Here is a 111907-nt window from a genome sequence, read left to right as displayed (position 1 = left end):
AGATCGGCGACGAAATCGGCGATGGTGACGTCGGTTTCATGGCCGACGGCGCTGACGATCGGAATGCGGCTGGCGAAGATCGCCCGTGCCACGCGTTCGTCGTTGAAGCTCCACAGATCTTCCAGCGAACCGCCACCGCGGCCGACGATCAGCACGTCGCATTCGTCGCGGCGGTTGGCGGTCTCGATGGCGCGCACGATCTGCATCGGCGCTTCTGCGCCCTGCACCGAGGTGGGGTAGATGACGATCGGCAGCGACGGATCGCGCCGCTGCAAGACCTGCAGAATATCGTGCAGCGCCGCGCCGCTGGCGGAGGTGATCACCCCGACGCGTTTGGCCGGGGCGGGCAGCGGCTGCTTGAACTGCTGATCGAACAGCCCTTCGGCGCTCAGGCGCTGTTTCAGTTGCTCGAACTGTTGCTGCAGCAGGCCGTCGCCGGCGGGCTGCATGCTCTCGGCGATCAGCTGGTAGTCGCCGCGCGGTTCATACAGCGTGATGCTGGCGCGCACCAGGACCTGCTGGCCGTTTTGCGGCCGGAAGGTGACGCGGCGGTTGCTGTTTCGGAACATCGCGCAGCGCACCTGGGCGCGGTCGTCTTTCAGCGTGAAATACCAGTGGCCGGAGGCGGGCTGGGAGAGGTTGGAGATCTCGGCGGAGAGCCAAATCTGCCCCATTTCCATTTCCAGCAGTTGGCGAACCGTCTGATTGAGGCGGCTTACGGTAAAAATGGAAGGCGAAACAGGTAGCGACATGTGACCCAGATCAAATTTCAAAACAATCACTTAATTGGTCGATACTACATGGCTGAAAAAGGTAATCAAGACTTTTTGTAAGAAAGTGCTGGAGGCAACCGATTCCGCTCTGTATAATGCCGCGGCAATATTTTATCTTTTTCACAGCCCACCCTGGTGAGATATTGCCCATGCTACGTATCGCTAAAGAAGCTCTGACGTTTGACGACGTCCTCCTGGTTCCAGCCCACTCCACGGTTCTGCCTAACACCGCAGAGCTCGGCACTCAACTGACCAAAACCATCCGCCTGAACATCCCTATGCTGTCCGCAGCCATGGATACCGTTACCGAATCCGGCCTGGCCATCGCGCTGGCGCAGGAAGGCGGCCTGGGCTTCATCCACAAAAACATGTCTATCGAGCGCCAGGCTGAAGAAGTCAGCCGCGTGAAGAAGCATGAAAGCGGCGTAGTCACCGACCCGCAGACCGTTACCCCGGCCACCACGCTGCAGGAAGTGAAAGAGCTGACCGCGCGCAACGGCTTCGCCGGTTACCCGGTCGTCACCGAAGACAACGAGCTGGTCGGCATCATCACCGGCCGCGACGTGCGCTTCGTGACCGATCTGACCCAGCCGGTCACCGCGGTCATGACGCCAAAAGATCGCCTGGTCACCGTGAAAGAAGGTGAAGCGCGCGACGTGGTGCTGCAGAAGATGCACGAAAAGCGCGTAGAAAAAGCGCTGGTGGTGGACGACAGCTTCCACCTGCTGGGCATGATCACCGTTAAAGACTTCCAGAAAGCGGAACGCAAACCGAACGCCTGTAAAGACGAGCACGGCCGTCTGCGCGTGGGCGCGGCGGTCGGCGCCGGCGCCGGCAACGAAGAGCGCGTTGACGCGCTGGTGGCGGCAGGCGTTGACGTCCTGCTGATCGACTCCTCGCACGGCCACTCCGAAGGCGTGCTGCAGCGCATCCGCGAAACCCGCGCCAAATACCCGGATCTGCAGATCGTCGGCGGCAACGTCGCGACCGCAGCGGGCGCCAAAGCGCTGGCTGAAGCCGGCGTGAGCGCGGTGAAAGTCGGTATCGGCCCTGGCTCTATCTGTACCACCCGCATCGTGACCGGCGTGGGCGTACCGCAGATCACCGCCATCGCCGACGCGGTGGAAGCGCTGGAAGGCACCGGCATCCCGGTTATCGCCGACGGCGGCATCCGCTTCTCCGGCGACATCGCCAAAGCGATCGCCGCGGGCGCATCCTGCGTGATGGTCGGCTCCATGCTGGCGGGCACCGAAGAATCCCCGGGCGAAATCGAGCTGTATCAGGGCCGTTCGTTCAAATCTTACCGCGGCATGGGCTCGCTGGGCGCAATGTCCAAAGGTTCTTCCGACCGTTACTTCCAGACCGATAACGCCGCCGACAAACTGGTGCCGGAAGGTATCGAAGGCCGCGTGGCCTATAAAGGCATGCTGAAAGCCATCGTGCACCAGCAGATGGGCGGCCTGCGCTCCTGCATGGGCCTGACCGGCTGCGCCACCATCGACGATCTGCGCACCAAGGCGGAGTTCGTGCGCATCAGCGGCGCCGGCATTCAGGAAAGCCACGTGCACGACGTGACCATCACCAAAGAGTCGCCGAACTACCGCATGGGCTAATGCCTTAACCTCTCCTGAGTGAGAGGCCGGGGTGGGGCGTTAAGCCCCATCCCGAAACACACATTTTCGCTCTTTTTCTCTTGTTGCTGGAATTCGCCTCACATGACACAAAATATCCATAAGCATCGCATCCTGATACTGGACTTCGGTTCGCAATACACCCAACTGGTCGCCCGCCGCGTGCGCGAAATCGGCGTTTACTGCGAACTGTGGGCCTGGGACGTTAGCGAAGAGCAGATCCGCGAATTCAACCCAAGCGGCATTATCCTCTCCGGCGGCCCGGAAAGCACCACCGAAGCCGGCAGCCCGCGCGCGCCGGACTACGTGTTCAACGCCGGCGTGCCGGTGCTGGGCGTGTGCTACGGCATGCAGACCATGGCGATGCAGCTGGGTGGCCATGTGCAGGGTTCCAACGAACGCGAGTTCGGCTATGCGCAGGTGGAAATCGTCAAAGAGAGCGCGCTGCTGCGCGACATCGAAGATGCCATCAGCCCGGCCGGCAAACCGCTGCTGGACGTGTGGATGAGCCACGGCGACAAAGTGACCGCGATCCCGTCCGACTTCGTGACCATCGCCAGCACCGACACCTGCCCGTTCGCCATTATGGCCAACGAAGAAAAACGCTTCTACGGCGTGCAGTTCCACCCGGAAGTGACCCACACCCGCCAGGGCCAACGCATGCTGGAGCGCTTCGTACTGGACATCTGCCAGTGTGAAGCCCTGTGGACCCCGGCCACCATCATCGAAGATGCGGTTGAGCGCATCCGCGAGCAGGTGGGTGAAGACCACGTGATCCTCGGCCTGTCCGGCGGCGTCGACTCCTCCGTGACCGCGATGCTGCTGCACCGCGCCATCGGCAAACGCCTGACCTGCGTATTCGTCGACAACGGTCTGCTGCGCCTGAACGAAGCCAAGCAGGTGATGGAAATGTTCGGCGACCACTTCGGCCTGAACATCGTGCATGTCGAGGCGGAAAACCGCTTCCTGACCGCGCTGGCGGGCGTGGACGAGCCGGAAGCTAAGCGTAAAATCATCGGCCGCGTGTTCGTTGAAGTGTTCGACGAAGAAGCCTGCAAGCAAGAGCAGGTGAAATGGCTGGCACAGGGCACCATCTACCCGGACGTGATCGAATCCGCCGCTTCCGCCACCGGCAAAGCGCACGTGATCAAGTCGCACCACAACGTGGGCGGCCTGCCGAAAGAGATGAAGCTGGGCCTGGTCGAGCCGCTGAAAGAGCTGTTCAAAGACGAAGTGCGCAAGATCGGCCTGGAGCTGGGCCTGCCGTACGACATGCTGTTCCGTCACCCGTTCCCGGGCCCGGGTCTGGGCGTGCGCGTGCTGGGCGAAGTGAAGAAAGAGTACTGCGATCTGCTGCGCCGCGCCGACGCCATCTTCATCGAAGAGCTGCACAAGGCCGACCTGTACAACAAAGTCAGCCAGGCGTTCACCGTGTTCCTGCCGGTGCGTTCGGTCGGCGTGATGGGCGACGGCCGCAAATACGACTGGGTGGTCTCCCTGCGTGCGGTAGAAACCATCGACTTCATGACCGCGCACTGGGCGCACCTGCCGTATGACTTCCTCGGCCGCGTCTCCAACCGCATCATCAACGAAGTGGACGGCATCTCCCGCGTGGTGTACGACATCAGCGGCAAGCCGCCGGCGACGATCGAGTGGGAGTGATTTAACACTTCCTGCAGCCTGTTCGTAACTAGGCCGTAGTGACTAAGACCCTCTGTTTTTACAGGGGGTTTTTCTTTATTTGGCCATATCTTTTCCGCCATGCTTCCAGCCTTGGGTAAAGCCGAACATTGTTTGTGGTCGAAATATGGCCTATGTTCAGACCTTGGTATGATTGATAGCGACTGGGATACGATGAAAGTAGAGACCATCAACTACGTTATAGAATCCTATGAGCAGCAGAAGCGAGAGAACGCCATTGCTCTGCTGAAATTACTGATGCTGTCAGCGAAGGATAAAGCGGAAGGGCGTGTGTTCTCGAAGGAACAGCTGTTGGATGGGCTTTAAGCATTACAGTGCTCAACATTAAGGGATTGTATTGGAACAGCAGGTGGCCTTTGAGCACACGCGTACCGTAAGGCACTGTATTGACTCCATTGTCACACCATCAGGATATCCAGCAGTTGTTGTTTAAGCGTCTCATCATGCCCTGATAGCCCGAGGGCTGCCTAACCCTCGTTTACCTGCAAGTGAAAGACTTTGGGGATCGCATCACCCGTCCTGCTCATCATACTTGCGCTGGCACTCCTGAATCGCCTCAATATTCCCTAACGTCCAGTCGAACAGTATCGAGAACGGCCCCTGCAGGGATTTGCCGAGCGGCGTCAGCGAATACTCGACGCCAAGCACTCGCCCATCCAACACTTTGCGATGCACCATGCCGTTGCGTTCTAGCTTGCGCAGCGTCTGGGTCAGCACGCGTTGCGTGACGCCATCCAGACGGCGCTTGATGGCGTTGAAGCGCTGCGGCTCGCGCAGCACTTCCAGCACCATCATGGACCATTTATCGGCAATCTGATCGAGCACGATGCGGCTAGGGCAGTCGGCGCGGTAAACAACATCGGTCTTATCCATCGGTATCCTCCTGCATCCCTGGGATGCTTAAGGTGCGTAATTGACGCCAGGTATGCAAAGTATACCATTTGAAACAGGGCACGAATAACCCGCACTTGTACCCCAGGTAAAAGGACATTGAGATGACAGATACAGATTTCAGCAAACTCAGGCTGTCTCATGCGCACGGCGTGATGACGATCGCTATCGATAACCCACCGGTAAACGTGCTTGATGTGGCGCTGATGTCGGAAATCAGCCGTTTATTGCTCGCGGTGCGTGACGATCCGGATACGCGGGTGTTGGTGTTCCAGAGCGCGAACCCAGCGTTCTTTATTGCTCATGTCGATATGACCTTGATCGATGAGCCGCACGCTTTCGATGAACTGGCTAGCAACGCGCCGGAGGGGCTTAATCCGTTCCAGGCGTTTGGCGAACTGCTGCGCAGCCAGCCGCAGGTCACTCTCGTTAAGCTGGCTGGGCTGGCGCGCGGCGGCGGCGCCGAGTTTGTGGCGGCGGCCGATATGGCTTTCGCGGCACGGGAAACGGCGGGACTGGCCCAGTGCGAGGCCTTGATGGGCATTACGCCCGGCGGCGGTGCGACGCAGTATCTGACGAGCCGAATGACGCGCGGCCGCGCTCTGGAAGTGATCCTGGGCGCCGATCTCATCGATGCCGCTACCGCAGAACGCTACGGCTGGATTAACCGCGCCTTGCCTGCCGCCGAGCTGGATGATTTCGTCGATCGGTTAGCGCGCAACATCGCGGCATTGCCAGAGGGCGTGATTGCGGCGGCCAAACAGGCGATGCCTGCGCCGGATCTGCAGGCCGGTTTTTATCGCGAGCACGACGCCTGGGCGGGATTGTTCGCACGCCCGGCCGCGGAGCGGTTGATTCGCGGCGGGCTGAAGGCCGGTGCGCAAACCCCGGAGGGGGAGCGCAACCTTGAAGGCCTGCTGCGTCATCTGGCCCGCTAAGATGCCGCCCCCCACTGCGTCAGCAGCGCATGCAGCCTGGCCGGCTCCAGCGGCTTGCGCAGCACCAGATAGCCTTCCTGCTCGGCCTCTTGCAATATCTGCGAGTTGAACTCGCCGCTGACCATCGCGCCGCTCACGTCCGGCAGGCGTTCGAACAGCGCTTTCAGGATGTCGAAACCGCTCTCGCCGGAGCGCAGGCGCTGGTCGCACAGCACGGCGAACGGCGTAAAACCGTCGTCGACAATGGTGAAGGCTTCCTCGGCGGAGGCCGCGCAGCGCACGGTGATGCCCCAGGTGCTCATCAGGCTCTCCCAGGCGGAGGTCACCAAGGGATCGTCGTCCACCACCAGGCAGGCGCCGCGCAGCGGCGCATAGCGGATAGGCGTGGCGGTGTTGTCGTAGGCAGCCGCGGTTTCCGGCGCTTTATCTTCGCCGATGTATTGCGTGAAGCGCATCCAGAAGCGCGAACCTTTGCCTTCGACGGAGTGCATGCCGTACTTCACCTTCATCAGCTTGGCGCAGCGCGCCACCACCGCCAGCCCCAGCCCGTGGCCGGCGCTGTCGATTTTCCACGCCAGTTCGGGGCGGTAGTAAGGGGAGAAGATTTTGCTTTTCTCTTCGTCGGCGATGCCCACGCCGGTGTCCCACACTTCCACCAGGCACTCGGCGCCGCGCGGGCGGATAGCGATCAACACGCCGCCCTGTTGCGTGTAGCGCAGGGCGTTTTGGATCAGGTTAATCAGCGATTGCCGCACCAGCAGCGGATCGCCCATCACGCTGATGCGCCGTTTGGGCCGCCAGGTGCGCAGCGCCAGGGCGCGGCTGTTGGCCTCTTCGCGGAACAGGGTGATCACCGAGTCGAGCAGGGCGCCGATATCCACATGGGTGGCGGCGGTGCGCACGTTGCCGGATTCGATCTTGCTGAGATCGAGCAATGAATTGAACATCAAATGCACCGAACGCACGCTCTGCTGCAGATCCAGCAGCTGCGGCGTCAGGCTGTCGTCGCGGTTTTTGTGGATGATGGCTTCGATCAGAAAGCCCATGGCGTGCACCGGCTGGCGCAGATCGTGGCTGGCGGTGGTCAGGAACTGGTTCTTGTCCAGCAGCGCCTGTTCCGCCTCCTCTTTAGCCTGGCGGAACTGCTCCGCCAGGCGCGAGCTTTGTTCCTCGAGCAACGCCTGCTGGATAAAGAACGCATGTGAGGTTAACGCGTGGCGGTAAATGGCGAAGCCGTACAGCAAGTTCAGCATCAGCACGATGAACATCACGTCTTCCAGCCGGCAGATGATGCCGAGGTTCAGCAGCCCCCAGGAAGCGAAGAAAAAGCGGGTAAAGGTGCTGATAACCGGCGTCAGATGCGTTGCGTTGGCGGCGACGATCGCGGCGATGCTGATATTGAGCAGCAGAAAAAAGTCAAAGTTATGGGTCTGCGGCGTAATTAAATAGAGTGATGAGATCCCCAGTCCGTGAATAAACGCCACCTTATTAATGCGCGGCAGCCAGCGGCGCAGCACGGCGTCTTCATCATTTTCTTTGGCCTCATGCAGGTAGCGGCGGCGCCATATTCGGATCGCCACGGCGCATAGCAGGTAAACGATGATCCAGGTAATGGTTGGGCCGAGTTCATCACCCAGCAAATAAATCCAGATGGCGAACGGGATGCCGACGAAAGGCACGGCGGTGAAACTGAATACCAGCCGCATGAAGGTGTTGTCCAGCAGGCGGATCTGCGCGCGTGGGGAGATACCATCATTTTGTAAATTCTGGAAAAACCTCATGACGACGGATCCCGTTTGCCGTGCAACAGCGTGATGGCTTCTACCCGGCTGTTGACGCCGATCTTTTTCAATATATTGCTGATATGTTCTTTGACGGTAGGTTCGGAAATAGAGAGCTGCGTCGCGATTCTTTTATTTGGCAGGCCGCGCAACATCATGGTTAATACGTCGATTTGCCTCGGCGTTAAATTGAATTTATTTAAATGGTCATGGCTGCTTTTAATAGCGTATTCATTTCCCTCCGGGAACCACTCCTGATTATTATTTAGCGCAAAAACCGCCCTGGCGAATAATTCAGGTGGCTCGTTTTTTAATACGAATCCGTGCCCGCCGGCATTGTGCACTTTCTGCCAGATATCGTTATTCTCGTCGCCGCTGACCACTAAAATCCGTACCTGCGGATAACGTTGTTTTACTTCTTTGAGTAATTTCAACGCTGTACCGGAAGAGAGCCAAAAATCAATCACCAGTAAACGCGGCGGGCCATTTTCCCTAATATGACGGTAGCAATTCTCTTCATTGGTCACCACATGCGCCTGTTTGAATCGGCAATGCGTGCTGAGAAAATTAGCGATGCCGCTTGCTACCAATGGATGGTCATCAACGACCAACGCATAATCCTGCCCCAAAGGATTCTCCTTTCGCCTTCACAGTTCAGATAAGTCTGATGAATTATTATCAACCCTCCCTACTTTAGGAGGGTTTTTTCGTTTAGGAAAGGGAAATATATTATTCGAGGATTTGGATAAGAGAAAACATAAAGCCAATCGATAATTTTAACTGATTGGTTATAAAGGATAATTTATGAAGAAACCACTTATCGCTTTAACCGTGACGATGATGATAGCCGGTTGTTCCACCCTGAAAACCGATCAGGCCATTCCACTGCTGCAGGCGGAAACCGCCAAAATGCTGGGCCTGGGCTCATCGGACGAAATTACCGTGACCAACGTCAATGGCGCGCAGCCGGATGCGCTGGGCGGCCAAAAACTTTCATATCGCGCCACCACGGAAAAGGGCCGTATTTTCGATTGCTCGTCGCTGATGATGCCGGGAATTTTAGGTTCGTCGCCGTCGCTGAGCGCGCCGACCTGTACGCCGGTGGTCACGCATAAATAATTCGCTTTGGGGGCGGTATTTCCGCTTCCTGGTTTTCCATCGTCGGAGCGTCAGCGCCGGGGGGCAATAAGCTTTTGCTTCGACGATCACTAAACCGGCGTGCGCGAAATAACGCCTCACACTTCCTCTAGCTCAGTGAGTTTACCCATAACAATAAATTTCGCGCCATCACGCCAACGAGTACGGAGATAGCCCGTGAATGACAAGACATCGCACCCTTTAGCGGTTAAAACACCGCTTTCCAAACTTTACCTCGCTCTATTTTCCGCGCCGCTGTTGATGCTGGCGCCCGCCGATATCGCTCGCGCAGACGATGCTATTTTTGACGGCGACTCAAAAATTACCGAATCATTGGCCTACACCGGGGACGTTTACGTCGGCCGCAATCAAAGCGGCAACCTGCTGATCGAGAATGGCAAGATCAGCGCCTATAACATCAATATCGGCCGGATGTTCAACGGCCAAATTCATGACAGCCTGGTCACGGTTCGCGGGCCGAACGCTGAGCTGAACGCGGTGAACGATCAGTTCGTGCTGCGCGGCGGCCTGAATCTGGGGCGGGGCACCCTGCGGGTTGAAGACGGCGCGCTGGCCAGCGCGAAAGAGATCGTGGTCGGCACCACGCGTGGCTACGACAGCCACCTGATCGCCACCGGCGCCGGTTCCCGCGTCACCAGCAATTTTCTCAGCGTCGGCACCGACTTAGGGGCGCGATCCACGCTGGCGATTGAAGACGGCGCGGTGTTGAATACCGCCTTTGACGCGCGCATCGGTAATGGCAGCGGGCCGGGCGAGACCGATACGCTGAGCCCGAAGGCCACGGTCACGGGGGCCAATTCCCAGTGGAACGTCGGCCGTGCGCTCACGCTCAACGGCGATCTGGACGTGCTGAACGGCGCTGCGGTCAACGTCGGTAATATTCAGGTGGCGGGCGTCTCGGGCGCGCGTAAAACCGCCGAGCTGGTGATCGCCGGGAACGGCTCACGGTTTACCAGCGGCAGCAGCGTCAACGTCGGCGATTATGGCAATGGCGTGTTGGCGGTCATGGACGGCGGGACATTCTCCGCCGGCGGCAACGAAGTGGTGCTGGGCAAGACCGGTTCCGGCTCGAACCGCGGCGCGCTGATTATCGGTAGCCGCGGCAATATGGATACCGGCACCGGGTTGACCGAGCCGACGCTCGGCGCGGCGGGCGCCGCTGGCGCTATCGATGCCCAGACGGCGATCGCCCTGCGGGGTGGATTGTTCCGCAGCTATGTGTACTTTAACCATACCGACGGCAATTACGTCTTCAGCAACAAGATGAGCGGCGAAGGCGAGGTGATCAACACCGCCGGGCACACGACGCTGAACGGCGATCTCACTGGGCTGCAGGCCAACGTCACCGCGCGCGGCGGCAAACTCATCATCGCCAGCGATATCAATACCCAGAAAGAAGACGACATTTTCGAGATCCAAACCCTCAGCGCCGAAAACGGCGGCACGCTGATCCTCAACGCGACGGCGGGTTCCGATGTCAATAACGGGCAGGGCTACAGCAGCGCCGCGTCGATCAAGGCCGGTGGCACATTGGGCGGCAACGGCACGCTGGGCCAGACCGAGATCCAGTCCGGCGGCCATATCTCGCCCGGCGACGGCAATATCGGCACGCTGACGCTGAAACGCTACCTGAATTTTATCGGCGAATCCTTCTATGACGTCGATATCGCCGGTGACGGCCGCAGCGACCAGTTGCTGGTGGCGGGCAAAACCACCATTAGCGATCGGGCCAAGGTGCAGGTCACGGCGCTGGATCCGCAAACCAGCTATAAAACCGGCCAAAGCTACCGCATTCTGACCTCGGACGGCGGCATTGACGGCCAGTTCGCGGCGGCGGTCTCCAAGTCTGCCTTCCTCGATGTGGCGTTGAACCACAGCGCCAACGCCGTGGATCTGACCATCGCGCAGAAAGACACGGGCGGTGAAAATCCAGGGGGCGAGAATCCGGGTGGGGAAAACCCAGGCGGTGAGAATCCAGGGGGCGAGAATCCGGGCGGTGAAAACCCAGGTGGTGAAAATCCGGGGGGCGAGAATCCGGGCGGGGAAAACCCAGGCGGTGAAAATCCGGGGGGCGAGAACCCAGGCAGCGGCAAGCCGGGCATTTTCCAAACGGTGGCCGAAAGCGGCAACCAGTGGAATACCGCCGGTGCGCTCTCGACGTTGGTGCAGAACGGCCCTTCGCTGGCGCTGTACAACTCGCTGCTGCTGCTGAGCGCGCCGGAAGCGCGCGAGGCGTTCAATCAGCTGTCCGGCGAAGTCTATCCGTCGATGCAGTCTAACCTGATCGCCGGCAGCACCCAGCTGTTCAACGTGCTGAACCAGCGCATGCTGCGCCTGTTCGACAACGATAGCCTGCCGATACCACCGCTGGCGATGTCGCTGGTGCAACCGGCGCAGGCGCAAAACAGCGGCGTCTGGGGGCAGACCTTCAGTTCCTGGGGCCGAAACAGCGGCAACGGCAACGTAGGCAAGCTGGATGGCAACACCACCGGCTTCCTGTTGGGGGCGGATCGCAAGCTGGCGGACCATAACGTGCGCATCGGCGGCTACTTCGGTTACAGCCGCGGCGACTACGACGTCGACAGCCGCCGTTCCAAGGCCGATACCGACAACTACCACCTCGGCCTGTATGCGGCGGGGCAGCAGGATGCGTTCTCGCTGCGCGGCGCGCTGGGTTACACCTGGCACAAGATCGAAGGCAAGCGCAACGTCGATTTCAGCGGCTTCTCGGATCGGCTGAAGTCGGACTACGATGCCAACTCATTGCTGGCGTTCACCGAAGCGGGTTACCGTTTCGGCCAGCCGGAGATGAACGTCGAACCGTTCATTAACCTGAGCTATATCCGCCTGCATACCGACAGCTTCCAGGAGTCGGGTGGCGCGGCGGCGCTGAGCGTGCGCAATGAAACGATGAACACCTTCTACTCCACGCTCGGGGTGCGCGGCGTGACCGAGCTGCCGAAGAACGTCAGCCTCTATGGCTCGCTCGGTTGGCAGCACGCCTACGGCGATAAGAACACTTCATCGCGCATGGCGTTTGCCGGCAGTGACGCGTTCGTCACTCAGGGCCAGGCTGTGGATGACAACGTGATGGTGGGTGATATCGGCGTGAGCGTGAAACTGTCGCGCGCCGCGACGTTGGATGTCGGCTATCAGGGGCAATTCGGCGCCGATACCCGCGTGAATTCGGTCAACGCCAACCTGCGCTGGTCGTTCTGATTTTTCCTCTAGACTTCTCTGGTACTTGCAGGCCCGCTTGATGCGGGCCTTTTTTATGGTGAGGGCTCAGTGGCGGCCTGTGGCTGACTTTTATGATGAAAAAGCCCGCGCAACGGCGGGCTTGGCGCGGGTAAAAGGGGGTTAACGCCCTTTTTTCTTGCGCCCTGGCTGGGTAAAGCGCTTACGGCCGGCCGGCGCAGCGGCTTTGTCGGCGCTTTTGGGGCCGCCGGCACTCGGTTTTTTCGCCGCGGCGGATTTGGCCGGGGCCTTCTTCGCCGGCTTGGCCTCGGACGAGGAGCCTTCAATCAGTTTGAACAGCTCGATCAGCTCGTCATCGGTCAGATCGCGCCATTCGCCCAGCGGCAAGCCTTTCAGGCTGACGTTCATGATGCGCGTGCGTTCCAGCTTGGTGACCTCGTAGCCGAAGTGTTCGCACATGCGGCGGATCTGGCGGTTCAGCCCCTGCACCAGCGTGATGCGGAACACGAACGGCGCCTCTTTTTTCACCTTGCACTTTTTGGTCACCGTGCCCAGCATCGGCACGCCGGCGCCCATGCCGCGAATAAACTCGTCGGTCACCGGCTTGTTGACCGTCACCAGATACTCTTTCTCGTGATTGTTGCCGGCGCGCAGGATCTTGTTGACCAGGTCACCGTGGTTGGTCAGAAAGATCAGCCCCTGCGAATCCTTGTCCAAACGGCCGATCGGGAAGATGCGTTTGCTGTGGTTGACGAAGTCGGCGATGTTGTCGCGCTCGCCGTCTTCGGTGGTGGTGACGATGCCGACCGGCTTGTTCAGCGCGATCAGCACCAGATCTTCTTCATTACGCGGTTCGATCAGCTGACCGTTAACCTTCACGACATCCCCGGCAAATACCTGAGCGCCAACGGTGGCGCGCTTACCGTTGATGAAAACGTTGCCCTGTTCGATGTATCGATCGGCATCGCGGCGTGAGCAGATACCGCTCTCGCTAATGTATTTGTTCAGACGAATGGATGAGTTGGTCAGCATGGGATCTCCGTAAAACGCGGACTATACATTACCCGGATGACACTGCGAAGCGAATCATGCAGGGGGGCTGGATAAGGGTATCCTGACCGCGGCTACTACAAAGGTATTTGCAATATGTTTTTTTCGTTTAATTAATTATAGAAATTCGATGAGGATTTTTCTGCAAATTATTCAAGTTATAAATGGATTGTGCCAAATTAAACTATTTAAGCGGTCATGTATAGATTCATTTTAGAAAAGCATTAGGATATTGATAAATTCAAGGAGGGATAAATGAACGCATTAGCCGAGGAAGGGACGTTACGACGTATGACCATGGGGGAAATTAAATTGGCTCGCCATATATATGGAAGCTCAATTATATATGGTCGTGTATGGATACACTGTGATAGCTATTTCCCGTTTGGCTTACAAAACAGAAGTTATGCCATGGCACCTAATGGCGAGTTATGGTTACGGAGGGAACTCTATAAAGACGATTTTTCTGATAACACGGTTCTGATAGAAGAAAAACATCTTTTCATCCATGAGTTGGGGCATGTATGGCAGCATCAGCATGGACAATGGGTAAGAATGCGTGGGTTGTTTAGTTGGGCGGCTGAGTACAACTATCGCCTTGATAAGAATAAAATTACTGATTACTCGCTGGAGCAACAAGCTTCGATTTTTGCTGATTACTGGCTGCTGTTGGTTTATGGTATTGAAACGTGGCGTTATTATCAACGTCCTGGACGAGTGGGCAAGTACAGGGGAACCGATAGTTTGCGTGACATTTATGCACTTTATCGAAAAATTATTAAGGGATGAGGGGAGCATGAAAAAATATTTGGTTCTATTCACGGCCTGCCTCCTGGTCGGCTGTCCGGGGCCTGGCGATAAGCTGACTCCACGCTTCCCCGCCGTCGTCACTGCCAAAGATAACCATGTCTGCATTCTTTCTTCTATGAAGGCGGGGGATAATATTCGCTTCGTTCAGATTTATAGCGAATCAGGCGATAAGCTCATTAAAGCTATCGATAATGACGTTTTCTTCGTTGAGCCGGGGAGGTGCATGCCGGTATTCGACTATGCTTTTCGGCCAGGGAAGCGTTATTCCGTCGCCTACGATATACAGACACCCGAAGGTTCGCATTTGATTACCGCCGCATTCATGGTTGTCTCCGACGAACGGGGCAACCTGAGGGTTAACCATTAACACATGTTCTTAGGTTTAGTTTGTTGGACTGCGTTAGGTTGTAGAATGAAAGGCTATGAAAAAACTTGCCCTGTTGCTCGCTAACACATTGGCTGTTGTTGGGCTGGCTGTGCTGACAATAAAGCTTTTTCCTGTACCCAGGCTCAAACCGCTTGGCTGATTGACGCCAGCGAGTTTTTCCATTTTAACGATACGGAATGGTTTGGTGCGCTCATTTTTGGCGCGGTTTATCTGCTGGCCGGGTGTCTGGAATGGCTCTTTATCCGCCAGGTTTTTCAGCGGGTGAGCTGCGGGCACCGCCACTAACTCTCATCACCGTTCCTCCACCTTCACCACCCGGGTATTCAGCGGGGTGAGCGTCTGCCCGGCGCTGCCGATCGGCGTCAGGCGCGGGACGGGGCGGCCGCTGTCGCTTTCCACCAGCGTTGAGTGCGCTTCTCCCTCGGCGAACAGATGATCTTCCCCCCACTGGCGCAGGCCGACGATCACCGGAAACAGCGCGCGGCCTTTCTCGGTCAGTACATATTCCTGATAGGCGCTGCCATCTGCGGCGGGCACGATCTCCAGCACGCCGTGCGTCACCAGCGCGCGCAGGCGGGTGGCAAGGATATTCTTCGCCATCCCCAGCCCTTTTTGAAATTCGCTGAAGCGGGTGACGCCGTCGAAGGCGTCGCGCACGATCAGCAGCGACCACCAGTCGCCAATCACATCCAGCGTGCGCGCCACCGGGCACGGCGCGTCTTCCAGGCTTTTACGTTTCACGACGGTTATCTCCAGCTGCATATTCTGGTTGCATTATAAAACCTCTACACCTAAAGTTCATTGGGTTTAATAATGAAACCAGATTGAGGTGTGCAATGAGCGACAAACTGCTGGATCCCTCCTGTGCGGTGCTGGGGCGCCTGCCGGCCCCCCTGGTGCTGCTGTTGGCCGCCGCCAGCGCCTTCAGCGTGGCCAACGTTTACTATGCGCAGCCGCTGCTGGACGCTATCGCCCATGATTTTTCCATCAGCCTGGCGGCGGTCGGCATGGTGATCAGCGTGACTCAGTTGGGCTGTGTGCTGGCGCTGCTGTTGGTGGTGCCGTTGGGGGATCGGCTGAACCGGCATCGGTTGCTGGCGGGGCAACAGCTGGGGCTGATCGGCGCGCTGCTATTGGTGGGCTGGGCGCACAGCGCGCCCTGGCTGCTGGCGGGAATGTTGCTGGTAGGCTTATTGGGCACCGCCATGACGCAGGGGCTGATCGCTTACGCCGCAGCCCTGGCGGCGCCGCAGGAGCGCGGGCGGGTGGTTGGTGCGGCGCAGGGCGGAGTGGTGCTGGGATTGCTGCTGGCGCGCACCCTGTCCGGCGCGCTGGCGGACGTCGGCGGCTGGCGCACGGTGTATTTCTTCTCTGCCGGAGTGACGCTGGTATTGCTGCCGATCTTGTCGCGCCTGCTGCCTGCGCCGCGCACCGCTCCCAGTACGCTGAGCTATCCCGAGCTGCTGCGTTCGATGCTGAGCCTGTTGCTGCATGACCGCACGCTGCAAATTCGCGGCATGTTGGCGCTGCTGATGTTCGGCGCTTTCAGCCTCTTTTGGAGTTCGCTGGTGTTGCCGCTGAGCCAGGCGCCGTTCAACTTCACCCATGCCGCGGTGGGGGCGTTCGGCCTGGTCGGCGCGGTGGGCGCACTGGCGGCGGTGCGCGCCGGGCATCTGGCGGATCGCGGGCTGGGGCAGGCGGCCAGCGGCGTGTGTCTGCTGCTGTTGACGCTGGCCTGGCTGCCACTCGGTTTGCTCGGCAGCGGCCTGGTTTGGCTGGTGGCGGGCATCGTATTGCTGGATCTGGCGGGCCAGGCGATCCACGTGCTGAACCAGAGCATGATCTTCAGCGCGCACCCGCAGTCGCACAGCCGGCTGGTGGGCTGCTACATGCTGTTTTACGCCGTCGGCAGCGGGCTGGGTGCCTTTGCCGGCACCCATATGTACGCCTGGGCGGGCTGGAGCGGCGTCTGCTGGCTGGGGGCAGGCGTGAGCCTGAGCGCGCTGCTGTTTTGGCGGCTGACGCTGCGCGGGATGCCGCCCTCATCGACGGCGGTGGAGCAGTGAAAGCTGGAAGCCCAGCGCACCGCACAATTGCTGAGGCGCGGTGAAGCCGCTTTCCGCCAGGAGGAGACGGCTGCGCGCCGCCGCCATCGGGTGCCAGTTGCGGCGGGTGCGTTCGATCACCTCCTGCGCCTGCGCCGCCGAGTGCCCGGCGCTTTGCAGCCAATGTTGGTAGTGGCTGACGGGCAGACCCTCCGGCTGATAGTCGAACAGCAGCAGCGGTGCTGCGGGGGAGAGGCGCTGCGCCAACTGCTGCAGGAAATCCAGTTTGGCGCCATCGTCGGCGATAAAGTGCAGCACCAATGAGCACACCGCCGCGTCGTGGCGGGTTTGCGGCGCTTGTTGCAGCAAGGTGGGCTGGAAGCTCACCCGTTGTGCGTAACCCGCGGCTTCGGCCTTGGCGCGCGCGGCCGCCAGCATGCCGGCGGAGGGTTCCACGGCGCTGAAACGCCAGCTGGCGTTGGCGGCGGCCAGCGCCTCCAGTTCACTGCCGGTGCCGCAGCCGGCCAGCAACAGCGTGGCGTCATTCGGCAGCGTCTGTGCGAGCGTCGCCGTCAGCAGCGCCTGGGCAAACTGATAGCCGGGCACCAGGGTCAGAATACGGCGATCGTAGTCCGCCGCTGCGGCATCGGGGAAGCGTGTATCCGTTTGGTGTTGCATAACCTTCCTTGCCAAGTTCATTGAGAGAGACAAGGAAGGGTATGCTTAAATGATAATGAAATCCATTATCATTAATGAGTTCTGTGACGGGAAAGGCGGCGTTAGCGGGCCGGCGAATGCATCAGGTAATAATCTTCTTCGCCGTCGTTGCCGGTAGAGATGATGCGCCAGCCGTGTTTGCGGTAGAACGCCAGCGCCTTTTCATTCTTCACCAGGCATTTCAGCGAGCCGGTGGCGGTGAAGGTAGCTTCCGCCGCCTGCAGCAGCGCACTGCCGACGCCGCGCGGCGGCTGATGGGGATCGACATACAGGTTATGAATGAAGTTGTCTTCGCGGTAGACGGAGACGAATCCCAGCAGCACGCCGCCGTCTTCCGCCACCCAAATCGCTTCGCCCAGCGTCGCGCCGTCGAAATCTTCCAACTGATAGTTTGAGGTATCGCGCCAGCCGAACGCCGCCTTGCGCGACGCCAGGTACAGCGTGCGCAGGAAGGGGCGATCGGTCTCTTGGTAGGGTCTTATCTGCATGGCATCTCCCGGTGGTTTGTGCTCACTATAGCGCATTGCGCGGCGTATGCCTGCCGAGCCAATTTATTCGCTTGTTTGTCCGCGCCGCCGCTGGCATGATCCCCTGCAGGGATTAACGCAACGTTGATCACAACCTATTGATTTTCATGACTCGGGGTGCCCTTCTACGTGAAGGCTGAGAAATACCCGTATTACCTGATCTGGATAATGCCAGCGTAGGGAAGTCACGGCCGCCCAGCCGGCGCCGCCTTCTTGAACGCCGGTTGGGAGGAATATGATCGCTCGACCTGATGCACTACCCGGCGCGCGCGCCGCGGCCTGTCTGACCCAATTCCAACAGCGGCCTCCGCTGATCCACTGCCTGACCAACGAAGTGGTGCAATCGCTGACCGCCAACGTGCTATTGGCGCTCGGCGCCTCCCCGGCGATGGTGGTGGAGCCGCAAGAGGCGGCGCAGTTCAGCGCGCTGGCCGATGGCCTGCTGATCAACGTCGGTACCCTCAATGCGCTGCGCGCCGAATCGATGCGGGCGGCGGTGGCCGCCGCCAATCGGGCCGGCAAGCCCTGGACGCTGGATCCGGTGGCGGTCGGCGCGCTCTCCTACCGCACCGCCTTTGCTAAACAGCTGCTGGACGAGAAACCGGCGGCGATACGCGGCAACGCCTCGGAAATCATGGCGCTCAGCGGGTTGCTGGCCAGCGGCCGCGGGGTTGACAGCGGCGACGATTCGCTGGCGGCCTTGCCCGCCGCGCGTGAGCTGGCGCAGCGCAGCGGCGCGGTGGTGGCGGTCACCGGCGCGGTGGATTACGTCACCGACGGCCAACGCGATTGGGCGATCGAAGGCGGTTCCCCGCTGATGACGCGGGTGGTGGGCACCGGCTGCGCGCTGTCGGCGGTCGTGGCGGCGTTTTGCGCCCTGCCGGGCGATCGCCTGGACAACGCGGCGACCGCCTGCCGGGTGATGTCCCACTGCGGCGGTCTCGCGGCCAGACAGGCCGGCGGGCCGGGCAGCTTTACGCCGGCGTTCCTCGATGCCCTGTATCAGCTGCGCGGGGAGGATCTGTGATGAAACGTATTAACGCCCTGACCATCGCCGGCACCGATCCCAGCGGCGGCGCCGGCATTCAGGCCGATTTGAAGGCTTTCTCGGCGCTTGGCGCCTACGGCACCTCGGTGATCACCGCGCTGGTGGCGCAGAATACCCGCGGCGTGCAGTCGGTGTATTACATCGATCCGGCGTTCGTCGCCGCGCAGCTGGACTCGGTGTTCAGCGACGTGCGCATCGACAGCGTCAAGATCGGCATGCTGGCCAACGCCGACATCGTGCAGGCGGTGGCCGAACGGCTGCGCCATTACCGGCCGGAGTTCGTGGTGCTGGACACCGTGATGCTGGCGAAAAGCGGCGATCCGTTGCTGGCGCCGGAGGCGGTGGCGTCTATTCGGCGCGAGCTGTTGCCGCTGGTGTCGATCATTACGCCGAACCTGCCGGAAGCGGCGGCGCTGCTGGCGTGCGCGCCGGCGGAAGATGAAGCGCAGATGCGCGAGCAGGGGCGGGCGCTGTTGGCGATGGGCTGCCGGGCAGTGCTGATGAAGGGCGGCCATCTGAGCGAAAGTGAGAGCCCGGACTGGCTGTTTACCGCAGAAGGCGAGCAGCGCTTTACCGCGCCGCGCGTCGCCACCCGCCACACCCACGGCACCGGTTGCACGCTCTCGGCCGCGCTGGCGGCGCTGCGCCCGCGCCATGCCGACTGGGCGGCGACGGTGGCCGCCGCCAAGGACTACCTGCAACAAGCGCTGCAACAGGCGGACACGCTGGAGGTGGGGCACGGCATCGGGCCGGTGCATCATTTCCATGCCTGGTGGTGAGTCAACTTTTTGCCGCAACCGTGGTCTGACTAGTTCAGGCCCGGTTTTATGGGCGAAACCTGATTTAACCTAGGGAGAAGGACTATGACGGGACACCAGGCGCTGCGTTGCGCCCTCTTCGGCGCACTGCTCAGCTTCAGCGCGGGCAGCTTTGCCCAGCAGATCGTCACCACGTCGGATTTGATTCAGCAGCCGGGGTATCAGGCCAGCTGGCAAAACATGGTGAAAGGCCAGGCGCGGATGCCGGGCTGGGCGCGCAAGGGCGTCGGCACCTCTACGCCGGCGCAGAATCTGAGCTGGAAGGGCAAAGAGTATCTGGTCGGCAACCTGTGCAAGCCGCACGACTGCGGCAACAACTTTTTGATCGTGGCGTTCAGCGCGGACAAATCCCAGGCCTGGGGCGTGCGGGTGGCAGTGGAAGATCGGCCGGAAGCCGTCGATCATCCGAAGAAGTATGCCAAGTACCAGTGGCTCGGCAAGCCGAATGACGACATGAAGGCGCTGCTGAAGCAGCAGTTCGAGAACAATCCTGATTGGAAATAATCAGACTGGGGGCGCCGGTGATGGCGCCCCCGGCGTTGATCAGCCGATGCCGGCCTGATGCAGATCGTGCAGGTTGAGCGCCCCCACCAGCACGCCGTCCATATCGACCACCGGGGCCGCGCTGATGTGCTGTTCGTGCAGCGCTTCCAGCGCCTCGCCGGCGCGCCACTGCTCCGGCAGCCGATAGCCGGGGCGGGTGATCGCCGGGCTGAGCGGATCCTGCAGGCTGTTGCCCTTCACCAGCCAGCGGCGCAGGTCGCCGTCGGTAAACACGCCCACCACCCGCTGCTGCGCGTCGCAGACCGCCACTAACCCGAGCCCGGTGCGGCTCAGCTCCAGCATCGCTTCCATCACGTTGGCGCTTTCGCTCACGCGCGGCAGGCGATCGCCGGTGCGCATCAGGTGATGCACGCGGTTCAACAGGCGCGCCCCCAGGCTGCCGCCCGGGTGCGAGCGGGCGAAATCTTCCGCGTTGAAACCGCGCTGGCGCATCAGCGCCATTGCCAGAGCATCGCCCATCATCAGCGTGTTGACCGCGCTGGAGGTCGGCGCCAGCCCCATCGGGCAGGCTTCGCGCTCGACGCCGATATCCAGCACGCAGGCCGCGGCCTGCGCCAGCGGCGACTCTTTGCCGCCGGTGATGGCGATCACCGGAATGCCGTTCTCCGCCAGCAGCGGCAGGATCAGATCCAGCTCTTTGGCGCGGCCGGAGTAGGAGATAAACACCACCACGTCGTCGGCGCCGATCATGCCGAGATCGCCGTGCAGCGCTTCCGCCGGATGCACGAAGAACGACGGCGTGCCGGTGCTGGCCAGCGAGGCGGCGATTTTCTTGCCGATGTGGCCGGATTTGCCGATGCCGGAAATCACCGCTTTGCCACGGCAGTTCAGCAGCAGTTCGCAGGCGCAGACGAAGTTGTCGTCCAGGCGCGCCAGCAGGCGTTGCGCTTCGGTCAGCTCGATCTCCAGCGTTTCGCGGGCGAAGGCGAGCAGGGCGTTGGCGTTACTCATCGGGGTCTCCTACCAGAAGGATATTGATGCCTTTCGCCTGCAGGGCGGCGAGGTAATCGGGGTTGATGTCTCGGTCGGTGATCAGCGTGTCGACGGCGCTGAGTTCGCACACCACGTTCGGGCTCTTGCGGCCGAATTTCGAGGAGTCTACCAACAGAATAATGCGGCCGGCGGCTTCGCACATCGCTTTGCTGACGTTGTGCACTTCGTTAAAGGTGGTGACGCCGGCGTTGAGATCGACGCCGTCCGCGCCGATAAACAGTTTGTCGAAGCTGAACTGCTGAAACGCCGATTCGGCCAGGCTGCCGTGGAACGAGGCCGATTTTTTGCGGTAGGTGCCGCCGGGCATCAGGATGGTCTGATCGTTGTCCAGCTCCACCAGCGCGTTGACGATGGTCAGGCTGTTGGTCATCACCGTGATGTTATTGAACTGCGCCAGGTGCGGCACCATCTGCAGCACCGTGCTGCCGGCATCGAAGATCAGCGAGTCGCCGTCGGCGATCAGCGCCACGGCGGCGCTGGCAATGTGGCGTTTTTTCTCGGTATTGATATGGGTTTTGCGGTCGATCGGCTGATCGCCGTCGTCGCGGCTGAGCACCACGCCGCCGTAGGTGCGGATCACCTCGCCTTCTTCTTCCAGCAGGGTGAGATCCTTGCGGATGGTGGTGCCGGTGGTGGAGAAATGCTCGGCCAGGGCGTCCACTGCCGTTTTGCCATGCCGCTGCAGATATTCAAGGATAGCGGCCTGCCGCTGCTTTGGTTTCATCGCGATTCCCGTTCACAAGAGTTGGGCATTTCCCCTCGCTGAATAATTCACTATGAAAGGTAATGTCTTTTAATGTGAAAATATCACGATTTGGGTTTAATCGCTAACGATAGTGCAGACTGGCATGCGCGATCCTCGGGGAAGATCACATCCGGGCGCAAATCCCGCTGATGCAAACCGTGCAATCGAGGCAGCGGGCGGGGCCGGGCGAAAACGGTCAGGCCGCGCAGCAACAGACTGCCGCACACCCGCCGATCGGCGTCGAAGGCCAGCGCCAGCACCACTCGCGGGCGGAAGCGGCCGCCGGAACGGCCGACGCCGACGGCGCCCAGCCGGCACAGGCCGTCGAAGGCGCGGTTGAAGCGCTGCAGTTGCCACCAGCCGAAGGCGATTTGCAGCAGCCAGGCCAGCAGCGCGAAGGCGATCAGAGCTTGAGTCATGGGGTTCTCCTTAGGCCCCCTTGCGCGGAAGGGGGCGTCGATGGCGTCAGAACATCACCTGGCCGCCGGTGATATTGATCGATTGGCCGGTGCAGTAAGAGGCCTTGTCGCTGGCGTAGAACAGCAGGGTGTTCAGCACGTCCTGGTAGTCGCAGCCGCGCTTCAGCGGCACTTTGTCGATGTAGTACTGCTCCACCTGGTCCGGCGCGATGCCCAGTTTTTGCGCGTACTGCGGCAGCAGCGACTGGAACATCGGCGACTTCAGCAGGTTGCCGAGCATCAGCGAATGCACGGTAATGCCGTATTCCGCCAGATCGAGCGCCAGCGACTGCGTCAGCCCCACGCCGCCGAACTTGGCGGCGCTGTAGCCGGAGTTGTGCTTGCTGCCGACCTTGCCGGACTTGGAGTTGATCTGAATGATGCGCCCGGCGATGCCGTCGCGGATCATCAGGCGCGAGAACTCGCGGGCGCAGAGGAAATAACCCACCAGGTTCACCTGCAGCGAGCGATCGAAGTCGCCCAGCGGGAAATCGGTGATCGGCGCCGCCTTGGCGATGCCGGCGCTGTACACCAGCAGGTTGGCCTGGCCGAACGCCCGGTCAACCGCCGCCGCCAGCGCGATTACGCTCTGCTCGTCGGTGGCGTCGGCCTGAAAACCGCAGGCGCTGCCTGCGCCAAACGCTTCGTTGATCTGCTGTGCCACCAGATTGGCGTTGTCGGCGTTCAGATCGGCCACCGCCACCCGATAACCGGCCTGCGCCAGCCCGTGGGACAAAAAGGCGCCTAACGTTTGGCCGCCGCCAATCACTACAGCTACTTCAGACATGGTCTACTCCTTATGCGATAAATGACAGCGTGCTGCCCAACGGGATATCGGTCGGCGTCGGGCCGGATACGTGGATCGAGCCGGGGAATTCGGCTTCGGCTTCGCCGTCGAAGCGCACGGTGATGTGGCCCAGTTCGCGCAGGTTCTGCGTGGCAACGCTGCCAACGGCGGTGATGGCGTAGCGCTGCTGCGCCAGCTCCATCACGCCGCCGACCTGCAGCTCACCGGCGGTCGCACCGTGGCGGTGGATGAAGCAGAACTCTTCGATATCCGCCGGCGCGCCTTCACGGAAGGTGATCAGCATGTTGTCCAGCAACGCGTCGCGGGCGCAGCCACCGATCTGCGTGATGGTGGTGTGAAAAATGGTGTGCATAAACGTCTCCCTGGAAATCAGCTTATTGATAAATGAAGGCCGAGGCGGCCCAGGCGATCAACACCGTCGGCGCGCCGGTCAGGAAGCGGCCGACCAGCACCGAGGGCACGCCGACCCGCACGGTATCCTGCTTGGCTTCCGCCAGCGACAGGCCGACCGGAATGAAGTCGCAGGCGGCCTGCGCGTTGATGGCGAACAGCGCGGGCAGCGCCAGCTGCGGCGGAATATGGCCGAGGCCGATCTGCACCCCGACCAGCACGCCGATCACCTGGGCGATGACCGCGCCGGGGCCGAGGAACGGCGACAGCAGCGGGAATGAGCAGATCAGCGCCAGCGTCACCAGGCCGATCGGGCTGTTGGCGAGCGGCGTCAGGCCGTGAGCGATAAAGTCCCCGAGGCCGGAGGCCATGATGATGCCGATCAAGGCCGAGACGAACGCCATAAACGGCAGGATGGTCTTCAGCACGGTGTCGATGGTGTCGCGCCCGGCCTGGAAGAACACCGCCACCACCGATCCCATGCCCATGCCGACCTTCGCCAGCAGCCCGTCGCTTTGCTCGGTGATCTTCTTGCTGGTGTCGTAGTTGCGTGCCTTGGGCGGCGCTGCAACGGCGGCGGCGGGTTGGCTATCTGCCGCTTCGATTCGGCTGATGTTGTGGTCGCGCACGCCGGAGACATAGATGTCTTCGAGGATAAACTGCGCCAGCGGGCCGGACTGGCCGGTGGCGTGGATGTTGACCGTCGGAATGCGGCGTTTCGGGTACAGGCCGCAGCGCAGGGTGCCACCGCAGTCGATCACCGCCACGCCGATCTCTTCCGCCGGCGGCTCGCCCTCTTTGAAACCGTCGACGGCCGGCCAGCCGGTCAATTCGCTGAGGCGATCGACGATCGAAGGCCGGGTGCCGGCGGTGATGTACACCACTTTCTTGCCGGGCTCTATCGGCAGCTCCAGGGGGCCACCCCAGCCGCTGGCGCCTTTTTCAATACGGATATAAGCACTCATGCTGCACTCCACGAATTAAAGTTGCACCTGGCGATCCAGACGGATGCCCATCTTGCGTTCGAACAGGCTGGTGGTCAGATCGGTGACCCAGCCGCGGAAGAAGTTGGTGAACAGCCCCACCAGGAAATAGCTCACCGCCAGCGGGCCGAGCGGCAGGCCGAGGGTGGTCAGGCCGCTGGCGATGCCGAGGTAAACGAACAGCTCGCCGGGGTTGATGTGTGGGAACAGGCCGTTCATCGAGTGGCAGCTGTAGGAGGCCGCCGCGTAGTAGCTCGGCTTGTATTTCTCCGGCATGAAGCGCCCCAGGCTGAGGGTCATCGGGTTGCAGAAGACAAAGGTGCCGATCAGCGGCAGCAGCAGATAACGCGAGACGGGGTTGCCCGCGCAGCGCTGCGCCAATCGTTCGATACGTTCCTGGCCAACAAATTTGATCAGCGCGTTCATGATAACCAACAGGCTGATCAACAAAGGTAAAATGCCGGTCACCATGCCGACAAACACTTCACCGCCTTTCTGAAACAGGCCGATAAACCACTCGGCGCCGTGGGTGATTAGCTCAATCATTATGTTCTCCTGTAATGGACTGATATGGCCTGGAGCGAACGGCGGCTCTGTGGCCATGGGCCTTACAGTAGTCACTTTGTTGGGCTATTTGTTTTAAATAGATCACAGTTTGAAAGATAAATATTTTATTTCGAAAGTTTAAAGTGAAAGAAAGAGAAGGTCTGTGGCATGAGGGGGAGAAAGCGGGCACAAAAAAGCCCGGCTAGCCGGGCTTGAGGACAGGTGGTCCGTCACATCAGGCGATGGTGACCTTCTTGTCCAGGTAGGCGTCTTGCACAGCGTTGATCAGCGCCACGCCGTCTTTCATCGATTTCTTGAACGCCTTGCGCCCCAGGATCAGGCCCATGCCGCCGGCGCGTTTGTTGATCACCGCGGTGCGCACCGACTCCTGCAGGTCGTTCTCACCGGCGGCGCCGCCGGAGTTGATCAGCCCGGCGCGGCCCATGTAGCAGTTGGCCAGCTGGTAGCGCACCAGATCGATCGGATGATCGGTGGTCAGCTTGGTGTAGACGCGATCGTCGGTATAGCCGAATTTCACCGCGCGGTAGCCGCCGTTGTTTTCCGCCATTTTCTGTTTGACGATGTCGGCGCCGATGGTGGCGGCGATGTGGTTGGCCTGGCCGGTCAGATCGGCGCTGGAGTGGTAGTCCACGCCATCCTTGTTGAACGCCGGGTTGCGCAGATAGGCCCACAACACGGTGACCATGCCCAGCTCATGCGCGCGCTCGAAGGCGATCGAGATCTCTTCGATCTGGCGGCGCGACTGCTCGGAGCCGAAGTAAATGGTGGCACCGACCGCCACCGCGCCCATGTTGAACGCCTGCTCGACGCTGGCGTACAGGGTCTGGTCGTACTGGGTCGGGTAGCTCAGCGTTTCGTTGTGGTTGAGTTTGACCAGGAACGGAATTTTATGCGCGTAGCGGCGCGATACCGACGCCAGCACGCCGTAAGTGGAGGCGACGCAGTTACAGCCGGCTTCAATCGCCAGCTCGACGATGTTCTTCGGATCGAAATACAGCGGGTTGGCGGCGAACGAGGCGGCGGCGGAGTGCTCGATGCCCTGATCGACCGGCAGGATCGACAGGTAGCCGGTGCCGGCCAGGCGGCCGTGGTTGAACAGGTTTTGCATCGAACGCAGCACGCTGTTGGGACGGTTGTTATCGATCATTACGCGGTCGACGAAGTCGGCGCCCGGCAGGTAGAGATTCTCGGCGGGGATAGTGGTACAGCGGTGTTGCAGCAGATCTTCCGCTTCCTTTCCTAGCAACTGCACAATATCAGTCATGATTCACTCCCGATTAAGCTTCTTCATACACCGGCAATGCAAGGGTTTTTGACCACCGGCGAAGTAAAAAAGCGGTGATTGAAGCTGTAAAGCGATACTACCGAACTTGATCCGGCAAGGACAAACAATAGATGCGATTGAGAGGAAATGCCATTGGCGAGGCCAAATACGCGGGGACGATCGCCCCCGGCGCGTTAAGCGATTGATTATTCGATCTCGAACCACTCGGTGTTCTGCAGGGCGATCGGGGTGATGGAGTAGATCATCTCCTGCAGGTGATCGTGGATGGCGCGCTCCGCCGCCTCGGCATCGCGCGCTTTCAGCGCCTCGTAGATGCGGTAGTGCTGCTTGATCAGGCTCTCCGGCGGCGAGACTTCGCTCAGGCTGAGGAAACGCACCCGATCCATGGTGGCCTTGATGGTTTCGATGGTCTCCCACGCCAGCGGGCAGTCGGCGAACTGGGTCAGCAGCTGGTGGAATTCATCGTCCAGCGCCAGAAACTCGCGCGTCTGCCCGTTCTGTGCCGCCAGCGCCTGACGGTGCAGGTTATGCTCCAGCGTCATCAGCTGCGCCGGGGTGGCGCGCTCCGCCGCACGGCGCACGATGGCGCATTCCACCGCCTGACGAATAAAGCGCCCGTCGGCCACGCGCTTGGCGGAGATTTTCATCACGAAAGTGCCGCGCTGCGGCAGGATCTGCACCAGGCCGGCCTCCGCCAGCTTGATGAAGGCTTCGCGCACCGGCTGGCGCGAAACGCAAAAGCGGGTGGAAATCTCTTTCTCGGACAACAGGGTGCCGGGGGGGATGGTGCAGTCGACGATATCCTTGCGCAGGAAGCGATAGATCTGCTGGTTGACCGGGACGTTGTTGGTGAGACTGTACGTTTCAGACATGGCGACAATCAGGCATCTGGCTGGAATTCGAATGCCACCATACTAGCAGATTATTGGTTGAGGGCGGGGGGATAAATCCACCCGCCGGGTAGGGTAACTCAGTGATGCCAATCCTGATATTCCTGCTTGCGCCGCCCCGGCGCGGTTTCCGGCATCAGGCTCAGGCCGATGGCCGACACCACGCCCAGCACCATCATGTACCCCGCCAGCCCGTAGTAGTGGCCGCCGGTCACCTGCAGGATCTTCACCGCCAGCAGCCCCAGAATGCCGCTGCCGATCAGCGATCCTATCTGCCAGATCAGCGCGATGCCGCTGCAGCGCACGCGGGTGGGGAACAGCTCCGGGAAGTAGGAGGCCTGTGGCGCGTAGCACATGCTGTGGCCGAAGGTCAGCACCACGATCATGGCGATCTGCGTCACCCAGAAACTATCGAGGTTGATCGCCATAAAGAACGGCACGATGCACACCACCTGCAGCAGCGCGCCGGCGATGTACACCGGTTTTCGCCCAACCCGATCGGAGAGGCGGCCCATCAGCGGAATGGCGAAAATCTCCAGCAGCACCGCCACGATCATCGCCTCCAGCAGAATGGTCTCGTTGAGGTGGTTGGCCTTGCCGTAGGCCAGCACGATCACCGTGAACATGGCGAAGGCGCAGGCTTCAATCAGCTTGGCGCACACCCCTTTGCCGATAAGGCCGGGGTAACGGCGGGCCACTTCCACCACCGGCCGGCTCTCCACCGCCTTGGTGGCGCGGATCTGGGTAAACACCGGCGACTCGTCGATCTTCAGGCGAATAAACAGCCCGACGATCACCAGCAGCAGGCTGAGCAGGAACGGAATGCGCCAGCCCCAGTCCAGCATCTGCGCCGGCGACAGCACGGCGGTCAGCAGCGCGAACAGCCCCGATGGCAGCAGGAAACCGGCGGGCGCGCCGATCTGTACCCAGCTGGCGTAGAAGCCGCGCCGCGGCGGCGGCGCGTATTCGGCGGTCATCAGCACCGCGCCGGCCTGTTCGCCGCCGACGCCGAAGCCCTGCAGCACGCGGATAAAGATCAGCGCGAGCGGCGCCCAGATGCCGATCTGTTCATAGGTGGGCAGTAGGCCGATGCAGAAGGTGCCGAGGCCGACGATCAGGATGGTGATCACCAGCGCCTTCTTGCGGCCGACCTTGTCGCCGATGTGGCCGAACACGATGCCGCCCAGCGGGCGCGCCAGAAAACCGACCGCGTAGGTGGCGAAGGCCGCCAGCGTGCTGATCAGCGGATCGGCGCTGGGGAAAAACAGCTGGCCGAAGAACAGCACCGCGGCGGTGCCGTAAGCGAAGAAATCATAATATTCGGCGGCGGTGCCGATGGCCGAAGCGCTGGCGACGCGCCGCAGCAGCGGTTGATTGCCGGTATTGACGGCGTTATGCGTGGTGACGGTCATCGGAAACCTCCCGGTCGGTAAGCGGCAGAGCGGCGACGGCGGCTTTGGCCCCCAGGCTCAGCAGTTGATGATAAGCGTGGCTGACGGCGCGGACGAAGTCAGGCGAGTCGGGCAGATCCTGGCCGAAGACGCTGTCGAGCTGCAGCAGCGCCAGGACGCGGGGCCGGCCTTCCTCGCTGCCGGCGACCAACGCGGCGATGGGGTCGCGCAGCGGATCGCTGATGTCGATCGGCGCGCCTTGCTCATCGCGGCCGCCGACGTAGCGCATCCAGCCGGCGACGCCCAGCGCCAGGCAGTCGAAGCGGCTGCCGCGCGCCAGATGCCAGCGGATCGCGTCCAGCAGCCGCTGCGGCAGCTTTTGCGTGCCGTCCATGGCGATCTGCACGGTGCGGTGCTTCAGCGCGCGGTTGCGGAAACGCCGCAGCAGCGAGTCGGCATACTGCGCCAAATCGACGTTCGGCACCTGCAGAGTTGGTGCCTGTTCCGCCAGCATCAGGTGACGGGCGGCGCGGACAAAATCCGCGTCCTGCATGCAGTCGCCGACGTGCTGATAACCGGCCAGATAGCCGAGATAGGCGAGGAACGAATGGCTACCGTTCAGCATGCGCAGCTTCATCTCCTCAAACGGCAGCACGTCGCTCACCAGTTCGGCGCCGACCTTTTCCCAGGCCGGTCGCCCCTGGGGAAAGCGGTCCTCAATGACCCACTGGCTGAATGGTTCGCAGGCCACGCCGACCTCATCCTCGACGCCGCCCAGCCAGGCAAGCAGCTGGCCGCGGGCTTCCTGCGTCATCGCCGGCACGATGCGATCCACCATGGTGGAAGGGAAGGCGACCTCTTGACGCACCCAGTCGGCCAGCGCCGGATCCTGCCGCTGCGCCAGGTCGAGCAGCACCTGGCGCGTGACCCGACCGTTGGCCGGCATATTGTCGCAGGACATCACGGCGAACGGCGGCAGCCCGCGTTCACGGCGCAGGCGCAGCGCCGCCAGCAGCAGCCCCGGCGCCGACTGTGGCTGTGCCGGATGGGCGATATCATGCGCGATCGCCGGATGTTCCGCCATCAGCCGACCGCTGGCGGGATGGTGGCAATAGCCCTTTTCGCTGATGGTCAGCGAGACGATGGCGATCTCAGGCTGCGTCAGGGCCGCCAGCACCGCCGCCAGCCCGTCGGTTTGCAGGTGCAGCGCCTGGCGCACCACGCCGATGACCCGGCCCCGCCAGCCGTCGTCGTCCATCTCCGCCACCGAGAACAGCAGATCCTGTTGCCGTAGGTCGGCGATCTTTTGCCGGCCGTGCTGCATGCTGATTTCGCAGTAGCCCCAGTCGCTGCCGTGCTCGCTGGCCAGCCTGTCGGCGTACATCGCCTGGTGCGCGCGGTGAAACGCGCCGAAGCCGATATGCACCATGCGCGGTTTCACGCGCTCACGTGCGTAGCCGGGCCGAATAATGGCGGCCGGCAGCGCGCTGTGGTCGGAAAGTCTCATGTTCAATGTCCCTGGAGAGGTAAGCAAAGGGGCGAAGCCGCCCCGCCTGGCGTTATGGTTTTAAGATTTGCACGCCCGCCGTTGCGCGCGGCGCCTTGATCACCAGCAGCACCAGCAGCGCGCCCAGCGCGGCGACGCCGCCCGCCAGCATAAAGGCGCTGTCGAATTTGCCGGTGTTCTGCACGATGTAGCCGGTGACGATCGGCCCGATGATGCCGGAGACGCTGCCGATCAAATGAATGAACCCGCTGGCGCCGCCGACCCGGGATTTATGCACCACGTCCTGGATGATCGCCCAGTAGAGGGCGCCGGTAATGTAGAGGAAGAAGATTGACACCGACATCAGCATCACCGCCGGCACCACGCTGCTGACGGTGCCTGCCAACGCCACGCACACCGCCGCCGCCAGCAGGCTGGTGACCAGCACGATCTTGCGCGACAGCAGCAATTTGCCGGTGATGTTGAAGATTTTGTCGGAAATATAGCCGCCGAGCGCCAGCCCGACGAAGCCGACGATCCACGGGATCATCGTGGTCAGACTCATCTCCTTGATGTTCAGGTTGTGCGCCTGCACCAGATACGAGGGGAACCAGCTCAGGAAGAAGAACAGAATGTAGTTGTAGCAGAAGAAGGCGAAGGCGGTGACCAGAATGATCGGCTGCTTCAGGTAGTAACCCAGCCCGTGCGCGGCGTCGCTCAGCGCGCTTTCCTCGCCGAGGTTTTCCTGTTTCAACCGCGCGATCAGCGCCCGTTCTTCGGCGCTGACGCGCTGGCTTTTCGCCGGGTTATCCGCCACCACGAAGAACCACACCAGCATCCAGACGATGCCGATGGCGCAGATGATCATAAACGCCGGCCGCCAGCCGAACGCCAGCGCCAGATAGCCGACGATCGGCCCGGCCACGGCGCCGCCTAACGGCGAACCGGCGCTGAGCAGGCCCATGGCGGTCGCCGCCTGCTTCTTCGGGAACCAGCCATTGATCATCTTGTTGGCCGAGGCGCAGATCGGCCCTTCGGCCATGCCGAACAGGACGCGCAGGATCAGCATCGAGTAAAAACCGGTGGCGATCGCCGTCATGCCGCAGAAGAGGGACCACAGACCGACCGCCACGCCCAGGACCAGCGTCGGGCCGAAACGGTCGACCGCCAGCCCGCCGACGAAGTTGAAGATGGCGTAGCCGAAGAAGAAGCTGCCGAAGATCAGGCCGAACTGTTCGGCGTTCAGCATCAGATCCTGTTCGATCATCGGCACGGTGATCGACAGCGCCACGCGATCGAGGTAGTTGATCATGTAGACCATGAACAGCAGGAACACGATGGTCCAACGCAGGTTTTTAAACATAAAGCACTCCACTGGGTGTCGTTTTAATCGTGATGCTTCGTTGTTTGCACGGGCGGCGGGGCCGCCCAATGCCCCGATGCGGCCTTGGCGTTACTCGAACTGCAGCAGCACCTTGCAGCAGGTGCGCTGATCCCGCTCGAACATCAGCATCGCCCGTTCGACGTCGCCGGCGGGCACGCAGTGGGTGAGCAGCCGCTGCGGGTCTAGCTTGCCGTCCGCCATCCAGGCGATCACCTGCGGGAAGCGTGCGCTGTTCAGGCGCGAGGAGAAGATCGACAGCTCCTTGCTGGTGATGCTCTGCTGGGTCAGGGTGCAGGCGTCGCCGGAAAAGCCCATGATGCCGATGCGCGCCGCCGGCGAGGCCAGCGCGATCGCCTCCGGCAAAATGGCGGGGTGGCAGGCGGCATCGACGATCAGCGTCGGCTGAATGCCGCGCTGCTGCAGCGCCTGCGGCAATGCGGCCTCGGCGTTGTTGAACGTCTCGTCGGCGCCGTTGGCGCGCGCCATGTCCAGCCGCTCGGCGATGCGATCGACGACCCACACCTGCTTGACGCCGTACACGCCTTTCAGCGTCTGGATCACCGTGAGCCCCATCGGCCCGGCGCCGTAGATCAGCGCGATGTCGTCAGGACGCGGTTGCAGGTGGGCGGTGATGTTGGCGGCGATGCTGAAGGGTTCGATCATCGCGGCGTGGCGATCGCTGATGGCGGGCGGAACCGGATAGGCGTTGCGCGCCGGTACGCAGGCGTAGTCGCTGAAGCCGCCGTCGCGGTGCACGCCGATCACCTGCAGCGAGGTGCAGACGTTGGGCCGGCCGACCGAACAGGGATAGCAGTGGCCGCAGCTCACCACCGGATCTACCGAGACGCGTTCGCCGAGGCGCGCCGGATCGACGCCTTCGCCCAGCGCATCGATCAGGCCGAAGAACTCGTGGCCGATCACCCGCGGATAGCGGGCGAACGGGTTATGGCCGTGATAGATATGGACGTCGGAGCCGCAGATGCCGGCGAATTTCACCTTGACCCGCACCTCGCCGGCCGCCGGCTGCGGCAGCGCGCGCGTCTGCAGCGCCAGGCGCCCGGGCTGTTCGATCACGACGCTGCGCATGGTGTTTACCAGTTCCATAAGGTGCCATCCTCCAGACGCGCGACCGGCAGGTAGGCCGGTTCATACGGGTAACGGGCCGCCAGCTTCTCATCGAACTCGATGCCGATGCCCGGCTTGTCGCCCGGATGCATATAGCCGTCGTCGAACGTCCAGCTGTGCGGGAACACCTCGAGCATCTGCTCGGAATAGCCCATGTATTCCTGCACGCCGAAATTCGGCACCCACAGATCGAAATGCAGCGCTGCCGCCATGCAGATCGGCGACAGATCGGAAGGGCCGTGGGAGCCGGTGCGCACCTGATACAGCGAGGCGAAGTCGGCGATGCGCCGCATGCCGGTAATGCCGCCCGCGTGCGTCAGGGTGGTGCGGATATAGTCGATAAGCTGCTCTTCAATCAGCTGTTTGCAGTCCCAGATGCTGTTGAACACCTCGCCGACGGCGATCGGCGTGACGGTATGCTGGCGAATCAGGCGGAAACAGGCCTGGTTTTCCGCCGGCGTCGGATCTTCCATCCAGAACAGGCGATACGGCTCGGCGCTTTTGCCGAAGCGCGCCGCTTCGATCGGCGTCAGGCGGTGGTGCATGTCGTGCAGCAGGTGCTCGTTGAAGCCGAACCTGTTGCGCACCGCGTCGAACAGTTTGGGGGTGAAATCGAGGTATTTTTCCGTCGACCACAGCTGCTCTTCCGGCCAGTCGCCCTTGGTGGCCGGCTCATAGGCCTGGCCTTTGCCCTTGGCCATGCCGTAGGTGGTTTTCATGCCCGGCACGCCGCATTGAACGCGGATGGCCTTGAAGCCTTGCTCTTTATGTTTGGCGTAGTCGTCGAGCACCTCGTCGATCGAGTGGCCGGTGGTGTGGCAATACACCATCACCCCCGAACGCGACGCGCCGCCCAACAGCTGGTACAGCGGCATGTTGGCGGCCTTGGCCTTGATGTCCCACAGCGCCATGTCGACGGCGGAAATGGCCGACATGGTCACCGGGCCGCGCCGCCAGTAAGCGCCTTTGTAGAAGAATTGCCAGAGGTCTTCGATCCGCTGCGCGTCGCGGCCGATCAGCTGCGGGCAGAGGTGATCTTTCAGGTAAGAGGCCACCGACAGTTCACGCCCGTTCAGCGTGGCGTCACCGAGGCCGACGATGCCGTCATCGGTGGTGATCTTCAGCGTGACAAAGTTGCGCCCCGGGCAGGTGACGAACACCTCGGCGTTGACGATTTTCATAACCTTCACATCCTGTAGCTGCGGAGAGATAGCGCGAAAATACGCCATGAACTAACTACCATACAAGTATGAATTAATGAATTTGCCGGAGAGGATCACATTTGATCGCGAGCGGAAGCGGGTAAGCGGAGGGGGAAGAAGCGGGGCGCAGCGGCTGCGCCCGACAAGGTCAGCCCAGCAGGGCGCAGTTAGGCGGCAGGCGGCATTCGATGGCCTGCGGCAACACTTCGATGCGGAAATGACGGCCTTTGAGCGGCTCGCCGTCGAGGTTGAAAGTCATCTCATGCGGCGCGTCGATCTCGAGCCACGGCAGCGCTGCGCTGAGGATGCTGTTGCTCTCTTCGTCGTTGAACAGGGCGGCGACCAGCGCCGGCAGCAGTTCATCGGCGATCAGCAGGCGCAGCTGCAGCAGGCCGTCGTTGATCAGCGCGCTGGGGCACAGCTCCTGGCCGCCGCCGGCCTGTTTGCCGTTGCCGATGCCGATCACCAGCGCCTCGCCGGCCCAGCGGAAGTCCGGCCCGCGAATTTCACAGCGGTCGGCCTGCAGCGTATCCATGCGCAGCAAGCCGTGCACGAAGTAGGACACGCCGCCCAATGCCGCCTTCAGCTTCTCCGGCGTTTCGGTGGTGATGCGGGTGCCGAAGCCGCCGGTGGCCATGTTGATGAAGTAGCGCTCGCCGTTGACCTTGGCCAGATCGATCGGCACCGAGCGGCCCTTGATCGCCAGCTGCAGCGCCTGTTCCGGCGACGGGGGAATATTGCAGGCCATGGCGAAATCGTTGGCGGTGCCGAGCGGCAGGATGCCCAGCACCGGCCGGTTGTGCGCCGGCAGTTGCACCAGCGCGGCCGCCACTTCGTTGATGGTGCCGTCACCGCCGCCGGCGACGACGGTGCCGACGCCGAGCTGTGCGGCTTCCGCGACGTAGCGCGCGGCGTCGCCGTGTTCCCAGGTGACGCGCACGTGCAGCGTGATGCGTTCTGCGCGCAGGCGTTTGACCGCCTGACGCAGCTCTTCGTTACCGGCGCCTTTGCCGTTGAGAATAAGCAGGGCGGGCGCATGTGAGTGTTGAGGCATTGCCGATCTCCTCCGGCGGAAAACCAAGAATGCCTCAAGATAAACCAGCTGCCGCCACCAGGCCATCAGAATATTCAGCTAATTCTGGTTATTCCCCGGCGTTCAGTGAATATGAAGCAAGGCGAATTTATCTGAATTTTACGCGGAAATAAGCCAGGTTTTAAAGACGAGAGGATTAATCGCTGTAGCGTTATTTATATATCGAAGCGGCGTGATTATTATTATTAAAACGGATAACGAGAATAAGTTATGGAAATAGGCGCAGCGAAAAAAATAGGCGAGCCCATAAAGAAAAAGCCAGCCCAAGGGAGATTGGGCCGGCTAAGGAGGTGGTTCCTAGTATTGCTATGCAAATATTTTCGTTGTTCGTTTTAAGCAGCGTGATAGTAACCAAGCTGCGCGCACATTGATGTGATCCAATTCTAATATTTGCTAAAAATCGCCGCCGAATGACGGCGATTCATTTTTATGCCCCGGCGCTATTTTCTTCCGCCAAATTGCGGATCAGCAACGCATAATTGAGATCGATATCCTGCGGGATCGGCAAATAAACGATATGGCCGTTGCCCGGCGCCACCTCAATCGGTTCGCCTTTCTTATTTTGCATGCTTTCGAGGGTGAAGACCACGTTGCCGCCCGGCGTCATCATCTCGACGCTGTCGCCGAGTGAGAACTTATTCTTCACGTCGACCTCCGCCCAGCCATCGCGGCGCACGCCGGTGAATTCGCCGACGAACTGCTGGCGCTCGGAGAGCGAGGAGCCGTAGTCGTAATTCTGCTGCGCTTCGTGCACGTGGCGGCGCAGGAAGCCTTCGGTGTAGCCGCGGTGCGCCAGGCCTTCCAGCGTGGTAAGCAGGGTCGGATCGAAGGGTTTGCCGGCGGCCGCGTCGTCGATGGCGCGGCGGTAGACCTGGGCGGTGCGGGCGCAGTAGTAGAAGGACTTGGTGCGGCCTTCGATCTTCAGCGAGTGCACGCCGAGCTGCGTCAGACGCTCCACGTGCTGGATGGCGCGCAGATCCTTGGAGTTCATGATATAGGTGCCGTGCTCGTCTTCGAAGGCGCTCATATATTCGCCTGGTTTTTGCGCTTCAGACAGCATGAACACCTTGTCGGTCGGCGCGCCGATGCCCAGCGTCGGCTCGACGGTTTGCACCGGGATCGGCTCGTGCAGGTGCACGATATTGCCGGTGTCGTCCTCTTTGCCTTCTTCAGCCTTATACTGCCAGCGGCAGGCGTTGGTGCAGGTGCCCTGGTTGGGATCGCGCTTGTTGATATAGCCCGACAGCAGGCAGCGGCCGGAGTAGGCCATGCACAGCGCGCCGTGGACGAAGATCTCCAGCTCCATGTCCGGCACTTCGGCGCGGATCTCGGCGATCTCTTCCAGCGACAGCTCGCGCGAGAGGATCACGCGGGTCAGGCCCATTTGCTTCCAGAACTTCACCGTCGCCCAGTTAACGGCGTTGGCCTGCACCGACAGGTGGATGTCCATCTGCGGGAAGGCTTCGCGCACCATCATGATAAGGCCGGGATCGGACATGATCAGCGCATCCGGGCCCATATCGATAACCGGCTTCAGATCGCGCAGGAAGGTTTTCAACTTGGCGTTGTGCGGGGCGATGTTCACCACCACGTAGAATTTTTTGCCCAGAGCATGGGCTTCGTTGATGCCCTGCGCCAGATTCTCGTGGTTGAACTCGTTGTTGCGCACCCGCAGGCTGTAGCGCGGCTGGCCGGCGTAAACCGCATCGGCGCCATAGGCGAAGGCGTAACGCATGTTTTTCAGCGTTCCGGCCGGGGAGAGAAGTTCCGGTGTAAACATAGTGTGTCTCGGTCTGATTTCAGGTCAGTATACCTCTGTCTTTCGAACTGCAGCGTTGTTGGCTGCATTCGCTCACTCCAGTCACTTGGTTGACCAAGCTCCTGGAGACTCACGAACTTGCCGCCTGGCTGCCGTATGAAAGCCAGTGGGTATATCGCGCCCCAGATGGCGCAGTAAAAGCGGGGGATTGTAGCCGCAGCGCAGCAAGAAATCAGCAGTTAACCGGATTTATTCAAGGGAGATTGATCCCGGTCAAACGGAAAACGCGCGATGGCGGCCACCGCGCGGGCGACACGGGGGATCAGGCGCTCAAATCGCGGATATCGGTGGTCGGGCCGTTTTTCATCACCGACTGGATACCGTTTTTGGCTGCGCTTTCGGAGCTGTACATTTCGCTGACGCCGATCACCTGATGGTTCTTGGCCTTCAGCACAAAATAGGGCTGATTGCTGGTGCTGTGCTTCAGTTCAAACTGCGCTTCGTGCGGCGCATTGGTCTGCACCGAGGCGATGCCGTTCTCCGCCGACGCTTTGCTGGCGTACATCTCGCTGGCCAGAATGATCTCGCCGTTACTGGCTTTCAGGTTGAAGTGGTACTGTCCGTTCTTTGCTTTTTTCAGCTCGTAATGACCGATTGCCATGGTTCTTCTCCTGTAGGTTCCGATTCGTGATGTAAGTGTAGCCAATCGCTTGAAAATCGGCGGCTAAACCTCACAGCAGCTTAGTCTAAAAAATGCGCAGTTTTCTTGCGCCGGCGCGGAGTTTTCATCCGATAAGCCCGGCGCCGCACGGGAAGCTAAGGGAAGGCGTGGTGATTGCGCAGTGCGCAGCATAATGACAATTACGTGGTTTCATCGAGCAGCATTGCGCGTTACCGTTTGCCCGCTACGTAAAGGTGAGTGAAAAGTGAGCGATACATCTTGGCATCGACACGCTACAGGCATATGCTTTGGCCTATGCCTGCTGTGGAGGTGTCGAGATGGAAAGAATCGCAAAGCTGTTTAAAAACGGCAGAAATCAGGCGGTGAGGTTACCGGTGGAATTTGAATTTGATACGGATCGTGTCTATATCCGTCGCGATCGGGAGGGCAACGTGATTTTATCCAAATATCCGGCAAAACCGGACAGCTGGGCTCCGCTGCTGAGCATTATCGCCCAAACGCCGGTGCCGCAAGAGTTTCTTGGCGCGGAAGATCGTCAGCAAGGGGTTGCAGACCGCGATCCATTCTCAGAGGAAGAGTAGGCGATGTACATGTTTGATACCAACACCGTCGGCCACCTGTTTCTGCAGCATCCGCAGGTGCTTAACGTCATGGAAAAGCTCCCGCCTTCTGCCGTGTGTATTTCCAGCGTCACGGAAGCGGAACTGCTTTACGGTGTGGCTAAACGGCGGAACAAGGCGTTGCAAAGCATGGTCGAGGCCTTTCTTGCCGCGGTGACGGTCTATGCATGGGATAGCGAGGCCGCCCGCTGCTACGGTGAAATGCGCGCGAACATGGAGAGAAAGGGCAAAATCATGGGCGCGCTGGATCAACTGATCGCCGCTCACGCGCAGAGCCGTGGCGCGACGCTGGTGACCAACGATCGCGCATTTGCCATGGTGCCCGGGTTGGCGGTTGAAGACTGGACGCGCTGATTTCCCCCTAAACCCCATTCACCAGCCGGCAGGGCTCGGCTTCCCAGCGGTAGCCCACGCCGTATACCGAGCGAATAAAGGATTTTTCCCCGTCGATCAGTTCCAGCTTGCGGCGCAGGTTTTTGATGTGGCTGTCGATGGTGCGATCGGTGACCACCCGATAGTCGTCATACAGGTTGTTCAGCAGCTGCTCGCGTGAAAACACGTTGCCCGGCTGGCTGGCCAGCGTTTTCAGCAGGCGGAATTCCGCCGGCGTCAGATCCAGCAACTGCCCCTGATAGCTGGCCTGGAAACGCGGCTCATCGATGTGCAGCAGGTCATCTTCCCGCGCGCTCTCCTGCGGCCGATAGCTGCGGCGCAGAATGGTTTTCACCCGCGCCACCACTTCGCGCGGGCTGTAGGGTTTGCAGATGTAATCGTCGGCGCCGATCTCCAGCCCCAGCAGGCGATCGATCTCTTCGATTTTCGCCGTCACCATCACGATAGGCACGTCGCTGAAGCGGCGCAGCTCGCGGCACACCGTCAGGCCGTCGGCACCCGGCAACATCAGGTCGAGCAAAATCAGCGCCGGCGGATGCTGGTGCACGGTCGGCACCACCTCGTTGCCGTTGGTCAGCCAGCGGGTGGCGTAACCCGCCGCCTGCAGATAGTCCACCAGCAGCTGGCCCAGCTTGGGCTCATCTTCAACAATCATGATCTGCACGGGGTGATTCTGAATGTCCATCAGGGCGCCTTATTTTTTATCGGGGTAGCAAATTCTACTGTAATGCGCACGCCGCCTAAAGGCGAATGCTCGGCGCGGATTTTCCCGTCGTGGGCTTCCACGATGTTGTGGCAGATCGCCAGCCCCAGCCCGGAACCGCCGCTGGCGCGGTTGCGTGAACCTTCCGCCCGGTAGAAACGTTCGAAAATGCGCGTCAGCTGCTGATCGCTGATGCCCGGCGCGCTGTCCTGCCAGTAGAGGAACAGCCGCCCTGGCTGCAGCTCGGCGCTGATTTCCAGCCGGCCGCCGGCGTCGGTGTAGCGCAGGCTGTTTTCCAGCAGGTTATTGAACAGCTGGTTCAAACGGTCGGGATCGCCGAACAGCGGCGCCTGGGCCGGCAGATGCGTAACGATCTCCAGCCCTTTGGCGCGGAAGCGTTCGCGAAAGGCGGCGACGGCGATCTGCAGCAGGTGCACGCAGTCCACCGACGATTTGCGATAGGCCAGCGCACCGAGATCGGAAAGCGACAGCTGGTGCAGATCGTCGACCAATTTAGTCAGGGTAGACACCTCGGCCTGCAGCGAACTGAGCGACGCCGGCGTCGGCTGGCGCACGCCGTCCTGCAGCGCCTCCAGCTCGCCCCGCAGCACCGCCAGCGGCGTGCGCAGCTCGTGCGAGACGTCGGCCATAAAAGCGCGGCGCATCTGTTCGTTTTTCTCCAGCGAGGTGGCCAACTGGTTGAAGTCGTGCGCTAGCCGGCCCAGTTCATCCTGGCTGCTGACCGCCACGCGGGTGGTGAAATCGCCCGCCGCCAGGCGATGGGTGCCCGCCACCAGGCGCTTGACCGGGGCCAGCATGCCGCGCGACAGCAGCCAGGTCACCGCCGCCGCCAGCAGGGTGGAGAGCGCGACGATAATCCAGCTGGTGCGCCGCTGCTGGCGATCGAAGTTGATGTCGGTGTTGCGCGTCAGGCGCTCGACCGGGGTGGTGATCACCCAGCCGACGATCTCGTTGTTGTAGCGGATCGGGTGGCGCGGGCCCTCTTTCGGGACCGGCCCGGAGTGGCCTACCAGGCGGTTGAACTGGCTGTCCACCACCCAAAACTGGGTGCGCCAGCCCTTGGGCGGCAGGTTGTGGCTGCTGTCGCTGTTCTGTTCGAACGAGCGCATGATCTGGTAGATCACTTGATCGTTGTTGCGCAGGAACACCCAGTTGCCGTGGTGGCTGTACTGTTCCTCCAGCGCTTCGCTCAGCATATTGATGCGCTGCTCGTTGCTGTGCTTGATGTAGTCGATAAAGCCGCGTTCAAAGCTGACGCGCACCCCCCAATGCATGGTGATCAGCACCAGCATGCAGGTGGCGAAAATGGCCAGGAACAGTTTCCCGGTAATGCCTATCTTCATTGCAACCTCGTTGAACCGGTACCCGGCTCTTTGGTCAGCGTGCGGTTGGGCGCGCTATCGGCCGGCACGCGCGCGAAGGCCAGTGCGGGCAGAGCGATAATCAACGCCATACAGCAGTAGCTGTAAATAAATGCGCTGTGGATGGCCGGGCTGTCGGCTACCACCTGGTGATGGGCGAAGCTGCCGATCAAGATGCCGGCAACGCTGACGCCAAGGCTCATCGACAGCTGCATGACCATCGACAACAGGCTATTGCCGCTGCTGGCCAGCCGATCCGGCAGGTCTTTCAGCGTCAGGGTGTTCATCGCCGAGAAGCGCAGCGAGTTGACCATCCCCTGGAAGAACAGCACCACCGGCAGCAGCCACAGCCAGCCGAGCATCGCCGCCAACAGGAAGCTCAGGCTGACCAGCGCCAGCAGCAGCGTGGCGGCCACCAGCACGTTGCGGTAGCCAAAGCGGTTGACCACCTGCACCACGATGCGTTTCATGCCCATGCTGCCGATGATCATCGGGATCATCATCAGCCCGGCGTGGAACGGCGTGAAACCCATGCCCACCTGCAGGAACAGCGGCGTCATGAACGGTAGCATGCCGCTGCCGATGCGTCCCAGCAGGCTGGCCAGCAGCCCGATCTTGTAAGTCGGGGTGCGCAGCAGCCGCAGCGAGAACAGGGCGCGGCTATTGCCGTAGGCATGCCAAACATACCCCAACAGCGCCGCAACGCCCAGCGCCACCAGGCCGGCGATGGCGCTGCCGGAGAGCCCCATGCCCTTGTGGCCGTCGAGCGCCAGCGTCAGCGACGCCATGCCGATCGCCAGCAGGATAAAGCCGCTGAGGTCGAAGCGTCGGGTCTGCATTTGGTAGTTGGGCATCAGCAGCAGCGTGGCGATGGCGCCTACGATGCCCACCGGAATATTGATCAGGAAAATCCAGTGCCAGCTGGCGTATTGCACCAGAAAGCCGCCCAGCGCCGGTCCCATCAGCGGGCCGATCTGGCCCGGCAGCGTCACGAAGGTCATCGCCGCCATGTACTGCTCGCGCGGCACGATCTTCATCACCGTCAGGCGGCCGACCGGCACCATCATCGCGCCGCCGATGCCCTGAATCACGCGCGAGGCGATCAGTTCGTTCAGGGTTTCCGAGCGGGCGCAGAGAATGGAGCCGAGGGTGAACAGCACGATGGCACTGAAAAACACCCGCTGTACGCCGACCTTGTCCGCCAGCCAGCCGCTGGCCGGCAGCGTTACCGCCACCGTCAGCACATAGGAGACGATCACCGACTGCATGCGCAGCGGGTTCTCCCCCAGGCTGGCGGCCATCGAGGGCAGGGCGGTGTTGACGATAGTGGTATCCAGCGTCTGCATAAAGAAGCCGAATGCCACTATCCAGAGTTGCCAGCGTACCGTGGCGGCGTGTTTCATCAGCATCGGTCGGCCATTAATGGGGCAGTGGGGCCAGTTGCTTACTGCGGCGGAACTTCGCCTGCAGCCGGTCGAAGTAAAGATAGACCACCGGCGTGGTGTACAGCGTCAGCAGCTGGCTCATCACCAGGCCGCCGGCGATGGTGATGCCGAGCGGCTGGCGCAGCTCCGCGCCGTCGCCGCTGGCCAGCACCAGCGGCAGCGCGCCGAACAGCGCCGCCAGCGTGGTCATCATGATCGGCCGGAAACGCAGCAGGCTGGCCTGGAAAATCGCCTCGCGGGCGCTGATGCCGCCGTTGCGCTGCGCCTCGAGCGCGAAGTCGACCATCATGATGGCGTTTTTCTTCACGATGCCGATCAGCAGCATGATGCCGATCAGCGCAATCAGGCTGAACGGCGCGCTGAACAGCTCGAGCGCCAGCAGCGCGCCCACGCCGGCGGAAGGCAGCGTGGAGAGGATGGTCAGCGGATGGATATAGCTCTCGTACAGCACACCGAGCACGATGTACACCGTGGCGATCGCCGCCAGGATCAGGATCACCTGCGATTTCAGGGTGTCCTGGAACACTTGGGCGGTGCCGGCGAAGGCGCCGCGCACCGTAGGCGGTACGCCGAGCTGGGTCATGGCGCGGGTGACGGCGTCGGTGGCGTCGCCCAGGCTGGCCCCGAGCGGCAGGTTGAACGAGATGGTGGAGGCGGCGGACAGCCCCTGGTGGTTGACCGCCAGCGGCGTATTGGCCGGCTGCCAATGCGCGAAATAGGAGAGCGGTATCGCCTTGCCTTCGCTGTTGATGATGAACATTTTGTCCAGCGAACTCACGTCCTGGGTGTAAGGAGGCGCCACTTCCATCACCACCTTGTATTGGTTGAGCGGCTGATAGATGGTCGAGATCTGCCGTTGGCCGAAGGCGTTGTTCAACAGGTTGTTGGCGTCGGACACCGAGATGCCGAGGCGCGACATGGTGTCGCGATCGTAAATCAGATCCATCTCCGAGCCTTTATCCTGCTGATCCGAGTTGACGTCCGCCAGCTCCGGCAGGGCGGCCAGCGCGGTGCGGATTTTCGGCTCCCAGGTGCGCAGGGCGCTCAAATCGTCCGACAGCAGCGTGTACTGATAGCTGGCGTTGGCCTGCCGGCCGCCGACACGGATATCCTGCACCGCCATCAGGAACAGGCTGGCGCCGGGCTCTTTCGCCAGCTTGGCGCGCAGTCGAGCGATCACCTGCTGCGCGCTCTCTTTGCGTTCGGACAGCGGTTTAAGCGCGATGAACATCGAACCGCTGTTGGTGCGCGAACCGCCGGTGAAGCCGGTGACGTTATCCACCGCCGGATCGTCGCGCACGATGGTCATGAAATCCTGCAGTTTCTGGCGCATGGCCTGGAACGAAATGCTCTGATCGGCCTGAATCGACCCCATCAGACGGCCGGTATCCTGTTCCGGGAAGAAGGTTTTCGGGATGCTGATATACAGCCAGACGTTCAGCGCCACCGTCGCCAGCAGGATCGCCAGCACCCATCGGGCATGGTCGAGCACCCAGTGCAGCGAGCGGCCGTAGCCCTGCTGCAGTTTCATCAACAGCTTGCCGAAGCCGCGCACGCGCTGCTGCGCGCGTTCCGTTTGCGGGCGCAGCAGGTAGGCGCACATCATCGGCGTGAGCGTCAGCGAGATGATCAGCGACAGCCCGATAGACACCGACAGGGTAACGGCGAACTCGCGGAACAGGCGCCCCGGCAGCCCCTCCATCAGCAGCAGCGGAATAAATACCGCCACCAGCGACATGCTCATCGAAAGCACGGTAAAGCCGACCTCGCGTATCCCTTGCAGCGCCGCCTGCAGCGGCTTGATGCCGGCTTCCACGTGGCGGGAAATGTTTTCCAGCACTACGATGGCGTCGTCCACCACGAAGCCGGTGGCGATGGTCAGCGCCATCAGCGACAGGTTGTTGAGGCTGAAACCGCACAGGTACATGGCGGCGAAGGTGCCGATCAACGACACCGGCACCGCGACGGCGGGGATCAGCGTGGCGCGGCCGGAGCGCAGGAAGGCGAACACCACCAGGATCACCAGCGCGATGGCGATGACCAGCGATTGCTCCACTTCCGCCAGCGAGGCGCGAATGGTCGGCGAGCGATCCTGCGCGATGTTCAGCTTGATCGAGGCCGGAATGCTGGCCTCCAGATCGGGCAGCTCGGCGCGGATGCGATCGACGGTGGCGATGATGTTGGCGTCCGGCGAGCGGCTGACCACCAGCAGGATCGCCGGTTGGGCGTTGGTCATCCCGGCGTTGCGCACGTCCTGCACCGAGTCGATGACGTTGGCGACGTCGCTCAGCCGGACGGCGGAGCCGTTGTTGTAATGCACGATCAGCGGCTTGTAGCCCTCGGCCTTCTTGATCTGGTCGTTGCTCTGGATCTGCCAGCGCTTGTCCTGGCTTTCGGCCGAGCCGAGCGGCGTGCGCAGGTTGGCGTTGCTGATGGCCTGGCGCACGCTGTCCAGCGATACGCCCTGGTTAAACAGCGCGGAAGGATTCAGCTCCACCCGCACCGCAGGCAGCGAGCTGCCGCCGACGGTGACGTCGCCGACGCCCTCGGTCTGGGCGATTTTCTGCGCCAGCTGGGTGGAGGCGAAGTCGTAAAGTTGCCCCTGGCTGTAGGTGTCGGAGGTGAGCGTCAGGATCATGATCGGTGCGTCCGACGGGTTCATCTGCCGATAGGTTGGGCGGCTCGGCATGCCGGAGGGCAGCAGGCTTTGCGCGGCGTTGATCGCCGCCTGCACGTCGCGCGCCGCGCCGTTGATGTCGCGGCTGAGATCGAACTGCAGGATCACGCGGGTGCTGCCGAGTGAGCTCATTGAGGTCATTTCGTTAACCCCGGCGATGCGGCTGAGCGCGCGCTCCAGAGGGGTGGCGACCGAGGTCGCCATGGTTTCCGGATCGGCGCCCGGCAAGGTTGCGGTGACGGAGATCACCGGGTAGTCCACCTGCGGGAGCGGCGCGACGGGCAGCAGGCTGAAGCCCAGCGCGCCCGCCAGCGCGATCGCCAGCGTCAGCAGGGTGGTGGCTACCGGCCGGAAGATAAACAGCGAGAAGAATTTCACGGTGTCTCCCGCGCTTCTTCTTTGGCGTGGGTGTTGCGCGCCAGTTTATCGAACAGCAGGTAAATCACCGGGGTGGTGAACAGCGTCAGGATCTGGCTCATGATCAGGCCGCCGACCATGCAGATGCCGAGCGGCCGGCGCAGCTCCGCGCCGACGCCGGTGCTGAGCATCAGCGGCAGCGCGCCAAGCAGGGCGGCCAGCGTGGTCATCAGGATCGGCCTAAAACGCAGCAGGCAGGCCTGATAGATGGCGTCATAGGGCTTCATGCCCTGCTCGCGTTCGGCGGCCAGGGCGAAGTCGATCATCATGATGGCGTTTTTCTTCACGATGCCGATCAGCAGGATAATACCGATGATGGCGATCACGTCCAGCTCGCTGCCCGCCAGCATCAGCGCCAGCAGCGCGCCGACCCCGGCGGTCGGCAGGGTGGAGAGGATGGTGACCGGATGGATGAAGCTTTCATACAGCACGCCCAGCACGATATACATCGCCACCACCGCCGCCAGGATCAGCCACAGCGTGCTGCCGAGCGCCGCCTGGAAGGCCAGGGTCGCGCCCTGGAACTTGGTGGTGATGTCTTTCGGCATCGCCAGGGTCTTCTCGACCTGGGTAATGGCGTTGACCGCTTCTTCCAGCGAGTAGCCCTCCGCCACGTTGAAGGAGACGGTGGTCGCCGGGAACTGATCGAGGTGGTTGATCGCCAGCGGCCCGTTGCGCTGTTCGATTTTGGCGAGGGTATTCAGCGGCACCACGGCGCCGGTACTGCTGGTGAGGCGGATATCGTTCAGCGCCGCCAGCCCCGGCGTCGCCTGCACGTCATGCTCCAGCACCACGCGGTACTGGTTGGCCTGGGTGTAGATGGTGGAGATCAGGCGCTGGCCGAAGGCGTTGTACAGCGCGCTGTCCACGTCGCTCATCTGGATGCCGAGGCGCGACGCCGAGTCGCGATCGACGTTGATATAGGCCTCCAGCCCCTGATCCTGCCAGTCGCTGCTGACGTCCTGCAGCTCGGGCGTCTGCCGCAGTTCGTCGACCAGCTGCGGCACCCATTGGCTGAGCTGCTCGAGGGACATCGCCTGCAGGGTGAACTGGTACTGCGTGCGGCTGACCTGGGTGTCGATGGTCAGATCCTGCACCGGTTGCAGATAGAGCTTCAGGCCGGGCAGCGCTGCCGCCTTCTCCTGCATCCGGTCGATGATGGTCTGCAGGCTGTCGCTGCGTTCGCTCAGCGGCTTCAGGTTGATCTGCAGCCGGCCGCTGTTGAGGGCGGCGTTGGTGCCGTCGACGCCGATAAACGAGGTCAGGCTCTCTACCGCCGGATCTTGCAGCACCTGCGCGGCGACCTGCTGTTGCAGCACCGCCATTTTGCTGAACGACACCGACTGCGGCGCTTCGAGCGTGCCCTGGATCAGGCCGTTATCCTGAATCGGGAAGAAGCCTTTGGGGATGAACAGGTAGAGCAGCACGGTGACGGCCAGGGTGCTCAACGCCACGCACAGCGTCAGCCACTGGTGGGCGAGCACGACTTTCAGCCAGCGGCCGTAGCCGGCGATCACGCGTTCGAAGAAACGTTCCGAGGCAGCGGAGAAACGGTTCTGCTTGCGCAGCGACTCATGGCTCAACAGACGGGCGCACATCATCGGCGTCAGCGTCAGCGACACCACGGCGGAGATCAGAATCGCCACCGCCAGCGTCACGGCGAACTCGCGGAACAGGCGGCCGACGATGTCGCCCATGAACAGCAGCGGGATCAGCACCGCCACCAGCGAGAAGGTCAGCGAGATGATGGTGAAGCCGATTTCGCCGGCCCCTTTCAGCGCGGCGTCGAGCGGTTTTTCGCCTTTCTCGATGTAGCGCGAGATGTTCTCGATCACCACGATGGCGTCGTCCACCACGAAGCCGGTGGCGATGGTCAGCGCCATCAGCGTCAGGTTGTTGATGGAGAAACCGAGGAAGTACATGGCGGCGAAGGTGCCGACCAGCGACAGCGGCACCGCCACGCTGGGGATAATGGTTGCCGGCACGTTGCGCAGGAACACGTAAATCACCATCACCACCAGCGCGATCGCCAGCAGCAGCTCGAACTGCACGTCGCTGACCGAGGCGCGAATGGTGGTGGTGCGGTCGGTCAGCACTTTGACGTCGACCGACTTGGGCAGGCTTTTAATCAGCGTCGGCAGCATTTCGCGAATGCTGTCGGCGGTGGTGATGACGTTGACGCCGGGCTGGCGCTGAATGTTCAGCACGATCGCCAGCTGCTTGTTGGCCCAGGCCGCCAGCCGGGTGTTTTCCGCACCCTGTTCGACGGTGGCGATGTCCTGCAGGCGGATCGGCGCGCCGTTTTTGTAGGCGACGATCAGCCGCCGGTACTCATCGGCGGACTTCATCTGATCGTTGGCGGACAGGGTGACCGAGCGGGTCGGGCCGTCCAGGCTGCCTTTGGCGGAGTTGACGTTGGCGGCCGTGATGGCGGTGCGTACGGTTTCGCTGTCGAGCCCGTTGGCCGCCATGGCCGGCGCGTTGAGCTTCACGCGTACTGCCGGGCGCTGGCCGCCGGAAAGGGTGACCAGACCGACGCCGGTCACTTGGGAAATTTTTTGCGCCACGCGAGTTTCCACCATGTCTTCCACCTGCGTCATCGGCATGGCGGTGGAGGTGACGGCCAGCGTCAGGATCGGCGGATCGGCGGGGTTAACCTTGCTGTAGATTGGCGGATAGGGCAGATCGGTCGGCAGCAGGTTGGTGGCGGAGTTGATCGCCGCCTGCACCTCCTGCTCGGCAATATCCAGCGACAGCGCCAGCTGGAACTGTAGGGTGATCACCGAGGCGCCGCCGGAGTTCTGTGACAGCATCTGTTTGAGGCCGGACATCTGGCCGAACTGGCGCTCCAGCGGCGCGGTGATGGCAGAGGTCACCACGTCCGGGCTGGCGCCGGGGTACAGCGTCACCACCTGAATGGTCGGGTAGTCCACTTCCGGCAGGGCGGAAACCGGCAGCGCGCGGTAGCCGATGATCCCCGCCAGCAGGATCGCCACCATCAGCAGCGTGGTGGCGACCGGGCGCAGAATAAACAGGCGGGACGGGCCGCCGCCGGGGTTCGGCGTCATCACCTGCATCAGGCTTTCTCCCGCTTGGCGTGCGGTGCGGCGTTGCCGCCGGCCGCTTTGGTTTGCGGCGTCACCACCTCAACCTTCATGCCCTCCGTCAGTTGGTCGATGCCGTCGGTCACCACGCGTTGCCCGGCGTTCAGGCCGCTGGCGATGACCACGTTTTGGCTGTCTTCAATGCCGACGGTGACCAGGCGTTTGCTGACTTTATTCTCATCGTCCATCGTCCAGACGAAGTTGCCTTCGTTGCCCATCTGCACGGCGGCGGTCGGCACCACGATGGCGTTTTGCAACGTGGCGACTTTCAGCCGCGCATTGACGAACTGATTGGGGAACAGCGCGTCGTCCTGGTTGGCGTACTGCGCCTTCAGCTTGATGGTGCCGGTGGTGGTGTCTATCTGGTTATCCAGGCTGAGCAGATTGCCCTGCGCCAACAGGGTCTTGTTGGTGCGCCCCCAGGCTTCGACGCTGACCGGGCCGGCCTTTTGCGCCTTCATGATGTCGCTGATGGTGCTTTCCGGCAGCGTGAACACCACGTCGATCGGATGCGTTTGCGTGATCACCACGATGGCGGTGGAGCCGCTGGTGATGTAGTTGCCCATATCGACCTGTTTGAGGCCCACGCGGCCGGAGATCGGGGCGATGATTTTGCTGTAGGTCAGCTGCAGCTGAGCGCTGTCCACCGCGCCCTGATCGGCCTTGATGGACCCTTCGGTCTGCTGCACCAGCGAGGCCTGCGTGTCCAGCTCCTGGCGAGAGACCAGATTGGTTTTCACCAGTTGCTGGTAGCGGGCCAGATCGCGCCGGGCGTTGGCCAGCGTCGCCTGATCCTTCGCCAGCTGCCCCTGAGCCTGGGTCAACTGGACCTGGAATGGCCGGGGATCGATTTCCGCCAGCAGATCGCCGGCTTTCACCTGCTGCCCTTCGGTGAAGTGCAACGTCATCAGTTGGCCGTCGACCCGGCTGGTGACGGTAACGGTATTGGCGGCGGTGACGGTGCCCAGCCCAATCAGATAGCTCGGCACGGATTGCTGCGTGGCCGTGGCCACCTGAACCGGCGACAGATTGCCGCGGCGTTTGCCACCGGTGGCCGCTCCTTTGGCACCGCCGGCAGGGCGGGCTGCCGCCGGTGTTTCAGCGGCCGGCGGCGCGGCGTTGAAATGACGCCAAATCAGCACGGCGACAATGGCCACGATGGCGGCAACCAGCAGGCGCAGCATCAGGGAACGACGTTGGGGTTTTGCATTCATGGCGGCGAAAATTCTCTCCAGAGGACAACCGTGCGGGCACGCATTGCCACAAAAGTGACACTCCTTACAGAATACTAGTTTAGCCAGCCAAAGCGGCATAAAAATGAAGGAAATAAGGAGGAACCGTCAGCATTTTCCGAATAAGTTAACGATTGTTGCCTACGCTGTTTATAAGCGTTGGGTTTTAACTTATAGCCAATGCGTTTTAACGACTTTCTGTACTTGGCGCTAATAATTAACGAGCGAATTATTTAACCCATGGAGCCTCTATCAATGAGCAAAAAACAACTGGGCCGTTCGGGCATTCAGGTGCCGGCGTTGACCTTCGGCGGCAACGTGTTCGGCTGGACGGCGGATCAAGCGACCTCTTTCAGCCTGTTGGATGCGCTGGTGGACAATCAGCTCAACTTTATCGACACCGCCGACGTTTATTCCAGCTGGGCACCGGGCAATCGGGGCGGCGAATCGGAAACCGTCATCGGCGAATGGCTCAAGAAGAGCGGCAAGCGCGACCAGGTGATCATTGCCACCAAAGTGGGCAAACCGATGGGCGAAGGCAAACAGGGGCTGTCGCCGCGCTATATTCGGCAGGCGGTGGAAGACTCGCTGCGCCGCCTGCAAACCGATTATATCGATCTTTACCAATCGCACGACGATGACCGCGATACGCCGTTAGAAGAGACGCTGGCGGCGTTCGATGCGCTGATCAAGGCCGGCAAGGTGCGGGCGATTGGCGCCTCCAACTATCAGGCGGATCGCCTGGAAGAAGCGCTGCGGGTGAGTGAAAGCAACGGGCTGGCGCGCTACGAAACCCTGCAGCCGGAATACAATCTGTATGCGCGCGAAGGGTATGAAGCCGAGCTGGAAGGCGTGGCGCAGCGCCATGGTCTCGGGGTGATCAACTTCTTCGCGCTGGCCAGCGGTTTCCTGACCGGCAAATACCGCAGCAAAGCGGATGAGGGCAAAAGCCAGCGCGGTGATCGCATCGTCGAACGCTACCTTAACCCGCGCGGCTTCCGCATTCTGGCGGCGCTGGATCAGGTGGCTGGTAAGCACGGCACCTCCCCGGCGCAGGTCTCGCTGGCCTGGCTGATTGCGCGCCCGAGCATCACCGCGCCGATCGTCAGCGCCACCTCGTTGCCGCAGCTGGATGAGTTGGTCAGCGCCACGCACCTGACGCTGGATGCGGACGACATCCAGGCGCTGAACCACGCCAGCGCCGGGTAAGGCGCGTTACCCGGCGGCGATTTTGCTCTATGCTGAAGGGGTCAACATGGCCCATTCAGGAAACCGCAATGTCTGGTGATACCATCAACGACCTCGCGACGCTGGAACAGCTGTACGGCAAACCCGGCGCCCCCTCGGTTTTTAAAGAAGTCAGCTATATCCACCCGGCGTACCGCCCGTTTATCGAGGCGGCGCCGTTTGCCGCCCTCTCGACGGTCGGGCCGGACGGCATGGATGTCTCGCCGCGCGGCGATCCGGCCGGTTTTCTCCACATCGAAGACGAGAAAACCCTGCTGCTGCCGGATCGGCGCGGCAATAACCGCATCGATAGCCTGCGCAATATTCTGCACGACAACCGGGTGGCGCTGCTGCTGCTGATCCCTGGCATCGGCGAAACGCTGCGGATTAACGGGCGGGCGGAGATCGTGGTGGCGCCGGCGGTGCTGCAGCGCTTCGCCCACCGCAATCAGCTGCCGCGTTCGGTGTTGCGCATTCGGGTGGAGGCGGTGTTCTTCCAGTGCAGCCGGGCGATCTTGCGTTCGGGACTTTGGGAAGAGGGCAGCCGCCTCGAACGTTCGGCGCTGCCCAGCCCCGGCCATATTTTGGCCGCGGTGAGCCAAACGCGCTTCGACGGTGAGGAGTACGACCAGGCGCTGCCGCAGCGGCTGAAGGATACGCTGTATTAATCGCCGCGGCGTTCGCGCCACGTTTGCCGGTTCAGCCGGTACAAGACATGTTTTTGCAGCGGGTGCCCCGCCGGCAGGCGCGGGTGCAGGAAGGTTTCGCCGTCAAAGTGCATGCCGATGCGCTCCATCACCCGGCGCGACGGCTGGTTGTTTTCGGCGGTGAAGGACACCACTTCCGGCAAGTGCAGCGTGTCGAAGGCACACGCCAGCGCAGTGCGTGCCGCTTCAGCGGCGTAGCCGTTGCCCCAGTGGGCCGCCGCCAGCCGCCAACCGATCTCCACGCAGGGGGAGCAAGGCAGATCGTCGCCCGGCCGCGCCAGCCCGACAAAACCGATAAAGGGCGCGCCGCCTTTCACTTCCACCGCCCATAGCCCCCAGCCATGTTGCTGCATGAAGGCGCGGATGCGTTCGGCCTGCGCGTGGCTTTCTTCGGCCGTCATCGTCGCCGGGAAATAGCGCATCACCTGCGGATCGGCGTTAAGCGCGGCGAAGGCCGGCAGATCGTCGTCGCGCCAGGGGCGCAGCCGCAGCCTGTCGCTGTCGAGGGTAAGGATGGTGGACATGATGCATAGCCTCCAATGAGCAAGGGCGCGGCGAGCCGCGCCCTTGGGCAGTCAACGGAACAGCGTTTGCGCCCAGCGCGCCAGCCCGGCGGTGACCGAGCCGAAGTCGTTGCCGCCGACGATCGGAATGCCCGGCAGCTGCTGTTGCAGCGCGGCGCGCAGCAGCGGCGAACGCGCGCTGCCGCCGGTCAGGTAGATCACCTGCGGCGCGGTCTGGCTGCTGGCCAACGCGGCGCTGACCTGCTCCTGGATGCGCATCAACGGCTGTGAGATGGCGTCGGCGAGCTGATCCTGGCTGATGCTTTCCGCCAGATCGGCCTGGACGAAGCTGAGCGGCGCGCTGATGGCGGTTTGGCCTGACAGGGCTATCTTACTCTCTTCGGCCGCGCGCACCAGCCGGTAGCTCAGGCGCTGCTGGTACACTTTCAGCAGGCGTTTGACCTTTTCCGGCTCCGCCGCGTCGAGGATCAGATCGCGCAGCACGCGGCCATTGGCGGCGCTGTAGAAGTCGTTTTGCGCCGGTACGTCGTTGGTCGCCACCGCGTTCCAGTAAGGCAGCGCCGGCAGGGCGATGCCTTTCCCGGTTTCGCCGCCCAGGCCGAACAGCGGCATCAGCTGTTTGAAGGCCAACATGATGTCCAGATCGTTACCGCCGACCCGGCAGCCGCTGTGGCCCAGCAGGCTCTGCTGACGATCGGCGCGGTCGCGCCACTGCGGGCCCATCAGCAGCACCGAGCAGTCGGTGGTGCCGCCGCCGATGTCCACCACCAGCACGGTTTGCTCTTCGCTCAGCGTCGCCTCGAAGTCCAGCCCTGCCGCCACCGGCTCGAACTGGAATTCAATCTCTTTGAAACCGGCGCGTTCGGCGGCGCGCTGCAAAATGCCCTGCGCCTGCCGGTTGGCCTCTTCGCCGCCGATGCCCTGGAAGTTGATCGGTCGGCCGATCACCGCTTGATCGATACCGGCCTGCAGCACGTTTTCCGCCTGGCGTTTGATGTGGAACATCATGGCGCAGACCAGGTCTTCGAACAGGGCGATCTGCTGCGGCTTCAGGCCGTTGGCGCCGAGGAAGGACTTCGGCGAGCGCACGAAGTACACCTCTTCCGGATCTTCCATGTAGTGCGCCAGCGCCTGCAGGCCGAACAGCACGCTGTCGCCGCCGACCGGAATGTCCTCTTCGCGGTTGTAACTGATGGCGCGGCGCAGCAGCTGCTGGTTTTCTTCGCTGCCGGTCGGCACCTGCCAATGGCGGTGCAGGCATTCGCTCACCGCTTCGCGGGTCGGCGCGCACAGCATCGAAGGCAGATACGGCTCGTTGTTTTCCAGCGTCAGCAGCTCGGGGCCGTGGTCGCGCATCACCGCGACGGAACAGTTGGCTGTCCCATAGTCGAATCCAATAAACATCTCTTTTTTGTCCCCATGCCAATGAAGGGGGGCGACTTTACCCGAGACGGGGCCGGTGGGCAATGCGCTGATGCGCGAGTGTCGAAAAATTTAGCGGGCGCGGCATCGGCATGCTTAACTTAATGTCCGAATTCCGCACGTCAGCGCGCCAGCCGAGCCCCATAATGCAGAAAAAACCGAACCCGAGCGTTGCCATGAATACCCAACAGCAAGCGTTGTACGACGCGCTGCGCGCGCGTGACCGCAAATTCGACGGCCGCTTTTTCGTCGGCGTCTCTTCCACCGGCATTTATTGCCGCCCGGTGTGCAGCGCCCGCACGCCGAAGCTGGAAAACTGCACCTTCTATCCGAGCGCAGCGGCGGCCGAGCTGGCGGGCTTTCGCCCCTGTCTTAAATGCCGGCCGGAACTGGCGCCCGGCCTGGCGCTGATCGATCTGGGCAACCGCTATGCACAGGTGGCGGTGCAGCTCATCGAGCAGGGCTATCTGTCCGAACACAGCTGCGAAGCGCTGGCGGCGCGGCTCGGCATTTCCGATCGCCACCTGCGGCGTATCTTCGCCGAGCAATTTGGCGCTTCGCCGATCGATTACGCGCAGTCGCACCGGCTGCTGCAAGCCAAACGCCTGTTGGCGGACACCGATCTGCCGCTCAGCGAGGTGGCGTTCGCCGCCGGTTTCGGCAGCCTGCGGCGTTTCAACGAGCTGTTCAAGGCGCGCTATCGCCTGATTCCGTCGGCGCTGCGCAGCGGCGGCGCGCGCGGTGAACGGGCCGCCGCCAGCGGCCTGGTGTTCCACCTGGGCTATCGGCCGCCCTATGACTGGGATCGCATGCTGAACTTCTTGCAGGCGCGCGCCGTGCAGGGCGTAGAGCGGGTCGAGGGCCGCCGCTATCTGCGTTCGATCTCAGTCAGCCAAGGCGGTACGGAGTATTGCGGCTGGCTCAGCGTGCAGCCGGAAGAAGCGCGCAACCGGGTCAGGGTAGAGATCGCGCCGGCGCTCAGTTTGGTGACGACGGAGGTGCTGCGCCGCATACGCTTGCTGTTCGATTTGGACGCCGCGCCGGATCGCATCAATGAGGCGCTGGGTTCGCTGGCGGCCGATGCGCCGGGGCTGCGCTTGCCGGGCTGCGTAAACAGCTTCGAGCAGGCGGCGCGTGCGGTGCTGGGGCAATTGGTCAGCGTGAAAATGGCGGCAACCTTCGCCGGGCGGATGGCCGAACGTTGGGGAGAACCGCTGGCGGCGCCGCACGAGGGCATCACCCACGTTTTTCCTAGCGCCGAACGGGTGGCGCAGCTGCAGCCCGAAGCACTGCGCCCGCTCGGGGTACAGCTGAAGCGCGCGGCGGCGCTGATCGAGATCGCCCGCGCGCTGGGCGAAGGGCGGCTGCAGCTCGATAACGTGCTGGATATCGAACAGGGCATCAAGGCGCTGACCGCGCTGCCGGGCATCGGCAGCTGGACCGCCAGCTATATCGCCATGCGCGCCTGGTCGTGGCCGGACGTGTTCCTGGCCGGCGATTACCTGATCAAACAGCGTTTCCCCGGCATGACGCCGCGCCAGATAGAACGCTATGCCGAACGTTGGCGCCCGTGGCGTTCTTACGCCACGCTGCACCTGTGGCACAACGACGGTTGGGCACCGGAAGGGGAGGAGTGAGGCGCATTCGGGCTAGCGCGGGGCGTCGATCAGCTGCAGCAGGCGGCTCATGCCTTCGCGCATCAGGAACGCCAGCAGCTTTTCCCGCTCGGCCGGCGTCAGATGGTAGTAATACTCGATCCAGACCCGAATAGGATCCTGGCGTTTGATGTCGTAGTCCGGATGGTCGGCCTCGCGTAAGGCCGACAGGCTGCGCGCGCCGAACGGCAGGCTGTCGATATGGTATTCCAGCGCTTTACCCTGCACGCCGCTGCGGCGGCGGCTGACCCAGCCTTCGCGTCGGGCCATCAGATTGACCCCTTGCGGGGTCGAGGGCAACCCCGCTTTCCCCATCAGTTCCCTGGCGGAAAACCATTTCTTTTCCATAGTCCCTTATCCCTGAGCTATCACATGTCGAGGAAAATCAACGGATACGTCGATGTCCGCATGGGAGCTTCATCTTACTTAATCGTTTAAGCTTCAGGTGTTATTTATATCACTAATCTCGTATTGGTTAACATAATGTGAAAGATGAGAGGTGCGGCGCCGCCCGTGAGACGGCGCCGGCGAGGGAAGGCGTTAGCGGATGCCGAAGTAGCCGTCGCTGAGCAGAACCGCCAACGGCTGCTCCAGCGCCACCTGGTCGCCGTCTGCCAGATCGACGCCGACATCGCGCAGCGCCTGCAGCGTCACCGGCTGGTGGGCCGGCCCGGCGAGCGTTTGCGCCTTGATCCGATGCGCCGCGCCGTTGAGCATCGAGACCATCAGCTCATCCATCTGGTTGCAGTGCAGGTTGGTGATAAAGCGTTCATCGATGCGAATGATGTCTATCTTCTGATCGCCCAGCTCATCGAAGGCATTGATGTTATGCCCAAAGCCATTGACGATCAGTCGGCAGCCCAGCTGCTGCAGTTCGCGCAGACACGCTCGGCACTGCGCGGCGTGTTCCAGCACCACGGCTTCATCAACGCTGAACAGCTGTGCCCGCGGCGGCAGCGAGGAAGCGCGCACCGTTTCCGTCAGGAAGCGTTGGAAGTCGGTGTTCAGCAGGCTGTCGGTAGCCAGCGGCAACGCGAGCGACAGCCCCTTGCGCTTGATGTCGTCGGCGTACGATACCAGCAGCTGCGTCACCGCCCAGCGGTCGATGTCCGGCATCAGGCCGTACAGCTGCGCCGCGGCGATGAACGCCTCGTGCGGCAGCGGCCGATCGTCCGGTGCCATCACCTGCAGTTTCACGTGGTGAAACGCGGCCGACAGCGGCGTTGCCGGCGGCGCGACCGCGCGGGTCAGCAGCCGCAGCTGCCCCTCGCTGATGATCGTCTGTACCTCCTGTGGGTTCAGCAATTCATGCTGCCGTTCCAGCATCTGTTTTTGCCGCGTTTCGTACAGATAAACCTGGCCGCGGCCGTGGTGCTTGGCGGTGTAGCAGGCGATGTCGGCCTGGGCCAGCAGTTCGCTGCTTTTGGCGTCGCCGCCGATGCGCGTGATGCCGGCGCTGGCGCCGACGCGATAAATTTTCCCTTCCCAGTAGAACGGATGCTGGCTGATTTGGCTGACTACCTGTTGCATCAGCGATTTCGCCTGCTCCAGCCGGCAGTCGAACAGGATCAAACCGAACTCGTCGCCGCCCAGCCGAGCCAGGCAGTCGCTGTTGCGCAGCTGATGCCGCATCAGCTGGGCGATGTCCCGCAGCAAGGCATCTCCCGCCGCGTGGCCGGCGGTGTCGTTTACCGCTTTGAACCGATCCAGATCGAGGAACACCAGCGAATGCGGCGACGACGGTTCCCCGCCGGCGGCGATCGCCGCCTTCAGCTGCTTCTCGAAGCGGGTGCGGTTCGGCAGGCCGGTCAGCGCGTCGTGCGAGGCGCTGTAGCTGAGTTTTTTCATCAGTTCGCGCGAGGCGGTGACGTCCTGCAGCACCATCACCGCGCCCATGGTTTCGCCATCGAGGGTTTTCAGCGGTGAGACCGACTGCTGCACGTCGAAATAACGTCCGTCGCGGCTGTGCAGCACCAGCGCGTAATCCGCCGGCCACTGCCGCGGGTATTGCGTGAGGTTTTCGATTTCCGGGCCGTCTTTGCCGTTGGTCAGGCGCACCACGCCGGCGACCGGCATGCCGATCGCCAGCTCGAGCGGCCAGCCACACATCTGCTCGGCCACCGGGTTCATAAAGGTGATGCGCAGGTGGCTGTCGGTGGAGATCACCCCTTCGCCGATGGCGTCGAGGGTGATGTGCAGGCGCTCTTTTTCTTCGTGCAGCGCCTCGGCGAGGATCTTGAGCTCGGTCATGTCGATATTGGTGCCGATCATGCGCAGCGGCTGGCCCTGGTCGTCGAGGATCACGTTGCCCTGGCCGCGAATATGGCGCAATTTGCCGCCGCGCGTGGTAATGCGAAATTCCATAACGAAAGGCTTGGGAGCGGCCAGCAGCGCGGCCAGCTCGCGATCGGTACGCTCGCGATCTTCCGGCACCAGCAGGGTGCGCCACAGCGCCAGCGTCGGCGTTTGGTCGGGATTGAGATCGTAGAGTTCGAACATGCGCTGATCCCAGGTGAAGTTTTCCTGGCTCATCACCCATTCCCAAATGCCGACGCCGCCCACCTGGTTGGCCAGCGTAATGCGCTCCACCAGCCGGTTGTTCTCCGCCTCGCTGCGTTTGAGGCCGCTGATGTCCTCGACCTGAGAGATGAAGTACAGCGGTTGCTCTTCGGCGTCGCGCACCAGCGAGACGGCCAACAGCGCCCAAACGGTCTGGCCGTCGCTGCGGATATAGCGTTTCTCCATGGTGTAGCTGCTGATGTGGCCGTCGAGCAGATCGTGCAGCTGGCTGAGATCGGCGTTGAGGTCGTCCGGGTGGGTGATGGCCTGAAACGTCAGGCGGTGCAGCCCTTCCGGCGTATAGCCGAGCAGTTTGCACAGTGCCTGATTGACCTGCAGCCATTTGCCCTCCGGCGACACCAGCGCCATGCCGATGGCGGAATACTCCAGCGCGCTGCGAAAGCGGCTTTCGCTCTCGACGATGTGCTGTTTCTCCACCCGGAAGGTGTGCATCACCATCGCCATCGCGTGTGCCGGGATCAGGATCAGCAGCATCGGCAAGTACAGGCCAAGCTCACCGAAGACGTGTGCAGAGGCCTGCAGGTGCAGCACGCCCAGCGAGATCAGCACCGTGATCAGCAGCAGGGTGCAGAAACAGACGGCGAAGGCTTCGAAGCGCGGCAGCGCGATGGCGGCCCACAGCAGCGGCAGGATGACGAAGGTGAACGGGAACGGCAGATAGGTCAGCGCCAGGTAGCTGAAGGCCAGGGAGCCCATCAGCGTGAGCAGCAGTGGGTAGGGGTTCAGCGCCGCCAAGGTGCGGCGGTGATAGGTGAGGCCGAGCGGCGCCAGCGACAGCACCCCTATCGCTTCGGAGATGAACCAGATGCCGAACGATTGCCAGAACGTTTGATCCGGCGTGGGCGAGAGCCCGGCGGCCAGCAGCGCGCTGAACAGCGGGGTGAAGATCACGGCGCACACCACAAAGCGCAGCCAGCAGCCCAGATCGCTCAGCGGATCGTTCGCCGGCAGCGTGCGGCGCAGCAGCAGGGCGCAAACCGCCGCTTCCAGCAGGTTGATGGCGGCCAGCTTGACGGGAGTGGCGCTGACGCCGAACAGCAAGAAGCTGGCGAGCACGATGCCGAGGCCGCTGGCCAGCAGCGGCAGGCCCCAGTGGCGCGGGGCGTGGCGGTACAGCACGGCGATCGCGGCGGCGGTCGGGAACCACAGCGGCGTGAAGTGGCGGGCTTCGCTGGACAGCGACAGGCTCAGCAAGGCGAGCAGAAACGTCGCCAACGCCACTAACAGGGAATGCGTCAGCATGACGCCTTTGTGGGTGCCGAACGTGTTCGGCGCGCTGATCTCCATAGACACCCTTACCGATGGCCTCTGTCAGTGATTGGATTCATGACGTGGATGAATTAAGACGATTTATTGGCAAAGGGTAGTACAGCGCGAGAGGAAAACCTACCGGGAAGGCCGACTTTGCTGCGTTAACGCAAACCCGGCTACAGAATGACGAAAAAGCCGGCGCGGGGCCGGCTTTTGGCGTATTACAGCAGGAACAGGGTGGCGAGGCCGAGGAAGATGAAAAAGCCGCCGGTGTCGGTCAGCGCGGTGATGAGCACGCTCGAGCCGACCGCCGGATCGCGGCCCAGTTTGAGCATGGTCATCGGGATCACCACGCCCATCAGCGCCGCCAGCAGCAGGTTGAGCAGCATCGCCAGCGTCATCACGCCGCCCATCGCCGCGTCGCCGTACAGCAGCCAGGTGATCACGCCCATGATGCCGCCCCACACCACGCCGTTGATGATGGCCACCCCCAGCTCTCTGAGCATCAGGCGTGAGATGTTGCCGACTTCGATCTGGTGCAGCGCCAGCGCGCGCACGATCATGGTGATGGTCTGGTTGCCGGTGTTGCCGCCGATGCCGGCGACGATCGGCATCAGCGCCGCCAGCGCCACCAGCTGGGAAATGGTGTGTTCGAACAGGCCGATCACGCGCGAGGCGACGAACGCGGTGCAGAGGTTGATCGCCAGCCAGGCCCAGCGGGTCTTGACCGCCTTGCTGACCGGGGCGAACACGTCTTCTTCCGGGCTTAAACCGCCCATGCGGCGCAGGTTGGTGTCGCTCTCTTCGTTGACGGCGTCGACGATCTCTTCGATGGTCAGGCGGCCCATCAGTTTGCCTTTGGCGTCAACCACCGGGGCGCTGATCAGGTCGTAACGCTCGAACGCGCCGGCCGCTTCATCGGCCTTGTCTTCGGGCTGAAAGGTGGCGGGATCGCTGTCCATCACTTCGCGCACCGGGATCTCCGGATCGTTCAGCAGCACCGCGGTCAGCGGCAGCTCGCCCAGCAGGGTGTTTTTGCGGTCGGTGACGAACAGTTTATCGGTGGCGTCGGGAATGGTTTTGCGCATGCGCAAAAAGCGGTGCACCGCGCCGAGCGTGACGTCTGGCCGCACCGTCACCAGTTCGAAATCCATCATCCAGCCGACGCTGTCTTTGGCGTACTGGCTCATCTCGCGCACCTGGGCGCGCTGCTCCGGCTCCAGCGAGGTCAGCAACCGGCCCATCAGGTTACGCGGCAGGTATTGCGCCAGGTAGGCCTGTTCGTCGACGTCCAGCGTTTTGATCGCTTTGAGCAGGTCTTTGTCGCTCATTTCCTCGATCAGGCTGTCCCAGACCGGCTCGGCGACCTCCACCAGCGTCTGGCCGCGCTTGCTGTTGCCCACCAGCCGCCACAGCGCCATACGTTCATCCTGCGGCAGCGCTTCCAGCAGGTCCGCCAGGTCGGCGGCGTGCATGTCGTCCAACAGGCCGGTGATTTCCGCCGTCTGGTTCAGCAGTTCGCTTTGGCTGAGGGCGTGCTCATCCCCTGGCCGGCCGAGAATGCCGTCGACCAATTCCTTATTGTTCAACAACAGAGTGAGAATGCGCTGGCGGTGTTCAGCGACTTTTTTGACGTTATGGGTTGCGGCTGACATGGTGTTCCTTAACGGGCGCTCGGCGTTCCTGACGCAGGCTCATTAAAAGATAGAGCATAGCGAGTGCCGGAGTCATTTTTATGAAACGGACGGGGCGCGGCGGTTATTCAGAGGAGGCGTCCTGTTGCGGCGCGCTGACTTCGGCGGCGTTTTGCGCAGCGGCCTGCTTTTTTTCCTGATGATGAGGCACCGCCACCACGGCGGCGTACAGCAGTCGGCCGACTAAAATGATAAAGCTGATAAACAACACTATCTTCGTCATCTGTCCGGTGGTTTTCTTGCGCATATATCACCCGGTATGCCGGTATCCTGTGTTATTCGCTCGAGAATTTGTAACCGGATTTTAGGCGCTGATGACAAAAGTTGTCCATTTTTTTCCGGCGTGCGGCACGGCGCATTAGGGTTTCGTTTAGGTTGTCGGGGCGAGGGCGGAAAGAAAAACCCCCTGTCTGGCAGGGGGCGGGGGGATCAGGCGGAGCGCTGTTCGTCTTGCGAGCCTTCTTCGTCGATCAGCAGCTTCCAGCCGACGACGTCGTTCCAGTAGGCCTGCTCGCGTTCGAAATCGAGCTGCACCAGGTTGTTCTGCGCCAGGTAGCCGGCCGGGAAGCGCAGCGTCCAGTGGTTGTCGTCGGTGGTCAGGCGCAGCGTTTCCGGCGTGGTGGTCGACTGACGCTGGTTGTTGAGCAGGGTGCTCAGACGCAGCAGCTGGATCAGCGGCAGGTAGTGTTTCTTCTTGAACAGGTTGAGGCGCGGCAACTCTTCCAGCTTGATCGCCTTGCGGTGGAAGCGCACCAGCGCCGCCAGCAGCAGCTGCTGTTCCTGGTTGAAGCCAGGCAGGTTGGAGTTTTGCAGAATGTAGGCCGAATGGCGATGCATGCCGCTGTGGTTGATGCTCAGCCCCACCTCGTGCAGCATGGCGGCCCATTTCAGCAGGGCCTCCAGCTGCGGGTGCGCCAGCTTGGTGTTTTGCGCCATCCACTGCGAGTAGAGCAGCTCGGTGGTTTCCAGCACCCGCTTGGCCTGTTCGCGGTCGATGTTGTAGTGATCGGCCAGGCTCTTGGCGGTGCGGCTGCGGATGTCCTGGTGGCGGAAACGGCCTTCCATTTCATACAGCACGCCTTCGCGCAGCGCGCCATCGGACAGGCGCAGATCGCGGATCGCCAGCGCATCAAACACGCCGCACAGGATAGCCAGCCCCGGCACGAACACCGATTGGCGATCTTCCGACAGCCCCGGCAGGCTCAGCGAGCTGAAGCTTTTGAACTGCAGCACCTGCTCGGCGAGCATTTCCAGGCGATCCAGGGTGATGAGACCGTCTTTTTCCCCCATCGCCACCAGCACTTCGTGGGCGGCCTTGATGGTGCCCGAAGCGCCCAGCGCATACTGCCAGCCCTGAATGCGGTACTGCCAGGCCAGCGTTTCCAGCTTCTGCGCCGCCGCCAGCCGCGCGCGGCGGAAGTTGTTTTTGCTGATCTCGCCGCCCGGGAAGAACAGCTGGGCGAAGCTGACGCAGCCCATGCGGCGGCTTTCCGCCAGCAGCGGCTCGAAGTCTTCGCCGATCACCAGCTCGGTGGAGCCGCCGCCGATGTCGATCACCAGCTTGCGGCCTTTCTCCGGCTGAGTGTGCTCCACGCCCATGAAGATCAAACGTGCTTCTTCCTGACCGGCGATGATTTCTATCGGGTAGGGGATCACTTTGGCGGCGCGCTTGAGGAACACTTCGGCGTTCACCGCCTGACGCAGGGTGTGCGTCCCGACGATGGTGACGTTATCCGCCGGGAAGCCCTGCAGCCGTTCGGCAAACAGGGCCAGACAGGCCAGGCCGCGTTCTATCGCCTCTTCACTGAGTACGTTGTTGCTGTCCAATCCGTCGGCGAGATGCACCCGCTGTTTTAAACGGCCCAATACCTGTAAGGCGCCGTTGACGACGCGGGCGATCACCATGTGGAAACTGTTCGACCCGAGGTCGATGGCGGCGATTTCCTGCGGTTTGTTCGTTGCAGTGTTTTTTAGCGGCATAGTTGCTGGCCTACTGTCCTGGTTGTTCCAGAGCTTTTAAATACTCGTAAATAGCCACCTGGGCACGCACTTTGCGGCGGTTGCCGCGCGGCACGTACTGGTTGCTCAGTTCTTTATCCACATAACGGGCCTTGACCGTATCGCTGAACAGGATCTCCAGGATGTCCAGAACGCGCTGTTTCAGCGCCGGATCCAGCAGCGATACCGCCACTTCGATACGGTAATCTATGTTGCGGGTCATCCAGTCGGCGGAGGACAGATACACCCGTTTGTCACCTTTATTGTCGAAAACGTACACCCGATCGTGTTCCAAAAAGCGATCGACGATGCTGATCACCTGAATATTGTCGCTGATCCCCGGCAGGTTGGGAATCAGGGAACACATGCCCCGCACCAGCAGGCGGATCTTCACGCCGGCGCCGGACGCGGTATATAACCGATCTACCAGCCCTTTATCCACCAGATTATTTATTTTCAACATAATGCCGGCCTGTTCCCCGGCCTGGGCGTTGGCGATTTCGTTGTCGATCAGCTCATACAGCTTCAGGCGCGAGTTCTGCGGCGACACCATCAGGTTGTCGAAGGTGACCGGCCGGTAGGGGTTCTCGATAAAGTTGAATACCCGGCGCACCTCGTTGGTGATGCGTGAGTCGGCGGTCAACAGCGAATAGTCGGTGTAGATGCGCGCGGTTTTTTCGTTAAAGTTGCCGGTACCGATATGAGCATAGCGCACAATGTCATCGCCTTCACGGCGCGAAATCAGGAACAGTTTGGCGTGGATTTTCAGGCCCGGCGCCGAGAAGATCACGTGTACGCCGGCTTCGGTCAGGCGCTTCGCCCAGTGAATGTTGGCCTCTTCGTCGAAGCGCGCCTGCAGCTCGACCACCACCGTGACCTTTTTGCCGTTGTGCGCGGCGTGGATCATCGATTCGATGATGCGCGAATCTTTCGCCACCCGGTAGATGTTGATCTTGATAGCCAACACGCTCGGATCGAACGACGCCTGGCGCAGCAGCTCCAGCACGTGCTCGAAGGTGTGGTACGGGTAGTAGAGCAGCACGTCTTTTTCGCGAATGGCGTCGAAGCCGTTGCGGAAACCGTCGAACCAGATGTGGCGCAGGCGCGGCAGCGGCTTGTTGACCAGGTTGGCCTTGCCGACGTTCGGGAAACTGATGAAATCTTTGAAATTGTGGTAGCGGCCGCCGGCGATCACCGAATCGTAGTTGGAGATGCCCAGCTTGCCGCGCAGCAGCTCCACCATTTCGTTCGGCATGTCGCGCTGATACACGAAGCGCACCGGCTCGGCGGTCAGGCGCTGTTTCAGGCTGGAGGACATCAGTTCCAGCAGGCTGGATTCCATTTCGGTGACCAGATCGTACTCCGCGTCGCGGGTCATTTTCATCGAGTAGGCGTTGAGCGCGTCGTAGTCGAAGAAGCCCTTGAAGATATCGTCCAGACAGTAGCGCAGAATGTTGTCCAGCAGGATCATCGGTTTACGGCGGCGCGGCGCTTCCGGCGGCAGATTGACGAAGCGCGGCACCTTGTCGGACGGGATCTCCAGCAGCGCATAGTCGATGCGCGCGCCGCGAATGATCTCCACCGCCAGATAGGTGTAATCGTCTTTCAGGAACTGCACCAGGTTGGTGTCGTGGTTGATCAGGATCGGCGTGATGTGCTGGCGCAGATGCTGTTTGAAATATTGCCGCAGCCAGATTTGCTGGTTCTCGGACACCTGGCGTTCGTTGATCAGGAAGATCTGATTGCGCGCCATTTCCAGCAGCAGATCGTTGTACAGGCCGTCGAACTCCTGATCGGTTTTCAGCACCTTGGCCTGGATCTTTTTCAGCAGGTGGCGCGAGGCGCCGGCGGAGCCTTGCTCTTCGCTGATCAGGATGCGCCGTTTGAGATCGGCGAAGCGGACTTTATAGAACTCGTCGAGGTTGTTGGAGTAAATGCCCAGAAAACGCATACGTTCAATCAGGGGATTGCTCTTATCTGCGGCTTCCTGCAACACGCGTTCATTAAAGGATAACCAGCTTAGTTCTTTTTCGATGTAGAGCTTTTCCTGACCCATTGCCACTCCAGTTCAAATTTAGAATAGGATCCGGGACGCAGCGCCCGGATGCCGCTCTAGTGTCCTTCATCATTATTGCGAGAGATTGACAGGAAAGTCCAACATATCCATTGCGTTGGCGCGCGGCGTTTTTTGGCGGCAATAAATTTTCGCCGATGCAGGGCGCAGGGGGGTGGAATGAGCAGCATGAAATGAAGGTTAGCAGGCTTATTCTTGGTGATATTAAGCGTGTTTGCGTTCATTTTTCAGCAATATATCAACGCCATATTGTCTGTTTGCAGTGTAAAAAACCTGGGTTATGGTGGGTAACTTTGTCATGCAAACGTCATAAAACTGACATAAGATGCCCGGTTATCTTACGGCGCAAGCCCGATTACATCAGCGACAGCGAGACACATGACACAGACGACGGCCAATCAACATCCCCGAGATCGCATGCGCGGGCGCATCGACCGCGGCGTGCAGGCGGCAGTAACCGCCAGCGGGCTGATGGTGCTGATGACGTTGATGCTGATCTTCGTCTATTTGCTGTTTGCCGTGCTGCCGCTGTTCAAACCGGCCTCGCTCGGCCAGGCGCAGCCACTGCCGATCGCGGCGTCGGCCCCGGTGCTGGCGCTGGGCATGGACGTGCAGCAGCGCGTCGGTTACCGCATCGACGCGCAGGGCGCGGGGCAATTTTATCGCCTGACGCCGGCACCGAACGGCCAGCCCCAGGCGCCGCTGGCGCAGCAGACGCTGCTGGCCAAACCGGCGCTGCTTGCCCAGGCCGCCGGAGAGCGCGATCTGTTTGCGTTGGCGCAGGCCGACGGCCGGTTGGTGGTGGCGCGCGCGGATTTCGCGACGGCGGAAAACGGCCGGCCGCAGTGGTTGTTCCCGCTCGGGCAGCAGCCGTTGGCGCTGGATCCGCAGCGCAAGCCGCTGAAACGGCTGTCGCTGGCGGATGCCCATCGCGGGCAGTATCTGCTGGCTGGGGTGACCGACGATCGGCGGCTGGTGTTCGGCCGTTTCAGCCCTGACCGGCCGCCGCAGTTCAGCGAGCGGCCGCTGGAACAGGATGCAGAACAACTGGTGCTGACGCCGGATGGCCGCCAGCTTTACCTGCTGACCGGCAACCGGCTGGCGCGTTATCAGATCGACGGCGCGCAGCTGCAGCTGCGTGAAACGCGTACCCTTGGCGAACATGCTCCGTATCAGATGACGGCGCTGCCCGGCGGCAGCGCGCTGTTGATCAAGGGCGCCGACGGCAATCTGCGCGAGTGGTTCGAAGTAGAAAAAGAGCAGCGCTGGCGCCTGACGCCGGTGCAGCATTTCGACCATGGCGCCGACGGGCAGGAGCTGACGGTGGCTGAGCCCTATCGCCGGGTGTTCGCCACCCTGCGGCCCGATGGCGGCTTCTCGCTGTTCTCCACCATTCAACCGCAGCCGCTGCTGAATACCCGTTTGGGCGCCGAGGTGCAGCAGATGGCGTTTGCGCCGCGCGGCGATGGCCTGCTGCTGGAGAGCGCGCAGGGCTGGCAGCGCTATGCGCTCGACAACCCGTATCCGGACGTTACCTGGCGTTCGCTGTGGGGCAAGGTGTGGTATGAGAACTACCCGCAGCCGGCCTATGTTTGGCAGTCCACCTCCGGCGAAGACAGTTACCAACCCAAATTCAGCCTGATGCCGGTGATCTTCGGCACCTTCAAGGCGGCGGCTTACGCGATGCTGTTCGCCATTCCCCTGGCGCTGGCCGGCGCCATCTATACCGCTTACTTTATGACGCCGGGGCTGCGGCGGGTGATCAAACCGGCTATCGAAGTGATGGGCGCGCTGCCGACGGTGGTGATCGGGCTGGTGGCCGGCATTTGGCTGGCGCCGATCATCGAGCAGTATCTGTTGGCGGTGCTGGCGTTGCCGCTGCTGCTGGCGGCGGCGGTGCTGCTGTGCGGCGCGTTGACCCATCGCTTTATGCCGCGTTGCCGGCCGGGCGTCGATCTGCTGTTGCTGTTGCCGCTGCTGGCGTTGACGGTGTGGCTGGCGCTCAGCCTGGGGCCGCGGCTGGAGGTGGCGCTGTTCGGTGAGCCGCTGCATTTCTGGCTGGGGGATAATTACGACCAGCGCAATGCGCTGGTGGTGGGCGTGGCGATGGGCTTCGCGCTGGTGCCGATCATCTTCTCGCTGGCGGAGGACGCGCTGTTCAGCGTGCCGGCCACCCTGAGCCAGGGCTCTTTGGCACTGGGCGCCACCCAATGGCAGACGGTGATCAAAGTGGTGCTGCCTTCCGCCAGCGCCGGTATTTTCTCCGCGCTGATGATCGGCTTTGGCCGCGCGGTGGGGGAAACCATGATCGTGCTGATGGCCACCGGCAATACGCCGATTATCGACGGCAGCCTGTTCCAGGGGCTGCGGGCGCTGGCGGCCAACATCGCCATCGAGATGCCGGAGGCGGTCTCCGGCAGCAGCCATTACCGCGTGCTGTTCCTGACCGCGCTGGTGCTGTTTGTCTTCACCTTCGTGTTCAACACGCTGGCGGAGGCGGTGCGCCTGCGGCTGCGCAAGCGCTACACGCCGAATCAGGAGGCACCATGAAGAACTGGGTGAAGAGCGGCTCGCCGTGGATTTGGCTGACCGCCGGTTCGGTGGCCGTCAGCCTGTTGGCGCTGATCGGCATTCTGTTGCTGCTGGCTGGGCAAGGGATGCGTTATTTCTGGCCGAGCCCGGTTTATCAGTTTGAGCTGAATCAGAACGGCGCCGGGCCGGTGACGGTGATCGGCGAGCTGTACCAGCAGCAAAGCATTTCGCGCCGCCAGCTGACGGAAGCGGGCGTGGCGCCGCCGGGCGAGGCGCAAAGCGTCGAACGCTATCTGATCAAGGTCGGTAACCGCGAGCGCGAGGGGCAGGATTTTCGCACGCTGCTGGCCAGCGACATCCGCAGCCAAAGCACGCCGCGCGGCCTGCTGGTGCTGGAGCGCGACAGCCACGGTACCGCCTACGGCTATCTGGCGGGGCTGCTGGAGGATGGGCAACCGCTGACCGGCCGCAATCTGGGGCAGGCGTTGCAGCAGCGGCTGCCGCAAATCGCCGCGCTCTCGCGCCAGGCGCACGACATTCAATTCCGCGATATGGCGCGCATCAATCAGCAGTTTGACGCGCTGCGGCTGCGGGAAAAGCGCCTGCAGCGCGACGATAAGCTGGACGCCCGTGCGCAGGACGCCATCAAGGCCGAGCGGCTGGAGTTACAGCGGCAATACCAGCTGCTGTCCGAACGCCTGACGGGGCTGAACCGCGATCGCCAGCGCGATGCGCTGCTGCTGCGCGACATGCACGGCCAGACGTTGACCATTCCGCTCAGCCAGGTGCGCGATGCCTGGTACCCGAACGCCATGAACACCACCGAGAAGCTGGCGCACTGGGGCGAGCAGGTGAAGAAGTTCCTCACCGACAGCCCGCGTGAGGCGAACACCGAAGGCGGGGTGTTCCCGGCCATTTTTGGCACGGTGTTGATGGTGATCCTGATGTCGATCGTGGTGATGCCGTTTGGCGTGATCGCGGCGGTATATCTACACGAGTATGCCGGCAACAATCTGCTGACGCGAGTGATCCGCATTGCGGTGGTCAACCTGGCCGGCGTGCCCTCGATCGTCTATGGCGTCTTCGGCCTCGGCTTTTTCGTTTATATGATAGGCGGCACGCTCGACCAGCTGTTCTATCCTGAATCCTTGCCCAACCCGACCTTCGGCACGCCCGGCGTGCTGTGGGCGGCGCTGACGCTGGCGCTGCTGACGCTGCCGGTGGTGATCGTCGCCACCGAGGAAGGGCTGTCGCGCATTCCCACTTCGCTGCGGCAGGGCTCGATGGCGCTGGGCGCCAGCCGGGCCGAGACGCTGTGGCGCATCGTGCTGCCGATGGCGGCGCCGGCGATGATGACCGGCCTGATTCTGGCGGTGGCGCGCGCCGCCGGGGAGACCGCGCCGCTGATGCTGGTGGGGGTAGTGAAATCGGTGCCGGTGCTGCCGGTGGACGAGATTTTCCCGTATCTGCACCTGGAACGGAAGTTTATGCATTTGAGCTTCCAGATCTACGATATGGCATTCCAGAGCCCGAGCGTAGAGGCGGCGCGGCCGCTGGTGTTCGCCACCGCCTTCCTGCTGGTGACGATCGTGGTGAGTTTGAATCTGGCGGCGATGGGTATCCGCCATTCGTTGAGGGAGCGGTACCGAGCATGGTCGCAGTAACAATGACGCTATTTTTGGGGAGTGCGTAATGGGTTTGATGACGCCAGGCAGTTTGCCCCGGCTGGATGTCCAGCATCTCGACGATGAACAGACCGCGCTGGCGGTCAACGGCCTGAACCTGTTTTATGGCGACAAACAGGTGCTGCACGATATTTCGCTGCGTATCCCGAAGCACCGGGTGACGGCCCTGATCGGCCCCTCGGGCTGCGGTAAATCGACGCTGCTGCGCTGTTTCAACCGCATGAACGATCTGGTGGACAACTGCCGTATCGAGGGCGAGCTGCAGCTGAACGGCGCGGCGATCTCCGGGGCACAGATCGACGTGGCTGCGCTGCGGCGGCGGGTGGGCATGGTGTTCCAGCGGCCGAACCCGTTCCCGAAATCGATCTATGAAAACGTGGTGTACGGCCTGCGGCTGCAGGGCGTGCGCGACCGGCGCTTGCTGGATGAGGCGGTGGAGCGTTCGCTGCGCGCCGCCGCGCTGTGGCATGAGGTGAAGGATCGGCTGCGCGAAAATGCGTTCCGCTTGTCCAGCGGCCAGCAGCAGCGCCTGGTGATTGCGCGCGCCATCGCCATCGAGCCGGAGGTATTGCTGCTCGACGAGCCGACCTCGGCGCTGGATCCGATCTCCACGCTGACCATCGAAGAGCTGATTTCCGCGCTGAAACAGCGTTACAGCGTGGTGCTGGTGACGCACAACATGCAGCAGGCGGCGCGAGTCTCCGACTACACCGCCTTTATTCATCAGGGGCGGCTGGTGGAGTATAACGACACCGACGCCATCTTCACCTCGCCGCGCCAGCGCCGCACCGAGGATTATATTACCGGGCGGTATGGGTGAGGAGAAAGTGACGGAAGTCTCAGGCTTCCGTCATATTGTGAAGTGAAAAATCAAAAATGGTATCGACAACCAATATCTTTTATCGATTTCATGCCGATTAATGCTATATAAATGAGAATAGCCGAGCGTTTACTGATTGCCTGAGTAACGTTATTACGTTGCAGAGCAATACCATTTGCATTCAACCATAAATATCAGGCTGATAACGATTTTATAATACTGTTAATATAAGGATATTACGCATGAATATTGACGAGAATTATATTAAAGAAATTATTATTCCTCTGATGACTTTATTATTGCCGGTATTGATATCGGTAATAAAATGGTGGTTCTCGCGCTGGTCAAAGGGGCAAGACAACCGACGTAATCACCGATTTGATGCTGTCAGTGCAGATAAACGGATCTCCGTGTTGGCATATATTGAGAGATTGCGAGCCAAGCCGCAGGAAGGCATCACGCAATTGCAAATCAAGGCGCTGTATGAAAGCATCGGTATTCGCCTGCCGGTCTGGATCGCGCATCAACTCACGGAGTATCTGGGTAAGGCGCCTTTGCCGTTAACCAGCCCCATTCTTAACAGCTTTTTACGTCATGTTTTGCTCTGTGTAGTGAAAAACGGTGTTTTCTCTTTCAGTGCCGAACGGTGGAAGCGTCAGCGCCGGGGACTGGTGGGATTCCTGATACTGAGTTTAGCTGCCATCGCTTATGGTTTCTTTGTTACCGTGCCGCCTTTAGGCATGAGTGCACCCAGCGCCGGCAACACGTTCTGGTTTTTCTTTTTCCTCTTAACCTATCTCGCCATGGCGATTTTTGTTGTGGCCTGGTCGATCGACGAATGGGTTTCGCTTAACGGCGCCAAAGCTTTCTGGTTGATATGGCAACCGAATCTGTGCCAACAGGAAGAGGAATATCAGGCGCGTTGCCGGCATCAGCAGGAGCAAGCGGTGAAAGAACATGTGGATTCAGCCTTTATTCCGCTGAGTGAAAGCAATGTGTGCGAAAAACCGCTGCGTAGTTGGCTGTTGCGGCGATTGGGAGGGCGTAAGGCGGCTGTGAATATATGATATCCTAAAAAAGGGGCATATATGCCCCTGTATTCATTGTAATTGCCCATGTGTCAGTAGTTTTTGCGAATGCGGATCGCTTCTTCTACCCACTCAGCCAGGTTTTCTTTGATGTGGTTATAGACATTGGTGCTGGTTGAATAAGGCGGATCATAGGCTTTGGCGATTGTGGAAAGCTTTGCGTCACCCAGCTTGATGTGATCCAACGGGTTGTTGCCTTTTTGGGTTTTTTCGCCGGCGCTGTCTTTCAGGTTATGGATATATATCACCAGCACGCCCATGCCTTTCTTCCAGGCCTCGCAGATTTCGAAGTTGATCCACTTACGATTGGCGGTATCTTTACCGGCGAGAATTACGGCGCAGCTGCGATTGTCCAACTGGCCTTTGATCCAATCAGCGATGGCGTCGTTACCGCCCTTTTTAACTTCCTCCCAATCATTATCCGTGGCCGGCCGATTACCTTCCAGCGTGCCCATTTCACGTATCTGAGAAGCGCGCCAGTTGTCCGGCTCATAATGGAAACTGTAAAAACATTTTCTGGTCATCGGGGGTTATCCTTAGTAATGATATCGATAAGTGCCAACAGGCATTTTTTCTTCTCCGCCAGGCTGCCCGGTTCGTTAAGCTGATCCAGCAGATTCATGGCGGTGGGGTTGCGGTGGTAGAGGGTTTCTTTCATCTCCTCCTTGATTTTTCGGTAGATTTCGGCGGATGCGCCGCCGGTACAACCGATAGGAATGCAGACGCAGCCTTGTTCCGCAGCGATGTGGAACTCTTTCAATAAACCGTCGGCCAGCACGCATTCGCCTTCGGTGTTACGCTTGTTGCCGAACAAAAAGACCGCGATGCCGCTGAGCGAAATCATGTTCTGGCGATACTCGTGCCAAAGTGCCGGCAGCGTAATGCCCCCGCTGGCGAATTGGGGGAAAGGGCGCAGCACCAGCTGGCTTTCGCTGATTTTTCCTTGGCTGTCGTAAATGGCTTCCAATGCGCCGTTGATCACCGCCGTGCCTATACCCCAGCCAAAGCCATTGACGATGCGGTACTGTTTGCGGATAAGCTGGCGCGCCAGACGATGTATGAACTGGATGGATTCTTCACGGGCATAGGGCTGGTAGTTGTCGGCACTGCCGGAGATAAACACCGTGCTTTTCTTGAACTGCGTTTCGATGGCATACAGCAGGTCGGTGATTTCGCGATAGTCGTTTACCAACAGCGTTTGAATGCCGTAGCGGCGAAGATCGTTGATCATCAAGCCTTGTTTGCGGCTGTTGTAATCGCAAGACGCCTGCTCTTCGCTGCCGCTGTCGCCAAGCTGGACGCGCCGCATGATGCAGTAGTGGTTTCTTTTCCCTTCGCCGTACTGCGCATAGAGCCGACTCAATACATATTGCAGGTTAGGGTCTTCGAAACTGAAACCGATAAACAGGAAGGTTTTGGCAGTCAGCTCCGCCATCAGCATATTGACAAAAGGCTGGTGTGAGCGGGAATAGGTTTCGTATTGCTCTCGGGTGATAACCGCTTGGTTGGGGGTTTTATAGTCACCATGCATTTTATATAAAACCACATCACGTTTATGAATGTTATTAGTCAGGCTTTCCGGCGTGGTTTTGACGTCGCAGACGCGATTATAACGGGCATAGGTTTTTTCAATCAGATCGTCGTAGTTGGTAGTCCAAAGTGACGCTATCGGCAATCTGGCAATGATTCGATGGTTTTCTGTTTCTTCCGCTTGCTCAGCGAATTCTGTAATTATTTTTTGATTTATCTTATGCCGGTTGCCTTTTTCATTGAGATGATATTGTGCCAGAGAAATAAGGTCGCTCTCTTTTTCTATGTCCAACCCCAGTTCATAAGCGATATCGCTTATGAGCTCTTTCCAGCTGACGAAGCCGGCGGGTATGGACAGCCCAGCGCCGGCAAAGAGCGCAGCGCTGCCGCTTTTAATATCATTAACATAGTCACGAATAAATAGTTCTATATCACGTTCGGGCATGAGGGGATATCCTGATATTATCTGGTATTTATATTTGATTTATTTTTATTCATTTCATGAATATATAACTTAATGCAATCAATCATTACATTAATTTGATAAGCTGACTTTGTAAACTCTATTTTGTTTCTTGCTTGATGTCGGTTCTATATTTTTATTTTGGTGTTCGATTTCTTAATTTAAAATTAAATTCCTGAAGAATAATAAGTGAGATAATGTTGGTATGCCGAGCCCATTATATACTCCCCTGGCAGGGGTACCTTTCGAGCGTTGTCATCAAGCTTTGCGGCTCAGCGGCGTAAGAGGGAGCCTTTCAGGCCGTGCGGACACGGCGTAGATACAATACTTGTTGGATAACAACGCAAGAAACCGTATGAAAAGAAAACTGTGCCCGTGGCCTTCAGTGTGTTCTGGCCGAAATTCGCAACACCACCCCCACCAACAGCAGCGCGGCCCCCGAGGCATAGAGCGGGAACCAGCGCGTCCACCAGAGCGGGGAAAATAGCGGGGTGCTATTGGGATCTGCAGGCGCGTAGCCGCTATAGGTATTCAGACCGGCGGCGATGGCGAGCATCGCCAGGCCGATAAAAAGCAGCAGGTTTGAGACGGTTGTCATGGCATTTTTCCTTTGTAGAGGCAGAGGGTAACTCTTACTATCACTATTAATTATTGTTCGATTAATTATCTCGGCTGAATATTATTTATTTCCGCATTCATCAGGCTATTTCCTGACGATAAAATAGCATCCATTAATACTAGTCGCTTATTTTCCAATAAAAAACCCGCTTTCGCGGGTTTTCTCTTTTTCTTGCTAAGCGTCACTTCACCAGCGGCTTATCATTGGGCGTTTTGAACTTCGCCAGATATTGCGGCTGGAAGATGCACATGCGCAGCACGGTGCGGTATTCGCCGTTGACGAAGAACTCGTCGATCAGCTCGCCTTCCACGTTGAATCCCAGCTTGCTGTAGATGTGGATCGCCTTCGGGTTCTCCTTGTCGACGATCAGGTACAGCTTGTACAGGTTCAGCACCGAGAAGCCATAGTCCATCGCCAAGCGGGCGGCGGTGCTGGCGTAGCCTTTGCCCTGGTGGGCGGGATCGATGATGATCTGGAACTCTGCGCGGCGGTGGATGTGATCGATCTCCACCAGTTCCACCAGGCCGACCTTGGCGCCTTCGTGCTCGATGATAAAGCGGCGCTCGCTCTGATCGTGGATGTGTTTGTCGTAGAGATCGGAAAGCTCGACAAAGGCTTCGTAGGGTTCTTCAAACCAATAGCGCATAACGCTGGCGTTGTTGTCCATCTGGTGGACGAACGACAGATCGTCCCGTTCCAATGGGCGTAACCTGACGCTGGCAGTGCTGGACATGTGGGCTCCTCTGTGCCGTGAAATTGTGCAAAGTATAACTTCACAGAATGGATGAAGGCGAAAAAAAACGGCGCCGCGTGGGCACCGTTTAGGCAAGGTTCAGGCTGCGCGCCTCAGTCGGCGGCGTGACCCTGCTCAGGCAGGCGTTCGCCGTCCAGCCAGGCGGCGCCATCGCGCATCGCCAGGCGGCCGTCGACGAACCAGCTCACCACCAGCGGATAGATCGTGTGTTCCTGGGTTTGCACCCGTTCAACCACGTCATCCTCTTCGTCGTCAGCGAAAATCGGCACCTTGGCCTGCAAAATCACCGGGCCGCCGTCGAGCTGTTCGGTCACGAAGTGCACCGAGGTGCCGTGTTCGCTGTCGCCGTTGTCGATGGCCTGACGGTGGGTATGCAGGCCCGGGTATTTCGGCAGCAGGGAAGGGTGGATGTTCAGCAGGCGGCCGGCATAACGCTGCACGAACTGCGGGCTGAGGATGCGCATGTAGCCGGCCAGCACTACCAGATCGGGCTGGTACTGGTCGATAGCGTCCGCCAACGCGACGTCGAACGCCGCGCGATCGGCGTAAGCCTTGGCATCCAACGCCTGGGCGGCGATGCCGGCCGCCTCGGCGCGCTGCAGGCCATAAGCCTGCGCCTTGTTGCTGAACACCGCCACGATCTCGGCGGTGATGCGGCCCTGCTGGCAGGCGTCAATCAGCGCCTGGAGATTGCTCCCCTGGCCGGAGACCAACACCACGATCTTTTTCATCAGTTGATGACCACTTGTTGTTCGTCGGAAGAGGCGGTCAGTTTACCGATTTTCCACGCTTTTTCACCTGCTGCGGTCAGCAGCGCGATGGCCGCTTCCACTTCGGCTTCCGGCAGGGCGATGACCATGCCTACGCCGCAGTTGAAGGTGCGGTACATTTCATGACGGCTGACGTTACCGGCCTGCTGCAGCCAGGTGAACACCGCCGGCCACTGCCAGCTGGCTTCGTCGATCACCGCCTGCATGCCTTCCGGCAGCACGCGTGGAATGTTTTCCCAGAAGCCGCCGCCGGTGAGGTGAGCGATGGCGTGGACGTCCGCCTTCTCGATCAGCTCCAGCACGGACTTCACGTAAATCTTGGTCGGCGCCAGCAGGTGGTCGGCCAGCGGTTTGCCTTCCAGCTGGGTAGCGGTCGGATCGGTGTTGCTCACTTCCAGGATTTTACGCACCAGCGAGTAGCCGTTGGAGTGCGGGCCGGAAGCGCCCAGGGCGATCAGCGCGTCGCCTGACTGCACTTTGCTGCCGTCGATGATCTCGGATTTTTCGACCACGCCGACGCAGAAACCGGCCACGTCGTAATCTTCGCCGTGGTACATGCCCGGCATTTCAGCGGTTTCGCCGCCCACCAGCGCACAGCCGGACTGTTTGCAGCCTTCGGCGATGCCGGTGATCACGCTGGCCGCGGTGTCCACATCCAGCTTGCCGGTCGCGTAGTAGTCGAGGAAGAACAGCGGCTCGGCGCCCTGAACCACCAGATCGTTGACGCACATCGCCACCAGATCGATGCCGATGGTGTCGTGGCGTTTCAGATCCATCGCCAGACGCAGCTTGGTGCCCACGCCGTCGGTACCGGAAACCAGCACCGGCTCGCGGTATTTCTGCGGCAACGCACACAGGGCGCCAAACCCGCCCAGACCGCCCATCACTTCCGGGCGACGGGTCTGTTTAACTACACCTTTGATGCGGTCTACCAATGCGTTGCCTGCATCGATATCGACACCTGCGTCTTTATAGCTGAGAGAGGTTTTGTCGGTCACTGCGCGATTCCCCACGACGGTTTGCGGTTTGAAAACTGTGCTTCCGATGTTGATTCCGGAATAAGGCGCGGCAATTCTAACAGCGCAGGCAAACGTTTGCGAGCGGCTTGTGAACCGGCTCCGCTTTTTCGTCATCTATACTGATATTCAAACTTTTGTTGATCCCGATCGGGCTATTGTGGGTGGCGCGGCGAAAAAAAGGAGGTATAATCCCGCGATTTTTTTGGCCGCAACCACCTTAATAGGAGAAAAATGATGAAGATCGTTGAGGTGAAACACCCGCTGGTAAAACACAAGCTTGGCCTGATGCGCGAAAATGACATCAGCACCAAACGCTTCCGTGAGCTGGCCTCAGAAGTGGGTAGTTTACTGACCTATGAAGCGACCGCCGATCTGGAGACGGAAAAAGTCACCATCGAAGGCTGGTGCGGGCCAGTTGAAGTGGATCAGATCAAAGGGAAAAAGATTACCGTAGTGCCGATCCTGCGCGCAGGACTGGGCATGATGGAAGGGGTGCTGGAGCATGTGCCGAGCGCGCGCATCAGCGTGGTGGGCGTTTACCGCGACGAAGAAACCCTGGAGCCGGTGCCGTACTTCCAGAAGCTGGTTTCCAACATCGAAGAGCGCATGGCGCTGGTCGTTGACCCGATGCTGGCCACCGGCGGTTCGATGATCGCCACTATCGATCTGCTGAAGAAAGCCGGCTGCCACAGCATCAAGGTGCTGGTCCTGGTGGCGGCGCCGGAAGGCATCGCCGCGCTGGAGAAAGCGCACCCGGACGTTGAGCTGTACACCGCCTCCATCGATCAGTGCCTGAACGACAAGGGCTACATCGTGCCTGGCCTGGGTGACGCGGGCGACAAGATATTTGGTACCAAGTAAACATTTGAGCCGACTTAACGAGTCGGCTTTTTTTTGACTAAAACCTATAAAACCAATAAACCGAGGAAAAGCACACATGACCCGTCGCGCCATCGGCGTCAGCGAGCGCCCGCCGCTGCTCCAGACCATTCCGCTCAGCTTCCAGCACCTGTTCGCCATGTTCGGCGCCACCGTGCTGGTGCCTATCCTGTTCAAGATCAACCCGGCGACCGTGCTGCTGTTCAACGGCATCGGCACGCTGCTGTATCTGTTCATCTGTAAAGGCAAGATCCCGGCCTACCTCGGTTCCAGCTTCGCGTTTATCTCGCCGGTGCTGCTGCTGTTGCCGCTCGGTTATGAAGTGGCGTTGGGCGGTTTCATCATGTGCGGCGTGCTGTTCTGCCTGGTGGCGCTGATCGTGAAAAAGGCCGGCACCGGCTGGCTGGACGTGATGTTCCCGCCGGCGGCGATGGGGGCGATCGTCGCCGTCATCGGGCTGGAGCTGGCGGGCGTGGCGGCCAACATGGCGGGGCTGCTACCGGCGGAAGGTACCAGCGCCGACTCGACCACCATCACCATTTCGCTGGTGACGCTGGCGGTCACGGTGCTCGGCTCGGTGCTGTTCCGCGGCTTCCTGGCAATTATCCCGATCCTGATCGGCGTGCTGGTGGGCTATGCGCTGTCGTTCTTCATGGGCGTGGTGGATTTGACCCCGATCCGCGAGGCGCACTGGTTCGCGCTGCCGACCTTCTACACCCCGCGCTTTGAGTGGTTCGCCATCTTCACCATTCTGCCGGCGGCGCTGGTGGTGATTGCCGAGCACGTCGGCCACTTGGTGGTGACCGCCAACATCGTGAAAAAAGACCTGATCCGCGATCCGGGGCTGCACCGTTCGATGTTCGCCAACGGTATCTCGACGGTGTTCTCCGGCTTCTTCGGTTCCACGCCGAACACCACCTACGGCGAGAACATCGGCGTGATGGCCATCACCAAGGTCTACAGCACCTGGGTGATCGGTGGCGCGGCGGTGCTGGCTATCCTGCTGTCCTGCATCGGCAAGCTGGCGGCGGCGATCCAGGCGGTGCCGGTGCCGGTGATGGGCGGCGTTTCGCTGCTGCTGTACGGCGTGATCGGCGCCTCGGGCATTCGCGTGCTGATCGAGTCCAAAGTGGATTACAACAAGGCGCAAAACCTGATTCTGACCTCGGTGATCCTGATCATCGGCGTGAGCGGCGCCAAGGTGCATATCGGCGCGGCGGAGCTGAAAGGCATGGCGCTGGCGACCATCGTCGGCATTGGCCTGAGCCTGTTGTTCAAGGTCATCAGCCTGTTCCGCAAGGAAGAAGAGGTGCTCGACGCGCCGGATGAACCGGCGGAGCAGAAGTAACGAAAAGGGCAGCCCAGGGGCTGCCCTTTTTATTCGTGTTTCTGCATTATATCCGTTGGGATAAAGTAGCTGATAGCATTAACAACATCGGTTAAGGAAAGAGGGTATGGAGTACTACGGCTATATTTTGCTCAAATTTGTGATTGGCTTTGTCATAGTTATCACCCACCTGAACCTGTCGGGAAAGACCCAGCTATCGCAGATGACCCCAGTAGATTTTATCGGAAACTTTGTGCTCGGGGGCATTATTGGGGGCGTTATCTATAGCGACAGCATCCCTTTGTACCAGTATGTCGTTGTATTACTTATCGGAGTAGGACTAATTTCTCTGTTGAATGCAATCAGTAAACATTGCAACTTCTTTCGTTCGGTCACTATCGGCAACCCGATACCAATTATAAAAAACGGCCGCTTTTTGATGGAAAATATTTTAGCCAAGAAAAATAAAATCGACATCTTGAACGTTTCCTCACAGCTGCATGCGCAGGGGATTCACGCCTTTCAGGAGATTGTCTATGCGCAAATTGAGCCGGGCGGTCAGATAACTGCGGTATGCGAGGGAAATGAACTGCCTTCAGTTATCATTATGAAAAATGGCAGGGCCAGGCCTTATGAGCTGCAGGAGATTAGTAAAGATGAGGAGTGGTTGAACCAAACTATCCGTGAACATGGCATAGAGCCGAAAGATATTTTTATTGCTGAGTTTTGGGACGGTAGGACAGCATTCATTCTTAATGACGGACGTATAGTTAAAGAGTGAAAAAGGGGAGCCTCAGCTCCCCAATGTCATATTAGCTGCGAATTTTGCGGTACACGAACAGCACCACGATGGCGCCGATAACCGCTACCACGAAGCTGCCGAAGTTGAAGCCGTCAACCTTGCCGTAGCCGAAGAAGGTGCTGATATAGCCGCCGACTACGGCGCCGATGATCCCCAGCACAACGGTCAGGATAAAGCCGCCGCCGTCTTTGCCGGGCATGATCCACTTAGCCAAAATACCGGCGATCAGGCCGAAGATAATCCAGGAAATAATCCCCATTTACTGCTCCTCTCTTGGTGGCTGAGTATGGCTTACTGCTGGGTGGCCGGCTGCGTATTGCCGTTCACCGCCGCATCGGTCTCTTGTTTCAACTCTTGCGCTTTGTTTTCGGCGCTGTTCTTGATGGCTTCGGTCTTCGCCTTGGCCTGCTCGGTCAGATCGTTAGCGCCGTTGATGGCGTCGTTTTTGATGGCCTTGGCCTGATCCACCAGCTGCTGGCTTTGTTTGCCGGCGTCATCCTTGATCGCGGCGGCCTTGGCCTTGGCGTCGTTGGTGATGGCGTCGGCTTGCTTGGCGGCTTCATCTTTAATTGCCGAGGCTTTGTCCTTCAGCTGGTCTGCCTGCGTGGCGGCCTCTTTTTTGATTTCATCCGCCGTCGCTTTCGCTTTGTCCGTCAGATCGTCCGCTTTTTTCTGGGCGGCGTCTTTCATCTGCTCGGCGCTGTCTTTGGCTTTATCCAGGTTGGCGTCAACCTTGGAAGAGTCATCACAGCCGGCAACCAACAACCCGATAAAGGAGGCTAACAGCACTTTATTCCATACTTTCATCGTCTATATCCTTGCAGAAACCTTGTTGATGGTGATTGCGTTTTGCCTACCTATACTAGGTCAGGTTTTACTTAAATTACAAATTTAACCTGCTTAGGCATGGGGTTAGGGTTTGATATCAGATTATTCTTGCCGGTGAGGGAGCCGCAATCGATTAAACGGCGCTAAGGCATTGCTCACTATTGCGGCATAAGATCCTGCCGGTTCAACAGCGCCCGTTTTCTGTGTTAAACTGCCCGCGTTTTTCTGCCAGTTTTGGTTGAGGTGCTTCTCTGAATACGCCGGCACAGCTTTCACTGCCACTTTATCTTCCCGATGATGAAACTTTCGCCAGTTTTTATCCGGGCGAGAACCCATCCCTATTAGCCGCGATCCAATCCGCCGTCCGTCAGGAACATGGCAGCTATATCTATTTTTGGTCGCGTGAAGGCGGCGGGCGCAGCCATCTGCTGCATGCGGCCTGCGCCGAGCTTTCGCAGCAGGGGGAAGCGGTGGGCTATGTGCCGCTCGACAAACGCGCTTACTTCGTGCCTGAAGTGTTGGACGGCATGGAGCAGCTGGCGCTGGTCTGCATCGACAATATCGAATGCATCGCCGGCGACGAAGAGTGGGAGATGGCGATCTTCAACCTCTACAACCGCATCCTGGAAACCGGCCGCACTCGCTTGTTTATCACCGGAGATCGTCCGCCGCGCCAGCTGAACCTGCGTTTACCTGATCTGGCTTCGCGCCTGGACTGGGGGCAGATCTACAAGCTGCAGCCGCTGTCGGACGAAGAGAAACTGCTGGCGCTGCAGCTGCGCGGCAAACTGCGCGGCTTTGAGCTGCCGGAAGACGTGGGCCGCTTCCTGTTGAAACGGCTGGATCGCGAGATGCGCACGCTGTTTATGACCCTCGATCAGCTCGATCGTGCCTCGATCACCGCCCAGCGCAAGCTGACCATCCCGTTCGTTAAAGAGATCCTGGGGCTGTAGCGGCTACCGCAAAAGAAAGGGCGCGACAGTCCGCGCCCGAATTCGAATTTATAAAATCTCCAGCACCTGCTCCGGCGGCCGGCCGATACGCGCCTTGCTGCCTTTCACCACGATCGGGCGTTCGATCAGTTTCGGGTTCGCCGTCATCGCCGCCAGCAGCTGTTCTTCGCTCAGACTGTCGTCCGCCAGCTTCAATTCCTTGTACAGATCTTCTTTTTTGCGCATCAGATCGCGCGCGGATGTGAAGCCTAATTCTTTCAACAGCTTTTTCAGCTCATCGGCCGACGGGGGCGTTTCAAGATACAGCACCACCTTGGGATCGACACCGTGCTGCTCCAGCAGCGCCAGGGTTTCACGGCTCTTGGAGCAGCGCGGGTTGTGGTAAATCGTGACGTTTTTCATGGCGTTCATTCCTTGTTGAATCAGCTGCGTTGGTATTGGCGGAAGCGCTGTTGCAGTTGGCGCAGCTGGTCGATGCGCGCATCGTAGCGCGCCTGTTTCAGGCTGCCGAGTTTCTGCAGCGAGCTGGCATTGCTGAGCAGGCCGATGGCCTGATCGAGCCGGCCGGTCAGCGCCAGGCTTTCGGCGCGGGCCGACAGCTCTTCATCGCGCAGCCCCTGGGCGGCGCTGGCCTGCGCCAGCAGATCCCAGCCGTTCGGATCGTCCGGATGGGCAAAGGTATAGCGGTTCAGGATCTTCGAGGCCTGCGTCGGCTGGTTGCCTTCGACATAGGCATTGGCCAGGTTGAGCTGCAGCACCGGGTTGTTGTTCTGGGCGGCGTTGGCCGCCTGCAGGCGGGCGATGGCCTGTGGCGCGCGTTTCTGGCCGAGATCGATGTCGGTCATCAGGTCGATCAGCCAGACGTTTTTCGCATCCTGCGCCAGCATTGGTTGAATGATGTTGCGTGCGTCGTCGTATTTTTTCGCTTCATAGAACAGGATGGCGCGGCCGTATTTGGCGGCCGCCTGTTCGCGCACGTTGCCCTTGCTGAGTGAGCCGAGCAGCTCTTCGTTCAGGCCATAGCCTTCCGAGCTGTACATGCCCAGTGCGCGCACCTTGGCCATCAGGTAGTCCTGCGAAGACTGCACGATGTGTTTCGGCATCTGGTTGGCGCGGTTGCGCGCGTCGGAAAGGCGGCTGTCCGGCAAGGGGTGCGTCAGCAGCATTTCCGGCGGCTTGGAGGCATAGCGCGACTGATCCGAGAGTTTTTGCAGGAAGTCGGGCATCGCTTCGGGATCGAAACCGGCGCGCTGCAGCACCTGAATGCCGATGCGGTCGGCTTCCTGTTCGTTCGACTGGGTAAAACTGATCATGCCCTGCTGGGTGCCGGCCAGGGTGCCGCTCAGCGCCGCCATGCCCATGGTCGGGTTGGCCATCGCCAGCAGGATGGAGCCGAGTGCGCCCACCCAGGTCAGCGGGGCGTTGCGCTGCTGGTCTTCCATTGCGCGCGCCAGGTGGCGCTGGGTGACGTGCGAGATTTCGTGCGCCAGCACCGAAGCCAGTTGGCTTTCGTTGTCGCTGACGCGAAACAGCGCGGAATGCAGCACCACGTTGCCGCCGAAGAAGGCGAAGGCGTTGATCTCGTCGTTGCGCACCAGATAGAAATGGAACGGCGTGCGCACCGAATAAGCGCTGGCCACCAGCCGGTTGCCCAGCTGGTTGATGTACTGGCTCAGCAGCGGATCGTTGATCAGCGGGGCGCTGGCGCGCAGTTGGCGCACGTAGAAATCGCCCATCGCCAGCTCTTGTCCGATGCTCAGGGTGCCGCCGGCGGAGGTGCCCATATCCGGCAACTGGTCTTGGCTTTCCGCCTGTGCTGGCGCCAGGGCGGTGGCGTTCAGCGTGCCGAGCAGCAGCACCGCTAACGCGGTTTTGGTCAACCGGTTGGTCATAGTCAGGCGTTTCCCTTAAATAATCATTTCTAAGACGTCAGCAGCAGACAAGAGTTCTTTATTCCCACGGCGCAATCCGCGCGAAAGTGCGGCGGCTCACAAACCGCGGCGGCGGCACCCATCACATCATAGTCAGCCGCAGCCGACAAGGAAACGTTAGCCGGGCGCGAATCGGGCAAAAAAGTTTTATTTTTCATTTTGAAGGGCGCTTTCTACGTCGCCGGCGGCGTGCATTGTCAATAAAACGCAGACAAAGTTGATCCGTGTTTTATTGACAAGATAAACGCAGACTCATATAGTCTGCGTTATTGAAGGTTCATTGACGGTCGAAAACGGACATATGGCGTACATCACAACCAGCGTTGAATATGGCATCCACTGCCTGCTGTGGCTGGTCGGCGATAACCAGCGCGCGCTCAGCAGCCGCGAACTCGCCGAGCTGCAGGGCATCTCCCCCAGCTTTCTGGCCAAGATTTTCCCCAAGCTGGAAAAGGCGGGGATCGTCGTCGCCAGCGAAGGGGTGCGCGGCGGCTACCGGCTGGCGCGCCCGGCGGATGAGATCAGTTTTCTGGCGATCATCGACGCCATCGAAGGGCACAAGCCGCTGTTCGATTGCCAGGAGGTGCGCGGGCGCTGCGCGGTGTTCGATGATTCCCCGCCGGATTGGGCAGTCTCCGGAAAATGTGCCATCCACGCGGTGATGCTGCAGGCGGAGAAGGCGATGCGCGATGCGCTGGCGGCGCAGACCCTCGGCGCCGTCGCGGCCCGCTTTGGCCGCAAGGCGCCGCAGGGCTTCTTTGGTGAGGTCAGCCTCTGGCTCGATGAGCGCATGACGGAACGAACCGCGCGCAGCGGCAAAACGGCGCGGGCCAAAACCTAACCACCGCCTTTCCTTAAAGCCAAACACACTTTTTCCCGCCTCTTCGGAAGGGGCGGGCGGGCCTTCTGCACCCTGCCACGGGAGCGGAACGGCATCGTTCATCCGAAAAAACTGCGGGCAGCCTTATCGCCCGGTTAACCCTGTATGAAGGAGTCATCCCATGACGCAGAAAATAGTGATTGCCGGTTCCGGTTTTGCCGGTTTTTGGGCCGCCGTGTCCGCCATGCGCGCCATTACCCTCGCCGGTAAGCATGACGATATCGAGGTGCTCATGGTTTCGCCGACGCCAACGGTCACCATCCGGCCGCGCCTGTATGAAGCGGTGTTGGAAAACATGAATCCGGACATTTCCGCGCAGCTCGCCGCCGTCGGCGTGCACCACCTGGCCGGGGCGGTAGAGCGCATCGATGCCGCCGCCAAGACGCTCACGGTGGCGCAGGCGACAGGGGGATCCCTTGAGCTGGCCTACGACCGCCTGGTGTGGGCCACCGGCAGTCGGCTCTCCGTGCCTGCGGTGCCGGGCTTTGCCGAATTCGGTTTCAACGTCGATACGCTGGAAAGCGCGCAGCGTTTGGATGCCCATATCAAAGCGCTGGCGGCCAAGCCGTCTACGCCGGCGCGCAACACCGCCGTGGTGGTGGGCGCGGGGCTGACCGGGCTGGAGAGTGCGGCGGAGATGCCGCAGCGGCTGCGGGATGCGCTGGGCAAAGACGAGAACGTGCGCGTGGTGATCGTCGATAGCGCCCCGGAAGTGGGCGCCGGAATGGGCGCGGAGCCGGGGGCGGTGATTCGCCAGGCGCTGGCGGAGTGCGGCGTGGAAGCGCGAGCCGGCCTGCGCGTCTCGGCTATCGACGCTGAGGGGGTGATGCTGTCGAACGGTGAGCGTATCGCCGCCAACACGGTGATCCTGGCAGCGGGCGTGCGGGCGCATCCGCTGACCGAGCAGATCCCCGGCGAGCGCGACGGCAGCGGCCGGGTGATCGGCGACGCCTTCCTGCGCGCGCCGGCGGCGGCGGGCATTTTCGTGACCGGCGATACGGTGAAGGCGGCGACCGACGATCTCGGCAATCACAACCTGATGACCTGCCAGCATGCGATGAGCCTTGGCCGGGTGGCCGGCCACAATGCGGCGGCGGAGCTGGCGGGGTTGCCGACTCACCCGTACAGCCAGCCGAAGTATGTGACCTGCCTGGATCTGGGGCCCTGGGGCGCGCTGTATACCGAAGGCTGGGAGCGCCAGGTGCGCTTTACCCGTCAGGAAGGCAAAAAGATTAAGCAGGAGATCAATACGCAGTGGATTTATCCACCGGCGGCGGATCGCGAGGCGCTGTTTGCCGTCGCCAATCCGGATTTCGTGATTGTGCCTTAAGGAAGTCAAAACGGGAGCGGCAACGCTCCCGTCGTCATTTTCCCAGCGGCAGGAACGAGCGCTCCGGCACCACGGTTTTCATCACCAGCGTGGAGCTCAGGCGCTGCACGCCCGGCAGAGCGGAGAGTTTCTCGTCGTAAAGCTGTTGGAAAGCGGGCAGATCGCGGGCGATCACGTGCAGCAGATAGTCCGGATCGCCAAACAGCCGCTGCGCCTGCACCACCTGTGGAATGTCCATCATGGCGTTTTCGAAGGTTTCAACGGCGCGGCGATCGCCTTCGCGCATGGTGACGAACACCAGGGCGGAAAAATTATAGCCCAGGCTGCCGGGATCGAGCTGGGCGCGGTAACCCCTGATCACCCCGGACTCCTCTAACGCCCGCACCCGGCGGTGGCAGGGAGAGACGCTCAACCCGATCCGCTCGGCCAGCTCGGTCACCGACAAACGCCCGTCGGCCTGCAGTTCAGCAAGAATCTTGCGATCAATCTTATCCATTTGGAAAAATTTCCCCGCTTATGCCGGTTTCAGGCAAGTAATTGAAAGCACATTTTAACGCCTTGAGGATATTCTTGCCATCTGTTGAACGGTTTTGACGGCCGCCGCGGCAGGCGGAGGCCGTTCTTCTTCCAAGAGGAAAGCGCAATGATTCTCTGTTCGGAATGGCGCGGCGCGTTTGAGAGGGCGCCGGCATGACGCTCGCTCTGTTCGCCGCTTTTTGGGCGGTGTCGATTTTGTTGGTGATCACGCCGGGTATGGATTGGGCCTATGTGATCTCGGCGGGCATTCGCGGGCGGGTAGTGGTGCCCGCCGTCGCCGGCTTGCTGTTTGGCCACCTGCTGATGATTGCGATCGTGGTGGCAGGCGTCGGCGCGCTGCTGGTCGGCAACCCGCTGGCGCTGACGGCGCTTACCTTGCTGGGGGCGGCTTATCTGTTGTGGATCGGTTTCAACATGCTGCTGCACCCGCCGGTGCCCGGCGCCGGTGAAGATCAGCGTTCCGATTCCTGGCTGCGCTGGGCCGGCAAGGGCGTGTGCGTCAGCGGGCTGAACCCCAAGGTGTTTCTGCTGTTTCTGGCGCTGCTGCCGCAGTTTACCGACGCCCGGGCCGAATGGTCGGTGCCGATGCAGATGCTGGCGTTGGGCGTGGTGCATTTGATCAGCTGCGGCCTGGTGTACCTGCTGGTGGGATTCGGTTCGCAGTCGGTGCTGCGCACGCGCCCGCAGGCTGCGAAGGTGGTGGGGCGCATCTCCGGCGCGGCGATGATCGTCATCGCCCTCGGGCTGCTGGCCGAGCAGGCGCTGAAATAGCGCCTTGAAAGGCCCGCTTGTGCGGGCTTGGCGGTATCAGGCTTTGACGGCGAGCAGCACCGATGAGGCTTTGATCAGGGCGATGGCGCGCGAACCGTTCTTCAGCGCCATCTCCTGCAGGCTTTCATTGGTGATCACCGACGTCAGCACAAAACCGGCATCCGCTTTGAGGTGCACGGTGCTGTTGACCGCGCCGTGCTCAACCGCAATCACTTCCCCGGCAAACTGGTTGCGGGCGGAAAAACGCAAACCGCAATCCTCCGTCGCCAGGATCACCCACGGCGCTTTAATCAGCGCGACGGCCTCTTTACCGATGGTTAATCCCAGCGACTGTTGGCTTTGTACCGTGACGATGGCCACCAGTTTTTCACCGCCCTGCAGGGTGATCTCCACTTCGTCATTGACGGCGCCTTTGGCGACGGCGGACACGGTACCGGCTAACTGGTTACGGGCTGAAACGGGCATAGATTCTCCTTGAAAGGGGCAAACGGTAAAATTTGTCGCCAGCATGGGCCCTAACCGCCGCGATTGCCAATGTCGCGGGGGAAGAGTGTGAACTGGGGCGGCCTTGCTGAAAAATTAACGTCGGTAGATGTCCGGTCGGGCGATCTGCCACACAAAATCGGGACAGTTGATGGCGGTATAGCCCACTTTTTCATAGAGCCAAGGGGCGGTGCTGGTGACCAGCATGATTCGCCGCAGCGTCGCCATCAGCGGATGGGCCTGGCAGCATTCCGCCAGCCACAGGCCCAACCCGCCTTTTTGATGCGCCTCCAGCACGTAAACGTCGCACAGATAGCCGAAGGTGGCGTAATCGGTGACCAGCCGGGCGAAACCGATTTGTCTGGTGCCGTGATACAAGCCGAAGCACAGGCTGTGGGAGAGGGACTGGCGAACGGTCTCTTTATCAATGCCCTCCGCCCATGACGAACGGGTCAGAAATGCATGAATGGCGTTAATATCCAGCAGGCTGGGCTCGGTGCTGACGAGATAGTCAGCACGCCGCCACTCCAGTGGGGCAGGGATTGTCATGAGGGCTCTTCTCCTGTGCAAGCGTTAAGGTCTGGGCCGCCGTTCAGGCGTGCAGTTCGGCGACCGTCATGGTGAAAATCAGCGTGTCTTCGCCCTCGTTGGCGTAACGGTGCGGGCTGTCCGTTCTGGCGAACGCCGAATAGCCTGGCGTAATCCTGAGCTCGGTTTGTTCGACGGCAAGGCTCAAGACGCCTTGTTCAACGTGCAGCAGCTCGAAGGTGCCCACCGGATGGCCGCCCGATGCATAGGCTTCCCCCGGCGCCATTTCCCAGCGCCACAGTTCTATCATGTTTGGGCCGCGGGTGCCTGCCAGCAAGCGGGCCGAGCCGCCGCGATCGCCGTGCCACAGCGTGGGAATGTCTTGGCTTTCAATCAGGTAGGCGGCGGGGGCGCGGGTCACGTTGACGATGTCCGCCACCGACAGGCCCAGCGCTGCCGCGAGTTTGCACAGGATGGCGATGCTGGGATTGGCGCTGCCTTTCTCGATCTCCACCAGCATGCCCTTGCTGACGCCCGCCCGGCGCGACAGTTCGTCCAGCGACAGTTTTTGGCTTTTTCGCTGCTGTTTGATGCGGTGCGACACCGCTTCGCTGACGGTTTGCACGTCGGCGCCGAACTCGGTCGGTCTGTTGACTTTTTCGCTCATCGGTCAATATTATGAAATAAAATGGTCAATATAGGATTATTCAATGATTTTAGTCGATCCGTCAATCGATCCGGCCGTCGCTGCGCTGGCGCCTGGATTCCGGGCGTTAAGCATTACCGTGGCCGCGGCTCCCATAACCAACCCGGACGTGGGGGCGCTGGCGTTGGCGCAGGCCTGTCGCGCCCTCGGCGAGGAGGACGCGCCCTGGGCTGAGGCGCATCTCTCGGCCTGGCGCGATGTCTTCATGCGGTTTGGCGCCAAACCCAAGCGTACGCCCTGTTCCGCCGATGCCTTGCGCAAACGCGCGCTGCGCGACGGCACGATGCCCAGCATCGATCCGGTGGTCGATCTCTACAACGCCGTCAGCATTCGTTATGCGGTGCCGGTGGGGGGCGAGAATATCGCGGCTTATGTCGGCGAGCCGCGGCTGATCGTCGCGGAAGGCAGCGAGCTGTTCGATACCGTCAAGGAGGGTGCGGTGATCCATGAATCGCCGGAGGCGGGGGAGGTGGTCTGGCGCGACGATCGCGGCGTGACCTGCCGCCGCTGGAACTGGCGTCAGGGCGTCAGAACCCGGCTGAGCGCCGAGGCCGAACGGATGTGGTTCATCCTGGAGAGCCTGCCGGCAATGCCGTTGGCGGCGCTGCATGCGGCGGGCGACGAATTGATTGCCGGTTTACGACAAATGATGCCCGGCGTTGCGATAGAGCAACGGCTCATCGGCTGCACCTCGTAACCGGCCTCAGCACTGGCGGCGGACCAAACCGGTGATCAGATCCAGCGCGTCGTCCGCCGCCGCGACTTCGCTCTCGCTAAGCGCCTGCCGTTCGATAAAGCTCTCGATGGCTTCCAGCAGGGAGAAAACGCTGATTTCGTCTCCTATCTTCACGACTTCGCAGACGCCGCGCCCAATGGCCAGGCAGATGGCTTCATCAAATTCAAACGGCTTGTTGTTCATCTCTCCCCCTACGGCGTTTGGGATTATGCCGGTTATGCTACCGGTTTTTGGCCGGCGACGGTCTGACGAAAATCCCATTTCTTTTCGTTGATGCTTACGGGCGTACGATCGCGTGTATTGGGGAAATTCTGATTTCCTTACGGCAGTCAGATTTCCCTTGTGACCGCCGTGGCGGCGCGGTATTGTCGCCAAATGACGACAATACCGCCTCATTGTCCGCATAAAAAATTTATGACGTTATCATCCCTTCATCCCGCTGCCGTGCGGGATTTTTTTATGAGGTTTATCTCAAAGTGCGGATAACCTCGACGCGATCGCTTGCCATGTTCTGGGAATAATCCTAGCTTGAAATAGTCATTTAGGGTTAGCAATCCCTCATGACCTCCTTGTAATACTTGATGCACCAGAACGTCTTCTCCCCCGCCCAGGCGGGGGTTTTTAATGACGTGCATCGGCAAAGGCCGTCAACGTAGAACCGACAGAGTTCGTGACGATAATCACTTTAAGCATCAGGGGACGGGACAATGAAAAATGATTTGGCGGCGGCAATCGCGATTGGCTGTGTGCTGTTGTTCGCACTGGCGGTCGGTTCGCCCCTTTCCATCAGCGCCTCGCTGTAATCTGCCGCGGCCCCGTCCGGGGCCGTTCACCCAGTCTGTCGCCGCGTCTGCGGATTTTTGCGCCAATCGCTCGCCGGCGCGATAAATTCAGCCAAATCGCTGTTGATGTATGGCCAACTTTGAGTACTCTGAGTGCTTTGCACACCCCGCGTGCGCCCGTTCTATCTATGCTTTAATCAGGCCCATCACAGGAATCGCCATGCCCGCCCGCCAAATCTCGAGGAGCCCGCTCTGATGCTGGAGATGTTATTACAGTGGTACCGCCGCCGCTTCACCGATCCGCAGGCTATCGCGCTGCTGGTGATCCTGGTCGCCGGCTTCCTCATTCTCTATTTTCTGCACGGCATTCTGACCCCGTTGCTGGTCGCCATCGTGCTGGCCTATCTGCTGGAGTGGCCGACCGCGCGCCTGCAGCGCATCGGCTGTTCGCGCACCTGGGCGGCGAGCATCATGCTGCTGGTGTTCGCGGGCGTCGCCATGCTGCTGGTGTTCGTCGTCGCGCCAACCGCCTGGCAGCAGGGCATCAATCTGATGAGCGATCTGCCAGGCATGCTCAATCAGTTCTATAACTTTGCCGCGACGCTGCCGAAGCGTTACCCGGCGCTCGTGGATGCCGGCATCATCGACATGATGGCGGAAAACCTGCGCAGCCGGCTGTCCGGCATGGGCGAGTCGGTGGTGAAATTCTCGCTGGCGTCGCTGGTCGGCCTGCTGACGCTGGCTATCTACCTGATCCTGGTGCCGATGATGATGTTCTTCCTGTTGAAGGACAAAGAACAGCTGCTGAACGCGGTGCGCCGCGTGCTGCCGCGCAATCGCGGCCTGGCGGGGCAGGTCTGGAACGAGATGAATCAGCAGATCACCAACTACATTCGCGGCAAGGTGCTGGAGATGGTGATTGTCGGCGTGGCGACCTACCTGGTGTTCGCCGTGCTGGACATGCGCTACTCGCTGTTGCTGGCGGTGCTGGTGGGCTTCTCGGTGTTGATCCCCTACATCGGCGCGGTGCTGGTCACCATTCCGGTGGTGGTGGTGGCGCTGTTCCAGTGGGGCGTAGGCGCCGATTTTTGGACGCTGATCGTCGCCTATCTGGTGGTGCAGGGGCTGGATGGCAACCTGCTGGTGCCCATTTTGTTCTCCGAAGCGGTCAACCTGCATCCGCTGGTGATTATCCTGTCGGTGATCGTGTTCGGCGGGATGTGGGGCTTTTGGGGCGTGTTTTTCGCCATACCGCTGGCGACGCTGGTGAAGGCGGTGATCCATGCCTGGCCGGATGAACTGCGGGTCGAAGTGGAAGACAAGGCCGACTGACAGGGAAGAAACGAAGCGCAGCAGGCCGCTGCGCTTCGTGAGAATTACTGCTGCAGGTAGCTCAGAACGATGTCGTGGTGATTGGTGGTTTTGAAATCATCAAACACTTTTTCAATCTTGCCTTTGCCATCGATCAGGAAACTGATGCGGTGAATACCGTCGTAGGTCTTGCCCATGAAGGTTTTCTCGCCCCATACGCCAAACTGTTGCGCTACCTGATGATCTTCATCAGACAACAGCGTGAAGTTGAGCAGCTCCTTTTCAGCGAAGCGCGACAGTTTTTCCGGTTTGTCGGTGCTGATGCCCAGCACTTCGACGCCGACCTTTTTCAATTCGTCCATGTTGTCCCGCAGGCCGCAGGCTTGCACGGTGCAGCCCGGCGTCATCGCCTTCGGATAGAAATAGACCAATACTCGCTGTCCCTGGAAGTCGGCCAAATTAATTTCCTCACCGTCCTGGTCAGGCAAACTAAATTTCGGCGCTGTGTCACCGGCTTTCAATGGGCTCATCACTACTCTCCATCTTTCTCATCATGCTGTGGATAGTTCACCACGCTAATACTGCCTTGCGCGTTCAATTCTGTACATAGGCGATGGAAGGCTTGCTCAATATTTGAGGCGTCCCGATCGCCGGAGCTGTGGGCGGTGATTTGGATATACAGCTGCGGCGGCAGGTCGCCGTCCGCCGGCTGCGTGCGCGAGACCAGTTCGGCGATATTCATCTGGCTGGAGTCGAACAGATCGGTAAAGCGTTCGATGATGTGCGGCGAGTCCTTCACTTCCACCTGCACCCACACCGTGGCCGGCATCGGCGGCCTTTCGTGCGAGTTTGTGCGCTTCATCACGATCAGCAGATCCAGCTCCGCGCCTTTTTGCGGCAGAGTGGATTCGATCAGGGTGATGGCGTTCCAGCTGCCGGACAGCAGCATGATGAACGTGAACTCCTCTCCCAGCATGGCCAGACGGCTATCTTCGATATTGCATCCGCAACTGCTGACGTGGCGGGTGATGGTATTGACGATTCCGGGGCGGTCGGCGCCGAGCGCGGTAATCACGAGATAGTGTTCGTCTGACTGAGGCAAAATAGCGCTTCCTGTCGTGCTTAATGGGGTTACCATGGTAAACATAAAAAAAACCGCCTGCCAAGCGCTTACAACGCGGTTGTGCGCTTGCTTTTGGATAGGCAGCAAAAGTACCATGAGTGACTTGTTTGTGGAGGGGACGGCCAATGTTTACGGGAAGTATTGTTGCACTGGTTACGCCGATGGACGACAAAGGTGCTGTCGATCGCGCGAGCCTAAAAAAATTGATCGATTATCATGTAGCCAGTGGCACCGCGGCGATCGTTTCCGTAGGGACCACCGGCGAGTCCGCAACGCTTGCCCATGACGAGCACGTTGACGTGGTGCTGCAGACGCTGGAGCTGGCCGACGGCCGCATCCCGGTGATCGCCGGCACCGGCGCCAACGCCACCGCCGAAGCCATCGCGCTCACCACCCGCTTCGCCAATACCGGCGTAGTGGGCTGCCTGACGGTGACGCCGTACTACAATAAGCCGACGCAGGAAGGGCTGTACCAGCACTTCAAGGCGATCGCCGAGAGCACCGAGCTGCCGCAGATCCTGTACAACGTGCCTTCGCGCACCGGCTGCGACATGCTGCCGCCGACCATCGCTCGGCTGGCGAAAATCAAGAATATTGTTGCTGTAAAAGAAGCGACGGGGAACTTAAGTCGCGTTAGTCAGATCCAAGTGCTGGTTGACGATGAAGACTTCATTTTGCTGAGCGGCGACGACGCCAGCGGGCTGGACTTCATGCAACTGGGCGGCAAAGGGGTGATTTCCGTGACGGCCAACGTGGCCGCGCGCGAGATGGCGGAACTTTGCGCGCTGGCGGCGCAGGGCAAATTTGCCGAAGCGCGCCGCTTAAATCAGCGCTTGATGCCGTTGCATCAGGATCTATTTGTAGAAGCAAACCCAATTCCGGTGAAGTGGGCCTGTAAGGCGTTGGGATTGATGGCAACCGATACGCTGCGTCTGCCAATGACGCCGTTGAGCGAAGCCGCCCGCCCGGTGGTGGAGCGCGCGCTGAAAAGCGTCGGCTTGCTGTAACTCTAAGGGAAATTTGATGGCTTATTCATTGCAAAAGTCGACGGTAGCAAAAGTAGTGGGCATCTCTTTGGTGATGATGCTGGCAGCCTGCAGCAGCGATCAGCGCTACAAGCGCCAGGTCAGCGGCGACGAGGCTTACCTCGACGCGGCTCCGCTCAAGGCGCTGAACGCGCCGTCCGGCATGATCCTGCCGGTGCAGAGCGGCAACTATGACGTTCCCGCCACGACGCTGCAAGGCAACGTCGGCAAGCAACTGGACATTCGTCCGCCGGTGCAGCCGTTGGCGCTGCTGAGCGGTTCACGCGCGCAATACGCCGGCGACAGCGGCACGCTGCTGCTGGAAAACAGCCCGCAGAATCAGAACCTGTGGTCGCGCGTAGTCAGCCTGCTGCAGGCGAAGAACATCGCGATCGCTTCCCGCCAGGACGCCGGTCAGACCCTGACCACCGACTGGGTGAAGTGGAACCGTCTGGACGAAGACAACCAGTACGAAGGCCGTTATCAGATCAGCGTGCAGCAGCAGGGCTACCAGCAGGCGCTGGTGGTGAAAAGCGTTGGCCTGCAGCAGCAGGGCAAGACCGAGCAGGTGACCGACCAGTCTGAGATTCAGCGCTACAACGGCATGATGATCAACACCCTGATCGAAGGCCTGGACAAGCAGGACAACCTGGCGAGCAGCCAGACCGCCAGCCGCTTCGGCGCGCTGGACGTGCAGAGCGGCGCCGATGACACCGGCCTGCCGATGCTGGTGGTGCGCGGCCCTTACACCGTGGTGTGGGATCGCCTGCCGGCGGCGCTCGAAAAACTGGGGATGAAAGTGGGTGACCGCAGCCGTCCGCAGGGCACCGTCGCCGTGACCTACAAGTCCCTGAGCAGCAGCGATTGGGATGCGTTGGGCGTCAAGGATCCTGAACTGGCGGAAGGCGATTACAAACTGCAGGTCGGCGATCTCAACAACCGCACCAGCCTGCAATTCATCGATCCGAAAGGCAAACCGCTGACCCAGTCGAAAAACGACGCACTGGTGGCGGCATTCCAGTCTGCCTTCAGTAAAACCAGCGTTAAATAATCAAAAAGGGGCTTCGGCCCCTTTTTGTTTTGTCGATACGGTATCGTTTGCGTCGCAGGTTTGGCACAATAGTGTCCGGCACGCCAAAGAATTCATTAGGTCAATTCTATACCCCCTAATTTCGGGCCGCGCTCGGGAGACAACGGGGATACATCACTGGAGTAAGTAAGATGCAAAAGCTAGCTGAGCTGTATCGCGGAAAGGCAAAAACCGTTTACACCACCGAGAATCCCGATCTGTTGGTGTTGGAGTTCCGCAACGATACGTCAGCACTGGATGGTCAGCGCATTGAGCAGTTCGATCGCAAAGGCATGGTGAACAACAAGTTCAACCATTTCATCATGAGCAAACTGGAAGAAGCCGGCATCCCGACCCAGATGGAGCGTCTGCTGTCCGACAACGAAGTGCTGGTGAAGAAGCTGGACATGGTGCCGGTGGAGTGCGTGATCCGCAACCGCGCTGCCGGTTCGCTGGTGAAGCGTCTGGGCATCGAAGAAGGCCTGGTGCTGAATCCGCCGCTGTTCGATCTGTTCCTGAAAAACGACGCCATGCACGATCCGATGGTCAACGAATCCTACTGCGAAACCTTTGGCTGGGTGAGCAAAGAGCATCTGGCGCGCATGCGCGAGCTGAGCTACCGCGCCAACGACGTGTTGACCCAGCTGTTCGACGACGCGGGCCTGATCCTGGTCGACTTCAAGCTGGAGTTCGGCCTGTTCAACGGTGAAGTGGTGCTGGGCGATGAGTTCTCGCCGGACGGCAGCCGCCTGTGGGACAAAAACACCCTGGACAAGATGGACAAAGACCGTTTCCGTCAAAGCCTGGGCGGCCTGATCGAAGCCTATGAAGAAGTGGCGCGCCGCATCGGAGTGAAGCTCGACTAAGCATTGGCACCGCCATTCGGGGCGATCCGGCCGGATCGTCCCGCTATTCTGCGTTTTTCCAGAAAATTTCTACATTTCCTCCGCGGCAGACCATTTATAATGATGGATGCGAGATGACTAAAACCTATCCCACTCAGGCTTGAAGCTGCCTTTGCGCTTACGATCGCGGCGCAACTTCAACGAGCAGGGGAAATATCTGGAGTATATTTATGCGTTGGCAAGGGCGTCGGGAAAGTGACAATGTTGAGGATCGTCGCGGGCAGTCTTCAGGTTTGGGCGGCGGTGGCGGCGGTTTCCGCGTGCCGGTGCGCGGCAAGGGCGGCATCGTCATTTTGGTGGTGGTGCTGGTGGCCGGCTATTACGGCATCGATCTGTCGCCGCTGTTGAACGGCGGTAACGTCGCACCGCAGGGTCAACAGCAGAGCGCCAACATCAGTCCGAAAGACGATGAGCTGGCCAAATTCACTTCGGTGGTACTGGCCTCCACCGAGGATAACTGGAAAGAGATTTTCCAGCGCATGGGCAAAACCTATCAACCGCCGAAGCTGGTGATGTATCGCGGCGTCACGCGCACCAGCTGCGGCACCGGCCAGGCGGCGATGGGGCCGTTCTACTGTCCGGGCGACAGAACGGTGTATATCGATCTGTCTTTCTATCAGGACATGAAAACCAAGCTGGGCGCCGGCGGTGATTTTGCCCAGGCCTATGTGGTGGCGCACGAAGTCGGCCACCACGTGCAGAACCTGCTGGGCATCGAGCCCAAGGTGCGCCAGATGCAGCAGGGCGCCAGCCAGGCGGAAGTGAACCGTCTGTCGGTGAAAATGGAGCTGCAGGCGGACTGCTTCGCCGGCGTGTGGGGCAAATACGCCGAGAAGCAGCAGATGCTGGAAGAGGGCGACCTGCAGGCGGCGCTGAACGCCGCGCAGGCGATTGGCGACGATCGGTTGCAGCAGCAGAGCCAGGGCCGCGTCGTGCCGGACAGCTTCACCCACGGCACCTCGCAGCAGCGCTACACCTGGTTTAAACAGGGCTTCGACAGCGGCGATCCCAATACCTGCAACACCTTCGCATCCCGTTAACGCCTCAAGTGCCGGAGCCTGACTCCGGCATTTTTTTCGGATTGAGATACAGCCTTATGTTACAGGCAGCGCAACAACTCATGCGGCGACAGGGCATCCGACGCCTGCTGGTGCTCAGCGGTGAGCCCGACTGGTGTCGCGAACAGGCGCAGCGGCTGGCGGCGACGCTGCCGGGCGACTGGCCGTGGGTGGGGGAAAACCCGCCGCCCGGCCTGACGGCGTTGGCGAGCGGCGCAGTGCGCCAACTGCTGGGGCAGGAACGGCTGCACGCGGTGTTCGACGCCGGTCAGTCGCTGGACGTGGAGGCGTTGGCGGCGCTGTGCGGCGCACTGCGTGCCGGCAGCTGGCTGCTGTTGCTGACGCCGCCCTGGCGGCAATGGCCGCAGCAGCCGGACGGCGACAGCCTGCGCTGGAGCGATTGCCCGCAGCCAATTACCACCCCGCATTTCATCCACCACCTGCAGCAGCATCTGGCCGACGACCGCGAAGTGACGATCTGGCGGCAGGATGAGCCCCTGACGTTGGCCGCGCTGCCGGCGCGTGAAGGATGGCAGCCGCCGGACGGCCGGCCGACCGAGGAACAACAGGCGATCTTGACGACGCTGCTGCAGGCCGAATCCGGCGTGTGGGTGTTGACCGCCGCCCGCGGCCGCGGCAAATCGACGCTGGCCGGCATGCTGGTGGCGCAGTCGCCGCTGACCTGTTGGATAACCGGGCCGAGCCGCGCCGCCACTGAGGTGGCCGGGGAATGGGCGCAGGGGCGCGCGCAGTTTTGGGCGCCCGATGCCCTGTTGGCGCAGTGCCGGGAGGGGGACGTCAGCGCCGTGGGGTGGCTGCTGGTGGATGAAGCGGCGGCGATCCCCGCGCCGTTGTTGCAGCAGCTGATCGGTTATTTCCCGCGCGTGCTGCTGACCACCACGGTGCAGGGCTATGAGGGCACCGGCCGTGGTTTTCTGCTGAAGTTTTGCGCCGGGCTGCCTTCCTATCAGGCGTTGAGCCTGCAACAGCCGATGCGCTGGGCACAGGGGGATGCGCTGGAACGGATAACGGACAATGCGCTGTTGTTCAACGAGCTGCCCGCCTGGCCGGCGGATGGCCAGACGATCGATTACAGCCAGGCGGACCAGCGCGAACTGTGCGCCGATCCGCAGCGGCTGGCGCGTTTCTATGCTCTGCTGAGCAGCGCGCATTACCGCACTTCGCCGCTGGATTTGCGCAGGCTGATGGATGCACCCGGCATGCACTTCGGGCTGGCGCAGGCCGGGCAGGAGGTGGTCGGCGCCGTGTGGCTGGTGGACGAAGGCGGCTTGAGCGCCGAGTTGGCGCACGATGTGTGGGCTGGCCGCCGCCGGCCGCGCGGCAACCTGGTGGCACAGTCGCTGGCGGCGCATGGCGGCCAGTGGTGGGCGCCGACGCTGCGGTCACGGCGTATTACCCGCACCGCGACGCTGCCGGCGTTGCGGCGGCAGGGTATCGCGCGTCAGCTGGTCGAGCGGCAACGCCGCCAGGCGCAGGGGCTGGATTTTCTGTCGGTCAGCTTTGGCTATACCGAGCCGCTGTGGCGCTTTTGGCAATCCTGCGGTTTCGAGCTGGTGCGCATCGGCAGCAAGCCGGAGGCCAGCAGCGGCTGCTATACCGCGATGGCTATCTTGCCCCTGAGCGAGCAAGGAGAGGCGCTGCGGCACGCTGCGCACAAGCATCTGGCGCGCGACTGGCCCTGGCTGCGGCAGCGCATTGAACTCGCGCTGGCGATCCCGGGCGACGACGGCGACACGCCGCTGGGCGAAGAGGATTGGCGCGAGCTGGCCGGGTTCGCTTTCGCCCATCGGCCGCTGGAGGCCAGCCTGGGGGCACTGCAGCGTTTGCTGTTGGCCAGCAATCTGCCGCTGCCCGCGCTGCGCGGCCATCTGCAACGGCGGCAATCCCCGGCGGCCTGCGCGGAGCTGGCGGGCGTCAGCGGCCAGAAAGCCTTGCTGCGCCACTGGCGGCACGAAGCGGCGCAGGCGCTGGAACAGCTGAATGCGCAGCACTGCCGCTACTGGCGCGACTGGACGCAGTCGTTGCAATAAATTGAATAACTCGCTCAATAAAACCCGATTTTCCCGATTTCTCAACGGCGTATAGTCACTGTCAGCGGTGAGGCGACGACTGTCGCCGCACCAGGTTGGGTTACTATTAAGGAGTCATCGATGAAACATGAGCATTTCGTTGTCCAAAGCCCGGCGACCCCGGCGGCGCAGCTGATCTTGCTGTTTCACGGTGTCGGCGACAACCCGGTGGCGATGGGGGAGATCGGCAGCTACTTCGCCAAAGACTTTCCTCAGGCACAGGTGGTGAGCATCGGAGGTCCCGAAGCGTTCGGCAACGGCGCCGGGCGCCAGTGGTTTTCGGTGCAGGACGTGACCGAAGAGAACCGCGCGGCCCGCATCGCAGAAGTAATGCCGCAGTTTGTGGCGGTGGTGCGCCATTGGCAGCAGCTGAGCGGCGTAGGCTATGCCGGCACGGCGCTGGTGGGGTTCTCGCAGGGGGCGATCATGGCGCTTGAGGCGTTAAAAGCGGAAACCCGGCTGGCCGGGCGCGTGGTCGCGTTCAGCGGGCGTTTCGCCCAGCTGCCTGAGCAGGCTTTCGGCGACAGCGTGGTGCATTTGATCCACGGTGAAGAGGACGCGGTGATCGCGGTGCAACACGCTCACGCGGCGGCAGAAGCGCTACGGGCCGGCGGCGCCGATTTTACGCTGGACGTGGAGGAAAACGTCGGGCACGCAATCAACCAGGGCATGATGAACGCCGCGCTGGAAAGGCTGCATTATTATGTGCCGCAGCGCTACTGGGACGAGGCATTGTCCGGCAAGCGCGGCGAGCTGATCGCCTTTCGCTAAAAATTCAGGGCGCCGATGAGCGCCCTGATGTCATTTCTTTTTCGGCCAGTCGTCTTCGTCATCCCACTGGGCGTTGTTGTCGCGGTGCGGCGGTATCTCCGGCTTGTTGGCCAGATAGCTTTTCACGTCGACGCGGCGCAGTTCCTTAATGCCGCTGACGACCATTCCCACCAGAACCAGCAGGATAATCCACCAGTAATCAGCTAACCATTGCATAGCTACTCCTTTCCTTCACTGCGTATAAAACGCGAAAAAATCGATGGCAGATGGCGTTCGAGCCATTCGGCACCGGCGACCTCCCTATCTTGCCAGGCCGCCAGCAACAGCGCCGGGGTCAGTAAATGCTCGGCTTCTTGCGCCAGCGGCCGGTAGCTCAGATGCCACGGCTCTACCGCCACGCCGCCACTGTCTTCGGTAAAGGGGCGATAGAAACCGAACTCGGCCATATGCGCCGTCAGCCACTGGTTGAGCGGCGCAAAGTAACCGCCTTCTTCATATTCCCACGGCTCCAGCTGCAGCTTTTGCCCTTCCGGCAGCAGCGACGGGTCGTACACGTCGAGATCGCTGCCCCAGTGATGGCGGCTGGCGCCCGGCAGGGCCGACCAGCGCAGGATTGCCTCACAGCGCTCGGCGGCGGACAGCGGCGCAACGTCTATCGGGCGGCTGTCCTTATCTAATACTGGCCGCTGGCCGCAGAATTTGCCATTCCAGATAGCCAACTGCCGGTCGAAATCGCGGAAGGTGCTGGCGGGCTGGAGATCGAATCCCGCCTCACGCGCCGCCTGCTGCATCGCCAGAAAGGCGTTGACCGCCTGCGGCTGCAGCCGGTGGTTCCCGCTCAGCGGCGCCAGGTGTTCGGTTGAGCGGCCGGTGAGCATCTCTGCGTTGATCATGCGACCAATTGCTCCATGATGCGTTGATACATGCGGCTCAGCAGCTGCAGATCCGCGGCGTTGACACATTCGTTGACCTTGTGGATGGTGGCGTTGACCGGCCCCAGTTCCACCACCTGCGCGCCCATCTGCGCGATGAAGCGGCCGTCGGAGGTGCCGCCGGTGGTCAGCAGCTGCGGCGTCAGTTCAGAATAGTGCTCGACGGCGTTGACCACCGCATCCACCAGCGCGCCGCGCGAGGTGAGGAACGGTTGGCCGGACAGCCGCCACTCGATGCTGTAATTCAACTGGTGGCGTTCCAGCAGCTCTTCCACGCGCTGCTTGATCATCGCATCGGTGAGTTCGGTGCTGAAACGGAAGTTGAACTGCACGTAAAGATCGCCTGGGATCACGTTGTTGCTGCCGGTACCGGCCTGCACGTTGGCGATCTGCATGCTGGTCGGCGGGAAGAACTCGTTGCCGCGATCCCATTCGATCGCCACCAGTTCATTCAGCGCCGGCATGGCACGGTGCACCGGGTTGTCGGCCAGGTGCGGATAGGCGACGTGCCCCTGCACGCCGTGAATGTGCAGATTGGCGGTGATGGAGCCGCGTCGGCCGTTTTTCACCACGTCGCCGACGCGCTCGGTGCTGGACGGCTCGCCGACCAGGCAGTAATCCAGGCGCTCATTGCGCGCCATCAGCGTTTCGACCACTTTAACCGTGCCGTGGGTGGCGCTGGCCTCTTCGTCGGAGGTGATCAGAAAAGCCAGGCGGCCCTGGTGATTCGGGTTGGCGGCGACAAAGCGCTCTGCGGCCACCACCATCGCGGCCAACGAGCCTTTCATGTCTGCCGCACCTCGGCCATACAGCATGCCGTCGCGGATCGCCGGTTCAAACGGCGGGTTATCCCAACGCTTTTCATCGCCGGTCGGCACCACGTCGGTATGCCCGGCAAACGCCAGGGTTTGCCCTTCGCCGCGCCAGGCCCAGAAGTTTTGGGTGTCTTCGAAGTCCATCGCCTCGACGGTGAAACCGATCGCCTGCAGGCGATCGATCATCAGCTGCTGGCAGCCTTCGTCATTTGGGCTGAGGGAAGGGCGTTTAATCAGCTGCTGGGCCAGTTCGATAACCGGGCAAGTCATACGGCGACCTCGGCGATAAATTGCTGGTAAGCGTCGGCGTTGAAACCGAGCAGGGCGTGGCCGTTGCCGTCGTCCAGCAGCGGGCGTTTGATGATCGCCGGCTGCGCCAGCATCAGCGCGATGGCGGCGTCGGCGTTATCGCAGGCGTTGCGTTGCGCTTCATCCAGCTTGCGCCAGGTGGTGCCGCGAGTATTGAGCAGCGGCTCCCAACCCAGTTGCGCGATAAAACCGCGCAGCTGCTGTTCGGTCAGGCCGTCGGCGCGGTAGTCGTGAAAATGATAGGCCACGCCCTGATCTTCCAGCCAGCGGCGGGCTTTTTTGATGGTGTCGCAGTTTTTGATGCCGTACATCGTCAGCGTTGTCTGTTGCGGTTTGTTTGCCATGGCGTAAAGCTACCTGTCTCGTCGAGTCGATACTGAGCGGCGGGCGCGATCTTTGGCCCTCTCGCCGCCCGGCGATAGCAGAGATAATGCCAGTAAAGCGGCGGCGAGATCCAGACAACGATGCGGGCGAGGTGCGATTGGGGGCCTGGGAGAGGGAGAGGCAACGTGGCGGAGCGGCGGCCTTCGCCGGCGGTGCTCTCGAAGAGATGCCGGCGAAGGCGTTCAGCCGCAAATGCGAATCTGAAGAAGAGGGCGTTACTCTTTATTTATTCTTATGTTTAAACGATCGGTTAAACAGCGCACGCGGGTAATGTGCAATAGCGGTTTTATCCGGCTGGCGCCGAGTTTTTTCATTATTCGTGACTTGTAATGATTGGCGGTTTTATTTCTGATATTCATGGCACTGCTGATATCGGCCAGCGATTTTCCCGTCGACCATTCCGAGAGGAAAAGCGACTCGCGCTGGGACAGTTGCGGCGGCTCGGTATAGTGGCTGTAACGTTTATATAAGTCGCCGATCAGGTGGCTAAAACGGCTCAATGATATAAGGTTTGATAATATAATGGTCTTTCTGTCGACAATCACCATTTCATGCGGGCAGTCAGTGATAATGACTATTTTGTAGGTGTTGGGGTTGGCATATTCATCGCGGTAACGCGCTTCAAAATTGGCGATGGTGACATCGATAAAGCAGACTCTTTTGCGGCTAAAGCCGGCCGGTGCGCGTTTTTCCGCCCAGGTTTGCTTAATGAGTTGTCGGATGCCGACGCTGGTATAGGCACACTCGCTGAAAATATCAACTTCCATTTTATTATAGTCCTTTACTTTCTATTTCCCGGTGAGGATCGATATCTTAAAACATAAAAAAAGAAACAATCTAAATAATTTCACATTGAACTTATCTTGTCGCGTAGGCGGAGGCCCTCTCTCGGCGGCGGCAAATAAGGAAAGCCTCATATACTAACATGATTTATAAAGAGTAAATCTGCTTTTTAGCCGGCCCTTTGGCCGGAGGCGGTTTAATAGAATAGAAATCCTCTATTAATACTCAGGTTATTAAAAGGAATTAACATAGATGTCACCTATCACAAAAGTAAATTCGATCGTTTTTATCGATAATTTTAGCGTGGCTGATTTCGTTAATAATTTAATAACTAAGATATTTCTTGTTTTCTTGCCGCGATGGCGGTTTTATTTTGAACGGTGAAAAGACAGTCTATGAGTTTATGTGGAAATTCGGTTTAAAATTGAGATAAAGATAAATCTAAACAAAGAAAATGCGATGTTTTGAGCGACGAACAGCGCGTAATGTGGGCGGTTGATACGGAGAGCTGGCGTGAAAGAATGTCATATCGAAATTTCCGATCGGGTAACGCCGGAAATAACGTCTTGTATTGCGGAGGGGTTGGACCGTTTTAATGATCAACAGATCGGCTACGGCGATCGTCTGCCGCTGGTGGTGGTGGTAAAAGATCCCGACAGTGGGGAGGTTCTGGGGGGAATTACCGGGCGTTCATCGTTAGGGCTGCTGTTTCTCGATCTCTTTTATCTGCCGGAAGCGCTACGCGGCGCGGGGCTGGGCAGCGAACTGTTGCGCCGCTTCGAACAGGAAGGCCGCCGGCGCGGTTGCCTTTCCGCCGTGTTGTACACCATCAGCTTTCAGGCGCCGGACTTTTATCAACGGCATGGCTGGCAACGCATGGGCGAAGTGCCTTGCTTGCCGCCGGGGACTAGCCGCATCTTTATGAGCAAAACCCTGTGAAGCGCGTTTAACGCACGTAGCCTCCCTGTTGCAGGCGCTGCAGGGAGGCGCCGTCCGCATACACCATGCCGGTGGTCAAATCGTGAAAGCCGTACTTTTTATAAAAGGCCAGCTTTTCCGGGACGGAATAGATGAAAATCTTGCCGAGCGGCGCCAGGTCTTGCATCACCCGATCCATCAACCGGCGCCCCAATCCCTGTCCCTGAAAGCGCGGATCGATCGCCACGTCGGCCAGGTAGGCGACCGAGGTCAGATCGCTGATGGCGTGCGCGGTGGCGATCAGCTCGTCGCCGATAAACCCCCAATAGCAAAACTGGCTGTGTTGGTAAACGCGCCGCAGGGTGTGTGGATCGCGCTTGCCCAGTCCGGCTGCCTCCAGCAATTCGCACAGCCGCTGCCAGTCGATGGCGCGGCGGTTCAGATCGGTGACAATTTCCATCGTTTTCCTCTAACCAATAACATTGAGAGCGGCGGCATAGTGCCGAATGGCGCGCTGATAGCCGCGGATGTCGGGGTCTGACGAGGTGTCCGCCAACAGCAACAACAGATCGGCCACGGCCCGTTTATTTTCGCCCAGGTTGTACAGCGCCATAGCGCGAAACAGCATCAGCTCGTTGGCCTGCGGGAACTCGGTCAGGCCATCGTCGAAAGCCCGTAGCGAAGCCGGGTATTCTCCCAGGGCGCGGTAGGTGCTGCCGAGGCCCAGCCAGGCCTCGCGGCGCTGGGCGGGCGGCAAATCGCGGGCCAGCGCCGCGAGGTAGCAGGGAATGGCCTGTTGCTCCAGACCCTGTACGTCATACAGGCAGGCCAGCTGAAAGTGCAGCATCGCCGCTTCCGGTTCTGCTGCCAGCTGCCGTTGCGCCAGTGCAGTGGCTTCCTGATAGCGGCCCTGCGTTTTCAGCTGTGAAAGAGACAAAGAGGTGGACATGATCGGCGCTCCATTGGCGTATTTTTATACCTTTTACACGCTATCGTGGAGAAATTGATATCACAAGGGAATAGCTGCACTGAGTATTGATCAGATAAATACGAAAATGTGCGCTAACCCCGGTTTCCGGGCCCGGCATCGTTCCCGTTTCCCTTCACATGGTCAAAAAACAGGCGTAGAATCCGCTTCGTCAAATAATTGAGGTTGTAAAGTATTATGGTTGATCGTGAATTAGGAAACTGGAAAGACTTCATTGATGAGATGTTGGGCAACTGACACAGCGTTGAAGCAGATGGCAAGGTTGAGTCATTGGAGCGTCACTGAAACACCTTGGGAACGAGATTATCGTTCGAAATAAAGCAGCATCGGTTCACCCGACGCTGCTTTTTTTATATCCCGCGGCTCACTCCCCGGCGGCCGTCGTATTGCCTGCCGGATGCGCTTTACCCGGGAAACGGCGGCGCACCAGCACGAAGAACAGCGGCACGAAGAAAATGGCCAGCAGGGTGGCAGAGATCATGCCGCCCATGACCCCGGTGCCGACCGCATGCTGGCTGCCGGAACCGGCGCCGCTGCTGGTGGCCATCGGCAGCACGCCGAAGATAAACGCCAGCGAGGTCATCAGGATCGGCCGCAGACGCATGCGTGACGCATCGAGCGTGGCGGACATCAGATCCTGCCCTTTATGGTTCAGCTCATTGGCGAACTCGACGATCAGAATGGCGTTTTTCGCCGACAGCCCAATGATGGTCAGCAGGCCAACCTGGAAATAAACGTCGTTCTCCAGGCCGCGCAGCCAGGTGGCGGCGACCGCGCCGATCACCCCCAGCGGCACCACCAGCATCACCGAGAACGGGATCGACCAGCTCTCATACAGCGCCGCCAGGCACAGGAACACCACCAGCAGCGAGATGGCGTACAGCGCCGGCGCCTGCGAGCCGGACAGCCGTTCCTGATAGGACATTGCGGTCCATTCCAGGCCAAAGCCGGTCGGCAGTTGGCTGACCAGTTTCTCCATTTCCGCCATGGCGGTGCCGGTGCTGACGCCGTTGGCCGCCTCGCCGACGATCTCCAGCGCCGAGCTGCCGTTATAGCGCTCCAGCCGCGGCGAGCCGTACTCCCAGTGTGAGGTGGCGAAGGCCGAGAACGGCACCATGCCGCCTGCGCTGTTGCGTACATACCATTTGTTGATGTCATCCGGCAGCATGCGGAACGGCGCCGCGGCCTGCACGTAGACTTTTTTCACCCGGCCGCGGTCGACGAAGTCGTTGACGTAGGTCGAGCCCCAGGCGGTGGAGAGGGTGTTGTTGATGTCGTCGATAGACACGCCCAGCGCCTGGGCCTTGCGCTGATCGATATCGATTTGCAGCTGCGGGCTGTCGTCCAGGCCGTTGTGGCGCACGCGCGACAGCAGCGGGTTTTGCCCGGCCAGCTGCAGCAGCTGATCGCGCGCCGCCATCAGCTTGGCGTGGCCGAGCCCGGCGTGGTCTTCCAACTCCATATCGAAGCCGGAGGAGTTGCCGAGGCCGGTGATCGCCGGCGGGCTGCTGGCGATCACCCGCGCTTCGTTAATCTTGTTGAATGCCAGCGTGGCGCGATCGATGATGTCGAACGAACTGTTGGCGCCCGAGGTGCGCAGATCCCAGTCTTTCAATCGCACGAACAGGCGCGCCACGTTCTGGCCGTTGCCGCCCGGGCCGGAGCCGATGATGGCGAACACCGACACCACATCCTGTTTCTCTTCGGTCAGGAAGTACTGCTCGACCTTTTCCACCACCTTAGAGGTTTGCTGCAGGGTGGAGCCCGCCGGCAGTTGCACCTGTACGGTGAAGATACCGCGGTCTTCCTGCGGCAGGAACGAGGTCGGCAGCTTGATGAACAGCAGCGCCATGCCGCCGAGCAACAGCAGATAAATCACCATGTAGCGGCCGCTGGCGTGCAGGATCCGCCCCACGCCGCGCTCATAGCGTTCGGCGTTGCGGTTGAACATGCGGTTGAACCAGCCGAAGAAGCCGCGCTTGCCGTGATGGTGCCCCTTGGCGATCGGTTTGAGAAGCGTGGCGCACAGGGCCGGGGTCAGGATCATCGCCACCAGCACTGACAACACCATGGCGGAGACGATGGTAATGGAGAACTGGCGATAGATGGCGCCGGTGGTGCCACCGAAGAACGCCATCGGCACAAATACCGCCGACAGCACCAGCGCGATGCCGACCAGCGCGCTCTGGATTTGCCCCATGGATTTGCGCGTGGCCTCACGCGGTGGCAGGCCTTCCTCGCTCATCACGCGTTCGACGTTTTCCACCACCACGATGGCGTCGTCCACCAGCAGGCCGATCGCCAGCACCATGGCGAACATGGTGAGGGTATTGATACTGAAACCGCAGGCGGAAAGGATGGCGAAGGTGCCCATCAGCACGACCGGCACGGCGATGGTGGGGATCAGCGTGGCGCGGAAGTTCTGCAGGAACAGGTACATCACCAGGAACACCAGCAGGATGGCTTCCAGCAGCGTTTTCACCACGTCCTTGATCGAGGCTTTGACGAACGGGGTGGTTTCATAGGCCACCTTGGCCTCCAGCCCGTGTGGGAAGTACTGCGACAGCTCGGCGATCTTGTCCTTCACCAGCTGGTCGGTCTGCAGTTCGTTGGCGCCGGAGGCCAACTTGATGTTCATGCCTGCGGCCTGCATGCCGTTGTAGCGGCTGAGGTAGTTGTAGTTCTCGCCGCCCAGTTCGACGGTGGCGACGTTGCCCAGCGTCACCAGCGAGCCGTCCTGATTGACCCGCAGCGTGATCTGGCGGAACTGTTCCGGCGTCTGGAGCTGCGACTGGGCGTTGATGGTGGCGTTCAGCGCCTGCTTGTCGACCGACGGCGTGCCGCCCAGCTGGCCGACTGCGACCTGGGCGTTCTGCGACTGAATGGCCTTGACCACGTCCTGGGTCGTGAGCTGGTAGCTGTTGAGCTTGTTGGGATCGAGCCAGATGCGCATGGCGTATTGCGAGCCGTACACGTCCATGCTGCCGACGCCGTTGATGCGGCTGAGCGGATCCTGCAGGTTGGAGACGATGTAATCGGCAATGTCCTGCTTGTCCATGCTGTTGTCGGTGGAGACGAACGCCACCATCATCAGCGTGGTGTCGCCGGATTTCGACACCGTGACCCCCTGATTCTGCACCGCCTGCGGCAGACGTTTGATCGCCGCCTGCAGCTGGTTTTGCACCTGCTGCATCGCCTCGTTGGGATCGGTGCCGGCTTCGAACGTCAGCGTGACGGTGGCCTGGCCGGTATTGGTGCTCTGCGACGACATATACATCATGTTGTCGAGGCCGGTCATATTCTGTTCAATGATTTGGGTAACGGTGTTTTCCAGCGTTTGCGCCGAAGCACCTGGGTAAGTTGCGCTGATGCGCACGTTCGGCGGCGCCAAATTCGGGTATTGTTCTACCGGTAGGGAAGAAATCGCCAACGCCCCGGTCAGGCAAAGAATAATTGCCAGCACCCAGGCAAAAATCGGGCGATCAATAAAAAAATTGGCCATGCAGCGCGAACCTCGTTATGACTTGTTCTATCTTTAAAACGCATCAGAATTATGCATTTCAGCGGCAGGGAAGGATTCCGGCGCTATTGCACTTTACTCGGGATAGCCGAGGAAAGCGTGGAGAAAAAAAGGAGATAGTGTAAATAACGGTAGCGGAAAACGGCGTGGGTGTACTGGCGTCGGTAATTGTACGCTATTAAGACATTTTTATTACTATCAAAGGCCTTGCGCATCTCTTCGCCGCAGGGAACCGGAAAGTAAAAACTGGACTTACCTTACAGCAGGAGCTTGGCATGGGAATTAACCCGGTATTTGCCCGTCGGCTTTATTTGTGCTGGCTGATCAGCCACAGTGAGCGGCCCAATGTGCCGCGGTTGATGGCGCTGACCGGCTGGCCGCGCCGCACGTTGCAGGATGTGCTGAAGGCGCTGCCCGGCATGGGCGTCGAGCTGCAGTTCGTGCAGCAGGGCGTGCGCAACAACGACGGTTTTTATCAGTTGGAAAGCTGGGGGCCGTTCAACAAGAGCTGGGTGCACCAGCATCATCAGGCGCTGCTCAGCGCCATCGAGTAAGCTGCCCCGGCGCATTGGCCGGGGCGGGGCGATCATTGACTTTTGTGCTCCAGGTACATCACCGTCGCCGCCACGCGAGAACGCACGTCCAGCTTGCGCAGTATGTTGCGGATGTGCACCTTCACGGTTTCTTCAGAGATATGCAACTGCGCCGCCACCTGCTTGTTGGACAGGCCGCGCGCCACCTCTTGCAAGACGTCCAGCTCGCGTTCGGTCAAGGCGGCGAAGGGATCGCGTTGCTCGCCGCGCGCCAGCAAATAGTCGGCCATGGCGTCGCTGATCACGTTCTGCCCTTCGGCGGCGGCGCTGATGTGTTCCAGCAGCTGTTCCGGCTCGCTGTCCTTCAGCAGGTAGCCGTCGGCGCCGGCGTCGATCAGCGCATACAGATCGCTGCGCGCGTCGGAAACCGTCAGCACGATGATGCGCGCATCCACGCCTTCGTCGCGCAGGGCCCGCAGCGTGTCCAGCCCGGACATGCCTTTCATGTTCAGATCCAACAAGATCACGTCCGGCGTGTGCTGCAGTGCCAGCGCAACCGCCTCACTGCCGTTCCCGGCCTCTGCCACCACGCCAAATCGCGCATCCAGTCCCAGCAGTTGTTTGATGCCGCGCCGCATCAACGGATGATCGTCAACGATCATGACTCGGTATTGCTTCATCACCATGAAATATGCTCCCTGTAGCAAGTAAAGCCACTCAAACGCGCCCTGGGGCGTGCTTCACAGTGGGACTGTCTCTTCAAAAATAGCGGCAATCTTCGCCGCAAACCTCCCCGGGCGGCCTTCTGCCCGGCGGCAGCCGTAACGCAAAGTGAACAGCGGCGAGGTCAGGGCGGGAATGTCAGGCAGACCGCCGTGCCGCCGCCGTTTCTGCGCCGAATGTGCAGCGTTCCTCCCAATCGCGCCGCGCGTTCGCTCATGATGGTCAAGCCGTAATGCCCTTCCGGTTCCTCCAGACTGGCGATGCCGCAACCGTCGTCGATAATGCTGAATACGTTGCCGCCTGCGGCGTTGACTTCGCAGCACAGGGTGATTTCATTCGCCCCGGCGTGCTTGACGGCATTGAGCACCGCTTCGCGTACGATCTGCAGCGCGTGCACCTGCTGCTGGGCATTGAGCGCCTGCGAAGGTAGCCGACAGTGTAACTGAATCCGCGCGGGGGTTAGAGCCTTTAATGGCTGCAACAGCTGCTCCAGCGCGGCGTTCAGGTCCGCCTCCTGAATATTGAGACGGAAGGTGGCCAGTAATTCTCTCAGTTGGCGATAGGCATCGGCCAGCGTGCGATCGAAATCGTCGATAATCACCTGCGCCGCCGGCGCATCGGTGGCGCGCCTGAGCAGCGTAAGCTGAATGCGCAGGAACGACAGCGTCTGCGCCAGCGAATCGTGCAGCTCCCGGGCGATGGTCGCGCGCTCTTCCATCAACAGCAAATATTGGTGCTGCTTTTGCGCCCGGTTGAAGTAGACGCCGCGGCCCAGCATGTTAGCCAGGCTCTGCATCAGATGAGGATGCGGCGGGTGCGCCTCGGGCTGCCAACGCAGCTCGCCAAGCGGTTTGTCGCTCTGGGTGATCGGCAGCGTGTTCCAGGCTTGCGTCGGCGCCGGTTCCCCTTCGTTCAGTTGCCATTGGCCGTGGTCGTCCGCCACGTTCAGCCGGATGCAGCGCAGCCGTTCGCTTTGGCGCACAATGCGCAGCACATTCTCGAACGCCTGCTGATCGATCTGGCGCACGCTCAGCGCCTGCGAACAGCGATACAGTACCTCCAGCGTTTCGTTGGCCTGCTGCAGGCGCCGAGTCTTTTCCTGCACTTTCAGCTCCAGCGACTGATAGAGCCGGGCCAGCTCGTCCGACATGGCGCTGAAGGTTTGCGACAGCACGCCGAGCTCGTTCGGCAGCGCCACGTCCAGCTGCGGGTGGCTGAAGTCGCGCTGCTGCACGCGCTGGCTGGCGTCGACCAGATGCTGCAGCGGCGTGACCACCTGGCGGCGCATAAAGCGAATGCAGAACAGCACCAGGCCAATGATGGCGGCGTAACCGATCACGCTGACGGCGGCCACCAGGGTGAGTTTCAGCTCGGAATAGCGCTGCAGGGCAGAAACGAAATGATCGACGCGGTTGACGTAGCCGGCGACCTCCGCCCGGTAGGCAGCCGCCTGCCCGCCGCGGATCTGGCGCTCCATCGTTTGCCATGCCCGTTGCAGCGCCAGATAGTGATTCCGCACCTCGGCCGGTACGTAAAACCGCGCCAGCTTTTGCAGCGCCGGCGCCTGTAAAGATTGCCGGTACTGCTGCAGGTGCAGCTCCAGCTCCGGGCTCTGCTGGTCGAGATCGAAGGCCAGCCGGTAGCTTTGCATGCGCAGCGAACCGGCGATATTGATCGCTTCGGCGTCGCTCTGGCTGCCGGCGACGGTGGTCAACGCCAACCCGGTGGCGAGCACCGACAGTATCACGATGCCGAACAGCGCTCTGGCCAGGCTGCCGGTCACGGAACGTTTAACAAGCAATCATGGATCCTTCTCTCAGGTGAGGCGCTTCGCCAGTTTCATTCGAAAGCAAAACTATAACTTTTGCAACTAAAATGCACCGCGATTTGTATCAAGTTGTCAACAAAACGGGAACAATTGTCGTCGTATAATCAAATGAATAGCGAAATGCCCGCCGATGTTCAGCGGCGGGCTGGTTTCCTCCGGCGATTTGTCTTTGGGGGGGCGAATCGCACTGGGTTTTATGCAATGTCATGCGCCTGAGCGCGACTTATTTTCCATTATTTTAAGCAATGTTAAGTTCCGGCTTGTCCGGCGGGGTGCGGTGTGATTTTTGTTGCAAATCGTCTGCCGCGGCGCAGCGCAATCGCGGTATGATCTTCAGGTTACTACTCAAGGGAAAAGGGCATGTCGTCAAAAATTGAGAATGTGAAGAAAGAGCTGCTGTCGGACAACTGGTATGTGCTGCACAAGTACACGTTCGATCTGAAACGCAAAAACGGCGGTTCGGTGCAACAGGTGCGTGAGGTCTACGATCGCGGCAACGGCGCCACCATTTTGCTGTACAACCGCGCCAAGGGCACGGTGGTGCTGACCAACCAGTTCCGCATGCCGACTTATGTCAACGGCAACGAAAGCGGCATGTTGCTCGAGGCCTGCGCCGGCCTGCTGGACGCCGATTCGCCGGAGCAGTGCGCGCGCCGCGAAGCGGTGGAGGAAACCGGCTTCCAGGTGAGCGAGGTCAAGAAAATCTTCGAAGCCTACATGTCGCCGGGCGGCGTGACCGAGATCGTGCACTTCTTTATCGCCGAATACCATGACGATGAGCGGCGCGCGGCCGGCGGCGGCATTGAAGATGAAGATATCGAAGTGATCGAACTGCCGTTCAGCGAAGCGGTGGCGATGATCGCCGACGGCCGCATTAAAGACGGCAAGACCATCATGCTGCTGCAATATTTGCAGATTCATCGGGTGATGGCATAAAAAAAGCCGGTCACGATGACCGGCTTTTTTATCGGCTTGCGCCAGGCCGCTTACTTCAGCAGCGCCTGCGCCTTGGCCACCACGTTGTCCACGGTGAAGCCGAACTCGGCGAACAGCTGCTCCGCCGGCGCCGACTCACCGAAGGTGGTCATGCCCACGATGGCGCCGTTCAGGCCCACGTACTTGTACCAGTAGTCCGCGATACCCGCTTCCACCGCCACGCGCGCCGTTACCGCCGCCGGCAACACCGACTCGCGGTACGCCGCATCCTGCTTGTCGAACGCGTCGGTCGACGGCATCGACACCACGCGCACCTTGCGGCCCGCCGCGGTCAGCTTGTCCGCCGCTTCCACCGTGATGCCCACTTCGGAGCCGGTGGCAATCAGGATGACGTCCGGCGTGCCCGCGCAGTCTTTCAGCACGTAGCCGCCGCGGTACACGTTCGCCAGCTGCTCTGCGGTGCGCGGCTGCTGGGTCAGGTTCTGACGCGAGAACACCAGGGTGGTCGGGCCGTCGTTGCGCTCGATGCCGTACTGCCACGCCACCGCCGACTCCACCTGGTCGCACGGGCGCCAGGTGCTCATGTTCGGGGTCACGCGCAGGCTCGCCAGCTGCTCCACCGGCTGGTGGGTCGGGCCGTCTTCGCCCAGACCGATGGAGTCGTGGGTGTAGACGAACACGTTGCGCAGCTTCATCAGCGCCGCCATGCGCACCGCGTTGCGGGCGTATTCCACGAACATCAGGAAGGT

Annotated in this window: 107 protein-coding genes, 1 pseudogene and 1 riboswitch (1 of these 109 cut by a window edge); of the genes and pseudogenes, 41 read left to right on the top strand and 67 right to left on the bottom strand. The window is 60.7% G+C overall.

Going from position 1 to position 111907, the window contains the following annotated elements; all coding sequences use genetic code 11:
- A protein-coding gene (xseA, locus tag QOL81_RS20550) for an exodeoxyribonuclease VII large subunit (protein ID WP_055312720.1) crosses the window boundary here: on the bottom strand, window positions 1-752 show its 5' portion. It extends 625 nt beyond the left edge of the window; only the first 752 of its 1377 coding nucleotides appear in the window; it begins with the start codon at window positions 750-752; the stop codon falls past the left edge of the window.
- A 170-nt stretch (window positions 753-922) separates the two neighbouring features.
- Between xseA and guaB the strand changes: the two genes are divergently transcribed.
- The 3 genes and pseudogenes from guaB to QOL81_RS20535 all read left to right on the top strand — a co-directional run.
- Window positions 923-2386, top strand: a complete 1464-nt coding sequence (gene guaB, locus QOL81_RS20545; RefSeq protein ID WP_004941460.1) for an IMP dehydrogenase — start codon at window positions 923-925, stop codon at window positions 2384-2386.
- 102 nt (window positions 2387-2488) lie between these two features.
- The gene (gene guaA, locus QOL81_RS20540) at window positions 2489-4066 is read left to right on the top strand and encodes a glutamine-hydrolyzing GMP synthase (RefSeq protein WP_025303899.1); all 1578 of its coding nucleotides are present in this window, start codon (window positions 2489-2491) and stop codon (window positions 4064-4066) included.
- Between the two features lie 213 nt (window positions 4067-4279).
- A pseudogene (locus QOL81_RS20535) lies at window positions 4280-4411 on the top strand (type II toxin-antitoxin system Phd/YefM family antitoxin); the annotation flags it as partial.
- Between the two features lie 204 nt (window positions 4412-4615).
- On the opposite strand, the gene QOL81_RS20530 reads toward QOL81_RS20535, so the two are convergent.
- Window positions 4616-4978 (bottom strand): winged helix-turn-helix transcriptional regulator, encoded by a 363-nt coding sequence (locus QOL81_RS20530; RefSeq protein WP_060388328.1) that lies wholly within the window; start codon window positions 4976-4978, stop codon window positions 4616-4618.
- Between the two features lie 122 nt (window positions 4979-5100).
- Here QOL81_RS20530 and QOL81_RS20525 point away from each other — a divergent pair, with 122 nt between their 5' ends.
- Window positions 5101-5934 (top strand): enoyl-CoA hydratase/isomerase family protein, encoded by an 834-nt coding sequence (locus tag QOL81_RS20525; RefSeq protein ID WP_060424912.1) that lies wholly within the window; start codon window positions 5101-5103, stop codon window positions 5932-5934.
- Here the strand turns inward: QOL81_RS20525 and QOL81_RS20520 are convergent.
- Window positions 5931-7715, bottom strand: coding sequence for a hybrid sensor histidine kinase/response regulator (locus tag QOL81_RS20520; RefSeq protein WP_169318677.1), 1785 nt, complete (start codon window positions 7713-7715; stop codon window positions 5931-5933). The two genes, QOL81_RS20525 and QOL81_RS20520, sit on opposite strands and share 4 nt — an antisense overlap.
- Window positions 7712-8344 carry a response regulator transcription factor gene (locus QOL81_RS20515; RefSeq protein ID WP_147840188.1) on the bottom strand — a complete coding sequence of 211 codons (633 nt, stop codon included), beginning with the start codon at window positions 8342-8344 and terminating at the stop codon, window positions 7712-7714. The genes QOL81_RS20520 and QOL81_RS20515 overlap by 4 nt, the downstream gene beginning before the upstream one ends.
- 175 nt (window positions 8345-8519) lie before the next feature.
- Between QOL81_RS20515 and QOL81_RS20510 the strand changes: the two genes are divergently transcribed.
- Window positions 8520-8834 carry a putative periplasmic lipoprotein gene (locus QOL81_RS20510; protein ID WP_025303891.1) on the top strand — a complete coding sequence of 105 codons (315 nt, stop codon included), beginning with the start codon at window positions 8520-8522 and terminating at the stop codon, window positions 8832-8834.
- Window positions 8835-9029: 195 nt separating this feature from the next.
- Entirely contained in the window at window positions 9030-12092 is a 3063-nt protein-coding gene (locus QOL81_RS20505) for an autotransporter outer membrane beta-barrel domain-containing protein (protein WP_283440009.1), read from the top strand.
- Window positions 12093-12233: 141 nt separating this feature from the next.
- On the opposite strand, the gene rluF is transcribed toward QOL81_RS20505, so the two are convergent.
- Window positions 12234-13103: a 23S rRNA pseudouridine(2604) synthase RluF gene (gene rluF / locus QOL81_RS20500; protein ID WP_021504493.1), complete on the bottom strand. Its 870-nt coding sequence runs from the start codon at window positions 13101-13103 to the stop codon at window positions 12234-12236.
- Window positions 13104-13376: 273 nt separating this feature from the next.
- On the opposite strand from rluF, the gene QOL81_RS20495 reads away from it, so the two are divergent.
- The 3 genes from QOL81_RS20495 to QOL81_RS25810 all read left to right on the top strand — a co-directional run bounded on the left by QOL81_RS20495 (window position 13377) and on the right by QOL81_RS25810 (window position 14604).
- Complete coding sequence (locus QOL81_RS20495; protein WP_060432245.1) at window positions 13377-13910, top strand: hypothetical protein; 534 nt, start codon at window positions 13377-13379, stop codon at window positions 13908-13910.
- A gap of 7 nt (window positions 13911-13917) precedes the next feature.
- Entirely contained in the window at window positions 13918-14298 is a 381-nt protein-coding gene (locus QOL81_RS20490; RefSeq protein WP_033648952.1) for a putative T6SS immunity periplasmic lipoprotein, read from the top strand.
- Between the two features lie 87 nt (window positions 14299-14385).
- Complete coding sequence (locus QOL81_RS25810; protein WP_487250614.1) at window positions 14386-14604, top strand: DUF1158 family protein; 219 nt, start codon at window positions 14386-14388, stop codon at window positions 14602-14604.
- A 6-nt stretch (window positions 14605-14610) separates the two neighbouring features.
- Here the strand turns inward: QOL81_RS25810 and QOL81_RS20480 are convergent, their stop codons facing one another.
- Window positions 14611-15060 (bottom strand): winged helix-turn-helix transcriptional regulator, encoded by a 450-nt coding sequence (locus tag QOL81_RS20480; protein ID WP_033648951.1) that lies wholly within the window; start codon window positions 15058-15060, stop codon window positions 14611-14613.
- 95 nt (window positions 15061-15155) lie between these two features.
- Between QOL81_RS20480 and QOL81_RS20475 the strand changes: the two genes are divergently transcribed.
- A complete protein-coding gene (locus QOL81_RS20475) occupies window positions 15156-16385 on the top strand; it encodes an MFS transporter (RefSeq protein ID WP_169318675.1) in 1230 nt (409 codons plus the stop codon).
- On the opposite strand, the gene QOL81_RS20470 is transcribed toward QOL81_RS20475, so the two are convergent.
- Together QOL81_RS20470 and QOL81_RS20465 are read right to left on the bottom strand one after the other, a co-directional pair.
- The gene (locus QOL81_RS20470; protein WP_070913875.1) at window positions 16362-17042 is read right to left on the bottom strand and encodes a methyltransferase; all 681 of its coding nucleotides are present in this window, start codon (window positions 17040-17042) and stop codon (window positions 16362-16364) included. The genes QOL81_RS20475 and QOL81_RS20470 overlap by 24 nt on opposite strands.
- A 101-nt stretch (window positions 17043-17143) precedes the next feature.
- Entirely contained in the window at window positions 17144-17569 is a 426-nt protein-coding gene (locus QOL81_RS20465) for a GNAT family N-acetyltransferase (protein WP_060424902.1), read from the bottom strand.
- Between the two features lie 142 nt (window positions 17570-17711).
- Window positions 17712-17808, top strand: a riboswitch (TPP riboswitch).
- A gap of 35 nt (window positions 17809-17843) precedes the next feature.
- Between QOL81_RS20465 and thiM the strand changes: the two genes are divergently transcribed.
- The 3 genes from thiM to QOL81_RS20450 all read left to right on the top strand — a co-directional run bounded on the left by thiM (window position 17844) and on the right by QOL81_RS20450 (window position 19978).
- Window positions 17844-18635, top strand: a complete 792-nt coding sequence (thiM, locus tag QOL81_RS20460; protein ID WP_060424900.1) for a hydroxyethylthiazole kinase — start codon at window positions 17844-17846, stop codon at window positions 18633-18635.
- A complete protein-coding gene (thiD, locus tag QOL81_RS20455) occupies window positions 18635-19435 on the top strand; it encodes a bifunctional hydroxymethylpyrimidine kinase/phosphomethylpyrimidine kinase (RefSeq protein ID WP_033648851.1) in 801 nt (266 codons plus the stop codon). The genes thiM and thiD overlap by 1 nt, the downstream gene beginning before the upstream one ends.
- Before the next feature lie 84 nt (window positions 19436-19519).
- Complete coding sequence (locus QOL81_RS20450; RefSeq protein ID WP_060434395.1) at window positions 19520-19978, top strand: inhibitor of vertebrate lysozyme family protein; 459 nt, start codon at window positions 19520-19522, stop codon at window positions 19976-19978.
- Between the two features lie 39 nt (window positions 19979-20017).
- On the opposite strand, the gene gutQ is transcribed toward QOL81_RS20450, so the two are convergent.
- The 17 genes from gutQ to QOL81_RS20365 form a co-directional block, all read right to left on the bottom strand.
- Complete coding sequence (gene gutQ / locus QOL81_RS20445) at window positions 20018-20989, bottom strand: arabinose-5-phosphate isomerase GutQ (RefSeq protein WP_049270680.1); 972 nt, start codon at window positions 20987-20989, stop codon at window positions 20018-20020.
- The gene (gene srlR / locus QOL81_RS20440) at window positions 20982-21755 is read right to left on the bottom strand and encodes a glucitol operon DNA-binding transcriptional repressor SrlR (protein WP_033635559.1); all 774 of its coding nucleotides are present in this window, start codon (window positions 21753-21755) and stop codon (window positions 20982-20984) included. Before srlR ends, gutQ begins: the two co-directional genes overlap by 8 nt.
- Window positions 21756-21838: 83 nt before the next feature.
- Window positions 21839-22195: a transcriptional regulator GutM gene (gene gutM / locus QOL81_RS20435; protein ID WP_070913878.1), complete on the bottom strand. Its 357-nt coding sequence runs from the start codon at window positions 22193-22195 to the stop codon at window positions 21839-21841.
- Between the two features lie 46 nt (window positions 22196-22241).
- Window positions 22242-23021: a sorbitol-6-phosphate dehydrogenase gene (gene srlD / locus QOL81_RS20430; protein WP_060424894.1), complete on the bottom strand. Its 780-nt coding sequence runs from the start codon at window positions 23019-23021 to the stop codon at window positions 22242-22244.
- A 10-nt stretch (window positions 23022-23031) separates the two neighbouring features.
- Complete coding sequence (gene srlB / locus QOL81_RS20425; RefSeq protein ID WP_004941520.1) at window positions 23032-23394, bottom strand: PTS glucitol/sorbitol transporter subunit IIA; 363 nt, start codon at window positions 23392-23394, stop codon at window positions 23032-23034.
- 22 nt (window positions 23395-23416) lie between these two features.
- Window positions 23417-24397, bottom strand: coding sequence for a PTS glucitol/sorbitol transporter subunit IIB (gene srlE, locus QOL81_RS20420; protein ID WP_070913879.1), 981 nt, complete (start codon window positions 24395-24397; stop codon window positions 23417-23419).
- 15 nt (window positions 24398-24412) lie between these two features.
- Complete coding sequence (gene srlA, locus QOL81_RS20415) at window positions 24413-24961, bottom strand: PTS glucitol/sorbitol transporter subunit IIC (RefSeq protein WP_004941528.1); 549 nt, start codon at window positions 24959-24961, stop codon at window positions 24413-24415.
- A gap of 235 nt (window positions 24962-25196) precedes the next feature.
- A complete protein-coding gene (fbaB, locus tag QOL81_RS20410) occupies window positions 25197-26246 on the bottom strand; it encodes a class I fructose-bisphosphate aldolase (protein WP_060424890.1) in 1050 nt (349 codons plus the stop codon).
- Window positions 26247-26452: 206 nt separating this feature from the next.
- Window positions 26453-27139, bottom strand: coding sequence for a GntR family transcriptional regulator (locus QOL81_RS20405; protein ID WP_025303872.1), 687 nt, complete (start codon window positions 27137-27139; stop codon window positions 26453-26455).
- Window positions 27140-27237: 98 nt separating this feature from the next.
- A complete protein-coding gene (locus tag QOL81_RS20400; protein WP_060424888.1) occupies window positions 27238-28569 on the bottom strand; it encodes an MFS transporter in 1332 nt (443 codons plus the stop codon).
- Window positions 28550-30055, bottom strand: a complete 1506-nt coding sequence (locus QOL81_RS20395; protein WP_197757874.1) for a mannitol dehydrogenase family protein — start codon at window positions 30053-30055, stop codon at window positions 28550-28552. Before QOL81_RS20395 ends, QOL81_RS20400 begins: the two co-directional genes overlap by 20 nt.
- 52 nt (window positions 30056-30107) lie before the next feature.
- The gene (locus tag QOL81_RS20390; protein ID WP_060424884.1) at window positions 30108-31397 is read right to left on the bottom strand and encodes an MFS transporter; all 1290 of its coding nucleotides are present in this window, start codon (window positions 31395-31397) and stop codon (window positions 30108-30110) included.
- A gap of 90 nt (window positions 31398-31487) precedes the next feature.
- Complete coding sequence (locus QOL81_RS20385) at window positions 31488-32504, bottom strand: Zn-dependent oxidoreductase (protein WP_187181566.1); 1017 nt, start codon at window positions 32502-32504, stop codon at window positions 31488-31490.
- 5 nt (window positions 32505-32509) lie between these two features.
- Entirely contained in the window at window positions 32510-33724 is a 1215-nt protein-coding gene (gene manD / locus QOL81_RS20380; protein ID WP_049213350.1) for a D-mannonate dehydratase ManD, read from the bottom strand.
- 169 nt (window positions 33725-33893) lie between these two features.
- Window positions 33894-34799: a lipid kinase YegS gene (gene yegS / locus QOL81_RS20375; protein ID WP_060424880.1), complete on the bottom strand. Its 906-nt coding sequence runs from the start codon at window positions 34797-34799 to the stop codon at window positions 33894-33896.
- A gap of 466 nt (window positions 34800-35265) precedes the next feature.
- Window positions 35266-36618, bottom strand: coding sequence for a prephenate-dependent tRNA uridine(34) hydroxylase TrhP (trhP, locus tag QOL81_RS20370; protein ID WP_060424878.1), 1353 nt, complete (start codon window positions 36616-36618; stop codon window positions 35266-35268).
- 301 nt (window positions 36619-36919) lie between these two features.
- The gene (locus QOL81_RS20365; protein ID WP_038873760.1) at window positions 36920-37258 is read right to left on the bottom strand and encodes a YegP family protein; all 339 of its coding nucleotides are present in this window, start codon (window positions 37256-37258) and stop codon (window positions 36920-36922) included.
- A gap of 338 nt (window positions 37259-37596) precedes the next feature.
- On the opposite strand from QOL81_RS20365, the gene QOL81_RS20360 reads away from it, so the two are divergent.
- On the top strand, window positions 37597-37860 hold the full coding sequence (locus QOL81_RS20360; RefSeq protein WP_004941563.1) for an antitoxin: 264 nt from the start codon (window positions 37597-37599) through the stop codon (window positions 37858-37860).
- Window positions 37861-37863: 3 nt separating this feature from the next.
- Complete coding sequence (locus tag QOL81_RS20355) at window positions 37864-38253, top strand: type II toxin-antitoxin system VapC family toxin (RefSeq protein ID WP_070913883.1); 390 nt, start codon at window positions 37864-37866, stop codon at window positions 38251-38253.
- Window positions 38254-38260: 7 nt separating this feature from the next.
- On the opposite strand, the gene baeR is transcribed toward QOL81_RS20355, so the two are convergent.
- The 6 genes from baeR to QOL81_RS20325 are packed head-to-tail and all read right to left on the bottom strand — an operon-like array spanning window position 38261 to window position 49234.
- On the bottom strand, window positions 38261-38977 hold the full coding sequence (gene baeR / locus QOL81_RS20350) for an envelope stress response regulator BaeR (protein WP_060441150.1): 717 nt from the start codon (window positions 38975-38977) through the stop codon (window positions 38261-38263).
- Complete coding sequence (gene baeS, locus QOL81_RS20345) at window positions 38977-40359, bottom strand: envelope stress sensor histidine kinase BaeS (RefSeq protein WP_049202687.1); 1383 nt, start codon at window positions 40357-40359, stop codon at window positions 38977-38979. The genes baeR and baeS overlap by 1 nt, the downstream gene beginning before the upstream one ends.
- Window positions 40356-41786 (bottom strand): MFS transporter, encoded by a 1431-nt coding sequence (locus tag QOL81_RS20340; protein ID WP_049202686.1) that lies wholly within the window; start codon window positions 41784-41786, stop codon window positions 40356-40358. The genes baeS and QOL81_RS20340 overlap by 4 nt, the downstream gene beginning before the upstream one ends.
- A gap of 10 nt (window positions 41787-41796) precedes the next feature.
- Entirely contained in the window at window positions 41797-44877 is a 3081-nt protein-coding gene (gene mdtC, locus QOL81_RS20335) for a multidrug efflux RND transporter permease subunit MdtC (protein WP_060424867.1), read from the bottom strand.
- Entirely contained in the window at window positions 44874-47993 is a 3120-nt protein-coding gene (locus tag QOL81_RS20330; protein ID WP_283440008.1) for an MdtB/MuxB family multidrug efflux RND transporter permease subunit, read from the bottom strand. Before QOL81_RS20330 ends, mdtC begins: the two co-directional genes overlap by 4 nt.
- On the bottom strand, window positions 47993-49234 hold the full coding sequence (locus QOL81_RS20325; RefSeq protein ID WP_193159368.1) for an MdtA/MuxA family multidrug efflux RND transporter periplasmic adaptor subunit: 1242 nt from the start codon (window positions 49232-49234) through the stop codon (window positions 47993-47995). The genes QOL81_RS20330 and QOL81_RS20325 overlap by 1 nt, the downstream gene beginning before the upstream one ends.
- A gap of 273 nt (window positions 49235-49507) precedes the next feature.
- On the opposite strand from QOL81_RS20325, the gene QOL81_RS20320 reads away from it, so the two are divergent.
- Both QOL81_RS20320 and QOL81_RS20315 read left to right on the top strand, forming a co-directional pair.
- Entirely contained in the window at window positions 49508-50461 is a 954-nt protein-coding gene (locus QOL81_RS20320) for an aldo/keto reductase (RefSeq protein ID WP_060424861.1), read from the top strand.
- Window positions 50462-50529: 68 nt separating this feature from the next.
- A complete protein-coding gene (locus tag QOL81_RS20315) occupies window positions 50530-51147 on the top strand; it encodes a pyridoxamine 5'-phosphate oxidase family protein (protein ID WP_060424858.1) in 618 nt (205 codons plus the stop codon).
- Here the strand turns inward: QOL81_RS20315 and QOL81_RS20310 are convergent.
- Window positions 51144-51710 carry a GNAT family N-acetyltransferase gene (locus tag QOL81_RS20310; RefSeq protein WP_197757155.1) on the bottom strand — a complete coding sequence of 189 codons (567 nt, stop codon included), beginning with the start codon at window positions 51708-51710 and terminating at the stop codon, window positions 51144-51146. The two genes, QOL81_RS20315 and QOL81_RS20310, sit on opposite strands and share 4 nt — an antisense overlap.
- 51 nt (window positions 51711-51761) lie before the next feature.
- On the bottom strand, window positions 51762-53114 hold the full coding sequence (gene yegD / locus QOL81_RS20305) for a molecular chaperone (RefSeq protein WP_048234531.1): 1353 nt from the start codon (window positions 53112-53114) through the stop codon (window positions 51762-51764).
- Window positions 53115-53278: 164 nt separating this feature from the next.
- Here yegD and alkA point away from each other — a divergent pair, with 164 nt between their 5' ends.
- Window positions 53279-54769: a DNA-3-methyladenine glycosylase 2 gene (gene alkA / locus QOL81_RS20300; RefSeq protein ID WP_070913887.1), complete on the top strand. Its 1491-nt coding sequence runs from the start codon at window positions 53279-53281 to the stop codon at window positions 54767-54769.
- A 12-nt stretch (window positions 54770-54781) separates the two neighbouring features.
- Here the strand turns inward: alkA and QOL81_RS20295 are convergent, their stop codons facing one another.
- From QOL81_RS20295 to ppk1, 6 genes are all read right to left on the bottom strand, one after another.
- Window positions 54782-55135, bottom strand: a complete 354-nt coding sequence (locus tag QOL81_RS20295; protein ID WP_049200678.1) for a DNA-binding protein — start codon at window positions 55133-55135, stop codon at window positions 54782-54784.
- A 192-nt stretch (window positions 55136-55327) separates the two neighbouring features.
- Complete coding sequence (locus QOL81_RS20290) at window positions 55328-58654, bottom strand: diguanylate cyclase (protein WP_283440007.1); 3327 nt, start codon at window positions 58652-58654, stop codon at window positions 55328-55330.
- A 185-nt stretch (window positions 58655-58839) separates the two neighbouring features.
- Window positions 58840-60273 carry a magnesium transporter gene (mgtE, locus tag QOL81_RS20285; protein ID WP_015378729.1) on the bottom strand — a complete coding sequence of 478 codons (1434 nt, stop codon included), beginning with the start codon at window positions 60271-60273 and terminating at the stop codon, window positions 58840-58842.
- A gap of 103 nt (window positions 60274-60376) precedes the next feature.
- Window positions 60377-60559: a YfgG family protein gene (locus QOL81_RS20280; RefSeq protein ID WP_004941600.1), complete on the bottom strand. Its 183-nt coding sequence runs from the start codon at window positions 60557-60559 to the stop codon at window positions 60377-60379.
- A gap of 182 nt (window positions 60560-60741) precedes the next feature.
- Window positions 60742-62292 carry an exopolyphosphatase gene (gene ppx, locus QOL81_RS20275; RefSeq protein WP_049200673.1) on the bottom strand — a complete coding sequence of 517 codons (1551 nt, stop codon included), beginning with the start codon at window positions 62290-62292 and terminating at the stop codon, window positions 60742-60744.
- Window positions 62293-62302: 10 nt separating this feature from the next.
- Window positions 62303-64366 (bottom strand): polyphosphate kinase 1, encoded by a 2064-nt coding sequence (gene ppk1 / locus QOL81_RS20270; protein ID WP_048234529.1) that lies wholly within the window; start codon window positions 64364-64366, stop codon window positions 62303-62305.
- 396 nt (window positions 64367-64762) lie between these two features.
- Here ppk1 and QOL81_RS20265 point away from each other — a divergent pair, with 396 nt between their 5' ends.
- The 4 genes from QOL81_RS20265 to QOL81_RS20250 all read left to right on the top strand — a co-directional run bounded on the left by QOL81_RS20265 (window position 64763) and on the right by QOL81_RS20250 (window position 70488).
- The gene (locus QOL81_RS20265; protein ID WP_060424848.1) at window positions 64763-66934 is read left to right on the top strand and encodes an ABC transporter permease subunit; all 2172 of its coding nucleotides are present in this window, start codon (window positions 64763-64765) and stop codon (window positions 66932-66934) included.
- Complete coding sequence (gene pstA, locus QOL81_RS20260) at window positions 66931-68580, top strand: phosphate ABC transporter permease PstA (RefSeq protein ID WP_060424845.1); 1650 nt, start codon at window positions 66931-66933, stop codon at window positions 68578-68580. The genes QOL81_RS20265 and pstA overlap by 4 nt, the downstream gene beginning before the upstream one ends.
- 28 nt (window positions 68581-68608) lie before the next feature.
- On the top strand, window positions 68609-69421 hold the full coding sequence (gene pstB, locus QOL81_RS20255; protein ID WP_004941613.1) for a phosphate ABC transporter ATP-binding protein PstB: 813 nt from the start codon (window positions 68609-68611) through the stop codon (window positions 69419-69421).
- 242 nt (window positions 69422-69663) lie between these two features.
- Window positions 69664-70488 carry a hypothetical protein gene (locus tag QOL81_RS20250; protein WP_283440006.1) on the top strand — a complete coding sequence of 275 codons (825 nt, stop codon included), beginning with the start codon at window positions 69664-69666 and terminating at the stop codon, window positions 70486-70488.
- Between the two features lie 53 nt (window positions 70489-70541).
- On the opposite strand, the gene QOL81_RS20245 is transcribed toward QOL81_RS20250, so the two are convergent.
- The 6 genes from QOL81_RS20245 to purM form a co-directional block, all read right to left on the bottom strand.
- Entirely contained in the window at window positions 70542-71033 is a 492-nt protein-coding gene (locus tag QOL81_RS20245) for a TIR domain-containing protein (protein WP_060424839.1), read from the bottom strand.
- Window positions 71030-72484, bottom strand: coding sequence for an SIR2 family protein (locus QOL81_RS20240; protein WP_060424837.1), 1455 nt, complete (start codon window positions 72482-72484; stop codon window positions 71030-71032). Before QOL81_RS20240 ends, QOL81_RS20245 begins: the two co-directional genes overlap by 4 nt.
- 400 nt (window positions 72485-72884) lie before the next feature.
- Window positions 72885-73100: a hypothetical protein gene (locus QOL81_RS20235; RefSeq protein ID WP_060424836.1), complete on the bottom strand. Its 216-nt coding sequence runs from the start codon at window positions 73098-73100 to the stop codon at window positions 72885-72887.
- 202 nt (window positions 73101-73302) lie between these two features.
- Complete coding sequence (speG, locus tag QOL81_RS20230; protein ID WP_004941631.1) at window positions 73303-73854, bottom strand: spermidine N1-acetyltransferase; 552 nt, start codon at window positions 73852-73854, stop codon at window positions 73303-73305.
- 113 nt (window positions 73855-73967) lie between these two features.
- The gene (gene purN / locus QOL81_RS20225; protein ID WP_060424834.1) at window positions 73968-74606 is read right to left on the bottom strand and encodes a phosphoribosylglycinamide formyltransferase; all 639 of its coding nucleotides are present in this window, start codon (window positions 74604-74606) and stop codon (window positions 73968-73970) included.
- On the bottom strand, window positions 74606-75643 hold the full coding sequence (gene purM / locus QOL81_RS20220; protein ID WP_025303843.1) for a phosphoribosylformylglycinamidine cyclo-ligase: 1038 nt from the start codon (window positions 75641-75643) through the stop codon (window positions 74606-74608). Before purM ends, purN begins: the two co-directional genes overlap by 1 nt.
- A 255-nt stretch (window positions 75644-75898) precedes the next feature.
- Between purM and upp the strand changes: the two genes are divergently transcribed.
- The 3 genes from upp (at window position 75899) to QOL81_RS20205 (ending at window position 78651) form a co-directional block, all read left to right on the top strand.
- Window positions 75899-76525, top strand: a complete 627-nt coding sequence (gene upp, locus QOL81_RS20215; RefSeq protein ID WP_004941642.1) for a uracil phosphoribosyltransferase — start codon at window positions 75899-75901, stop codon at window positions 76523-76525.
- A 76-nt stretch (window positions 76526-76601) separates the two neighbouring features.
- Window positions 76602-77891 carry a uracil permease gene (uraA, locus tag QOL81_RS20210; RefSeq protein WP_021504398.1) on the top strand — a complete coding sequence of 430 codons (1290 nt, stop codon included), beginning with the start codon at window positions 76602-76604 and terminating at the stop codon, window positions 77889-77891.
- Window positions 77892-77997: 106 nt separating this feature from the next.
- Window positions 77998-78651, top strand: coding sequence for a DUF421 domain-containing protein (locus QOL81_RS20205; protein WP_060424830.1), 654 nt, complete (start codon window positions 77998-78000; stop codon window positions 78649-78651).
- Window positions 78652-78682: 31 nt separating this feature from the next.
- Here QOL81_RS20205 and QOL81_RS20200 read toward each other — a convergent pair whose 3' ends face one another.
- Both QOL81_RS20200 and QOL81_RS20195 read right to left on the bottom strand, forming a co-directional pair.
- Window positions 78683-78931, bottom strand: coding sequence for a GlsB/YeaQ/YmgE family stress response membrane protein (locus tag QOL81_RS20200; protein WP_016926728.1), 249 nt, complete (start codon window positions 78929-78931; stop codon window positions 78683-78685).
- Between the two features lie 32 nt (window positions 78932-78963).
- Window positions 78964-79479, bottom strand: coding sequence for a hypothetical protein (locus QOL81_RS20195; protein WP_019452428.1), 516 nt, complete (start codon window positions 79477-79479; stop codon window positions 78964-78966).
- A 272-nt stretch (window positions 79480-79751) separates the two neighbouring features.
- On the opposite strand from QOL81_RS20195, the gene hda reads away from it, so the two are divergent.
- The gene (gene hda / locus QOL81_RS20190) at window positions 79752-80453 is read left to right on the top strand and encodes a DnaA inactivator Hda (protein ID WP_048325292.1); all 702 of its coding nucleotides are present in this window, start codon (window positions 79752-79754) and stop codon (window positions 80451-80453) included.
- A 48-nt stretch (window positions 80454-80501) separates the two neighbouring features.
- On the opposite strand, the gene arsC is transcribed toward hda, so the two are convergent.
- Together arsC and bepA are read right to left on the bottom strand one after the other, a co-directional pair.
- Window positions 80502-80855: an arsenate reductase (glutaredoxin) gene (gene arsC, locus QOL81_RS20185; RefSeq protein WP_033648817.1), complete on the bottom strand. Its 354-nt coding sequence runs from the start codon at window positions 80853-80855 to the stop codon at window positions 80502-80504.
- Window positions 80856-80875: 20 nt separating this feature from the next.
- Window positions 80876-82345 (bottom strand): beta-barrel assembly-enhancing protease, encoded by a 1470-nt coding sequence (bepA, locus tag QOL81_RS20180; RefSeq protein WP_073532710.1) that lies wholly within the window; start codon window positions 82343-82345, stop codon window positions 80876-80878.
- Between the two features lie 340 nt (window positions 82346-82685).
- On the opposite strand from bepA, the gene QOL81_RS20175 reads away from it, so the two are divergent.
- Both QOL81_RS20175 and QOL81_RS20170 read left to right on the top strand, forming a co-directional pair.
- Complete coding sequence (locus QOL81_RS20175; protein ID WP_060424941.1) at window positions 82686-83225, top strand: RrF2 family transcriptional regulator; 540 nt, start codon at window positions 82686-82688, stop codon at window positions 83223-83225.
- A gap of 160 nt (window positions 83226-83385) precedes the next feature.
- Window positions 83386-84594, top strand: a complete 1209-nt coding sequence (locus tag QOL81_RS20170; RefSeq protein ID WP_060424828.1) for an NAD(P)/FAD-dependent oxidoreductase — start codon at window positions 83386-83388, stop codon at window positions 84592-84594.
- A gap of 34 nt (window positions 84595-84628) precedes the next feature.
- Here QOL81_RS20170 and QOL81_RS20165 read toward each other — a convergent pair whose 3' ends face one another.
- Entirely contained in the window at window positions 84629-85090 is a 462-nt protein-coding gene (locus tag QOL81_RS20165; RefSeq protein ID WP_033635506.1) for an Lrp/AsnC family transcriptional regulator, read from the bottom strand.
- A gap of 194 nt (window positions 85091-85284) precedes the next feature.
- Here QOL81_RS20165 and QOL81_RS20160 point away from each other — a divergent pair, with 194 nt between their 5' ends.
- Window positions 85285-85902, top strand: a complete 618-nt coding sequence (locus tag QOL81_RS20160) for a LysE family translocator (RefSeq protein ID WP_004941674.1) — start codon at window positions 85285-85287, stop codon at window positions 85900-85902.
- Between the two features lie 36 nt (window positions 85903-85938).
- Here the strand turns inward: QOL81_RS20160 and QOL81_RS20155 are convergent, their stop codons facing one another.
- The 3 genes from QOL81_RS20155 to QOL81_RS20145 form a co-directional block, all read right to left on the bottom strand.
- Window positions 85939-86367, bottom strand: a complete 429-nt coding sequence (locus QOL81_RS20155) for a TOBE domain-containing protein (RefSeq protein ID WP_038873689.1) — start codon at window positions 86365-86367, stop codon at window positions 85939-85941.
- A gap of 114 nt (window positions 86368-86481) precedes the next feature.
- Entirely contained in the window at window positions 86482-86934 is a 453-nt protein-coding gene (locus QOL81_RS20150) for a GNAT family N-acetyltransferase (protein WP_283440005.1), read from the bottom strand.
- 43 nt (window positions 86935-86977) lie between these two features.
- Window positions 86978-87580: an XRE family transcriptional regulator gene (locus QOL81_RS20145; RefSeq protein ID WP_283440004.1), complete on the bottom strand. Its 603-nt coding sequence runs from the start codon at window positions 87578-87580 to the stop codon at window positions 86978-86980.
- Between the two features lie 43 nt (window positions 87581-87623).
- Between QOL81_RS20145 and QOL81_RS20140 the strand changes: the two genes are divergently transcribed.
- A complete protein-coding gene (locus tag QOL81_RS20140; protein WP_046687610.1) occupies window positions 87624-88316 on the top strand; it encodes a B3/B4 domain-containing protein in 693 nt (230 codons plus the stop codon).
- Between the two features lie 6 nt (window positions 88317-88322).
- Here QOL81_RS20140 and QOL81_RS20135 read toward each other — a convergent pair whose 3' ends face one another.
- Window positions 88323-88538 (bottom strand): hypothetical protein, encoded by a 216-nt coding sequence (locus QOL81_RS20135; protein WP_049200497.1) that lies wholly within the window; start codon window positions 88536-88538, stop codon window positions 88323-88325.
- An 854-nt stretch (window positions 88539-89392) separates the two neighbouring features.
- Between QOL81_RS20135 and QOL81_RS20130 the strand changes: the two genes are divergently transcribed.
- Entirely contained in the window at window positions 89393-90469 is a 1077-nt protein-coding gene (locus QOL81_RS20130) for an AI-2E family transporter (RefSeq protein ID WP_004941690.1), read from the top strand.
- Between the two features lie 44 nt (window positions 90470-90513).
- On the opposite strand, the gene bcp is transcribed toward QOL81_RS20130, so the two are convergent.
- Both bcp and QOL81_RS20120 read right to left on the bottom strand, forming a co-directional pair.
- The gene (bcp, locus tag QOL81_RS20125; RefSeq protein WP_038873672.1) at window positions 90514-90978 is read right to left on the bottom strand and encodes a thioredoxin-dependent thiol peroxidase; all 465 of its coding nucleotides are present in this window, start codon (window positions 90976-90978) and stop codon (window positions 90514-90516) included.
- A 2-nt stretch (window positions 90979-90980) separates the two neighbouring features.
- Window positions 90981-91586, bottom strand: coding sequence for a glycine cleavage system transcriptional repressor (locus tag QOL81_RS20120; RefSeq protein WP_369783268.1), 606 nt, complete (start codon window positions 91584-91586; stop codon window positions 90981-90983).
- 110 nt (window positions 91587-91696) lie between these two features.
- On the opposite strand from QOL81_RS20120, the gene dapA reads away from it, so the two are divergent.
- The 6 genes from dapA to ypfH all read left to right on the top strand — a co-directional run bounded on the left by dapA (window position 91697) and on the right by ypfH (window position 98489).
- Window positions 91697-92578, top strand: a complete 882-nt coding sequence (gene dapA / locus QOL81_RS20115) for a 4-hydroxy-tetrahydrodipicolinate synthase (RefSeq protein ID WP_004941701.1) — start codon at window positions 91697-91699, stop codon at window positions 92576-92578.
- 16 nt (window positions 92579-92594) lie between these two features.
- The gene (gene bamC, locus QOL81_RS20110; RefSeq protein WP_019453890.1) at window positions 92595-93647 is read left to right on the top strand and encodes an outer membrane protein assembly factor BamC; all 1053 of its coding nucleotides are present in this window, start codon (window positions 92595-92597) and stop codon (window positions 93645-93647) included.
- Window positions 93648-93817: 170 nt separating this feature from the next.
- The gene (gene purC / locus QOL81_RS20105) at window positions 93818-94531 is read left to right on the top strand and encodes a phosphoribosylaminoimidazolesuccinocarboxamide synthase (protein WP_004941708.1); all 714 of its coding nucleotides are present in this window, start codon (window positions 93818-93820) and stop codon (window positions 94529-94531) included.
- A 209-nt stretch (window positions 94532-94740) separates the two neighbouring features.
- Complete coding sequence (ypfJ, locus tag QOL81_RS20100) at window positions 94741-95610, top strand: KPN_02809 family neutral zinc metallopeptidase (protein ID WP_047730119.1); 870 nt, start codon at window positions 94741-94743, stop codon at window positions 95608-95610.
- A gap of 56 nt (window positions 95611-95666) precedes the next feature.
- Entirely contained in the window at window positions 95667-97679 is a 2013-nt protein-coding gene (locus QOL81_RS20095; protein WP_197827303.1) for a tRNA(Met) cytidine acetyltransferase TmcA, read from the top strand.
- A 120-nt stretch (window positions 97680-97799) separates the two neighbouring features.
- Window positions 97800-98489, top strand: a complete 690-nt coding sequence (gene ypfH / locus QOL81_RS20090) for an esterase (protein ID WP_147840165.1) — start codon at window positions 97800-97802, stop codon at window positions 98487-98489.
- 30 nt (window positions 98490-98519) lie between these two features.
- Here ypfH and QOL81_RS20085 read toward each other — a convergent pair whose 3' ends face one another.
- The 5 genes from QOL81_RS20085 to QOL81_RS20065 all read right to left on the bottom strand — a co-directional run bounded on the left by QOL81_RS20085 (window position 98520) and on the right by QOL81_RS20065 (window position 101696).
- Window positions 98520-98705: a YpfN family protein gene (locus QOL81_RS20085; RefSeq protein WP_004941720.1), complete on the bottom strand. Its 186-nt coding sequence runs from the start codon at window positions 98703-98705 to the stop codon at window positions 98520-98522.
- 2 nt (window positions 98706-98707) lie between these two features.
- Window positions 98708-99382, bottom strand: a complete 675-nt coding sequence (locus tag QOL81_RS20080; protein ID WP_060424817.1) for a M15 family metallopeptidase — start codon at window positions 99380-99382, stop codon at window positions 98708-98710.
- Entirely contained in the window at window positions 99379-100506 is a 1128-nt protein-coding gene (dapE, locus tag QOL81_RS20075; protein ID WP_047730121.1) for a succinyl-diaminopimelate desuccinylase, read from the bottom strand. The genes QOL81_RS20080 and dapE overlap by 4 nt, the downstream gene beginning before the upstream one ends.
- On the bottom strand, window positions 100503-100889 hold the full coding sequence (locus QOL81_RS20070; protein ID WP_038873652.1) for an ArsC family reductase: 387 nt from the start codon (window positions 100887-100889) through the stop codon (window positions 100503-100505). Before QOL81_RS20070 ends, dapE begins: the two co-directional genes overlap by 4 nt.
- Before the next feature lie 255 nt (window positions 100890-101144).
- Window positions 101145-101696 carry a helix-turn-helix transcriptional regulator gene (locus tag QOL81_RS20065; protein ID WP_070914512.1) on the bottom strand — a complete coding sequence of 184 codons (552 nt, stop codon included), beginning with the start codon at window positions 101694-101696 and terminating at the stop codon, window positions 101145-101147.
- A gap of 529 nt (window positions 101697-102225) precedes the next feature.
- On the opposite strand from QOL81_RS20065, the gene QOL81_RS20060 reads away from it, so the two are divergent.
- Window positions 102226-102651, top strand: a complete 426-nt coding sequence (locus QOL81_RS20060) for a GNAT family N-acetyltransferase (RefSeq protein WP_283440003.1) — start codon at window positions 102226-102228, stop codon at window positions 102649-102651.
- A 7-nt stretch (window positions 102652-102658) separates the two neighbouring features.
- On the opposite strand, the gene QOL81_RS20055 is transcribed toward QOL81_RS20060, so the two are convergent.
- Window positions 102659-103090: a GNAT family N-acetyltransferase gene (locus tag QOL81_RS20055; RefSeq protein WP_060441177.1), complete on the bottom strand. Its 432-nt coding sequence runs from the start codon at window positions 103088-103090 to the stop codon at window positions 102659-102661.
- 9 nt (window positions 103091-103099) lie between these two features.
- Window positions 103100-103579: a tetratricopeptide repeat protein gene (locus QOL81_RS20050; protein ID WP_169318666.1), complete on the bottom strand. Its 480-nt coding sequence runs from the start codon at window positions 103577-103579 to the stop codon at window positions 103100-103102.
- A 216-nt stretch (window positions 103580-103795) separates the two neighbouring features.
- Here QOL81_RS20050 and ypfM point away from each other — a divergent pair, with 216 nt between their 5' ends.
- Window positions 103796-103855 carry a protein YpfM gene (gene ypfM, locus QOL81_RS20045; RefSeq protein WP_100396732.1) on the top strand — a complete coding sequence of 20 codons (60 nt, stop codon included), beginning with the start codon at window positions 103796-103798 and terminating at the stop codon, window positions 103853-103855.
- A 127-nt stretch (window positions 103856-103982) separates the two neighbouring features.
- On the opposite strand, the gene acrD is transcribed toward ypfM, so the two are convergent.
- Window positions 103983-107120 (bottom strand): multidrug efflux RND transporter permease AcrD, encoded by a 3138-nt coding sequence (acrD, locus tag QOL81_RS20040; RefSeq protein WP_060452037.1) that lies wholly within the window; start codon window positions 107118-107120, stop codon window positions 103983-103985.
- A 293-nt stretch (window positions 107121-107413) separates the two neighbouring features.
- Between acrD and QOL81_RS20035 the strand changes: the two genes are divergently transcribed.
- Window positions 107414-107692, top strand: a complete 279-nt coding sequence (locus tag QOL81_RS20035; protein WP_004941750.1) for a winged helix-turn-helix domain-containing protein — start codon at window positions 107414-107416, stop codon at window positions 107690-107692.
- Between the two features lie 32 nt (window positions 107693-107724).
- On the opposite strand, the gene QOL81_RS20030 is transcribed toward QOL81_RS20035, so the two are convergent.
- The gene (locus QOL81_RS20030; RefSeq protein WP_049197963.1) at window positions 107725-108357 is read right to left on the bottom strand and encodes a response regulator; all 633 of its coding nucleotides are present in this window, start codon (window positions 108355-108357) and stop codon (window positions 107725-107727) included.
- A gap of 161 nt (window positions 108358-108518) precedes the next feature.
- On the bottom strand, window positions 108519-110195 hold the full coding sequence (gene narQ, locus QOL81_RS20025) for a nitrate/nitrite two-component system sensor histidine kinase NarQ (RefSeq protein WP_169318665.1): 1677 nt from the start codon (window positions 110193-110195) through the stop codon (window positions 108519-108521).
- A 387-nt stretch (window positions 110196-110582) separates the two neighbouring features.
- Between narQ and nudK the strand changes: the two genes are divergently transcribed.
- Complete coding sequence (nudK, locus tag QOL81_RS20020) at window positions 110583-111158, top strand: GDP-mannose pyrophosphatase NudK (protein WP_025303814.1); 576 nt, start codon at window positions 110583-110585, stop codon at window positions 111156-111158.
- Window positions 111159-111208: 50 nt separating this feature from the next.
- Here the strand turns inward: nudK and QOL81_RS20015 are convergent.
- A partial coding sequence (locus tag QOL81_RS20015; protein ID WP_283440002.1) for a transketolase-like TK C-terminal-containing protein occupies window positions 111209-111907 on the bottom strand: 699 nt, incomplete at its 5' end.

Origin of the sequence: Serratia sp. CC22-02 (genome assembly GCF_900182895.1) — a bacterium.
Classification (GTDB): domain Bacteria; phylum Pseudomonadota; class Gammaproteobacteria; order Enterobacterales; family Enterobacteriaceae; genus Serratia; species Serratia nevei.
This window is presented reverse-complemented; position numbering and strand designations above follow the sequence as displayed.

Excerpts from the sequence above, each read along its gene's own strand:
- guaB (WP_004941460.1), top strand. The coding sequence starts at position 923 with ATGCTACGTATCGCTAAAGAAGCTCTGACGTTTGACGACGTCCTCCTG.
- guaA (WP_025303899.1), top strand. The coding sequence starts at position 2,489 with ATGACACAAAATATCCATAAGCATCGCATCCTGATACTGGACTTCGGT.
- QOL81_RS20530 (WP_060388328.1), bottom strand. The coding sequence starts at position 4,978 with ATGGATAAGACCGATGTTGTTTACCGCGCCGACTGCCCTAGCCGCATC.
- QOL81_RS20525 (WP_060424912.1), top strand. The coding sequence starts at position 5,101 with ATGACAGATACAGATTTCAGCAAACTCAGGCTGTCTCATGCGCACGGC.
- QOL81_RS20520 (WP_169318677.1), bottom strand. The coding sequence starts at position 7,715 with ATGAGGTTTTTCCAGAATTTACAAAATGATGGTATCTCCCCACGCGCG.
- QOL81_RS20510 (WP_025303891.1), top strand. The coding sequence starts at position 8,520 with ATGAAGAAACCACTTATCGCTTTAACCGTGACGATGATGATAGCCGGT.
- rluF (WP_021504493.1), bottom strand. The coding sequence starts at position 13,103 with ATGCTGACCAACTCATCCATTCGTCTGAACAAATACATTAGCGAGAGC.
- QOL81_RS20495 (WP_060432245.1), top strand. The coding sequence starts at position 13,377 with ATGAACGCATTAGCCGAGGAAGGGACGTTACGACGTATGACCATGGGG.
- QOL81_RS20490 (WP_033648952.1), top strand. The coding sequence starts at position 13,918 with ATGAAAAAATATTTGGTTCTATTCACGGCCTGCCTCCTGGTCGGCTGT.
- QOL81_RS20475 (WP_169318675.1), top strand. The coding sequence starts at position 15,156 with ATGAGCGACAAACTGCTGGATCCCTCCTGTGCGGTGCTGGGGCGCCTG.
- QOL81_RS20470 (WP_070913875.1), bottom strand. The coding sequence starts at position 17,042 with ATGCAACACCAAACGGATACACGCTTCCCCGATGCCGCAGCGGCGGAC.
- QOL81_RS20465 (WP_060424902.1), bottom strand. The coding sequence starts at position 17,569 with ATGCAGATAAGACCCTACCAAGAGACCGATCGCCCCTTCCTGCGCACG.
- thiM (WP_060424900.1), top strand. The coding sequence starts at position 17,844 with ATGATCGCTCGACCTGATGCACTACCCGGCGCGCGCGCCGCGGCCTGT.
- thiD (WP_033648851.1), top strand. The coding sequence starts at position 18,635 with ATGAAACGTATTAACGCCCTGACCATCGCCGGCACCGATCCCAGCGGC.
- QOL81_RS20450 (WP_060434395.1), top strand. The coding sequence starts at position 19,520 with ATGACGGGACACCAGGCGCTGCGTTGCGCCCTCTTCGGCGCACTGCTC.
- gutQ (WP_049270680.1), bottom strand. The coding sequence starts at position 20,989 with ATGAGTAACGCCAACGCCCTGCTCGCCTTCGCCCGCGAAACGCTGGAG.
- srlR (WP_033635559.1), bottom strand. The coding sequence starts at position 21,755 with ATGAAACCAAAGCAGCGGCAGGCCGCTATCCTTGAATATCTGCAGCGG.
- gutM (WP_070913878.1), bottom strand. The coding sequence starts at position 22,195 with ATGACTCAAGCTCTGATCGCCTTCGCGCTGCTGGCCTGGCTGCTGCAA.
- srlD (WP_060424894.1), bottom strand. The coding sequence starts at position 23,021 with ATGTCTGAAGTAGCTGTAGTGATTGGCGGCGGCCAAACGTTAGGCGCC.
- srlB (WP_004941520.1), bottom strand. The coding sequence starts at position 23,394 with ATGCACACCATTTTTCACACCACCATCACGCAGATCGGTGGCTGCGCC.
- srlE (WP_070913879.1), bottom strand. The coding sequence starts at position 24,397 with ATGAGTGCTTATATCCGTATTGAAAAAGGCGCCAGCGGCTGGGGTGGC.
- srlA (WP_004941528.1), bottom strand. The coding sequence starts at position 24,961 with ATGATTGAGCTAATCACCCACGGCGCCGAGTGGTTTATCGGCCTGTTT.
- fbaB (WP_060424890.1), bottom strand. The coding sequence starts at position 26,246 with ATGACTGATATTGTGCAGTTGCTAGGAAAGGAAGCGGAAGATCTGCTG.
- QOL81_RS20405 (WP_025303872.1), bottom strand. The coding sequence starts at position 27,139 with ATGTCTGAAACGTACAGTCTCACCAACAACGTCCCGGTCAACCAGCAG.
- QOL81_RS20400 (WP_060424888.1), bottom strand. The coding sequence starts at position 28,569 with ATGACCGTCACCACGCATAACGCCGTCAATACCGGCAATCAACCGCTG.
- QOL81_RS20395 (WP_197757874.1), bottom strand. The coding sequence starts at position 30,055 with ATGAGACTTTCCGACCACAGCGCGCTGCCGGCCGCCATTATTCGGCCC.
- QOL81_RS20390 (WP_060424884.1), bottom strand. The coding sequence starts at position 31,397 with ATGTTTAAAAACCTGCGTTGGACCATCGTGTTCCTGCTGTTCATGGTC.
- QOL81_RS20385 (WP_187181566.1), bottom strand. The coding sequence starts at position 32,504 with ATGCGCAGCGTCGTGATCGAACAGCCCGGGCGCCTGGCGCTGCAGACG.
- manD (WP_049213350.1), bottom strand. The coding sequence starts at position 33,724 with ATGAAAATCGTCAACGCCGAGGTGTTCGTCACCTGCCCGGGGCGCAAC.
- yegS (WP_060424880.1), bottom strand. The coding sequence starts at position 34,799 with ATGCCTCAACACTCACATGCGCCCGCCCTGCTTATTCTCAACGGCAAA.
- trhP (WP_060424878.1), bottom strand. The coding sequence starts at position 36,618 with ATGTTTACACCGGAACTTCTCTCCCCGGCCGGAACGCTGAAAAACATG.
- QOL81_RS20365 (WP_038873760.1), bottom strand. The coding sequence starts at position 37,258 with ATGGCAATCGGTCATTACGAGCTGAAAAAAGCAAAGAACGGACAGTAC.
- QOL81_RS20360 (WP_004941563.1), top strand. The coding sequence starts at position 37,597 with ATGGAAAGAATCGCAAAGCTGTTTAAAAACGGCAGAAATCAGGCGGTG.
- QOL81_RS20355 (WP_070913883.1), top strand. The coding sequence starts at position 37,864 with ATGTACATGTTTGATACCAACACCGTCGGCCACCTGTTTCTGCAGCAT.
- baeR (WP_060441150.1), bottom strand. The coding sequence starts at position 38,977 with ATGGACATTCAGAATCACCCCGTGCAGATCATGATTGTTGAAGATGAG.
- baeS (WP_049202687.1), bottom strand. The coding sequence starts at position 40,359 with ATGAAGATAGGCATTACCGGGAAACTGTTCCTGGCCATTTTCGCCACC.
- QOL81_RS20340 (WP_049202686.1), bottom strand. The coding sequence starts at position 41,786 with ATGCTGATGAAACACGCCGCCACGGTACGCTGGCAACTCTGGATAGTG.
- QOL81_RS20330 (WP_283440008.1), bottom strand. The coding sequence starts at position 47,993 with ATGCAGGTGATGACGCCGAACCCCGGCGGCGGCCCGTCCCGCCTGTTT.
- QOL81_RS20325 (WP_193159368.1), bottom strand. The coding sequence starts at position 49,234 with ATGAATGCAAAACCCCAACGTCGTTCCCTGATGCTGCGCCTGCTGGTT.
- QOL81_RS20320 (WP_060424861.1), top strand. The coding sequence starts at position 49,508 with ATGAGCAAAAAACAACTGGGCCGTTCGGGCATTCAGGTGCCGGCGTTG.
- QOL81_RS20315 (WP_060424858.1), top strand. The coding sequence starts at position 50,530 with ATGTCTGGTGATACCATCAACGACCTCGCGACGCTGGAACAGCTGTAC.
- QOL81_RS20310 (WP_197757155.1), bottom strand. The coding sequence starts at position 51,710 with ATGTCCACCATCCTTACCCTCGACAGCGACAGGCTGCGGCTGCGCCCC.
- yegD (WP_048234531.1), bottom strand. The coding sequence starts at position 53,114 with ATGTTTATTGGATTCGACTATGGGACAGCCAACTGTTCCGTCGCGGTG.
- alkA (WP_070913887.1), top strand. The coding sequence starts at position 53,279 with ATGCAGAAAAAACCGAACCCGAGCGTTGCCATGAATACCCAACAGCAA.
- QOL81_RS20295 (WP_049200678.1), bottom strand. The coding sequence starts at position 55,135 with ATGGAAAAGAAATGGTTTTCCGCCAGGGAACTGATGGGGAAAGCGGGG.
- QOL81_RS20290 (WP_283440007.1), bottom strand. The coding sequence starts at position 58,654 with ATGGAGATCAGCGCGCCGAACACGTTCGGCACCCACAAAGGCGTCATG.
- mgtE (WP_015378729.1), bottom strand. The coding sequence starts at position 60,273 with ATGTCAGCCGCAACCCATAACGTCAAAAAAGTCGCTGAACACCGCCAG.
- QOL81_RS20280 (WP_004941600.1), bottom strand. The coding sequence starts at position 60,559 with ATGCGCAAGAAAACCACCGGACAGATGACGAAGATAGTGTTGTTTATC.
- ppx (WP_049200673.1), bottom strand. The coding sequence starts at position 62,292 with ATGCCGCTAAAAAACACTGCAACGAACAAACCGCAGGAAATCGCCGCC.
- ppk1 (WP_048234529.1), bottom strand. The coding sequence starts at position 64,366 with ATGGGTCAGGAAAAGCTCTACATCGAAAAAGAACTAAGCTGGTTATCC.
- QOL81_RS20265 (WP_060424848.1), top strand. The coding sequence starts at position 64,763 with ATGACACAGACGACGGCCAATCAACATCCCCGAGATCGCATGCGCGGG.
- pstA (WP_060424845.1), top strand. The coding sequence starts at position 66,931 with ATGAAGAACTGGGTGAAGAGCGGCTCGCCGTGGATTTGGCTGACCGCC.
- pstB (WP_004941613.1), top strand. The coding sequence starts at position 68,609 with ATGGGTTTGATGACGCCAGGCAGTTTGCCCCGGCTGGATGTCCAGCAT.
- QOL81_RS20250 (WP_283440006.1), top strand. The coding sequence starts at position 69,664 with ATGAATATTGACGAGAATTATATTAAAGAAATTATTATTCCTCTGATG.
- QOL81_RS20245 (WP_060424839.1), bottom strand. The coding sequence starts at position 71,033 with ATGACCAGAAAATGTTTTTACAGTTTCCATTATGAGCCGGACAACTGG.
- QOL81_RS20240 (WP_060424837.1), bottom strand. The coding sequence starts at position 72,484 with ATGCCCGAACGTGATATAGAACTATTTATTCGTGACTATGTTAATGAT.
- QOL81_RS20235 (WP_060424836.1), bottom strand. The coding sequence starts at position 73,100 with ATGACAACCGTCTCAAACCTGCTGCTTTTTATCGGCCTGGCGATGCTC.
- speG (WP_004941631.1), bottom strand. The coding sequence starts at position 73,854 with ATGTCCAGCACTGCCAGCGTCAGGTTACGCCCATTGGAACGGGACGAT.
- purN (WP_060424834.1), bottom strand. The coding sequence starts at position 74,606 with ATGAAAAAGATCGTGGTGTTGGTCTCCGGCCAGGGGAGCAATCTCCAG.
- upp (WP_004941642.1), top strand. The coding sequence starts at position 75,899 with ATGAAGATCGTTGAGGTGAAACACCCGCTGGTAAAACACAAGCTTGGC.
- uraA (WP_021504398.1), top strand. The coding sequence starts at position 76,602 with ATGACCCGTCGCGCCATCGGCGTCAGCGAGCGCCCGCCGCTGCTCCAG.
- QOL81_RS20205 (WP_060424830.1), top strand. The coding sequence starts at position 77,998 with ATGGAGTACTACGGCTATATTTTGCTCAAATTTGTGATTGGCTTTGTC.
- QOL81_RS20200 (WP_016926728.1), bottom strand. The coding sequence starts at position 78,931 with ATGGGGATTATTTCCTGGATTATCTTCGGCCTGATCGCCGGTATTTTG.
- QOL81_RS20195 (WP_019452428.1), bottom strand. The coding sequence starts at position 79,479 with ATGAAAGTATGGAATAAAGTGCTGTTAGCCTCCTTTATCGGGTTGTTG.
- arsC (WP_033648817.1), bottom strand. The coding sequence starts at position 80,855 with ATGAAAAACGTCACGATTTACCACAACCCGCGCTGCTCCAAGAGCCGT.
- bepA (WP_073532710.1), bottom strand. The coding sequence starts at position 82,345 with ATGACCAACCGGTTGACCAAAACCGCGTTAGCGGTGCTGCTGCTCGGC.
- QOL81_RS20175 (WP_060424941.1), top strand. The coding sequence starts at position 82,686 with ATGGCGTACATCACAACCAGCGTTGAATATGGCATCCACTGCCTGCTG.
- QOL81_RS20170 (WP_060424828.1), top strand. The coding sequence starts at position 83,386 with ATGACGCAGAAAATAGTGATTGCCGGTTCCGGTTTTGCCGGTTTTTGG.
- QOL81_RS20165 (WP_033635506.1), bottom strand. The coding sequence starts at position 85,090 with ATGGATAAGATTGATCGCAAGATTCTTGCTGAACTGCAGGCCGACGGG.
- QOL81_RS20160 (WP_004941674.1), top strand. The coding sequence starts at position 85,285 with ATGACGCTCGCTCTGTTCGCCGCTTTTTGGGCGGTGTCGATTTTGTTG.
- QOL81_RS20155 (WP_038873689.1), bottom strand. The coding sequence starts at position 86,367 with ATGCCCGTTTCAGCCCGTAACCAGTTAGCCGGTACCGTGTCCGCCGTC.
- QOL81_RS20150 (WP_283440005.1), bottom strand. The coding sequence starts at position 86,934 with ATGACAATCCCTGCCCCACTGGAGTGGCGGCGTGCTGACTATCTCGTC.
- QOL81_RS20145 (WP_283440004.1), bottom strand. The coding sequence starts at position 87,580 with ATGAGCGAAAAAGTCAACAGACCGACCGAGTTCGGCGCCGACGTGCAA.
- QOL81_RS20140 (WP_046687610.1), top strand. The coding sequence starts at position 87,624 with ATGATTTTAGTCGATCCGTCAATCGATCCGGCCGTCGCTGCGCTGGCG.
- QOL81_RS20135 (WP_049200497.1), bottom strand. The coding sequence starts at position 88,538 with ATGAACAACAAGCCGTTTGAATTTGATGAAGCCATCTGCCTGGCCATT.
- QOL81_RS20130 (WP_004941690.1), top strand. The coding sequence starts at position 89,393 with ATGCTGGAGATGTTATTACAGTGGTACCGCCGCCGCTTCACCGATCCG.
- bcp (WP_038873672.1), bottom strand. The coding sequence starts at position 90,978 with ATGAGCCCATTGAAAGCCGGTGACACAGCGCCGAAATTTAGTTTGCCT.
- QOL81_RS20120 (WP_369783268.1), bottom strand. The coding sequence starts at position 91,586 with ATGGTAACCCCATTAAGCACGACAGGAAGCGCTATTTTGCCTCAGTCA.
- dapA (WP_004941701.1), top strand. The coding sequence starts at position 91,697 with ATGTTTACGGGAAGTATTGTTGCACTGGTTACGCCGATGGACGACAAA.
- bamC (WP_019453890.1), top strand. The coding sequence starts at position 92,595 with ATGGCTTATTCATTGCAAAAGTCGACGGTAGCAAAAGTAGTGGGCATC.
- purC (WP_004941708.1), top strand. The coding sequence starts at position 93,818 with ATGCAAAAGCTAGCTGAGCTGTATCGCGGAAAGGCAAAAACCGTTTAC.
- ypfJ (WP_047730119.1), top strand. The coding sequence starts at position 94,741 with ATGCGTTGGCAAGGGCGTCGGGAAAGTGACAATGTTGAGGATCGTCGC.
- QOL81_RS20095 (WP_197827303.1), top strand. The coding sequence starts at position 95,667 with ATGTTACAGGCAGCGCAACAACTCATGCGGCGACAGGGCATCCGACGC.
- ypfH (WP_147840165.1), top strand. The coding sequence starts at position 97,800 with ATGAAACATGAGCATTTCGTTGTCCAAAGCCCGGCGACCCCGGCGGCG.
- QOL81_RS20085 (WP_004941720.1), bottom strand. The coding sequence starts at position 98,705 with ATGCAATGGTTAGCTGATTACTGGTGGATTATCCTGCTGGTTCTGGTG.
- QOL81_RS20080 (WP_060424817.1), bottom strand. The coding sequence starts at position 99,382 with ATGATCAACGCAGAGATGCTCACCGGCCGCTCAACCGAACACCTGGCG.
- dapE (WP_047730121.1), bottom strand. The coding sequence starts at position 100,506 with ATGACTTGCCCGGTTATCGAACTGGCCCAGCAGCTGATTAAACGCCCT.
- QOL81_RS20070 (WP_038873652.1), bottom strand. The coding sequence starts at position 100,889 with ATGGCAAACAAACCGCAACAGACAACGCTGACGATGTACGGCATCAAA.
- QOL81_RS20065 (WP_070914512.1), bottom strand. The coding sequence starts at position 101,696 with ATGGAAGTTGATATTTTCAGCGAGTGTGCCTATACCAGCGTCGGCATC.
- QOL81_RS20055 (WP_060441177.1), bottom strand. The coding sequence starts at position 103,090 with ATGGAAATTGTCACCGATCTGAACCGCCGCGCCATCGACTGGCAGCGG.
- QOL81_RS20050 (WP_169318666.1), bottom strand. The coding sequence starts at position 103,579 with ATGTCCACCTCTTTGTCTCTTTCACAGCTGAAAACGCAGGGCCGCTAT.
- acrD (WP_060452037.1), bottom strand. The coding sequence starts at position 107,120 with ATGGCCAATTTTTTTATTGATCGCCCGATTTTTGCCTGGGTGCTGGCA.
- QOL81_RS20035 (WP_004941750.1), top strand. The coding sequence starts at position 107,414 with ATGGGAATTAACCCGGTATTTGCCCGTCGGCTTTATTTGTGCTGGCTG.
- QOL81_RS20030 (WP_049197963.1), bottom strand. The coding sequence starts at position 108,357 with ATGGTGATGAAGCAATACCGAGTCATGATCGTTGACGATCATCCGTTG.
- nudK (WP_025303814.1), top strand. The coding sequence starts at position 110,583 with ATGTCGTCAAAAATTGAGAATGTGAAGAAAGAGCTGCTGTCGGACAAC.